At 35.5% G+C, this 115343-nt stretch carries 86 protein-coding genes (2 of these 86 cut by a window edge); 34 read left to right on the plus strand and 52 right to left on the minus strand.

Going from position 1 to position 115343, the window contains the following annotated elements:
• From UABHE_RS05000 to UABHE_RS05010, 3 genes are all read right to left on the minus strand, one after another.
• On the minus strand, positions 1 to 513 hold the 5' portion of the coding sequence (locus UABHE_RS05000) for a tetratricopeptide repeat protein (RefSeq protein ID WP_372369141.1). Its footprint begins 372 nt before the window's first position; the window shows 513 of its 885 coding nt (coding positions 1–513); the start codon lies at positions 511 to 513; its stop codon lies off the left edge, out of view.
• Positions 510 to 1301: a tetratricopeptide repeat protein gene (locus UABHE_RS05005; RefSeq protein ID WP_372369142.1), complete on the minus strand. Its 792-nt coding sequence runs from the start codon at positions 1299 to 1301 to the stop codon at positions 510 to 512. Before UABHE_RS05005 ends, UABHE_RS05000 begins: the two co-directional genes overlap by 4 nt.
• A 234-nt stretch (positions 1302 to 1535) precedes the next feature.
• Positions 1536 to 1865, minus strand: a complete 330-nt coding sequence (locus UABHE_RS05010) for a hypothetical protein (protein WP_372369143.1) — start codon at positions 1863 to 1865, stop codon at positions 1536 to 1538.
• A gap of 581 nt (positions 1866 to 2446) precedes the next feature.
• Here UABHE_RS05010 and UABHE_RS05015 point away from each other — a divergent pair.
• From UABHE_RS05015 to UABHE_RS05025, 3 genes are read left to right on the plus strand one after another with little or no spacing between them, the layout of a single operon-like run.
• Positions 2447 to 3181 carry an ATP-binding cassette domain-containing protein gene (locus UABHE_RS05015; RefSeq protein ID WP_372369144.1) on the plus strand — a complete coding sequence of 245 codons (735 nt, stop codon included), beginning with the start codon at positions 2447 to 2449 and terminating at the stop codon, positions 3179 to 3181.
• 24 nt (positions 3182 to 3205) lie between these two features.
• Positions 3206 to 6109: a type II CAAX prenyl endopeptidase Rce1 family protein gene (locus UABHE_RS05020; protein WP_372369145.1), complete on the plus strand. Its 2904-nt coding sequence runs from the start codon at positions 3206 to 3208 to the stop codon at positions 6107 to 6109.
• Positions 6102 to 7358: a hypothetical protein gene (locus UABHE_RS05025; RefSeq protein WP_372369146.1), complete on the plus strand. Its 1257-nt coding sequence runs from the start codon at positions 6102 to 6104 to the stop codon at positions 7356 to 7358. The genes UABHE_RS05020 and UABHE_RS05025 overlap by 8 nt, the downstream gene beginning before the upstream one ends.
• Before the next feature lie 205 nt (positions 7359 to 7563).
• On the opposite strand, the gene UABHE_RS05030 is transcribed toward UABHE_RS05025, so the two are convergent.
• Complete coding sequence (locus UABHE_RS05030) at positions 7564 to 8520, minus strand: LamG domain-containing protein (protein WP_372369147.1); 957 nt, start codon at positions 8518 to 8520, stop codon at positions 7564 to 7566.
• A gap of 100 nt (positions 8521 to 8620) precedes the next feature.
• On the opposite strand from UABHE_RS05030, the gene UABHE_RS05035 reads away from it, so the two are divergent.
• From UABHE_RS05035 to UABHE_RS05045, 3 genes are all read left to right on the plus strand, one after another.
• Positions 8621 to 8929: a hypothetical protein gene (locus UABHE_RS05035; RefSeq protein WP_372369148.1), complete on the plus strand. Its 309-nt coding sequence runs from the start codon at positions 8621 to 8623 to the stop codon at positions 8927 to 8929.
• A 91-nt stretch (positions 8930 to 9020) separates the two neighbouring features.
• Entirely contained in the window at positions 9021 to 10094 is a 1074-nt protein-coding gene (locus tag UABHE_RS05040; RefSeq protein WP_372371567.1) for a DUF3387 domain-containing protein, read from the plus strand.
• A gap of 281 nt (positions 10095 to 10375) precedes the next feature.
• Positions 10376 to 11260, plus strand: coding sequence for an ORF6N domain-containing protein (locus UABHE_RS05045; protein WP_372369149.1), 885 nt, complete (start codon positions 10376 to 10378; stop codon positions 11258 to 11260).
• A gap of 234 nt (positions 11261 to 11494) precedes the next feature.
• Here the strand turns inward: UABHE_RS05045 and UABHE_RS05050 are convergent, their stop codons facing one another.
• Positions 11495 to 11845 (minus strand): type II toxin-antitoxin system PemK/MazF family toxin, encoded by a 351-nt coding sequence (locus UABHE_RS05050; protein ID WP_372369151.1) that lies wholly within the window; start codon positions 11843 to 11845, stop codon positions 11495 to 11497.
• Positions 11838 to 12074, minus strand: a complete 237-nt coding sequence (locus UABHE_RS05055) for a ribbon-helix-helix protein, CopG family (RefSeq protein ID WP_372369152.1) — start codon at positions 12072 to 12074, stop codon at positions 11838 to 11840. Before UABHE_RS05055 ends, UABHE_RS05050 begins: the two co-directional genes overlap by 8 nt.
• Positions 12075 to 12373: 299 nt before the next feature.
• Between UABHE_RS05055 and UABHE_RS05060 the strand changes: the two genes are divergently transcribed.
• On the plus strand, positions 12374 to 12772 hold the full coding sequence (locus tag UABHE_RS05060; RefSeq protein ID WP_372371569.1) for a PDDEXK nuclease domain-containing protein: 399 nt from the start codon (positions 12374 to 12376) through the stop codon (positions 12770 to 12772).
• A gap of 85 nt (positions 12773 to 12857) precedes the next feature.
• On the opposite strand, the gene UABHE_RS05065 is transcribed toward UABHE_RS05060, so the two are convergent.
• The 9 genes from UABHE_RS05065 to UABHE_RS05105 all read right to left on the minus strand — a co-directional run bounded on the left by UABHE_RS05065 (position 12858) and on the right by UABHE_RS05105 (position 27915).
• Positions 12858 to 13742: a hypothetical protein gene (locus tag UABHE_RS05065; protein WP_372369153.1), complete on the minus strand. Its 885-nt coding sequence runs from the start codon at positions 13740 to 13742 to the stop codon at positions 12858 to 12860.
• Between the two features lie 338 nt (positions 13743 to 14080).
• Positions 14081 to 18199 carry a protein kinase gene (locus UABHE_RS05070; RefSeq protein WP_372369154.1) on the minus strand — a complete coding sequence of 1373 codons (4119 nt, stop codon included), beginning with the start codon at positions 18197 to 18199 and terminating at the stop codon, positions 14081 to 14083.
• A 1-nt stretch (position 18200) separates the two neighbouring features.
• Entirely contained in the window at positions 18201 to 19874 is a 1674-nt protein-coding gene (locus tag UABHE_RS05075; RefSeq protein ID WP_372369155.1) for a serine/threonine protein kinase, read from the minus strand.
• A gap of 347 nt (positions 19875 to 20221) precedes the next feature.
• Positions 20222 to 21271 carry a hypothetical protein gene (locus UABHE_RS05080; protein ID WP_372369156.1) on the minus strand — a complete coding sequence of 350 codons (1050 nt, stop codon included), beginning with the start codon at positions 21269 to 21271 and terminating at the stop codon, positions 20222 to 20224.
• A complete protein-coding gene (locus UABHE_RS05085; RefSeq protein WP_372369157.1) occupies positions 21249 to 22454 on the minus strand; it encodes an SLBB domain-containing protein in 1206 nt (401 codons plus the stop codon). The genes UABHE_RS05080 and UABHE_RS05085 overlap by 23 nt, the downstream gene beginning before the upstream one ends.
• Before the next feature lie 15 nt (positions 22455 to 22469).
• Positions 22470 to 23699, minus strand: coding sequence for a hypothetical protein (locus UABHE_RS05090; protein ID WP_372369158.1), 1230 nt, complete (start codon positions 23697 to 23699; stop codon positions 22470 to 22472).
• Positions 23696 to 24223, minus strand: a complete 528-nt coding sequence (locus UABHE_RS05095; RefSeq protein ID WP_372369159.1) for a hypothetical protein — start codon at positions 24221 to 24223, stop codon at positions 23696 to 23698. The genes UABHE_RS05090 and UABHE_RS05095 overlap by 4 nt, the downstream gene beginning before the upstream one ends.
• A gap of 118 nt (positions 24224 to 24341) precedes the next feature.
• Positions 24342 to 25622: an O-antigen ligase family protein gene (locus tag UABHE_RS05100; RefSeq protein ID WP_372369161.1), complete on the minus strand. Its 1281-nt coding sequence runs from the start codon at positions 25620 to 25622 to the stop codon at positions 24342 to 24344.
• 124 nt (positions 25623 to 25746) lie between these two features.
• Entirely contained in the window at positions 25747 to 27915 is a 2169-nt protein-coding gene (locus UABHE_RS05105; RefSeq protein ID WP_372369162.1) for a hypothetical protein, read from the minus strand.
• A gap of 623 nt (positions 27916 to 28538) precedes the next feature.
• Here UABHE_RS05105 and UABHE_RS05110 point away from each other — a divergent pair.
• Positions 28539 to 28733 (plus strand): hypothetical protein, encoded by a 195-nt coding sequence (locus UABHE_RS05110; protein WP_372369163.1) that lies wholly within the window; start codon positions 28539 to 28541, stop codon positions 28731 to 28733.
• A gap of 114 nt (positions 28734 to 28847) precedes the next feature.
• Here the strand turns inward: UABHE_RS05110 and UABHE_RS05115 are convergent, their stop codons facing one another.
• The gene (locus UABHE_RS05115; RefSeq protein WP_372369165.1) at positions 28848 to 29234 is read right to left on the minus strand and encodes a hypothetical protein; all 387 of its coding nucleotides are present in this window, start codon (positions 29232 to 29234) and stop codon (positions 28848 to 28850) included.
• The gene (locus UABHE_RS05120) at positions 29203 to 29670 is read right to left on the minus strand and encodes a hypothetical protein (RefSeq protein WP_372369166.1); all 468 of its coding nucleotides are present in this window, start codon (positions 29668 to 29670) and stop codon (positions 29203 to 29205) included. Before UABHE_RS05120 ends, UABHE_RS05115 begins: the two co-directional genes overlap by 32 nt.
• A gap of 759 nt (positions 29671 to 30429) precedes the next feature.
• Between UABHE_RS05120 and UABHE_RS05125 the strand changes: the two genes are divergently transcribed.
• From UABHE_RS05125 to UABHE_RS05140, 4 genes are all read left to right on the plus strand, one after another.
• Entirely contained in the window at positions 30430 to 31638 is a 1209-nt protein-coding gene (locus tag UABHE_RS05125; protein WP_372369167.1) for a S41 family peptidase, read from the plus strand.
• 220 nt (positions 31639 to 31858) lie between these two features.
• Positions 31859 to 34453 carry a DNA gyrase subunit A gene (gyrA, locus tag UABHE_RS05130; RefSeq protein ID WP_372369168.1) on the plus strand — a complete coding sequence of 865 codons (2595 nt, stop codon included), beginning with the start codon at positions 31859 to 31861 and terminating at the stop codon, positions 34451 to 34453.
• A 352-nt stretch (positions 34454 to 34805) separates the two neighbouring features.
• Positions 34806 to 39509, plus strand: a complete 4704-nt coding sequence (locus tag UABHE_RS05135; RefSeq protein ID WP_372369169.1) for a hypothetical protein — start codon at positions 34806 to 34808, stop codon at positions 39507 to 39509.
• 165 nt (positions 39510 to 39674) lie between these two features.
• Positions 39675 to 40421, plus strand: a complete 747-nt coding sequence (locus tag UABHE_RS05140; RefSeq protein WP_372369171.1) for a uracil-DNA glycosylase — start codon at positions 39675 to 39677, stop codon at positions 40419 to 40421.
• A 314-nt stretch (positions 40422 to 40735) separates the two neighbouring features.
• Here UABHE_RS05140 and UABHE_RS05145 read toward each other — a convergent pair whose 3' ends face one another.
• Positions 40736 to 41962: a hypothetical protein gene (locus UABHE_RS05145; protein WP_372369172.1), complete on the minus strand. Its 1227-nt coding sequence runs from the start codon at positions 41960 to 41962 to the stop codon at positions 40736 to 40738.
• Between the two features lie 368 nt (positions 41963 to 42330).
• Between UABHE_RS05145 and UABHE_RS05150 the strand changes: the two genes are divergently transcribed.
• Positions 42331 to 45621, plus strand: coding sequence for a hypothetical protein (locus UABHE_RS05150; protein WP_372369173.1), 3291 nt, complete (start codon positions 42331 to 42333; stop codon positions 45619 to 45621).
• A 52-nt stretch (positions 45622 to 45673) separates the two neighbouring features.
• Positions 45674 to 46546, plus strand: a complete 873-nt coding sequence (locus UABHE_RS05155) for a leucine-rich repeat domain-containing protein (RefSeq protein WP_372369174.1) — start codon at positions 45674 to 45676, stop codon at positions 46544 to 46546.
• Positions 46547 to 46730: 184 nt separating this feature from the next.
• Here UABHE_RS05155 and UABHE_RS05160 read toward each other — a convergent pair whose 3' ends face one another.
• From UABHE_RS05160 to UABHE_RS05235, 16 genes are all read right to left on the minus strand, one after another.
• Complete coding sequence (locus tag UABHE_RS05160; RefSeq protein ID WP_372371570.1) at positions 46731 to 46847, minus strand: four helix bundle protein; 117 nt, start codon at positions 46845 to 46847, stop codon at positions 46731 to 46733.
• A 291-nt stretch (positions 46848 to 47138) separates the two neighbouring features.
• Positions 47139 to 50066 (minus strand): HEAT repeat domain-containing protein, encoded by a 2928-nt coding sequence (locus tag UABHE_RS05165; protein WP_372369175.1) that lies wholly within the window; start codon positions 50064 to 50066, stop codon positions 47139 to 47141.
• Complete coding sequence (locus UABHE_RS05170; protein ID WP_372369176.1) at positions 50053 to 52911, minus strand: FtsK/SpoIIIE domain-containing protein; 2859 nt, start codon at positions 52909 to 52911, stop codon at positions 50053 to 50055. The genes UABHE_RS05165 and UABHE_RS05170 overlap by 14 nt, the downstream gene beginning before the upstream one ends.
• Positions 52912 to 52931: 20 nt before the next feature.
• The gene (locus tag UABHE_RS05175; RefSeq protein ID WP_372369177.1) at positions 52932 to 53306 is read right to left on the minus strand and encodes a hypothetical protein; all 375 of its coding nucleotides are present in this window, start codon (positions 53304 to 53306) and stop codon (positions 52932 to 52934) included.
• A gap of 148 nt (positions 53307 to 53454) precedes the next feature.
• Entirely contained in the window at positions 53455 to 53727 is a 273-nt protein-coding gene (locus UABHE_RS05180; RefSeq protein WP_372369178.1) for a WXG100 family type VII secretion target, read from the minus strand.
• A 439-nt stretch (positions 53728 to 54166) separates the two neighbouring features.
• Positions 54167 to 54643: a Fur family transcriptional regulator gene (locus tag UABHE_RS05185; RefSeq protein WP_372369179.1), complete on the minus strand. Its 477-nt coding sequence runs from the start codon at positions 54641 to 54643 to the stop codon at positions 54167 to 54169.
• On the minus strand, positions 54640 to 55311 hold the full coding sequence (locus UABHE_RS05190; RefSeq protein WP_372369180.1) for a hypothetical protein: 672 nt from the start codon (positions 55309 to 55311) through the stop codon (positions 54640 to 54642). Before UABHE_RS05190 ends, UABHE_RS05185 begins: the two co-directional genes overlap by 4 nt.
• A 2-nt stretch (positions 55312 to 55313) precedes the next feature.
• Positions 55314 to 56705 carry a ribosome biogenesis GTPase Der gene (der, locus tag UABHE_RS05195; RefSeq protein WP_372369181.1) on the minus strand — a complete coding sequence of 464 codons (1392 nt, stop codon included), beginning with the start codon at positions 56703 to 56705 and terminating at the stop codon, positions 55314 to 55316.
• 264 nt (positions 56706 to 56969) lie between these two features.
• A complete protein-coding gene (locus tag UABHE_RS05200; protein ID WP_372369182.1) occupies positions 56970 to 58337 on the minus strand; it encodes a hypothetical protein in 1368 nt (455 codons plus the stop codon).
• Positions 58315 to 59709: an alkaline phosphatase family protein gene (locus UABHE_RS05205; RefSeq protein WP_372369183.1), complete on the minus strand. Its 1395-nt coding sequence runs from the start codon at positions 59707 to 59709 to the stop codon at positions 58315 to 58317. The genes UABHE_RS05200 and UABHE_RS05205 overlap by 23 nt, the downstream gene beginning before the upstream one ends.
• 3 nt (positions 59710 to 59712) lie before the next feature.
• The gene (locus UABHE_RS05210; RefSeq protein WP_372369184.1) at positions 59713 to 60558 is read right to left on the minus strand and encodes a UbiA family prenyltransferase; all 846 of its coding nucleotides are present in this window, start codon (positions 60556 to 60558) and stop codon (positions 59713 to 59715) included.
• Positions 60559 to 60561: 3 nt separating this feature from the next.
• Entirely contained in the window at positions 60562 to 61767 is a 1206-nt protein-coding gene (gene eboE, locus UABHE_RS05215) for a metabolite traffic protein EboE (RefSeq protein WP_372369185.1), read from the minus strand.
• On the minus strand, positions 61751 to 62914 hold the full coding sequence (locus UABHE_RS05220; protein ID WP_372369186.1) for a 3-dehydroquinate synthase: 1164 nt from the start codon (positions 62912 to 62914) through the stop codon (positions 61751 to 61753). Before UABHE_RS05220 ends, eboE begins: the two co-directional genes overlap by 17 nt.
• Positions 62915 to 62950: 36 nt before the next feature.
• A complete protein-coding gene (locus UABHE_RS05225) occupies positions 62951 to 63943 on the minus strand; it encodes a sialate O-acetylesterase (protein WP_372369187.1) in 993 nt (330 codons plus the stop codon).
• A 174-nt stretch (positions 63944 to 64117) separates the two neighbouring features.
• On the minus strand, positions 64118 to 65155 hold the full coding sequence (gene menC / locus UABHE_RS05230; protein WP_372369188.1) for an o-succinylbenzoate synthase: 1038 nt from the start codon (positions 65153 to 65155) through the stop codon (positions 64118 to 64120).
• Complete coding sequence (locus tag UABHE_RS05235; protein WP_372369189.1) at positions 65152 to 66036, minus strand: 1,4-dihydroxy-2-naphthoate polyprenyltransferase; 885 nt, start codon at positions 66034 to 66036, stop codon at positions 65152 to 65154. Before UABHE_RS05235 ends, menC begins: the two co-directional genes overlap by 4 nt.
• A 94-nt stretch (positions 66037 to 66130) precedes the next feature.
• Between UABHE_RS05235 and UABHE_RS05240 the strand changes: the two genes are divergently transcribed.
• Positions 66131 to 66772: an MOSC domain-containing protein gene (locus UABHE_RS05240; protein WP_372369191.1), complete on the plus strand. Its 642-nt coding sequence runs from the start codon at positions 66131 to 66133 to the stop codon at positions 66770 to 66772.
• A gap of 10 nt (positions 66773 to 66782) precedes the next feature.
• Here the strand turns inward: UABHE_RS05240 and UABHE_RS05245 are convergent, their stop codons facing one another.
• Together UABHE_RS05245 and UABHE_RS05250 are read right to left on the minus strand one after the other, a co-directional pair.
• Positions 66783 to 67835, minus strand: a complete 1053-nt coding sequence (locus UABHE_RS05245; RefSeq protein ID WP_372369192.1) for a basic secretory protein-like protein — start codon at positions 67833 to 67835, stop codon at positions 66783 to 66785.
• Between the two features lie 19 nt (positions 67836 to 67854).
• Positions 67855 to 69648, minus strand: a complete 1794-nt coding sequence (locus tag UABHE_RS05250; protein WP_372369193.1) for a serine/threonine protein kinase — start codon at positions 69646 to 69648, stop codon at positions 67855 to 67857.
• 123 nt (positions 69649 to 69771) lie between these two features.
• Between UABHE_RS05250 and UABHE_RS05255 the strand changes: the two genes are divergently transcribed.
• Positions 69772 to 69987, plus strand: a complete 216-nt coding sequence (locus tag UABHE_RS05255) for a hypothetical protein (protein ID WP_372369195.1) — start codon at positions 69772 to 69774, stop codon at positions 69985 to 69987.
• A 21-nt stretch (positions 69988 to 70008) separates the two neighbouring features.
• Here the strand turns inward: UABHE_RS05255 and UABHE_RS05260 are convergent, their stop codons facing one another.
• The 4 genes from UABHE_RS05260 to UABHE_RS05275 all read right to left on the minus strand — a co-directional run bounded on the left by UABHE_RS05260 (position 70009) and on the right by UABHE_RS05275 (position 76818).
• Positions 70009 to 72324 carry an acyl-CoA dehydrogenase gene (locus UABHE_RS05260; RefSeq protein WP_372369196.1) on the minus strand — a complete coding sequence of 772 codons (2316 nt, stop codon included), beginning with the start codon at positions 72322 to 72324 and terminating at the stop codon, positions 70009 to 70011.
• Positions 72325 to 72373: 49 nt separating this feature from the next.
• Positions 72374 to 72952, minus strand: coding sequence for a hypothetical protein (locus UABHE_RS05265; protein ID WP_372369197.1), 579 nt, complete (start codon positions 72950 to 72952; stop codon positions 72374 to 72376).
• 1 nt (position 72953) lies between these two features.
• Positions 72954 to 74342, minus strand: a complete 1389-nt coding sequence (gene rlmD, locus UABHE_RS05270) for a 23S rRNA (uracil(1939)-C(5))-methyltransferase RlmD (RefSeq protein WP_372369198.1) — start codon at positions 74340 to 74342, stop codon at positions 72954 to 72956.
• A gap of 379 nt (positions 74343 to 74721) precedes the next feature.
• Positions 74722 to 76818 (minus strand): hypothetical protein, encoded by a 2097-nt coding sequence (locus tag UABHE_RS05275; protein ID WP_372369199.1) that lies wholly within the window; start codon positions 76816 to 76818, stop codon positions 74722 to 74724.
• A 180-nt stretch (positions 76819 to 76998) separates the two neighbouring features.
• Between UABHE_RS05275 and UABHE_RS05280 the strand changes: the two genes are divergently transcribed.
• The 15 genes from UABHE_RS05280 (at position 76999) to UABHE_RS05350 (ending at position 92057) form a co-directional block, all read left to right on the plus strand.
• A complete protein-coding gene (locus tag UABHE_RS05280) occupies positions 76999 to 77289 on the plus strand; it encodes a hypothetical protein (protein WP_372369200.1) in 291 nt (96 codons plus the stop codon).
• Between the two features lie 11 nt (positions 77290 to 77300).
• A complete protein-coding gene (locus tag UABHE_RS05285; protein WP_372369201.1) occupies positions 77301 to 78239 on the plus strand; it encodes a potassium channel beta subunit family protein in 939 nt (312 codons plus the stop codon).
• Between the two features lie 386 nt (positions 78240 to 78625).
• Positions 78626 to 79945, plus strand: a complete 1320-nt coding sequence (locus UABHE_RS05290) for a 6-phosphofructokinase (RefSeq protein WP_372369202.1) — start codon at positions 78626 to 78628, stop codon at positions 79943 to 79945.
• A gap of 9 nt (positions 79946 to 79954) precedes the next feature.
• Positions 79955 to 81208, plus strand: coding sequence for a tyrosine--tRNA ligase (tyrS, locus tag UABHE_RS05295; RefSeq protein ID WP_372369203.1), 1254 nt, complete (start codon positions 79955 to 79957; stop codon positions 81206 to 81208).
• A 98-nt stretch (positions 81209 to 81306) separates the two neighbouring features.
• A complete protein-coding gene (locus UABHE_RS05300; RefSeq protein ID WP_372369204.1) occupies positions 81307 to 82023 on the plus strand; it encodes a hypothetical protein in 717 nt (238 codons plus the stop codon).
• Entirely contained in the window at positions 82007 to 82399 is a 393-nt protein-coding gene (locus UABHE_RS05305; protein ID WP_372369205.1) for an HIT family protein, read from the plus strand. The genes UABHE_RS05300 and UABHE_RS05305 overlap by 17 nt, the downstream gene beginning before the upstream one ends.
• A 1-nt stretch (position 82400) precedes the next feature.
• Complete coding sequence (ileS, locus tag UABHE_RS05310) at positions 82401 to 85535, plus strand: isoleucine--tRNA ligase (protein WP_372369206.1); 3135 nt, start codon at positions 82401 to 82403, stop codon at positions 85533 to 85535.
• Positions 85536 to 85908: 373 nt separating this feature from the next.
• Positions 85909 to 86358 (plus strand): MAPEG family protein, encoded by a 450-nt coding sequence (locus tag UABHE_RS05315; RefSeq protein ID WP_372369207.1) that lies wholly within the window; start codon positions 85909 to 85911, stop codon positions 86356 to 86358.
• A 150-nt stretch (positions 86359 to 86508) separates the two neighbouring features.
• A complete protein-coding gene (locus tag UABHE_RS05320; RefSeq protein WP_372369208.1) occupies positions 86509 to 87336 on the plus strand; it encodes a DUF4388 domain-containing protein in 828 nt (275 codons plus the stop codon).
• Positions 87337 to 87354: 18 nt separating this feature from the next.
• Positions 87355 to 87816 (plus strand): hypothetical protein, encoded by a 462-nt coding sequence (locus UABHE_RS05325; protein WP_372369209.1) that lies wholly within the window; start codon positions 87355 to 87357, stop codon positions 87814 to 87816.
• A gap of 10 nt (positions 87817 to 87826) precedes the next feature.
• Complete coding sequence (locus UABHE_RS05330; RefSeq protein WP_372369210.1) at positions 87827 to 88618, plus strand: SDR family NAD(P)-dependent oxidoreductase; 792 nt, start codon at positions 87827 to 87829, stop codon at positions 88616 to 88618.
• A 29-nt stretch (positions 88619 to 88647) separates the two neighbouring features.
• Positions 88648 to 88941: a hypothetical protein gene (locus tag UABHE_RS05335; RefSeq protein WP_372369211.1), complete on the plus strand. Its 294-nt coding sequence runs from the start codon at positions 88648 to 88650 to the stop codon at positions 88939 to 88941.
• A gap of 48 nt (positions 88942 to 88989) precedes the next feature.
• Positions 88990 to 89727, plus strand: a complete 738-nt coding sequence (locus tag UABHE_RS05340) for a class I SAM-dependent methyltransferase (RefSeq protein ID WP_372369212.1) — start codon at positions 88990 to 88992, stop codon at positions 89725 to 89727.
• A 344-nt stretch (positions 89728 to 90071) separates the two neighbouring features.
• On the plus strand, positions 90072 to 90359 hold the full coding sequence (locus UABHE_RS05345; RefSeq protein WP_372369213.1) for a four helix bundle protein: 288 nt from the start codon (positions 90072 to 90074) through the stop codon (positions 90357 to 90359).
• A gap of 330 nt (positions 90360 to 90689) precedes the next feature.
• A complete protein-coding gene (locus UABHE_RS05350; protein WP_372369214.1) occupies positions 90690 to 92057 on the plus strand; it encodes a hypothetical protein in 1368 nt (455 codons plus the stop codon).
• 4 nt (positions 92058 to 92061) lie between these two features.
• On the opposite strand, the gene UABHE_RS05355 is transcribed toward UABHE_RS05350, so the two are convergent.
• Genes UABHE_RS05355 through UABHE_RS05370 form a run of 4 tightly spaced genes read right to left on the minus strand, consistent with a single transcriptional unit; the run spans position 92062 to position 96335 of the window.
• Complete coding sequence (locus UABHE_RS05355) at positions 92062 to 92727, minus strand: hypothetical protein (RefSeq protein WP_372369215.1); 666 nt, start codon at positions 92725 to 92727, stop codon at positions 92062 to 92064.
• Between the two features lie 9 nt (positions 92728 to 92736).
• A complete protein-coding gene (locus UABHE_RS05360; protein WP_372369216.1) occupies positions 92737 to 93765 on the minus strand; it encodes a TrkA family potassium uptake protein in 1029 nt (342 codons plus the stop codon).
• A gap of 22 nt (positions 93766 to 93787) precedes the next feature.
• Positions 93788 to 94564, minus strand: coding sequence for a 2-succinyl-6-hydroxy-2,4-cyclohexadiene-1-carboxylate synthase (menH, locus tag UABHE_RS05365; RefSeq protein WP_372369217.1), 777 nt, complete (start codon positions 94562 to 94564; stop codon positions 93788 to 93790).
• A 7-nt stretch (positions 94565 to 94571) separates the two neighbouring features.
• A complete protein-coding gene (locus UABHE_RS05370) occupies positions 94572 to 96335 on the minus strand; it encodes an alkyl sulfatase dimerization domain-containing protein (RefSeq protein WP_372369218.1) in 1764 nt (587 codons plus the stop codon).
• Between the two features lie 507 nt (positions 96336 to 96842).
• Between UABHE_RS05370 and ileS (UABHE_RS05375) the strand changes: the two genes are divergently transcribed.
• From ileS (UABHE_RS05375) to UABHE_RS05385, 3 genes are all read left to right on the plus strand, one after another.
• Positions 96843 to 99554: an isoleucine--tRNA ligase gene (gene ileS / locus UABHE_RS05375; RefSeq protein ID WP_372369219.1), complete on the plus strand. Its 2712-nt coding sequence runs from the start codon at positions 96843 to 96845 to the stop codon at positions 99552 to 99554.
• A gap of 344 nt (positions 99555 to 99898) precedes the next feature.
• Complete coding sequence (locus tag UABHE_RS05380) at positions 99899 to 100813, plus strand: DUF726 domain-containing protein (RefSeq protein ID WP_372369220.1); 915 nt, start codon at positions 99899 to 99901, stop codon at positions 100811 to 100813.
• A 70-nt stretch (positions 100814 to 100883) separates the two neighbouring features.
• Complete coding sequence (locus UABHE_RS05385) at positions 100884 to 101690, plus strand: hypothetical protein (RefSeq protein WP_372369221.1); 807 nt, start codon at positions 100884 to 100886, stop codon at positions 101688 to 101690.
• Here the strand turns inward: UABHE_RS05385 and UABHE_RS05390 are convergent.
• The 8 genes from UABHE_RS05390 to UABHE_RS05425 form a co-directional block, all read right to left on the minus strand.
• On the minus strand, positions 101611 to 102084 hold the full coding sequence (locus UABHE_RS05390; RefSeq protein WP_372369222.1) for a hypothetical protein: 474 nt from the start codon (positions 102082 to 102084) through the stop codon (positions 101611 to 101613). The two genes, UABHE_RS05385 and UABHE_RS05390, sit on opposite strands and share 80 nt — an antisense overlap.
• 245 nt (positions 102085 to 102329) lie before the next feature.
• Positions 102330 to 103964, minus strand: coding sequence for an IMP dehydrogenase (locus UABHE_RS05395; protein WP_372369223.1), 1635 nt, complete (start codon positions 103962 to 103964; stop codon positions 102330 to 102332).
• Positions 103964 to 104383, minus strand: a complete 420-nt coding sequence (locus tag UABHE_RS05400; protein WP_372369224.1) for a hypothetical protein — start codon at positions 104381 to 104383, stop codon at positions 103964 to 103966. Before UABHE_RS05400 ends, UABHE_RS05395 begins: the two co-directional genes overlap by 1 nt.
• Before the next feature lie 12 nt (positions 104384 to 104395).
• Positions 104396 to 105820 carry an ATPase domain-containing protein gene (locus UABHE_RS05405; RefSeq protein ID WP_372369225.1) on the minus strand — a complete coding sequence of 475 codons (1425 nt, stop codon included), beginning with the start codon at positions 105818 to 105820 and terminating at the stop codon, positions 104396 to 104398.
• Between the two features lie 221 nt (positions 105821 to 106041).
• Complete coding sequence (gene tmk / locus UABHE_RS05410; protein ID WP_372369226.1) at positions 106042 to 106737, minus strand: dTMP kinase; 696 nt, start codon at positions 106735 to 106737, stop codon at positions 106042 to 106044.
• A gap of 264 nt (positions 106738 to 107001) precedes the next feature.
• Positions 107002 to 107637: a hypothetical protein gene (locus UABHE_RS05415; RefSeq protein WP_372369227.1), complete on the minus strand. Its 636-nt coding sequence runs from the start codon at positions 107635 to 107637 to the stop codon at positions 107002 to 107004.
• Positions 107638 to 107710: 73 nt separating this feature from the next.
• Complete coding sequence (locus UABHE_RS05420) at positions 107711 to 112249, minus strand: tetratricopeptide repeat protein (protein WP_372369228.1); 4539 nt, start codon at positions 112247 to 112249, stop codon at positions 107711 to 107713.
• 433 nt (positions 112250 to 112682) lie between these two features.
• Positions 112683 to 115343: the 3' portion of a PEGA domain-containing protein gene (locus UABHE_RS05425; RefSeq protein ID WP_372369230.1), read on the minus strand. Its footprint extends 2568 nt past the window's final position; 2661 of the gene's 5229 nt are visible here — the last part of the coding sequence; the start codon falls outside the window, past its right edge — the gene reads right to left on this strand; its stop codon occupies positions 112683 to 112685.

The raw sequence follows: 115343 nt of genomic DNA on the forward strand, positions 1-115343 counted from the left end.
ACTATTATTCTTTTTGGCAATTTCTAATGCCAAAAATAGGTTTTTAAGTGCTTTTAGATTACTGCCTACTTGAGCATAGGCTGTACCAAGATTGCTATGTAAGGATCCTATGTATTTGTTACTTTTACTTGTTTGTTTGAAAAAAAATGATAACGCTTCTAACACCGGAATTGCGTGTCTTGCACGATCTGTTTGTAAATACTGCGATGCCTTATCCCAATATTCTTTGTAATTATCTTCTGTAATAATTATCGAGCCATATTCGCCATCTAAGTCGAACATTTTTTGAAAACAAGTTTCCAAAAAGCGAAAAGTTTTGTTTAGCTCGGCGCTTTGTCCTGGTTTTTCTGTATATTCTCCCATTTTTCTTAGTAGATTAAAAAAAGGGGTATCAAATTCATCGTAGCGACTTTTTACCCATTTGCTAAAACCTTCCGGGCCCAGTGCTACTTTTTTTAGCGCTTCTTGCACAAGCCAACGGTCTTTTGGCAAGTTTTCGTATTTTGAGCTCACTTTTTTTCCCCTGCTTGTTTTTCTCTTAGCATATCACGTCGACGTTTCACAACTTGTAGATTTAGCTTTACTGAAGTAAAGCTAGGATCCATTTTTAATGCATTTTCCCAGTCTTCTATTGCTTCATCGTATTGTTTTAGTAGAGAATATACAACTCCACGATTGTTATACGCGTCTGCAAATTTCTTGTCTAGTTTAAGGGCAGTGGAGTAATCTTTAAGAGCGTTTTGGTAGTCTTTTTGAAAATGATAAGCAACTCCACGAAAGTAAAATGCTTTGGCATAATCTGGTTTTAGCTCAATTGCAGCATTAAAATCTTGCAGTGCTTGGTCAATATTATTGAGACTGTTGTATGCAATTCCGCGGTTAGCGTAAGCGACGGCGTTGTCTGGATCATACTCAAGAACTTTGTTAAAATCATTTAGTGCTTCTTCATATTTTTGTAGCCCGACATATCCATTTCCACGACTAAGGTAGGCATCCGTATGATAAGGATTACTCTTTAGTACACGTGTGTAGTCAGAGATTGCTTTTTCGAAATCTTTGTCTGATTGATACTGGTTTGCTCTATCAAAAAAAGCTTGTACGTTTTTTTCATGTATCGAAATAATAACGTCTAGTTTTTCGTCTGTCAAATAACCTTTTTCAATAAGAAATACTGAAAGTGGTTTACTTGATAACTCGCGCTTTTTTCTTTTAAGACATTCCTTTACCTCAATACGAGATAGAATTCCGTACTTAATTGCAAGCTTACAAAATAATTTTTCTTCTGGAGAAATATCCGACATTACTCAGTTCCGTTGATATTAGAAACATTTGCGTTTAATTGTACGAAGTTACAGCGAGAATTTATACAAATTCTCGCTGTATAGATCATGCTACTCTAACTAGGTGTATTGTTGCAAGAATTATTAAATCGTCTGATTTATTCTTTCGATTTTTAGCCTTATTTTTGCTTGCAGATTTACACGTTTAAAATGCCTCGCTAAAAAATCTAAATTCTTGCAGCTAGTGAAACTATACTAGCCCAACTGGTCTTTTATTTGTTGAACAGCAGCATCAACAACTTGACCTGTAGCTTCTTCGACGATGATATCGGTGAGTTCTTGGAATTTTCCACCTGTTTGTTTTTCTACTTCTACTTTGACCATGTCGCCAGCTTTTTCTGAAACGTAAGCTGTTATTGCGCTTTCGCCTGCTTCAGCAAGGTCTCCTGGCATATCCTCGATCAATTTTTTTACAACAGCACCTGTTACTTTATTGATCGTTTCTTTTTTAAACTTTTCTTTTAACTTATCTTCTAAAGATCCACCACCAGAAAACAAACTTTTTATAGTATCTATGAAACTCATAATTATTCCTTTAAAGGAAAAAAAATACAGACTATATATAAACTACAGGTTGATGCACTTGTAAATTACCTTGATTTTTGGAGATTGTCAATTTTTTTTTCCTAAGTGACCATCCAAAAGTATTTACTCTTTGAATTTCTTCTTTTGTTTTTTAGCTTGTTACTCCTCTATTACATAGTTGTAGCTATATACTTCTGGGATATTACGTTAAAAAATAAAATCTCTAAATTTCGATTAGTTACCTAGGGCATGTCGATATTTACAAACCAACTGAAAATTTTGCGAATAACAACTTATCATTTGAATCTTAAGTAGAGTTCGGTCATAATGAGTGACCATCACTTAGCGGAATATTTGATAGGTAAAAATTTGATTCTTGGGTGCTGACATTTAAGTTTTTATGTAATGTGAGTTATTTTAGGAAGTAGCGAAGCACTTAAACCACAGAGTTATATTCTGTAAAAGAAAAGTAACGAGCTAATCTCTAAAAAAGCCAAATTATAAGGATGGTAAATGCCTACGTGCCCTAAATGACCTAACCATTTTTGTCAGGTTATTTAAGTTTATTTTTGGTGGCTAAAATGATTGAAGTAAATAGCGTTTCCAAAGTATTTGAGGACAATTCTCAAAGAACCAAAGCCTTAAAAGAAGTGTCATTCTCATGTAATTCGGGTGAAATATTTGGGTTACTTGGTCCTAATGGTGCAGGAAAAACTACGTGTTTGCGCATATTGTCAACTGTATTGTGCCCTACTACCGGGAATGCAAAAGTCGCAAATTATGATGTCGTAAATGATCCACAAGAGGTTCGTCGTCGTATAGGTTTTATTTCTGGTAACACTGGTATATATGATCGTTTAACTCCTCACGAAACCATACTTTATTTTGGCAAACTCTACGGACTGTCAACAAAATATTTAAAAAACAGGTGTGAAGAAATCTATGAAATGTTTCAGATGAAAGATTTTATTCATACTTTAAATGGTAAGCTTTCGACGGGGATGAAACAAAAGGTATCAATTGCGCGTACTATTGTTCATGATCCCCCGGTATTAATTTTTGATGAACCGACCGCTAACTTGGATATTCTTGTCGCAAAGAATGTTTTAAACTTTATCCTTGATTGCCGTGAAAAAGGTAAATGTATTATTTTATCAACTCATATCATGAGTGAGGCTCAGAAATTATGCGATCGTATAGGAATTATTCATCAAGGTGAACTTTTAGTACAAGGAAAAATGGAAGATCTCTACGAGAAACATAACTGTCGAGATATTGAGGATATCTTCTTTTCTCTAATTGATATTGATAAATAGGGCCATAATTTAGGAAGTACAAAAGTGCACTGGTTAAAAAAAATAGACAATATTTACAGTATATGGGGCAAAGAATTAAAAGAAACACTTCGCGATAAAAGAACATTGTTTATCATGACTTTACTCCCTATTTTATTGTACCCGTCGTTGATGCTTGGTATGACACAATTGATCGTTTATCAGTTAGATAAAATAGAGAAAGAAGATGTAACTATCGCAGTGGAAGGAACTTCGCAAAAAATTAATAAGCTACTAGAAGGTAATTCTTTTACTATCGTGGAAGCTGAGAATGCATGGGATGAAGTATATCTAGAAAAGGCCGTTTTAGGAATAAAGATACCAGAAAATTTTGACGAAAATATTGAAAATTTAGAGAATATACCGCGCGTTTTGATTTATTATTCTGGCGCGAATGACAAAGCGAGATTACTGGTAAAAAAAATCCAAAATTCTCTTCAAGTATTACTACGAAAAACCCAAAGAAAAGTGTTAAAAGATTTGTCGCCAAGTTTGGTAAAGCCTTTTAGTGTAGGGTTAAAAAATACTGCTGGAGCTAAAAAACAAGGGGCTTTTGAATTTGGGCGTTTATTGGCTTTGCTTGTTGTTCTTATGGCAATCACTTTCCCTTTGTATCCTGCAATTGACATGGGAGCAGGAGAAAAAGAACGCGGAACGATGGAAACTCTTCTCGTTGCTCCTGCAACAAGGTTTGAAATCGTAATGGGAAAATATCTCGCTATTTTTAGTATTGCGATATTAGGGTCTTTGTTAAATTTAGCAAGTATGGGCGTTACTTTTGGGTATTTTACTAAGCAAAGTAGTGCACTCCTTGAAGGAGCGCGAACGCAAGAATACCAAAGTGTTGAAGATTTCAAAATTACCCAGTTGGCAACAAATGATAATATCCCTCATATCAACGAAGAAGGAAAAATTTCTCATATTCAGTTTCATACGCCTGAAATTGCATTTGTTATAAACAACACTAAGCAACAAATTGCTTTATGGCATCTAAAAGCAGAGAAAATAATTTACCGTTCTCCATGGACTTTTGCAAATATTCATACTATTGCAAAAGCGGACAACGGTTGGCTTGTGAGTTCAACAAATAGACTTGTACATATATTTATATCGCAAAACGGAATTAATCTTAAGACTGTTTGGCAAAGTGAGTATCCAATTGAAAAATTTATTGTCGACATAAAAGCGCAAAAAATTATTGCGCAGTTACATATTGACAAACAAAGTAAACAAACCGTTCTCATTGATGCTAAAAGTTGGACTGTACAAACAACTTGGGAACAACAGGCCGAACTTATAGAAGGTAATGAAAACTACCTAATTTTTCGCGATGAAAATCTTTACGCTTTTAATATCGCTGATAGCTCAAAATCTATATTACCAGGTTACCTTGCAACGTTTGTTTCGCAGAATAAAGTCGCTTTTTTTTCGAAACAAAATACTGGTATTTTTGATTTACAAAGCCAAAAAATTATTCAACAGACGTCTCTTCAAGATTTTACAACACACAAGATAACAGTTGTTGATAAAGACAATGATCACTTGGCTTTAGGGACAGAAAATGGCGTTATTCAATTATGGAATTATCAAAATAATGAAATGTCTTTTAGTAACTATCTTGGTGCACATGAAAATCCTATTAGCCAACTAGATATTAGCGATCATCACTATCTTAGTTTAGATAAAAATGGTATTCTAAAAAGTTGGTCGATGTCTCCTCCATTTAAATTTGCCATTTCAAACTCCGTTCTGATTGGCATGTTTATACTACTTATTCCTCTTGTTGCGTTATTCTCAGCCCTATGTCTTGGATTGTCCATTTTTGCAAGAAGCTACAAAGAAGGGCAGCACTATTTGACACCAATGGTAATTGTTGTTATGCCTTTGGTAATGGTCGCTTTTTTACCCAACATGAATTTGTCTACAAGACTGTGTTTTATCCCTGTTTCTAATATCGTACTTCTCTACAAAGAAATGTTTCTTGGAAGTGCTAGTGCAACGCAAATTATTTTAGTATTCTTTTCCACATTTTTTTATGCTTTACTTGCTCTTGCTTGGGCAATTCGCCTTTTTAGTAAGGAAGAAGTTATTTTTAGGCAAGTAGAAGGAATCAAGTGGGATTTCTGGCGCAAAAATTCATCGGATGGTTTTACTAGCAATCAGGCATTTGTAATGTTTTTGTTTATAACAATTGCTTTTCATTTTGCGGGACCAAAGTTCGCAAGTAATATTTTGTTTGGGCAAGCATTATCTATGGTTGTATTTTTGGTGGTTATTCCAGTTGGTCTCACTGCAATATTAAGGAATGATATACCCAAAAATTTTGTTATACGCGATGGTTTTCCTATAAAAAAATTGCCAATCATTATTGGTCTTGGTATAAGTGCTCTTATTTTTGCTTTAGCAACAAAGAGTATCCAAGATAGAATTTTACCTATTCACAATGAACAACTCATTGAATTACTAAGATCTTTACTTGATGGCTATCCTTTATGGATGATGATTGTTGTTTTTGCTGTGTTGCCTGGAATTTGTGAAGAGTTGTTTTTTCGTGGTTTACTCCTTTCAAGTTTTAAGAAAAAAATGTCCCCTCTTGCCGCAGTTATCTGGACAGCACTACTTTTTGCGATTATGCACATGGATATTTCGCGTTTTTCATTTACGTTTATCATGGGGATTTTCCTAGGAATAGTGTTACTGCGTACAAAAAACATACTGGTACCTATTTTTATTCACATTCTTTGTAATTCAACAACATTAACCTTAGGATATTACTCCGAAAGAACATCACTAGGGGAATACTTTAACTATATAACGCAGTATCCTACTATTTCAGTGTTGTGCTCGTTGATTGTATGTGGCTTTACTCTTCATATTTGTTTTCGTGCTTTAGGACATGCGAATGAATAAATTTATCAAAGAAAAATCTTTATACTACAGTGCTTTACAGGGAAATCACCCTGACTTAAGTGCTAAGAAAAAATGGATTCGCCATGAAAGTGAATCCATAAATCGTGCGGTTACTTTATACTTACGTGATATATTTACACCTCTTAGTCAAAAGTTTCATAAGTTTGTATTACAAGTATCTTCAGCTAAGATAATACAGATGTTTTCGCAATTTGAAATTTATAAAAACGTATACCATGACGCTATTTTTAATGAGAAAATGCAACCTTTTTTAGAGGGTTACTCTTGTCCTATAGAATATAAAGATGCGAAGTATGTAGATTTTTTGCAAGCATATCAAAACTTGCCACCTGCAGTCCGCTCATATTACCACCAACTTTTATTGCATACTAAAAGTGTTGCAACATTAGAAAGGTACGGGCTTAGTGATATTGTTACCGGCAGCTACCATAGTTATTTGTGGTCGCCTATTGACGGACTTGTACTGACGACAAGTCAAGCTGTTGATACAACACTTGTACCTATTGGAGAATATGGTCGTTCTTTTGCAGAAGCAATGTTGTTAACAGCAAACATAATGGCAAAACTATCGCAACAGTTTTTTGAAAAGAACGACATAGCGCAAAAATACCAACAAATCATTGATAATGAAACTGCACGCGGTCGCGAAAAACAGCAAGCTGTTTTGCAATCACAGCAAATGTGCCATTGGCAAAAAGATCTTTTCAGCAAATGTGAACACGCGCAAAAAATTTATCAACTACACAACGAGCAGCGACAACTAACAATAAAAGAATCACAACGTTTTCCAGCGCCCGACACTTTCAAGGAAGCCATACAAAGTGTGCAAGCAGCAATCTCCTCATTTTTCGCACAAAAAGTACCAGGATATTCAAATCCATTAGATCTGCTAAAAAAAGTAGTATCCTCAGGAGTGGCAATTCAGTTCGCCAAAATAGTTCCCTTTGGTTATACCCTACCAGTAGTAAGACGCGGAAGATATTTTCCAAATATAATACAACAGAAAAAAAACAACCTCCAACTAAATAGCGATTTTTGCAAAAACGCACGCTACTTAAAAGAAGAGTATCTGAAAATGAGAGTATATGAATCAAACCAAAGAAATCCAGGCTTTCTAGGCTTTGGTTGCCCAGCAGCAATTCACAATAAAGAATGCAAAAAAACCGGAATACGCTATATTCTTGAATGCTATCAACACTTACTTGGGGTTGTTTTGGAGAATAAATAGCCTTGAATCTGTGCCTCTGTTTCCTAAACTGGGGGCACAGGTTCAAATCCTGCCGGGCGCACTATAAGAAGCCCTGTACTTTCAAAGAATACAGGGCTTTTTTTATTGGATGTGACTTTCATATTTTGCGCATTTTGTGGGGTAAATTTACCTATTTTTGCGCATGAATGGCAGATATATGGCAGAGTAAATTTTTTTGTTGTGTTTATTCTAATTCGGATGATTTTTTCAACCAACTTAAAGTTTGCTGTAAAGTATTTTTAGGAGTCTTTACACATTCTTGAACAAGGTGAACTTTAAAAGTTGACATTGCCTTTTTATCAATTCCATATTTTTTCAGTAATGCATCTAGTAATTCTTTACCAGGAAAGAAATCGACCCAAAACTCTGAACTAAGCCACTCTTTTACTTCTTTAGCTACTTCTTCGAATATTTGCGACGAAGACTCTTCTGCCATGAACTTTTGAACTTCTAAAAATCTACTATTTGCAGTTTCTAGAAATTTTTTTTTCAATATAGCCATACTATCGCAGTCTTCTAAAACGTCTACGCCTTTACAGATTGATACCATTGAATAGTCTTGAGGCATTAGTAACGCGTTCATTCGAAACGCAACCATCTCTCTAATTACGTCAGCAGTCATTTTTTTTGCGATGTCTTCTAAGTCTTTTTTTATTTCTTGTGGATTTTTACTCACGTACTTATTGTAATACTTGCTTTTTAGTACTTTAGAGATCGTATTGGGATCTATTAGTAAATTTTCAACCTCGTGACACGGAAGTTCTTGACCGAGCGTTTGTCCTTCTGCTGCTGTTTGCTCACGCTCTTCAATAACACGCCAACCGCTATAGAAAAATTTACGCCTCACGTCGGTGGTAACAATTTCACCTGGATCGCAACCAACTCTAGAAACATTGGATATTCTAGTTTCTTCAAGTCGTCCGAAAAAATTCTTATTACCAAGTCTTGTTTTTCTGGTTGGATTTATAAAGATATTACCAGTAACTTGTTTCACTTGTTGTTGCTCAATACCATTCACGAATAATTTAACATTTTGACCATCGTATACACCAGCAACGTGTACCCAAGTATTGAGTGGAATCTCTGTATCACCTTTTACTCTGGAGAACTTGGTGACAGGCAGTTGGAGTACTGGCAACAAGCTCTACGCGGTGCTCCCGTGATGCTGGATTTACCTACACAATATTAAAATTCCATTACAAGAGATAAAACAATGGCCTGAGGATGAGCAAATCGAGTATTTGTTATCGAAGACCAAAGGTCTGCTTAAAGAAAATTGGAAAAATTACCGAAATGTCTACAACGCAAATTACGATGCTATGGAGCGATTCATTCCCACAGCGAAGGTGACTGTCCCTGTTTACTATTTCCAGGCACAGGAGGAATGCCAAGAGCGAGACTATGTGGCGAGATACCAGAAATATAGTACACCGCAGATTACGGTAATACCTATTTCTTGCAACCATATAAACATGATGAAATCTCCTAGTGTGGAAATTATTGCCAAAAAATTGCAGTGCTATTTGGCAAACGAGGAAAATCTGCAATAACACCATTTTAATCGTTGGCAACTACTAGAGCCACAAGAAACATTCTTACAGAAAATATCGCTAACGTATTATACGCATAATTTTTTTGATAGTGTATCCGCGATTCTTTTATCTGTATTTTTTTGAACTACCAATAATTCCACCTGTAAGAGCCAAAAAAGGTGTCGCAACAAAGTCAACAGGGCAATCTATAGCTGCAGAAATCTCTATACAAAATGAACTTAGAGGTTCTGGAGAGCAACTATTCGAAGGTTTCAACTATGAATCTTACTTCTCAGCAAACACCGCACAAAAACTATCTATTATCTTGCAAGCACAAGAATACATACTAGGATTAGATGATGGCAAAGTACACTTTTGCAAAGAAGTCATTGATCAGTCAAAAGCATTTGCTTTATCTATACCCAATAAAGCAGCGTTAGAAATAAAAGAAAAAGTAGCTTTCTTCCAAGCGATAAAAACAAGATTGATCAAGTTCGATAAATCCACAACAGAGAAAAGCGACCAAGAAATAGAAACAGCCATTCGTCAAGTGATAGACAAAGCTATTGTCTCAAACAAAGTAGTTGATATCTTTGAAGCAGCAGGAATCAAGAAGCCAGATATATCCATTTTATCAGAAGAGTTTATGGCAGAAATAAGAGGAATGCAACATCAAAACGTAGCCATCGAACTCCTAAGAAAACTTCTCAACGACGAAATAAAAAGCCGCACTAGCACAAACATAGTACAAAGTAAGAAACTCGCTGAAATGCTAGAAGACTCTATAAGAAGATACCAAAATAAAGTACTCACCGCTACCGAAGTAATCAACGAGTTAATCTCCTTAGCAAAAGATATCAAAAAAGCCGACCACAGAAACGAAGAACTAGGTCTATCATCGTATGAATTAGCCTTCTACGACGCACTTGCACAAAACATCAGTGCCAAAGATGTTATGGGGACGGAAAAACTGAAAGAGTTAGCCATTGTTTTAGTTGACAGAGTACGCAAAAGTGCTACGATTGATTGGAATATAAAAGAAAGTGCTAGAGCTAAACTAAAAGTAATCGTCAAACGCTTACTTCGCAAATATGGATATCCACCTGACATGCAAGCTTTAGCTACAGAAACAGTTTTGGAACAAACCAAATTGTTTGTGGAATTTGAAATAGAAAATCAGTAATTCTAAAATGGCGAGGTGCCAAATTGGTACTTCGACTGAGATCCTTTTAGTACAATAATTACAGAAAGATTCTAATAAGAATTTGGCGCGATTATGATACAATTATGGCGCAATTAGATTTAGTTATCCTTAAATGCGCCATAATCGATGTGCCTAATACCGTTCAAAGTCCTATATAATAAGGCTTCTAGTAGAGATCCCAAATTAGGATCTCTTTTGGGATGCTCATATTCATTAGAAAAATGAATATAGTATTGTACAAATTGTTTAAGGAAGAACCTATGCAAACACTTGCAATATCAGTCGGAGAGCAATTTTATCCTATCCTTACATTACCAGGTAGACCTAAGGCAATTTTAGATAAAACAGCAGCCGAAATTTACCAAACGGAAACAAAATTGATAAATAAAGCGGTTTCTAGAAACAGAGAGCGGTTTCCCAGTGACTTCTACTTCGAATTAACACTAGAAGAAACAAGGGTTCTAAACGAGGTTCCAAATTGGAACCTCGCCTGGAGCGGAGGTTTTGCCCCCAAAGCTTTTACAGCAAAAGGCATGAATATGTTGTCTACTCTACTGAAGTCAGAAGTGGCAATTAAACGCTCTGTTGATATTATTCGTGCATTCACAGAGCTAGAAAAATCATGGAATAGAGACGATAGTTGGGATATTATCACAGCGAAAATAATCGCCGCTATTAACAATCGCTTGGATGACGTTCGCATATCTTTTGATAAAAGGATTACTTTTGTTGAGGATAAGATTGCAAATATAGAACAAGGGAGTTCTATTCGAGTCGATCAACAACGCAGGAATAGCAGTAAAATAAAGGAAATCGACGATACCCTGTCTAGCTGTGTTTCGAAAATAGAAGATGATTTACAACAAATTAGAGACGAATTCACAAAAGCGATTGTGGATAAAAGTAATTTTGCTGTGGATAAGTGCGCCACCATACATCTAATAACAGATAATGTTGAACTTACAGATAGAGACAATCGAGTCGTTTCTTATATAAAAACTCATGGCAAAATTACCAATAGAGAATACCGAGAATTATTTGATACTCCTAGAAGAACAGCCCTTAGGGAGCTAAATGACTTAATTGATAAAGGTATTTTAAAGAAAGAAGGTAGAGGTAGAAGTGTTTGTTATACTATGGTGTAATTATAATTTGATCGTGGCGCAATTACAGAATCCAATACTTTGGCGCAATTAATTCTAAAGACAGAAAACATGGCGCAATTAAAAAGATTAATGTACTTTGGCGCAATTATGGGCAGTTAGTTCTAATGATAGAAAAGGTAATGAACTTTATGGTGCAATTATGATGCAATTAAGTTCTTCTACTGGCTATTCACGAAGAGCAATAGACATCTTGGAATAATAAGTAAGCGATCTCTATTCTAAAGACTTATAACCCAAACTATATAGTATAGCCTCATGAATATCTTGGAATTTTTCTTGCGGAATTTTACCTAGTCTCTTTACTAACCTTTTGTTATCAATGGTATGAATTTGTTCGAGCATAAGCATACAAGTGTTTCTCACACCATCTTTTTTTTTTAATAAAACATGCACAGGCATTTCACGTATTGTCGTTGTTAAGGGAGCAACAATAGTCGTCTTTGAGAATTTATTACCTATGTCATTTTGTAAAATCACTCCTGGTCTAGTACCACCTTGTTCCGAGCCTACTTTGGGATCAAATTGTATAGACCAAATTTCTCCTCTTTTCGGAAAGTTACTCATCAGGCCATGACTCCTGAGACAGAGCAGAAAAATCTTGAGCTATTTTTGAATTTTCTTTTGCCATCATTTTATAACCTTCAATCATCTGCTGTCTCTTATATTCTTTTTCCCAATTCAATAAAACTTGTTCAATGAATTCACTTCTCGATATATTTTTAGCTTTTGTATACCGATGTATCTCGTTACACAAATCTTTTTGGATAGTAATACTTATTCTTTCTTTTTGCATATTTTTTTACTCTTAATTAAGATTGACTAAGTGTGATTACTATTTAGTATTACTTTTTAGTATTACTACTGTGTAGTATAATACATTTTTGAAGTTTTTGCAATATTCAAATTTTAGCTCTATCTTTAAATATTCTACTACTGATAATAGAGTTAAACTACTCTTCCTCCCTGCTGTCCTAGCCCGTCTGCTCCGACCTGCTATTACAAGTTAACTTATAGCTTTTTTCTACTTACTTTTACTATTAGTTTCATTACCGTTATAATAATATTAATTTCATTACTTTAAAGAATAGAGATATTTCCTTTAGTAATAATCACTACTATATTGACTTACTTCTTTACAATAGAATTTTGAAATCTTTAGTTTTAATAGATTTAAAAATAAGAGATTTTAAACCAGAAGATGCTGGGCAAATGAATTTTTATTTAAACTACTGTAAAGAACATGAAGTATTAAAAGGAGAAAATGAGCCTGTTGGACTTATTCTTTGTGCAGGTAAAGACGAGGTTATGGTTGAATATGCTTTTGGAAGTTTCGAAAACCAAATATATGCCGCAGAATATAGGCTTGTCCTTCCTTCAGAAGAGATACTAAAAAAAGAAATATCTAATTATAAAAGCCACATAAGCGACATAATACAGAATTCGAATTACCACTCTAGCTTGCTCAAGGTGGATCTTCTGGTGATACAGTAAATATTTCCGTATCGTTCTATGAAAGTTGCGCTCAAGAGTTCTAATATCAAAAAGTTGAGCTTAATTATGGTTGTTATATTGCAGGTTATTCATTTTCTAAAAAACGCTTAGCATGTTTCGAAAACTCAGGTGTTCTTAGATAACCATATGATTTATGGTAATTGCGTTTTCCATTTGATTCATAGTCGTTTAGTACCATGTCATCTTCAACGCCACCTTCATAATCATCCGACAAATGTGAATCGATGGCGATGGGGTCCTTTTTATCAGCGTAATTAATCCATTTACCAGTTATGCATGAAGGTTTCTTTAAAGGAATACCACTATCAGAAGCTTTTAACTTTACGTGGGAAATACCAAGAGGTGAACCAATTGTCACAAATTCTGATATTTTTATATTTTGTGGTAAACCGTGCAGCGAATCAAAGGCAATTAAACTTCCCATTGAATGACTAACAAACATAATTTCTTTGTCTTGGTTTTCGCCAAGTACTTTACTAATTTGTTTATGAAGAATTTCTTTTGCAGGTATTTTGTTCCCTTCGCGATCTTTTAATTTTTTGCCTGAGTAGTAAAAATGTAGATCTTTAAAAAATTTAGAAAGCAAATAATCAGCTGCAGATTCGATGTTGAAATTATCTTTTATCAAGTCCAGAATTCGACCACTGGGATCAGTCATTTCTGTTCGAATTCTCTGAAACCATCCTGTTTCGTATGGTTGTAATGCTCCATCTTTTGCTTCTATGTACGGTTCACTGTTATAAAGACTATCAAATTCATAATCTTTATCATCGTGTAAAGGATGTCTATAAAAAAGATCTGCCCAGTAGATCATCTTAAATTCAAAATCTATTTCGCTACTATAATTTTTTTTCAAACCTTCAGCGATCGCTTCTTTCCACCAATGTTGTAACTGGCTTTCTTCTGGCTTATTTGCTAAACCGTGAATACCAATGATTATTTTTGTCATAATTATCTTTCTAAATTTTGTAGTTTAAATTGTTTAACACTACCCAGGTACATTTTATATCTAATAGAAATAGCTCAGTACGATACTACAGCTTACTTATAACCTAAACCGCAAGGAATAATAATGAAAGAAATTCGTAATAAATCACTTCAAAAAATAAAGAACAGCACCCTCTACAAAGCATACGCTTTTTATTTAGAAAATACAAATGCTGTATCTCGTTGTTATATGAAATAAACCATGTTCTGGTGGTACTTGGTTTGCTCGGAGGCTAGGTATTGTGACGCTTTAGTTTAGGACAACGGCTAGCGATTGATTCAATCGCTAGCTGTAATCGATCATTTACTTTTCAAAGTAAAAACAAAAACAGTAAAATCCTTTTGAATAAAGACAACTCGATTGAAATCAGGGGATACTGCAACGCCTATTTTTTCGTATTGTGGAAATAGCTCTATAGGCTTAGGTTTCGTAGTAGTACCATCGTAATAGCAAACATATATTCGTGCATTAGTGGTGATGATCCAATAAGTATTGGTTTCTTTTTCAAAAGAAATGGTTTTTATCGGATCGTCTATTTTCATAGGAAGTGTTTTTAGCATATTTGGGTAGTTTTTAAAATTGAGGTCTTTACCTTGAAGTTTTGTGTACTGCTCCCAATTTTCCCACAACAAAAATTCTCCTTTACTGCTACCAAATAAAATGTCGCGATTGTTATTCAAGAATTTTACAGCAAAGGTTTTTGAACTTGTTCCTTTCCATTCCGGATTACTCACTTTTAAGACAAGTTCTTTTGTGAAATTATCTATTTTAAGGATTTTTATTCTAGAAACATAGCGTTCCTCATCACGTGTTTCTGAGATTACTTCGCAACCATAGCGAAATTCATCAGAGAAGTACACTTTATTTATTTGATAACTTCGCATAATAATTGGATAACGTGTGTAGTACGGCGTTGTTGTTTTCTTATGTTTTCTATTGATATATAGTAGCGCTGGCTTACTATGTGGTTGTGGAATAAAAACGGCTCGATTATGTTTAGCAGAAAACTTTTCGATTAATCCCCCAGTACCTGTCAACAATTTTTTGATTCCTTGTTTATTACTTTCATAAGTACGAATTTTTTTCAAATTCCACATAAATATTTCCCGAGTGAGTTTTATTGCTAAAACATTATCATCTGGGGAAAAAGATATATCATGCAGAGATGTGTTGCGATGAAAATCGGTTTGCGACAATAGAGGATATACCGTGTTAAAATCGACACTTTTACTAGAAATATTACCTAAAAAGCAAGCTGGGCCAATCCCAAAAGCTATTTCTTGGCCATTATTTGAAAACCTGAATTCGCAATTCATTTTTCCTTGTTTTATTCCATAATTTTTTGTTAGTTGAATGATGGAAAATAGGGAATTTTTTAGATATTTTGGAAGAGGAGTTTCTTTTATAAAGGTTCGTTTAATGTTTGGAAAAATTTCATATACGCGATGTGACTTTTTTGTCCATATTTGTAATTGGTAACTATTGGGAATAAAACGTATTCCAATAGGAATAAATCCCAAGGAATTTTTTGAAGTATGAAAAATATGAAATAACTTTTGTTTTTCTCGATGAACAATCCATATGTCAAGGTCACCGTTTTGCCCAGTTGCAGCTAATAGCATCTCATCACTGCTCCAAGTGATATTTTTACTAAAAGCGTTGTTTGGTTTTTCAAAAGAACATAATTCTTTAAAGGTGATCTTTTGTTGTTTGGAAAATTCCGGTTGAGCGAGCACTATTTTATTAAAAGAAGCGATAGCAACGGTATTACTTGTCGGAGCAAACATCATTTCGCTAACATTATAATCGACTTGGTACGTTTTTGCAGAAGGTTTATGAGTAATAAATAAAATAGGTGGTTTTTTTCCATTGGATAGCCACCATTTCCCATTGGCATTTACCGCTGGTTCATTTTTTACAACTAAATCGTTCACTTGTTGTTGAGTTTCTATAGAGTATGCGTGGGTAACTCTTTTCTTCTCAACTATAATATATTGGTTATCACTACTAATGTATATATATCTTGCTTTGTCTAATCCTGTGTTGATATGAATGACTTTATTACTTAGAATATTCCAAATATACGCAAGACCACTTTTATCTATAGAAGCAAAATACCGCAAATTTGGCGAAAATGTCATTGCAGCTACTGTGTTTTGATGAACAATCGATATCACTTTCTGTTGCTCATCGTATATATCAATTGCATTTCTAATATCATCAACAAAAGGAAAATATTGTGGAGAATAAAGATCCGCAACGGCCATGTTGTTTGCCAATTTAATCACCTTGCGTTCTGTAATTGTATTAGGGAGTATTAAATACTCTAATATATATTGCTTATGTCGTTGGATTTTTTCATTGGCATCAAAGGTCCGAGAGTAATCAAAAGATCTTTGTTCTTTTTTTAGACTTTGGTAAGAGTTGATAACAGTGGATAATAATTGTTGGATTTCATTTTTTTGCCATTTTTTTTGTATGTGTTTTATACCAAAAAATTTTGTTTGTAAGGTCGTTTCTTTGTTAACAACGCTTATTTTTAGAGATTCTAGTTTTTGTCGCGATGTCGAAAATACACTACTACCATCAATTTTTGCAAGTGTTTTCTGGGCTGCAAGATAGTCTTTATCTTGCGTATATAATCTAGCAGTGGCAATCAATGATAGACTACGATTGTTGATTTCTTTCAAACTAGATTTGATAGATTTGACTTCGCGAATAATCGCGACAGTTTCATTTATTTGCGACTGAAAAGAGGCAATGCTTTCTTTGTCTTTTTCGTAATCGGTTTGTACTTGTAACAATGTTACTTGTAGCTGCTTTTGCCTAATCAAATAAATCCCTGTTGTCAAAGATACGATGATGAAGGCAATTGCAATGTAAAGCGCTTGTAAATAGCGCGCTTTTCTTTTTTGGTCAAGAATAAAAGCCTGTTTTTGTTCTGTGATTTTATCAGAGAGTACTTGTACATCCTCAAGATTTTTGAACATCAATTTTGCAGAGCCTTCTTTTGTAAACTTTTGCATGTAATTTTTTTTGGCTTTTCTTGCATCTATCAATTTATTGCCGCTCTTTGCTATGAGTCGCGCTTTTTGTATTTGTTCATCTGCGAGAGAGTACTCTTTTCTTTTTAAGGCAAGTAAAGCATAAAGATAATGCGTTTCTAGTTTTCCCAATAAGGCGTAATGATTATTTGCATCAACCTTTAACGCCGCCGAAAATTCTTCAAGGGCATTGTCAAGTGTATCATATTGTTTATTTACTTCGCTAATATCTAGAATCACTTGCCAACCATTTTCAGAAATGCGAATACTATCACGACTATCGAGATAATCATTTACATCCTTTATAAACTCTTGAACAGATGAATAACGCTCGCGAGGATTTCTTTGCATTGCTTTGCAACAAATATTCTGTAGTTCAATGGGAACATTTGCGGAAAAGGGTGGTGGTGCGCTTTCATATGCTTTTACCATTACTTGTTGCAAAGTCTTTCCACGGTGTGGTGGGGTATGGATGATAATTTGATAAAGGATGGCTCCCAATAAATAAATGTCTGTCCATACCCCAATGAAACTTCCCTTCCCCATGGCAAGTTCAGGTGGAGCATATGACATGGTCCCTGTAGGGAGTTTGATGGTTTCTTTAGGGAATGCTCGTAATGGCTTGTTACCAATATCAACTGCAATTCCCCAATCCATTAATAGAACTTCGTTAAAATCTCCCACCATTATATTGTCTGGCTTTAGATCGTTGTGAACGATATTTTTACTGTGTGCAAAAGCGACCGCATTCGCCATATCTAGCCAAATTTTAAAGTGAGGTAAGCAACTTTCCTCAGAGTATTGTCCTTGTGTATTTTGTTTATGCTGTTGTAGTAACTTGCTCCAGACGCTTCCTCCCACAAGTTTCATCGCCAACAAAATATCTCCTTGAGGCGTTTGCCCTAATTCATAAATCGGTGCTATGTTCGGATGTTCAAGAAATGCATGAACGCGAGCTTCGGCAATAAATTTATTTTTATCATCTGGCCTTATATTACCAGATGATATTTTCTTTATAGCAATATGGCGTCCTAGTTTTTTTTCCACCGCCAAATAGACAATACCCATACCACCTTTACCAATAACATTTATAATTTCGTATTGGTTAGCGGTACTGGTGATATTTTTTTGTTGGTTATCTCTAGCTAAATTATTGAAGTCAACGCGACCATTTTGTGTTGAAAGGTTTGATAACGAATTTTGGATTTCATTTTCACTTATACTATGATCATATGTATGAAGATTCGACAGCGAATGCACCGATGGTTGAGCGTTCATTAATGTTTCGCGGCTATAGGTGTAGAAAGTTTTATCGTTTTCGCTATTCAAAATTGCTTTTGAAAAATGTTTTTCCCAGTCATTTTCCTTATTCATTTTACTTCACCTTTTGGTCTTCCGGTTTTATTCTATCTGTTAGTATTTTACATCCAGAAATAGTGAACGAATCATTTTCCAGAATAGGTTTACATACATATTGATTTTGATGAATCCCACATAACCATAAATGCCCTGCCCACGTCATCAACTCCAATTCTCCTTTTGGATCAGGAAGAATACTCTCGATGTTTATCCTCAAATAATTCGGTACAATTGCATAGTAGTGGTATTTGCAGTCATTGGTGCGTTCAATCACAATACTTTTGTAATCTTCACTCACTTGCCCTATATCGACTTTACTATTTACTTTTGAGAGTATTAATCGACGTAAAGTATCGTTCTTTGAAGATACCGTCAATTTAAGTTGTAAGGAATTAGCGACATTAAGAGAATGTTGTTTTTCTAAAATTTGCGGAATAAAAGGAGGTAAAGGATGACTATCCATAGACGTACCTTTACTTTGTAGATCCATGATCCACACTGCTTGTTGCTTAATTATTAAGCTAAAATGGCGGCCAGAAATAGCTCTTGCTTCTTGAATGTTGTCTAAGGGACGCAAACATATAGTTTGTCCATCAAAACCGATAGAGTTCCTACCTAAAATAGCGTGGTTGGTGGTATACACAAATAATATCTTTGTGGATGTTGCTGTTTGTATCGTAAACTTGGCGCGCGATAAACGCCTTTTGTTTAACAAAGCATCCGCAAAATTTCCTACAACGTGTAAACAAATCTCTTTTTTGTTTACTTGCTGTGATTCTAAGTCGATGGTTGGCACACCATCCATTTCGTCTACCACACAATCTTCATCAGAATTAGATAAATCAACAGTTTTGATATAAGGATTCACATCAAAAAGAGTACTTAAACCACTTAGGATATCAAGAGCTTGTTGTGGATTATTAGGACGGTGTTCGCGAGCTTTAGATAGCAATTTGGTAATAAAATTGGCCATTTCGGGAGAAATTTGTGGTTGGTATTCTCTGATATCAGGTATAGGAGCTTCGCAGTGGCGCCATAAAATTTCAACTTGAGTAGACCCTTGGTAGGGAGGTACACCAGCTAAAAGTTCAAACAGAAGTACTCCTAAAGAGTACAAATCTGCCCGGATATCAATGTCTCTCTCACCATTGATTTGTTCTGGACTCATGTATATTGGAGTTCCGAGGAGTGTACCAGTAGCTGTTTGAAAGTCTTCAAAAGCACTCGATTTTACCAATCCTAAATCTGCGATTTTGATTACACCTGTTTTTGTAACAAGAACGTTCGCCGGTTTAATATCACGGTGTATCATATGCTGTTGGTAAATGGCATCGAGGCCAGATAATATTTGCATTACGATATTTAGTGCTTTGGGTAGCGAGTAGTTTTCTTCTTTTTTTTGCTTTAGCGAGCAACCATTAATCAATTCCGATACTAAAAAAAATTTCTTTTCGTATTCGCCATAATGGAAACTCTTTACTACGTTCTTGTGGTTGATGGAGCAACCGGCTTTTACCTCTCTAATAAATCGCGATTTCATCTTTGTGTAAATCTCTGGATTAACATTTTTGAAATGCACAATCTTAAGAGCTACTTCCCTCTTATCTGGCGCAACAGCTCTTTTTACGACGCCAAAGGCCCCACGCCCTAACTCAGACAAAACTTTGTAGCCAGCAAACATTTCAGACATGTTCCATCCTTTATTCTTATTAGATTATAATACTTAAAATACTTTTTTTTATTATACTAGAGGCTATTCGCAAATTCAATTTATGGTTTATAATTTGATTATTTCTATCGAAGAGAAAAAGATGTGCGAGAGGAATTTTTTTACTTATCAGAATGATTAAAGAGGAGATACGACCTCTATTTTTTGGTTATTGCTACTAAGCGCAAAAATTTTTGCTTAATTTCTTGTCGAAATAAGGAATGACGCGACTTGGTAGTTTTTTTTAGAAAATAGGAACGATAAATCTATAGATTAAGTGTCATTTCAATTGAAGAGCGCAATAGATTTTGCTTTCTTGTGTAGTAAATCTATTCTTTATTTTGAATAATTTTCTGTTCTTGATTTATAAATGAAGTATTTTGTGGTTGGATTTTTCGGGCTATGCGAATCCATCTTAGAGCATTTTTTTTGTCTTTTTCATGCCAGAATTTTTGCGAAAGTTTTGCATAAAATAATCCTGGCTTTTTGATACCTGGAACCAAGTGTTTTACATAAAAAGATACTTCTCTACGTAATTGTAAATGAAATAGCATGTTGAAAAAGAGGTGAATGTTCTTTTCATTATCTAAGTTTTCTTTGTGGATATGTAGGTAGTGAGAAAGTATTTTTTTTTGGTTTTGATGTTTGTCTAACTTTGCTAAAAGATTTTCCACTATTGAGAATTTTTTATGATGAATTAGTGCGGGGATCAGTTGTGTTATCGCGTAAGAACTCTGTGGAATAATTTTTTGTATTGCAGCTTCATTGTCAAAGACAATGTTTATTACAATAAGAGACCACTCTCCGTATTTTTTAGCGTTGTAATTGTTTAAAAATAATAAATTATTTAGAATGAAGCGTTTGTATATGGGATTATGGGGATTTGTTTGTAGTTTTATTAGCCAGTGAGAAATAGCATAAGAGGTTACAGCTGCGTGCGCAGGACAAAGAAGTTGGGCTTTCCACATTAGTGTGTCTGAGTTTTGATCTAAGGTTTCGCAAATTCTTGCAGAGTAGAGGTAAGGTAAGCCCCAATAAGGTATTAGTTGTTGTGCATAAGATAAATGAAATTGTGCATGTGAAAGATACTTGTCTTGTTGGGGATTTGTTTGATGAAGTTTTCGGTATAAACGTCCGATTTCGAGATGTGCCCAATAATTGCGTGGTTCGTAGGCGAGCACTATTTTGAATTTTTGAATAGCTTTTTTATGTATAAGTTCTTTGTTTCTTTGGCCGCGTATATACTGTGTATAGTCATAGTAAGGTATTTGATATGATGTCCATGAATGCTTTAGGATATCATAACATACTATGGGAAAAAGAAGAATTGCGAGTGTATACGCAATTCTTTTTATTTTACCATCCAGAGTCAACAACAATCAAGTCTCCGCCTCTTACAATCATATCTTGTTGGCGATCGCCGATTAGTATTTTGTCGAAATCTACTACATATTTTTTGGTAATATCATTTGGCAAATGACGAATAACTCTAATTTTTGCAGAAGCAAACTCGGAAAGTCCACCGGCAAGACCAATCACAAGAGATATGCGAGTTTTATTCTTCGGCATTCTGATTGCACCTGGACGTCTTACTTCACCGAAAACGCTAACCACTTTGTTTTTTTCGTTTTTTGATGGAATAGTGATTATATCATTTTCTTGTACATAAAAAGAGGTTTCGTTTTTTGGTGAAACAGAAAGTTCAATAGTGGTTCTTTTTTTGGTTTTAAGCTCGCGTATTACTTCTACATTGTCAAGGTCAGCATCTGGTCGTGGTCCTCCTGCAAGAAGTATGATATCCCATAATGTTTGCTGGTTGTTTTCGTCTATTGGGTAATTCCCTGGTTTGACTATACTACCTTGGAGATAAACTTTTACTTTTTTCTTAATTACAATAAAGTCTTCTGCTTGTAATACTATGTCGTGTTTAGTGTCGTAGTTTTTGAAAATAGCATCAATTGGCAAGAAAATAGTTTCTTTTTCTTCTGAGTTTATAGGATTTTCGCGAATAATGTCAACACCCTTAACCTCTTTGAGATTAGGAGATACACCTATTGTGAGTAAAAATCTACTGATTGTGAACACTTCATCGTTGGGTAGTGTTGTAGCGCGTGAGCCATCAGGAAGACCATCAATATAAACTTTACGCTCTTTCCATTTTGTAACGTTTACGTTGATGAGAGGATCTTCAATAAAGTTAGACAGACGCTTCTTTAGTTCTGTTGTTACTTCTAATACCGTTTTTCCTACGACTTTGAACTCTTTAATCAATTGGTAATTGATTGTTCCTGTTTGCGGAATTAGGATATTTTTAGTTAGATTCGGTTCGTTAACAATCTCAATGCGAATAGTATCTCCAGGAATGAGGATAGGCTCTTGGTATTTTTTTTGGAGTTTTGGAGGAACCCACTTATCTTCTTTTTGAGGAGGTAAACTTTCTGGATTGGCGTTTACTGTATCGTACTCATCTGCATTTTGCGGAGGAGTTTCATATCCAGCTAGTGGGTCGTTGCTTGTACATGCGGTTAATACAAAAATAATTGTTAGAATAATTCTAAACATAGTAAGAACTTTCACTCAAAATATAATATTAATACCAAAAATAATGCGATGGTTCGCAAAGTCGTTATTTTGTTGCGAATCACGATATTCTAATCGATATCGAAAATCAAGATCAATGTTACTTGTTAATCGATAATTCGTATTAGCAAAAATAATGGCTCCATAATCAACGTTACCGTTGTCAAATTCGGAATACAAAAAAGTAATACTTGTGTCAAAACCTAAGGTATCCGAAAAAACATAACTTGCGCTACCTCCGGCCTGTATTGTATATTGAAAAGCATCATTAAATGCCGGCAAAGTGTTTGCTGAAGCATTAAGAGAAGTGACCAAATTAGGTAGTATTTTCCAACTCACGCTTGCATTTCCAATAAGAAGCAGATTATCATTTCTTAGTTGTGTGCCAATGCTAAGTTTACCATTTACACTTCTTTCTATAGGAAATACTAAAAACACAAACGTGTTATGTGAGACTGTATCTTCTATTTTATCATCGATATATTCGAGTGTGTAGTTGAACCCAACAGACCAACCCGAAAACAAATTATACTGTACAAAAAAGGAAGAGCGGAAAATGTGATCTTCGTCATCAAAATCAAATGATTTACGGTATGAATATCGAAAATTAGTTCCGTAGGTAAAACGTTTGTAGTTTGTGTCAAAAGAAAAAGATGTTGTTGCTAGATGAGTAACATCATCTAGACCTTCGTCTAGGCTTTCGAATTGATTGCTGCGAACAAATGTTTGTCGTGCCGAAAAATTAAATTTTCGCGCTTTGTATTGGTAACTTACACTAGCGTTTGGAAATATATCGAAATTGTTATCGTAGCGTATAACATTTGCTAGTTTAAACTGTAAGTAGCCGAAGTTTTTTGCGATTTCTGTGCGTAAAGAAAAAAATGGTACTAGCTCATTGTCATTGTTTCCATCTCGATCATCATCACTTTCGAAGAGCATGCCTAGTGAAAGAATATTGCGAATACTAAAAGTTCTTGAGCGGGGAATGAGAGCGAGACCTGGTCGATTAAAAAACTCGAAAACGATATCTCGTTTCTGTAAAAAAGAAGGTTGCTCACTATCTAAATCACTTACTTCTAGTAATGGACTATCATCAGCTTCTATGGTTTCGTTATCAATTTCTGAGACTTCTTCAGCGCTAACAAATTCTGCCTCAGCTTCATTTTCTTGACTGTATATACAGCTAACATAAATCATTAACAATAATAAAAATAGCTGTTTTTTCATTGACTAGCTCCGGGAACAACTGCTGTTCTAGTTATTTCTAGTTGTTTTTTATAAAATGAAACGGCCATATCAAGTACAGCCTCTTTCGACATTTCTACTTTAGATTCAAAAGGCAAATAATAGAAAAAGATTTTATGTTTATTATACGAAAAGCAGCAATTTCCCTCTATCATATTAATGATTATTTGCTTATTTTTTGTTGTTACTTTACCATGAAACACATTTCTGTTTCCACCTTTTTTTTTGCACGCTAGTACTAAATTACCACCATAGATTAGAAAAGATACTGGTTTTTTATCGGCGTATATTGCTTGGGAAAAGTTTTTTGGGTTGTTTTTAGGAAAATCTTTTTTGCGTTTTTTCATTTTAATATGAATTGTAAGTGTTTTTGATGAACATTGAATGTTGGTACTGAAGTGTTTAAATTCATATTTTTGTGTTTTTTTTCCGATAGGGAACGAAAAAGTTTTAATTTCCGCAACAGAAAAGACAATGAGTAACCCAAAAACTATTATGTAGCGCATCAAAGTACTTTCTTTTTAATAGGAGCAATAACTGGCGTGTTGACATTTATCTTTCTTATAATTTGATTAACTTTTATTTTTCATTACACTCTTTAAAATAACTCGTATTATGCAAAACCTAAATTTCGATACACTCTAGTGTTTCTTTGTTATTAGGCCAATTCGAAATTAGTATTGCCATTAAATAGGCAAGGAACATACGATGAGAATTTACATGCAATGAAAAATGTAATCCTGCAAAAAGGAAAAATACCATCACTGAAATTACGGTACTACTATAGATAACATTATTCTTTTGCAATGGTTTTTGTATAGCAATCTTTGCCCAAGTAATAAGAAACAAAAGACCTAGCAAAGTGGGAAAAATACCATGCTCAGCAATAAATTCTATATAATCATTATCAAGATGAAAATACTGTATCTTAATAGGCACATTGCGATACATCTCGAAAAAAATCGAAAAATTACCTGCTCCGCAACCAAAAAGCCAATGATCCTTAACGATATCTAAACCAGCTTTATAATGAGCTATGCGATAATCCATATCTGTTTTACTATGTGCAAAGCGTTGTAATACTTCTTGGTTACCTAAAAAAAATACTCCACATACCAGCACTGTAAGAAGGATTATAATCAAAGTAATTGTGCGCGAATTTTTATTATAAAATAAAAATGAAAGTGCGCTACAGAAATAAAATGCGATTCCTGTTCGCGATTTACTTAACACAATACTTGATGTTATTATAATGCAAGAAACGATATAAAAACAAATGTAAAAATTATCTTTCGTAAAAACAGATAATTTTGATCGCTTATTTTGATAAATAAATATTTGAGCAAGAACTAAGGGAATGCCTGCAGCAAGAATATTTGCATAGATGTTTCGGGTGACGTAAGTTCCTGTAACTCCTATTTTTTTCCCAAAAAAAGGATAGATATCGTACAAAAAAGAATTGCGACTAAAAAAATACTCGATAAATCCTATAAACCCTTGTAGGCATACTATAAATACTAAAAAATGGCATATTTGTAGGATATCACTGTGAGATTTTACAATACGAGGAATTACAATTATCGCACTTATTGGTATGAGCCACTGATAGATGTTCCATTTTGTGTTAAGAGTTGAAAAGGAGTGGGTAATTTGCGATGAAGTTCCAAAAGCAGGTATTTGAATTAGGCGATTAGGAATAAAGAATTGCATAAAAAGTGAAATGAAAAATAAAAAAACGATTATATCTAGCACTTTGTTGTTAGAAGACTCGAAGTTATATACCAAGAGTAGGTTTATACTGGCTAGTATACTCAAAGGTCCCCAAACATAGGCAGCGTTACCTCCGTAGCATAAAGACGCAATGAAAAGTTGTAAGTAAAGGTTATATTTTATAATGCGTTGCATCTTTTACCTTATTGTTAATGAGGAGTGGATTTTGAGATTTTTTGTGGAATTATGTGTACAAAAAAAAAGAGACCGAATTTCTTCGGCCTCTTCTGTTGTTACTGCTTAAGTGTTACAAAAGATTTTAGTATACGTGTGTACTTTCTTCTTCTGTTACAGGCTTCTTAAGTAGTTCTGAGCTTAAGTATACTTTCAGGCGAGAGTCACCAGGTTGTACAGCTTTCGCTCTAATTTGCCACTTAATCTTCTCTTTAGGATTCAATTGTGGGTATGGCACAACGGTTACGCGTTTACCAGACACAGTACATTGAGTATCACCACTTGCAGACACAGGAGAAATTTCAGCTGGGAATGCAGCTTCTACTTTAACCTGGTGGTCAGGAGCGGTTCCTTGGTTTGTTACTTCGATGACGTAAGTGGTTTCTTCGTTTGCAACTAGTGGGTCAATGGTATCGATTACTTCTAGTAGTAACGCAGGGAAACCTTTCCAGTTTGTGCAACATTCAGCTTGTTTACGAACGCCTTCAGCTGTGTTAACACCAACGCGGAAGCAGTGGTCACCAGGTACTTTAGAGATAACAGTTACACCATAAGTCTTGGTTTCACCAGCAGGTAGAGAACCAATGTTCCAAGTAGCTGAATTTCCAGAAAGTGTAGGATTACCTTCACCTGCTAGAATTTGTAGTCCAGAATCAGCATTTGCATTAACTGTTACACCATTTAAGGCTGTATCACCAGTATTCTTAACAACAACACTTGCTCTTACGCGTTTACCTAGGAAAGCGATACCTGGGCAAGATACGTCGATGCTTGCGTCGCGAGTTTTGATTACTGTACATGCTTGTGCTTGTACTGTACCAGCGTTAGAAGAGTTAGCTTTTGCAACGTTGCAAGCACGTCCAGGAGCTTTAGCAGTTACTGGGATGCTTAGAGTTTTTGTAGCACCAGGAGGCATGTCGCCGATTGGTGTACGTAGAGAGCTAACACCACTAGAGTGAGCTAAGTTGCTTGGAAGATCATCAACAACTACAACGTTTCTTGCAGTAGCAGTACCAGTACTTTTAACAGTTACTGTGTATGCGATTTGTTGATTTAGAGAAGCTTCAGCAGGACCGGTTTTGGTGATTTCAATTTTCGGATCACCTGTCCAGTTTGTACAACATTCAGATGTTTTTGTCATACCGTCTGCAGACGCACTCATTCTCATGCAGCACTGACCTTCAGCAGTAGCAGTCATAACAAAACTACATGTTTTGCTTTCTCCTGGAGCTAAAGCACCGCGCCAAGTTGCACTACTTCCAGATACTTCACCACAATCAGAAGAGATTAACTGTGCTTGTGAACAAACATTTACAGTTAGAGTTGCATTTGTTAACTCTGTGTCCCCTTGGTTAGTAATAACTGCTCTTGCTGTAACACGTTGTCCAACTTTGCCTTGCTGAGGAGCTTGGCAAGTTAATGTTAGCTCTTTCTTTTGGATACGAGTACATGCTCTAGCAGTAACACTTCCAGCGTTAGATGAATTTGCTGTAGCAACGTTACATACTTGGCCGCGAGTAACGGCTTTAAACGGAGCTTGAACAGTTTTAGTTTCACCTGGAGCTAGGTCACCAACAGGAAATGATAGTTGACTTTTACCATTAGGATCTTGTAATCCATTAGGAACTGGGTCAGTAATTACAACGTTTCTTGCAACAGCTGTACCAGAGTTTTTTACAGTAATAGAATAGGTAACAGTTCCATTTAGTTGAGCAACTTGAGGACCTGTTTTAGTGATGTTAAGTTGTGGTTTACCAATTTTAGTGTTTACACACCATACTGGATCTGCAGATGCAACATAACATAATCTTACATCACCTTCACGGTTAGAACGTAAGTTTACTTTTATGTTTTTTGCATCGTTCTTCTTAAGAAGAGCATAATTCCACATTAGTCTGTTGCCGTTTACACGTGCAGGAGGTTCACTACTAATGTACTGAACACCTTCAGGAACAACAGTATAGACGTGTACGTTTCCAGCATCTTGAAGAGCTTGTACACTAGCATCTGATGTATAAGGCTGACCAATAACAGCTTCTGCTGGAGCTTTAGGTGTAACTTTAATCAAGTTACATGTATCGCATCCACCACCACCACCAACTTGAACTTCCTTGACAATAACTTTGCCAGGAACGATTTTGTCTTTATAGACAACTTTTTCAACTATTTTAGTACCGCCAGTGTTATATTTCTTGCAAGTACAACCTGTAAGAGCTATTAGAATCGCACAGGTTAATAGTACGAATTTCTTCATACCAGAATTCTCCTTCGTAAAACGAAAGCTACATCCTACTTTATATATATTGTATAGATAGGTATTTGTTTGCAGCATAAAAAATTTTTTGTGTTTTAGTCTTTCTGGATTACGCTTATATGCAATTAATATACCAAACAATATTTTTTATATAAAAAAAAAGGTGTAACTTGATCATCTTTCTAGACTTTACTAGGGTTAGATGATATTTAAATTTTATACATGCTATACAAAAATTTGCGTATTGACAAATTTTCGTCTTTTTTCTTACGATATAGCGTCAAAACATGTATTTGTAGGTTGGTTTGATTTTTAAATTAAATTTTCTACATTTACAACCAATTGCTTAAGTCATAACCCAAATCAGAATTGCGTTTGATTTTAGGATATAAACACAACTAACAAATTTGGACTATGATTATTAACTATTTGGTGCAAAATCAAACAAATAATAACTTAAAGTCGTATATATTTTTTATAGAAAATAATTTATCACTAAGCACAAATTATAATAAACCCTTGAAAAGCTTTGCAAATATATTTTCGAGAATGACCAGTTTTTTTTAATGAATATGTTTTGTGTAAATTTAAGTAACTATAAATAATGGACTTAGGAGGTCATCATGGCTAAGGCTGATGTAAAAAAAATTATAAGTGAAGCAAAAAAGAACGAAAAATTTATGACTACTCTTTTAAAAAATCCTGAAGAGGCTCTTATGAATTATGATATATCAAAAGCAGAATTGGAGTTTTTTAAAAGCGCTGATCGCAAAACATTAGAGGGTTTAAAGGATAGTTGTTTTGAACTTGTAAAGTAAGTGATGATTACAATTACCCTTGATAGAGTTGTGAGTTGTGCTCGCTCTTTTTATTGTTAGTTGATTGTTAGAGCATTGTTGAGTGGATGAGAATGGCAAAAACCGCTAAAAATATTACTCCAAGAAATTTTTAGCGGTTTTGTCATATCGAATAGTTCGATATATTTTAGTTTTTGAAAAAATTGTTAACGAGGTGTTTTGCTTTGTATAGGCGATTGTGGTATGTCTGAACTTTGATTTTGGAGGAATAATAGAAATAACACTTTCGCCGAACTCAAACAAAAACTCGGGCTCGGCTCCGGAAAAAGCCCTTTTAGAATTTTTCTTTCTCTGAGCTTCGGAAACAATATCTTCGAAAGAGTAATCATTGTAAGATTTATCAGCAAAAACAAAAGAGTTTTCAGGGATATCTAATTGAAATTGTTTGAGAACACGACAATCATTGCAGCCACCAGGAGCAAGCAAAAACTCAACTGGTAAACCAGTTTTGGTGACGAACATACGAACCCGCAAACCGAAAAAAATAACGACGTTTGCTTGCAACACAACTCCGATGATCTTGTGTATTGTATATTTTGCAACGACTAATGCGAATATTGTCACAGACCGGAATAGGGAAACTATCTATGATATAATCTCGCAGATTGTTTCGCTTACTAATTTCAGCAAACAAATGAAAAAGAGAGAGCCATACACTTTCACCAATAGCACGTATGCGGCGATTGAAACGACTTTTACTTAGCATTTTTTTGATGTAGCCATGTTCAGCTAAAAAATTTTGTCCTTTTTCAAAGTTGCCAGAAAAGTAGAGCATAGAAACTAATGCTGTTGTCATAATTTCTGAATTAGTCATTTTAACTTGAGGATCTTCTACAATCTTGAGTGCTTGTGTTATCTCATCACATATACAGAAAACAATTATAATTTCTTTTTCCATGACTTTCTCCTTCTTGTTTTCCTACTTTAAGAGAAGAGTCGTTATAACAGTATAAAAAAACGATGTGTGCAATTCGATTTTTGAGGTTCGTGGTCGTGGATCGATATTCCATGTGCGAAAATTAGACTATTAGCTTTGAAAGCATACAAATTATTCTATAGAGTAGTTTTTTGATTTTCTCTTTTTCTTTTGAGTCTATTATTTGGGCTATCTTAGCAACATCGAATACTGCACTACATTCATTTGCTGATGCTCTTCTATAGAGAAAAACCTTGCTTTCTCTTTTTTGCTAAATTTGGCATTGCCTTCTGCTATATTAACAGTAACCTGATGGCATTTTCTCCATCACATTAAATGTTTCTTTTGTATATTCTAGTGATACTTGATATACATCTAATTTTTCATGATTAAAATTCATTGCATTACCCTTACTTCGTGCCATGTGCCACGACTGCGTCTCACGAGATTCGAACTGCGCACATCGAATTTGTAAGAGTAATTATACCAGACTGTACGATAATTTTTATAGGTCGCAACTTGGGTTAAGTTATTTATTTCCAAAGGATTATGGCTGTTTTTCTGGGGGGCTTTTCTTCGAGCAACTGTAGTGTACTTGAGGCATTTTTATTGGGCTGTTGTCTTCCTATGAAAAATATTCGTATTTCCTTATATTTACTTATGGAAAGCGATACATTTTTTTTGTTTTCTTGGGGGTTTTGTGGTATAATTTATTCTCAAAATGAAAACAGGGGACAAAACATGACGCAAAAAATCTTTTTTAGTATGTCTGTCTTTGTAATTGTAATTACGTTAACCTTAGAAATCACTAGTAATTTAAGGGCTTCATCGGTTGACGCATATCAACAGGCAGAAATTATTGCAGAAATTCGCAATAAAATTTTGAATTTTTATGTAGAAGATGTTGACTCAGAAAAACTAATGCGCGGTGCTCTAGATGGAATGGTCTCGGTTTTGGATGATCCATACGCTGCTTATTTAGATGAGGAAGACTACAAAAAAATATTTGAAGGCACAGAAGGCGAATTTATAGGAATTGGCATTGAAATATCTATAAAAGATAATTTTATTACAGTGGTTTCTCCTATAGAAGGTTCTCCTGCATCCAAAGCTGGTATCCTAGCAGAAGATAAGATTCTTGAAATAGATGGAAAATCAGCAGAAGGAATTACTATCGATCAAGCTGTTGATTGGTTAAGAGGTAAAGCAGGTACAGCTGTTAAATTGAGAATTTTACACAGTGGCAGTAATTCTAGTCAAGTAATTGATGTTGTAAGAGGGCGTATCGAACTAAAAAGTGTGAAAAATGCGCATATCATCGATACTAACCATCATATAGGTTATATTCGATTAACTAGATTTAATAAACATACATATAACGATCTTAAAAAAAATATAAAAGCCCTGCGCAACCAAGGAATGGAAAATCTTATTTTAGATTTACGTTTTAATCCAGGAGGGTTACTAACGGCGTCAGTAGATGTAGTAAACGCCTTTATTACTGAAGGAAATATTGTTCATACAAAAGGGCGTATAAAAGAAAACCAACAAACCTATGGTGCCGTTCCTGATAAAACATGTTGGAAAAAACCAATGATAATAATTGTAAATAAAGGAAGTGCAAGTGCTTCTGAAATTGTCGCTGGTGCTCTTCAAGATTATCACAGGGCTGTTATTCTCGGAAATATAACTTATGGTAAAGGAAGTGTACAAAGCATTTTACCGCTAAGAGATGAAAAACGAGGACTTAAAATAACAACTGCTAAGTACTACACCCCCTCAGGAAGATCTATCCAGAAAAATTCCGATGGTGAAGGCGGTATTATGCCGGATGTGTTGTTGCCCCTTTCCACAGAAGAACAGCGCGAACTTATCAAATCTTTTAGTCAAAAAAGTAGTTTTAACGACAAACAATTGACAAAAGCGATTGAACTAATGAAAAAATCCTAGAAGCGTAGGGCGCGTTAACATGCCCTAAAGTTTCTGAGCACAACTGTGTTAGGTTTTAGCTAGGTTTGATTGTTTTGAGAATAATCAAACACATTGTTTTTAAAACAATTAAACTTAGTCATTATAAAAAACAAGCGTAGATGTGTTCTAACTCTCGAATTAAAGTAGAAAGGAAAATGGATATCGTAGTTTAACTACAACATCCATATCTATTTTAAATATGACTGATACAAAGCAGTGTCCAGTTGTTCGGTTAGAAGACGAACTTAAGAATTCTTACTTGACCTACGCAATGAGCGTAATAGTGTCGAGAGCTCTACCAGATGTACGAGATGGTATGAAGCCATCACAAAGACGTATTCTCCTCGCTATGCACGATTTAAATCTTGGCCCATCGTCAAAATTTAGAAAATGTGCAAAAATAGCAGGGGATACTTCTGGTAACTATCACCCTCACGGTGAAGCAGTTGTTTATCCTACTTTAGTACGTATGGCGCAGAGTTTTAATATGCGCTATCCTTTAATCCAAGGCCAAGGAAACTTTGGTTCTATTGACGGAGATCCTCCTGCGGCAATGCGTTATACCGAAGCACGATTAACAGCACCAAGTGTAAACATGTTAGAAGACATGGACAAAGATACTGTTGATTTCGTGTCTAACTACGATGAAACGCGTGAAGAACCAACGGTATTACCGTCTAAATTTCCAAATTTACTTGTTAATGGCTCTGTTGGTATTGCTGTAGGGATGTCAACTTCTATTCCCCCGAATAACTTGACTGAAATTTGTAATGGTATTCTCGAAGTGATAGAAAATCCCGAAGTTACAGTAGAAGAAATGTGCGACATTATAAAAGGACCAGATTTTCCTACAGGAGCTATTATCTGTGGACAACAAGATGTTCACAAGGCTTATCAAACTGGACGTGGTATCATCAAAGTTCGTTCAAAATCTGAAGTTGAAGAGAAAAAAAATGGTCGGGAATCTATAGTTTTTAAAGAAATTCCTTATCAGTTGAACAAAGCTAAAGTAATTGAAAAAATAGCAGATCTCGTTAAAGATGGCAAAATTACTGGTATCTCTGATGTTCGCGACGAAAGTGGACGTAAAGAACCTGTACGTATTGTTGTCGATTTAAAACGTGGTGAGAATAGCGATGTTATTCTTAATCAGTTATACAAATATACTTTATTGCAATCAAGTTTTTCAATTATCATGCTTTCTCTTGTGAATGGCCGACCACAGCTTCTCAATATTAAAGAAATGATCTATTATTTCATTGAGCATCGCAAAGAGATTATTCGTCGCCGTACAGAATTTTTGCTCAAAAAAGCAGAAAAACGCCACCACCTTGTCGAAGGATTAATATTAGCGCTCAATCATATAGATGAAGTTATTAAAGTGATTAGAGGCTCTGAAGACACAAAGTCAGCCAAATTAGCTCTACGAGAAAAATGGGAGTTAAGTATTGCGCAGTCAGATGCAATAGTGCAAATGCGCCTAGGGGCTTTGACTAATTTAGAGTTTAATAAATTGGACGATGAAAGAAAAAATTTAGAAGAACAAATAGCTACTTTCAAAGGTATCTTGGGAGATCCTAAAAAAATCTTAGCCATTATTAAAGAAGAAACTACTGCTATTTGTGAAAAATATGGCGATAAAAGGCGTACAGAAATTGGTACAGCAATTGAAAATTTTGTGCTTGAAGATATTATTGCTGATGATCAGTCTGTTGTTTTAATTACTCACGAAGGGTATATTAAACGTACTCCACTGGAAATGTACTCTAAGCAACACCGTGGCGGAAAGGGTGTTACTGGAGCAGGAATGAAACAGGGAGATTTTGTTAAGGACTTTTTTACAGCTTCAGCACACCAATATATCTTGTTTTTTAGTAATTATGGAAAAGTGTATTGGCTTAAAGTTTACGATATACCTGAAATGTCTCGTACTGCTAAAGGACGTGCACTTGTTAATCTTTTAAATCTTGATCAAGATGAGAATATCAGTTCTGTTATTCCTGTTCGTGAATTTGATGGTAGATTACTCGTTATGGCGACGAAGAATGGGATTATTAAAAAGACAGCCTTAGCGGCTTTTTCTCGTCCTAACAAAAGTGGAATTCGCGCTATTAATCTCGATGAAGGTGATCGTTTAATTTCAACTGTTCTTACCGATGGTAAGCAAGATTTGATTATCGGAACAAAGCTAGGAAGAGCATGTCGCTTTAACGAAACAGAAGTACGTTCATTGGGACGTGCTGCAAGAGGTGTTCGCGGATGTCGATTGCTTGAAAATGACTGTGTTATTGGAATGGTCGTTGTGCGCGATGATCATTGTCTTCTTACTATTTGTGAGAAAGGCTATGGAAAGCGTTCTGCGTATGAAGCTTACCGTTTGACAAGACGTGGAGTTCAAGGAGTTTTGAATTTTCGCCGTACAGAAAAAACAGGCGATGTTGTTGCCATTGTTTCTGTAAGAGAAGAAGACCAAATGATGATTATTACTACAAAAGGAATGGTCATTCGCATGGGAACTGCTTCCTTAAGAATACTCTCAAGAGCTACACAAGGGGTTCGATTGATACGGTTGAAGAAAAAAGATTCAGTGGTCTCTATTGCGAAGCTTTCGAAAGAAGTTCTTGATAGTATGGGAGATGAATCTCTAGGTGAAGATACTGTTGTTGATGGCGAAGAAGTTGTTGACAATGATGAAGCTACTAACAATGAAGCTACTGATAGCGAAAATGCAGCTGATAATGAAAGTGCTGAAACTTCAGAAAAAACTGTAACAGAACAAACAGAAACAGAATAATAAACGGTGGATTTACGTCAGGTTTTTGTAAGTTTGCCTTATTTGTCCAGCAAAAGTTTTGAACAAGCTTTTGCTGGACCACTAAAGTTCAAAAGCTCCTAGTACTTTAAGATCCGATCAAACCTATATTCAATAAGCTCCTATAAACATTTCTTATAACAAAGATTTATGTTTTCATACCGATAAAAAACTTCGTGCTTTATATTCCTCATTTTAAAAATCTTGTTGATTAATAAGATTTTATCTTTGGCATATATTTTGCATGTATTTCATACATCTAAATTATAAAATTGTTCACTATATGAAAGGTGAACGCGATTAAAATGATTAGTCGAATCGCGTTTATATTAAAATGACAGAAGAAGTTAAAATAAAAAAAAATAAAAAAAAGCGACGTTTGTGGTTGAAGATACCACTTTATACACTTCTATTTATTATAGTCGTTATCGCTTTCTTGCCACTTTATTCCTCTTTATTTATTTCTACGATTGTAGATATTGTAGAAAAAAATACTGGACGTAAAGCGCAAATACAAAGTTTATCTGTAAATGTATTTGGAGGTAGTGTTAGCGTTGATGGAGTTTTATTAAAAGAAGACAATGCTAATGATGATTTTGTAAAGCTTGATAAAGTAGAAATAGATGTGTCGATATTGTCTTTATTAATTGGTAATATTAATATCGCTAACGCTGAAGTATCTGGGGTGCATGTACACGTTACTAAAAATAAAGATGGTAATTTTAATTTTAATTCTATTTTAGATAAGCTTGCAAAGCAAAGTAACCCAGTTCCTGAAGAAAAAGAGGAGAAAAAAGAGAAAGAGGAGCATCCTAAAGTAACAAAATCCACTGAGCCAATGGAATTACCGTCTTTAGGTGCAAAAGTAACTCTGGCTGATATTAACTTTTACTATCGTGATCTACAGGAGAATAGCACTTTAGAAGTTAAGAAATTAAATTTTACGTGCAATGTTGCTAATCTTGATAAAATAGGCTATCAATCAAACTGGGAAAAAGCTCAGTTTGAAGTTAAAAACAATAATGAGGTTGCTGCAGGACTTGTTTATAATTTGAGTGGTAATGCCGGAATTGGTGTGAAAAACGGAAAATTTGTTTTACATTCGAAAGGTAGTCTCTCTTTTCTAGATTTATACGCAAAAGGTTTTGGTAATAAAGATGTTGAAAATACTAATTTAAAAATCACTCATGATCTTAGTATTGACATGAATGAAGGGCTGTGCCATTTAAATGACTTTCAAATAGACTCAGATTATATAAATGTCAAAGGCACATCTTTTAAAATAGATAAACTAGATAAAATACTTGCATATTTGAGTAAAATTTCGCAGGAAAAAAACTCTGTTGATAAGGCAATGATTGAAGATTTTGTCAGTACTATTTCTTTTGAAAATTGGACTGGTAATTTCTCTGTTACAATTGATTTAAATCAATTTAAAAGAGATTTTGGAACAACAATTATTGATAAAATCAATAAACGTTTGCCTAAAGCAAAACAAGATTTAGCTGAAAATGGTGAATATAAAGGTGATGGCTTCGAAAAAATCGAAGATTTTGGTGGGCAAATTACTTTTGGACTTACAATGAACGGTAAGGAAAAAGCAGTCAATCTTACGCAAGAATTCCATATCAAGGAGTTGTATGTCTCTGGAAAAAGTAACAAAGGAAAAAATTTGCGCATTGGTTTTGATAAAATAGCACAAACTTTTAAATCTAATGTTGATTTAGAAAAACAAGATGCAACCGCGAACTTTGCTTTAGGTGTTCACCCAACGCAAAAAACTACACTACTAAAAATTACTTTTGATTCGTCTGTTAGTAATATTCTTGACAAAGAAAATCTCAAAATTAACAAATCTCAAGAGCATGTTTTTATTGATTTTGATGTGCTTAGCAATATGTTTGCGGCTTTTCTTCCTCCACAAACGAGTATTCGCGGTAAGTTTGACCATAAAGACTGGATCTCTCAACTTTCAAAAACTAAAATGGAAGTGGGAGGAAACACTGAGGTATATCTACAAATAAAGTCACCGCAAGTTAAAAATTTACCTCCTTTTGAGTTGACTGGAAAGCGTTCCCTTCATGTTGATTTTGATAATAATCAGCAGCTTCAAAAAATATCCATTAAAAATTTGAACTTTCAAACTAAAGGTAGCGATATTTTTAAGTTATCGGGAAAAGGAAGCCTAAATTTAGCAGGTGATAATCGCGAAGGTTTAGAGGTTTTGTTGGCTGTAAATCTTGGAGGATTAGACCCTTATTTGCAACCATTTATGCCTGAATTAAAACCTCGTGGAAAGATTCGCCATAACACGCGCGTTGCTCAAAAAGGGAATAAAGTGAAGATTGCTGGAAGCGGAGGGATTAAATCTCTTGCTTTTGCATTACAAGGAACACCATACTCTATACCTAAAGCAACTTGGCGTCATGATGTGTTAGTTACTCTACTAGAAAATAAAAAGCCACAAAGTGTTGAAATTCGCAACTTAAATTTTACTCATGAGGCCTTGCAACTAAATGTATATGGAGCTGTAAATAATATATCTACTACACCTCTTGCATTCGAAACAGGCCAAGTGAAAGTTAAAAGTAAAGGAAAATTAGTCACTGTAGATGGAATAGATGTTCGCGTGGATGGTGATTTGGGTAAAGTACCATTTTTCGTACGCGAAATGATAAAGGATAGCGGAGTACATCTACAAAAACTAGAAGGACGATTTTTGTACAGCACAAATCTTAAAGGGAATCTAAACAAGCTGAATATTACAAATAAAATTCGTTATCGCGGAGATATTGGTGTACGCTTACAACAAGACGGTCAACTATCTTCTGCTGTTATCTCAAAGCATGGTATCGAGAGTAATATGGAACTTGCACTAAACAATGTTAGTGGGTTTCTTGAGCAAAAAGCACCAATTAATATTGTTATAAATCCCAAGTCTTATTTTCGTATTAATAATAATAAAAATGCCTTGCTGTATAGCAAATTTTCTGGTGGTATCACTAAAAGTGAAGAAAGTTTACAGCTAGACAACCTTAGTATCAAAATACTTGGTCATGGGAAAGAGATACAAAACTCAATTCCTGTAGATTTTTTAGCTAAAAATGATAATTCCCTAAGGAAGTTACTTAGTGAGGATTTAAAAATAGATGGAAAGTTTAATATAAACACTACCTTAAACGGCTCTCCACAAGATTTAAAGGTAGATTTTAGCAAAGATTTTACACCTTTTGTGATTAAATTTAAAGATGCTAAAAATGTTTTGCTAGACAAAAAAGCTGATTTTGCTCTTGCTTATGCGACAGAAATTCATCTAAAAAAACAAGACACAAACACTATGATAAGCATTAAGAATTCTATTCCTAAGTTGGGTAAAGCTAAAATCAAAATGGGAAATATGATTGTAAAGCAACAAGCGGATGATTTGCACATTACTGCTGATGATGAAAAAAGCCCCGTCACCGTAATTGCTATTGAAGACTTGTCTTTTGCTCAACTGAATGAAATGTTACCTATTATTGAGGTCTTGAAATTGCAAAATGCAAAAATGCAATTTGAGGTAGGTAATTTGCTTATGCACAAAAAAGCAGGAGATATCTCAGGGAAATTATTTGGACGTATTAATATTCCTGAAATAGACTTGCCACATATCCAAAAAGCTCTAGGTAGTAATCCAAAGAAGGAAACTAAGCCTGTATCGCAAGAAAAACAATCTACACAAGACGCACCTACCAAGAAAAAAGAGCAAAGCGATAAAGTGATTACCTTGTCACAAGATGTACGAGATATGCTAAGAAAGTTTATTGTTGATTTTAAAATAGTTGTTGATAAAGCGCAAATCGATGAACAAAACACAGCCGAAGAGTTTACCGTAACTGCTGCTCTTAACGACAAGGAAGCTAATAACAAATTTATGCTTGATGTCAATGGTAAAACCAATGACGGAAAATTAGCAATAAACGCACAAGCGGATCTAGATAAAGAACATCCACAGTGTAAATTCAGTAGTGATATGGATAATGTTACCTATAGTGCTGCACTTTTTTCACCTATGACCAAGCGTTTGAACGATGTTGTGCCTTTTCCACTATTTAAGAAGATTAGCTTTGGTGAAGGCGAAGTGATTAAGTTTAGCTTTAAAGGTGAAAATACATGGACCGGTTTAGATCCACGTGTGATTAAGAAAAGCTTATTTTCAAATGGCGAAACCTCGTTTAAGATTTCGGGTGGAAAATTTGATTTGGGTTTTGATATGAGTAATTTTGTCGATTTAGATAGTTTAAAACAAGAAATTGAAGGCAAAATTGCACCGCTAAAATCACAAATAGGTCAACTTAAGACTAGTTTGTCTGGCGGTAAAGGAAGTGTTGGTACTTTGCAAGGGACTCTAGCTTCTATCAAGCAAAAAATTCAACCGGTACTCGATAAAAAGCGCAAAGGAGAAAGTCTTATTAATTCTCTACAAGAAAAACTTAAGTATGCTCCTCCGTTTTTGCGCAGTGGACCTGAAAAACAGTTGAAAACCGCTAAGAAATCGTTGTCTACTTATGACAAAGAAATTGATGAGTACGAACAACAAAAAAGCAAATTAGAAGGGCAGATAGGGGAATGGCAAAAGAAAATCTCTGGATTTCAACAACAAATAACTGCCTTAGAAGAAAAAATAAAACAACAACAGGAAGGTTTGATGTCTAAATTGAAACTAGAAGATCCTTTTTCATTTGATTTTGGCTCCCTGTTTATTGCTTTTAAAGTAACAAATGATTCTCCATACAAAGGTGAATCGAATAATTGGTCTTCGCATCCTTTTAGTAAAGTGAACTACGTGGAAGTCAGTTTCACTCCAAAAGGAAAACCATTTCCAGCATTAAAAGGTTGGTGTAGTTTAGACGGAACATATAACTTCCAGTTTAAACCTGCGGAAGAGCTCATGAAAAGTTTTAAGGAAAAAACTCCATTTCTCGCTAATTTTATCGAAAAAGAGGGTGGAGTGTCGTGGGGATCATCGGGTTTTAGTCCCTCACCTGTGAATAAGTAATCAGAATAGAAATATCATCTTTATGTGATGCTCATCTTGTTTGAACTGGCATCGCATAAAGACAGATACTTTTACCATTTTTGTATCAAAGATATTTAATTATTGGATTGCACCTATATCACCAACTCACAATAAAAAACGCCTATTCAAAATGGGGAAAGTTTTATGGATGATATGCAGAAAATAATCGGAATGATACGCGAAAGATTAGTGTTGGAAAAAAACTACACTGGGAACTACGCGCTTGTCGATCAAAGTAAACGCGAGGAGTTAAAAATAGAGATCCCTAACGAGGATAATAATCAGGAGTTACAAATGGATTCTCCTACTCACTTACCACAGCAAAATAGTTTTGAATTACTAAACGCGGCGCGACAGCAAGCAAGTAGCTGTACAAAGTGTAAACTTGCAGAAACGCGAACTAAAGTAGTTTTTGGAACAGGATCTGCAAATGCTGATCTTGTCATTGTTGGAGAAGCGCCAGGTTATTACGAAGATCAAAGCGGTGAACCTTTTGTTGGCAAAGCAGGACAATTACTGACTAAAATGCTTGCAGCAATACAAATTCGCCGCGAAGATGTGTACATTTGTAACGTCATAAAATGTCGTCCTCCTAATAACCGTAACCCTAGCCCAGATGAAATTGTCGCTTGTCGTCCATGGCTTCAAAAACAGCTGGAAATACTACGCCCTAAAGTTTTATGTAGTATGGGAAAATTTGCCGCACAATTCTTAACAAATTCGCAAGAGGCAATGTGGAAATACCGTGACAAAACTTTCGATTACGAAGGTATACCGGTTATCTGTACGTATCATCCTGCTTATCTTTTGCGCAATACCGAGGAAAAGAAAAAAGCTTGGGTGGATTTGAAGAGGCTTAAAGCTTTACTTATTGAGCTGCAAAATAGCTAATACAAAGACCAGGACGAAGCTCGACTATTGTTGAATTAAGAAATTATCTATTGTACTGTCATCCCTGCGAAATCGGGAATTCAAACGAGTGAAAGTAGTACAAATCAATGAAGAATATTTTCGAAAATAGCTCATGATTTGTTTTATAACCTAGCTATTCAAGCTGATCTTAAACATGTGGATTCCTGCGAAAACAGGAATGACAAGTGGAAAAAAACAATGCTTTCAATAACATTTGAATTCCCTTAAGTCAACAGTAATCGAGCTGTATTTATCGTGAATGATAAAAATTCTCTATATGTTAGAGTATATATTTAGCGCAGTGCTTTTTTGAGAGCTTTGAGCAAGTTGGAACTTTTTAATTTTTTCTGCTCTTTTTCGTATATTTCTGACAAAACTTTTTTGACTTGTTCTGTTCTTAGCTCTTTGTTTCGAGCACATGACTCAACAGCCCCAAGAATGATATTGTCTTCGTCTTGAAGATATTGCAATACAATTGACTCGAATTCTGAAATGTAAGGCAAGTAGCCTAGAGATAAGGCGACTGCTTCGCGTACTTTCGCTTGTGGTGATTGAGCATGATACATAAACATCTTGCTATAAGAGTCTTCATTTGTGAGTAAAACATTATCGCGATGTCTTAAAAATCTACTCAAGTTAGTCGAAGCAGTACGAGCTTTGTAATGTTGCTGATGATAAACTCTATAAATAAGAGCGTTTACTCCGTCGAATTTAGTGTCTATGGAAAAGCCTGCGGTTCCGGTGCCTTCAATGCGCGCTGTACCTTGAGGTGTTTGAGTTTCCCCTCTAATACTAAGTGGTCCCATTAGTTTCGTTTCCATGATTTCTGCTGTTTGTAAACTCAGCGCCATATCCCCTGAGTAAGAAATTTCAGCCGTAAAGCGATCAAAAGGCATGGAAAGCTTTGCCGTAATATTGACAACTGCACACTCTTGTAAATTAACGGTCTTTTGTTCTTTGAAAGAACAAACCACTGTTTTTATATCGGCTTCCTTACCAAATAACTCTTTTGCAGCGTCAAGGCTCATTTCTATTTTTTGCCCGACTTTAAATGTTTTCGCTGAAAAAGTCTCTGAAAATTTGTTTATTTTTCCCAAGTTGCGGTGATCTTCTTTAACTATCTGTATTTCTTGAGGAAGGTAAGGTGTTTTACCGTTACGATAAGTAGTGTTTAGTTCATTGTCTTGCAAAGCAACAATATATTCCTTACCAGATATAGGTAAACGTTGCATGCGATTATTTGCGCCAGTTACTTGTGCGTTGCGATAGACGGTTTTTACTTTTGTTGGAATGTTGTTGTTCGTTTCTAAAATAAACACTTCTTTACTTAAAAGTTGACGATAGTCGTAAGGTTGTTGACCAACACGACGATTTTTTAAGTAAACGGCGAGATTCATTTTCAATCCCATTGATTGAAGTATAACGCGTTTTTCGCCAGCTAAGTGATTAACTTTTGAAAAAGTAATTTCTTGTGTGTAAACTACGCTAAAAAATAAAAAGAATAAAGATATGTATTTCAATTTTTCTCCGTTCGATTGTAATAGATGATTGTGTATGGTTATGCCAAGTGTATTAAAAAAAAATTGTTATTTTGATATGTGGCAAGTTGGAGTAATTGTAGCAAAAAAATTCATGAAATCGCAAAAAATTACTTTAGAGTACTAGTTAAAAGTTTGCTATTTTTGACGATTCCGATCCTATTGCTGAAACTGATACCATAATTGTATGTATCAAGTATTGGTAGCATCTAACATTAATTTTCAATTATTTTGGTGTAAATTTGTACCGATGATCACTGGTTGTTTGAATTGTCGGGATCAGATTCGGGATCGTATTTTCATTTCAACTCACACAAATCGTTAAAGTTTTGTAATGATAGGAGGTGGATATGTATGAATCTAAAAATCTCGATCTCTATATAGATTTTTTTCTAAAAGGTTTAAAAACAAATAGCCCAATTGTTATAAACCAAGATTATTTTTCTATTAGCGAAATCGAAGAGATTACTCTTATGTACGCTGCTTACAGTCACAAGCAGATTTGGAGAATAGAACCACAGCTTATTGAACTTCTTGAAAGTCCCAAAAAAAATACACGTTTATTTGTAACAAAATTGTTAAAAGTATTAACTTGTTCTTCACCAAAAAAACAATCTCTTTACAAATATGAAGCGGAAAGAATTGCCAATTTGTTGCTTCAGTGCGAAAATATTAGCTCAATGACTGATAAAGACATCAATATCTTTATAGAACAAAACGTCAAAATATCTCGACAAAACTATCAGCAAAAATTTGCTTTTAATTTACAAGACAACAACAACAATATAGAAGGGGATAATTTATTTCCGATAAAAGAAATATTGCGTCAGCAATTATTACGTAAACAAATAAGTGAAAAAAAAACTTCCACTCCACAACAAATATCCTCAAATGAAAAAACAAACTCAACTCCAAAACAAACTCTAGATTCACATCAAAATACACTAGAAAAACTTATCACAGAAAACTCAGGAAGTAAATTACAGGAAGAAAAATCTTTCATTGATTCAATAGACGAAAACAAGAAACAAATTCGCGTACTCATAGATATATATATAAAGTCAAAAAAATATATGGCAGCGATTTATGCACTTGAAAAATATTTGCAGTTGGACTCTAGTAATTTTGATATTCAATATAATATAGTGAAAACAAAGGTTCTTTATATAAAAGAACAATTAATAGAAACACATAAGCATTTTTCGCAAGATAAACAAAGGATACAAACACTACTTACACATAAAAATAATACCATCATTCGCGGCTACAAAGAACTCATACAAGAACGTCCTACAGAAACAGAATTACATTATACACTTGGAGTAGCATTATTTGATGAAAAACAGTTCAATACCGCTATTAAAAGTTTCTGTGAAGCTTACTCCAATCCAAGATGTGAAGTAAAAAGCCATCACTATTTGGCTCGCTCTTTTATAAAAATAGGAAATCCTTCTTTAGCGAAAGAACATTTCATTCAAGCTCTAAAAACAGCTAACCAAAATAGTGCAATATATAAAGACATCTGTTATGATTTAGCTGATTTTTACGAACAAAATGATAATTCACAGCAAGCATTAGAAATTTTTAACAAACTCTGTCACAAAGATATTAGTTATAAAGACGTGATACAGCGCAGAAAAAACCTAATTAAAGACAGTTCTTTCGACAAACTTATACTATTTTTATTTGTTGGAATTGCAGCAACAATAGCATCTTCATTTTATACATCCTTTTCTATTTTATCGTTTTGCTGCATTGGTGTTGTACTTCAAAACTTGTACAAAAAAGTTGAAAACGCATTGAAAAACAATAATTATGATTTAGCAATTTATATTTTAAAAGACCAAATCCTAAAAACACAACCGCAAGATGTAAAAGCACAAAAACTTTTATTGACTACAATCAGAAAAAAACATCAGGTTTTCGGATATCCATCAAAAGCTAGCTACTCGTACAAAAAAAGTACTATTTTTGTAAAAATAAAATTTTTTCGTGTGTCTAAAAATTGGCAAAAAGTCATTCAAGAATCGCATAATTATCTCACCTACGATCCGGACAACATTAGTATACTGTGTATACTAAGTCAGGCTTATTTCGAAAAAGGTTACATACACCCCGTTATTTACATTTGTGAAGAAATCTACTATCTTGATCCAGATAATATTGATAATCTTTTACTACTAAGCCGTGTTCACAAAAATATGGAAAACTACGACAAAGCTATCTTCTACTGCCAAAAAGCAGCGAAATTAGATCCAGAAAATAGCGAAATCATTAGAGAAGTAAAACGTATTGCAGCAATGAAAACTACAAATGTATATAACGAAGCTCGATCAAGTAGAGACCTTATTAAAGACCCGAAAAAAGCAGAGTTACTTGAAAAATTAAATAAAAGAATACGCTCGCAACAAGATGCTTTGGAAGTTCTCGAATTCCAAAAACAATTGATAAAAAATACTCAAAAACAACAATCCTTATCAGAAGAACCACAACCAGTTGTTGCAGAAAAATCATCTCCAGTTATTACAAAAGAAGAAACTAAAACTAAAACGCTTGACAAAGAAAAAGTAGCTGTTTCTGATGAAAAAAAGAAACTTACACTTCCTCAAAAAGCAGAGCTCCCTGTTTTTGAAAAGTTCTTGAGTGAAGATGCTGCACGTCCTGGGTCTATTGAACGTACAATCGCACAATCTATTCGTTTAATGAAGGTTTTGCAATATTCTCTTGGCTTAAAATGCATTGTTATTATCAATGCCATTGATTTAACGGTTGATGCATTTAGCTCTTACGTTACTGGGATTTTTCGGACTTGGAAAACTTCAAAAAGTATATACCGCAATGTTGAGCGCACTAAAAATAACAGTCATGTTAAAGAACTTCTTGCAGAATTAGAAGAAAATCGCCTTCGCCTTTCACGGCTATTTACTTTGAGTGGATATGAAACCAATCTTTATCAAGATCAACATTTACCGTCGTTTGCTTTAAAATTAATCATCGAATCGCGCGGGCACTTAGATGAAATGAAACAAGATCTCTCTTTTTTAACCTCAACCCAAACAAAGAAAGCTGTTAGTAGCTCGATAAAAGACACCTTGATGTCGTACATTCCCAATCCATTTTCGGTATTCACAGCTTGGAAAGACCTTGTTATTCTCATTTGGTGGATGAAGTATGATCGTCGCCACATCGAAGAAATGTACGCAGATTTAATTATTGCTTACCATCGTATAATCACTATATTGCAAGAAAAAGATAAACAACAACCCCAGAAAATACTTCTTAGTTACGAACAAAAGTTACTCAAGCGCCTAGAAAAGAACCTAGATGAAGACGGAGATTTGGAATATTGGATAGAGAAAGGTCGCGTTGCCCTACAAAGATTAATTCAAATGCTTACCAACCCTGAAAAATTTATTATTTGTAGCAAGTGGTCTAAAAAAGACCTGATAACGGAAATCAAAAGCGGCAATAATCATCCTAAATATAAAATTGAACTTGAAAAATGGCTAACAACGCAAGTAGTAAAACATTTAAAAAGTGAAAAAACATCTAAAGAAGAAATAAAGCTCTACTACCGCGAATCGCGTTTATTTCGCCGCCGATATAAATTACAGAAAAAGCTTTCAGGCATATTCGTGTAATCGTACTGACCTAACAAAAGTAATTTCTGGATGAATGAGGTTAAAAAAGAGTATGTTAAATACAATTAAAGGAAAAACGTTAACAGAAGTGCAGCCAAACACCAGATATATGGGATGCTCTTTTTACCTAGAGAGGATCATAGAAAGTAATTTCGATAACGTCGAGTTTGACAACTGTTCTTTTAGAGGTAAGCGATTATCATTTGAAATCTTAAAAAAAAATATATCTGAAATGCCAAAGTGGCTATTCAATATTACAACTATTCAAAGTATAGATATGTGCAACAACAAAATAGAAAAAATCCCGAAAGAAATTGCAAATTTATCGTCATTGGAGTCCTTGCATCTTTCTGGAAATAGAATAACAGAAATCCCAAAAGAAATCGCAAGTTTATCATTACTTCGCGAGTTAGATCTCGAATACAATGGCATAAGCGAAATTCCAAAAGAAATGGCAAATTTATCATCACTAGAAACCCTAAAGCTCTCGTTAAACCGAATAAACAAAATTCCCAAAGAAATTGGAAAATTATCATCGCTTCGTCATCTACACCTTGTAAAAAATCGCATAAGTGAAATTCCAGAAGAAATCGGAAATTTATCATCACTTAAAACTTTAAATCTTAGTAGCAACAACATACGCAGTATACCAAAAGAAATCAAAAACTTATCATTGCTTAAAGTTTTAAGGCTTGCTGATAATCTAATACACTATATACCAAAAGAAATAGGGTGTTTGTTATCACTTCAAACTTTAGTTCTTGAATATAATGAGATACAAGAAATTCCCAAAGAAATTGAAAATTTGTCGTTACTTCGATCTCTAAGACTTGAGAACAATGAAATACGCAAAATTCCAAAAGAGATCGAGGCAATGTCATCGCTCAATTTATACCTAAAAGATAATCTTGGTGAATATCAGTAATGGTATTCCACTAGCGCGTGTCCTCATTCAAATAAAAAGACGTGATCGTGACCCGCGAACATAGTCGTTGTCGTGATCGTAGCCGAATAATTATAACATTTTAGAGAGCATCGAAACAATACGAGTTAACAAAAGTTTCCCATCTTGCCGCGAGAAATATGATAGAATCGAGCTTTATCTGCAGCTAAAAGGTACCGGTAAATTTGCCATTGCCTTCAACAATATCGAGAGGAATAGATAAACAAGCACGTTTAAGCTGATCAGCAAGAAAAGCATAGCCAGAAGGAATGTTTTGAATAATTTAAAATGATAAAGCTAAAAATTTAGTAGAAGCTTTATAAACGTCTAGTTTTTCGTGGTTAAATTGCATGAAAATCTCCTTGAATTTTCGATCAAGATCACGGTCAAGGTGATTGTTCGTTTCCTAAAATTTTTATTTATAAAAATTTGGCTCAGCAGGAGTTTCGCCCTCCTAGTTCTAAATGCAACAGTGATTTAACAATTATGCGATTTCTCTTTGACTTAGTATATACAATACTTTCACAGCTATTATGAATTCCTTAAGTCAACAGTAGTCAGCACACGCCCTAATCTACTCTGTAAAAAATTGCAACTCAAAGCGCTCTATTTCCAAAAGAAAGTCAATTACAGTAGTAAACACCTTGCGTCCTTCAACTGTCAAATACAGTGGATTATAGGTAAAAATAATTCCGTGATTTTCGTTACCATAATTCAAGATTGTATAACCTTTGTGATTACCAGCATACGGTTTCCAATTAATAGGGTATGGAGATGTAACAAAAAAAGTGTTTTGTTGTTGTTGCATAAGTAACTGTTGTTTTATATTTCCTAGGAACCCTGGTTCGAGGTTGATTTCGCGGTGTTTTTGACTATTTTGCTGTTGCCATACTCCGCTGAGAACTTCTCCAGAGTTGTGTAGCAATAAAACTTTCATTTTCTTCGCTAATAGTTCCACTATTCGTTCTTCTGATAGGGCATTTTTTTCCGCCGCAATAACTACATTAACTTGTGGTATCGCTTCAATATTGTGTACTAAAGTAATATTTTTGTAGCCAAGCTTTTGTAATAAGTTTTTCATTTCCAGCTCTTTGCCTGAGAACACGTGCATCAACGCAATTTTAGTTTGTCTTCTTTGATGTTGTAAAATAATACTAAGCGCTTTTTGCGCTGACTTGCTTTTTACTTGGAGTTTTGCTAACGCTTTTGTAGATGCGATTAGCTTATAACGAGCGCTGTACGATGAAAGTAGTTTAACACGGCTTACAAAAGACTTTACTTGCGCAAGCTTTTTCCACAGCTTAAAATTACTACGATCAAGTACTTGTAGTGTTAAAGCTATTTCCTTGCGAAACGGATAACTTTTTTCCTCACAAAGAACAACGATCAAATCAGCAATAGATTTTTTGTCGTTCATTTTTGCTAAAGCGTTGATTATTTGCATCTGTACTTTTTTCGATTTTGTGTGCAGTAGTCTACTACGCAAATATTTCACCGAAGAAGGGTATTCTAATCGCGCAAGACCATAGAGCGCAATTTCACTAAATTTATGTTGCTCCTTACTAATTTTTGTAAAATAATCAGCAACAACTTGCTGTTGTTTATGACGTTTTGCTAATATCACCAAAGACTTCATTAAAACTTTATAAGTCGATATATTTGTTGACTTCTTTGCTAATTCTAGTATTTTTTCTATCCAATTTTCTACGCCGTGTTTTGCAAGATACTCGATCGCTAGTTTTTTATTTTCAACATGGTAGAAAGAAAATATCATTTGCCAATACTGCTTTTTTTTAGGTTGCAAGACAATCAATTGTTCTAGAGCTAAAAATGATTTTTCTCGCGGCGCTATCACAATCAACTCTTGTAAAATATCGATACCGAATGTAGAGATTATTTCTGTTTGGCGAGCGTCTTTTGCAAAAAGCATTGCAAATTTTTTAGCTGGTAGAATTTGTGAAAGTTTTTGCCACTTGCGCTGTGCGATCAAGTTTGTTTTATATTCAGAATTGTAGTTGCTTATTTGCGGATGATCTCGATACTCTTTGTAAATAGAAAATAACGTTTGCGCACTCATCTCGCACACTTGCTGTTCAGGATGATTTGTGTAATTTTCAATAATGTCGATGTAATGATCATCAAAGCCGCGATGTGTGAAACTATTAATATTACTCAGGCGTAAGTCACCAAAACGTTTCTGCCCCCAAAAAGCAGCACTCCAGACAAATGCTATACACAGACTTAAAAATAGTAAAATCAAAAAATAATACGATTTTTGCGGAACCTGTTCAAAAAGCAAATGTTGTTGCACATTTTTAATTGAATATGTTCCTAAAGATAGTTTCTTTATACAAAAAAACAAAACAACACCAAGGCTTAGTAAAATTCCAAAGCATACAGAAGTAAAGTAAACAGAAACGCCATGAAAAGTAGCAATGTGCTCTAAAGGAGATTCTAAGAAAAAAACATCTTCAAACAGTGGCTTTGTACTCAAAAGAAGAGCAGTAACAAATAGAAACGGCAAACAAGTACAAATAGCCAGAAATCGTTTGTTTCTCAAAAATTTAATAGTACGCTCACTAAACTCTTTTTCTTCCTTAGATTTTTGCTGTAGTTTCTCTTCTTGCTTGCGCATTTCCTTCTGTTTATTTGCTATTGCATCTTTCCAAACAGGCATAGAAACCGAAAGCATTTGTAAAGTATCATCAATACGTGCATTAGCAACGCGATAGTCAAGAGCAGATGAACTTTCATTAAAAAAAAAGCTTTCGCTTACTGCATTAAAATCTTCGTAAAGAGCATCTGTTTTTTCTCTTTTGTATACTAGTAGAGATGGATAGTCAATAGAACTCGCTGTTTCTATAAATCGATCAAGGTTATCTTTTGTTATTTGTAGATGCTTGATTACTTGCTGTTGTTTTTTTTGAGAAACATCATTGGCTTTTTCAAGTTTTTCAAGTAGGTCACCAACAGCTTTGTCAAGTATTGGCAGTTTATTAGCGTCAATATCACACAACATACTCTCAACAACATCGAGTTCTTCGCGAATTTCTTTCCATAAATCTGGAGCGTATAATTCTAAGCGATCGCTATCATATAATTCAAATTTTTCTGCAAAATATAACATTTGTTCGCGTACTTGAACAAGCAAATCTTGTTGCTTAGAAATTTGCTGTTGTTCTTCAACAACTTTATCTTTAAAAGAAAGTAGTAAAAACGGTAGTAACTCTCTTATCGCTATTGACAAAATTTGCTGACTTTCTACAACAAGACGTTTTAATTTATCTAATGACTCTTTGTCTAAATCGCGTCCGATCAAAATATCTATCGCCGATATATTATCGCGAAGTATTTCATAATTAGCAAAATTGTGTTTTTCTAACACCTTGAGATCTGTGTCTTGTAAAGTATTAAAAAAATCCTTGAGTTTTTCTTGAACAACAACCTGCTCGTTTTCTGCTACAGTTGAGGATAGATTGCTGTCTGGATTATATTTTGTCATGTCGACTACCTAATCTATCAAATAGTTTTTCGATCCAGTTTTTACTTGGAAATTCATAAGGGCAGAACTTTTCCAAATGAGAACTATTTTCTTCGTTGTACAATATAGCGCGGTTAGCATCTAGTTTACTTGCAAGCGTGGAATCAAGAATAGCGGTCGAATCCATCGCATTCATTTGCATGGTAATACGTATATCAAATTCTTTAAGAGATTGGCTTAAGGTTTTGTTCATATTCGCACGAGTATCACAATAAACAAACGAATGAATCCCGACATCAGGGCCTTCTTCGAGAATAGTAGTAAATTTTTTGGTTTCTTCAGGCGGGGACCATGAATCAGGAGCATGCAAATTTCTAGCTCTTTGTAAACCAATAAAAAACAAGAATACTTTTTCCGAATTTCGTTCCATCGTTTCTTGTTGTAACCGACCATCGACAATTTCATGAATTTCGCTAATAATCTCTACAGCATTTCGCCTATTTTTTTCCATTTTTATAAAAGAAAAAGGACTCTTTGGGGAAGTTGTTATTGTATCTAAAACACTTTGCCATCCCGTATCTGTTGTGCCCAAATTAATAATATAAAACTTTGTTTGCTTAGGACAACTTTGTGCAAATACGCTAGCCATTGCACATAAGAAAATCCCTAATATGCGTTCTTCATTTTGTCCGATAAATAAGATATTTGCCGCAGTTTGTTGCTGCAAAGCAACATGTGTATGTTCATCTCTCATAGCAATAGGTTCGCCAAACCATATTCTTATCCCACCTTCTTGCAATTGTTTTTCTTCAACAATTTTGTGCAAAACTTTGTTTGTGTCTATATTAGCGAAACTATCCCCTTCAAACAATATCGTTTCACAAGCGTTAGGAGCCTCATTGTGTATCTTACGCAAGTACTCTTCCATTATTGCGTCTTCTAACCAAAAAGTTTGGAAAACATTATTGCCTTCAACTAAACCGTTTGCGTCGTTATAAATGCCTTCTCCAGGTCTACTTAGGTGTTTTGCTGCGGGATTTTCATCTCCAAGTATAAGCCGTGAGTCGCCATCACTACACTGCAAAGCAATACGAATAGCTATTTGATTAGTGATTGCAAGTGGTAAACTACCAGAACCAGTGAGAGATTGACTCGAAAGAACAATATGAATACCTGCACTACGTCCCTTTCGTACTAGACGTTCTAATATATTGCGCGCTTGCATCGCAAGCTGATCTTCTTCTGTAAAAAATTCTTGGAATTCATCAACAACTAGCAATATGCGCGGTAAAACCTTATTGTGTTTATGGCGATACTCAGTAAGATTTTTAACTTTATTCGGGCGAAAAAGTTCATCTCCGCGGTAAGTCAATTCTTCATCAAGGCCTTTTAAAACACTAACACCAAATTCTCTTTCACTTTGTATAGCGATTACCTTCGCGTGTGGAAGCACAGGGTCAGCATATTTTTTAAATTCTACACCTTCTTTAAAATCGATAAGATATAGTTGTACCTCTTCAGGAGAATAGGCAATTGCCGTTCCTAGAATTAAAATATTTAATAGTGTGCTTTTACCTGAACCTGTTTTTCCAACCATAAGAGCGTGGTGTGTTAATCCTTTACCTATTGAAAAACAGAGTTCATTTCTACCTGATTTTCCAATAGGTATTTCAATAGATTCCTTCGCGTTTTTCAGCCACCATTCGGGATACAAACGTTCAATAAATTTTTCATATGGTACAGTGACCTGACTAGCAGCATGGTAAGTGCTTTTGACTTTCTGCAACAACTCATTAAATTTAGGCAGCGGTTTTTCTAAAAAAATTTGTTGATCACCATTTTGCTGTACAAAAGTAATTTCCTCACTATTTTCAATTTTACTCTCATTAAATATGTGGCAAACAGTTTCTAGATCTTCGAGAGAAAAATTATAAGGCATTTTCTTACTAGTATCTACATGAACAGCTACATATATTCCACTTTTAGGACCATTTTTGGCAATACTTAATAATCTTTGCGCTGAATACATGGTAAAACCTGTAGGAAAGTTTGCGACTACAATCAAACGATATGGCTCTGCCACCTCAGCAGCATCATTGTTGTACTCCTCTATATTCTTATATTCATTCAGTAAGTATTTCTGAATGATATTTTCCATGTGTTCACACAACTCTCCAAGTTTTTCTTCTATTTTTTGTGCATCAGACCAAATTTTTCCACTAATCGCTTCTTCTGGTAAATGCATAAAACCTGCAAAATTCGACCCTACCCCTACTGGATCTATCATGAGAAGACGTAATCGCGCAGGAGGTAAGGACACAAGTAAACGCAGTGCAATATTTTGTAGGGCCGCAATCGTAGTCTTGTGTTCTCTCGATTTAATAAGCAAATTCTTATGACCAAGAATATTTAAACATAGGGGAGTTGTAATCGATTCTGTTTCATGGGAAATACTAGAAGTTCCCACTCTTGTTAGCGGTAAAGGTTCCACTGTATCTACTGGTTGATAATTATCCCAAACTTCATTGTGATCCCACGGAAAAACGCCGTAAGTATCAGTTCCAAGACACTTTTCAAGTAGGCGTTTTTTGCTCTGTTCATATTTCTTCTCAGGATTTGATTGGATTGTAGTTTCTAGTGAAGGGAAAGAGATGTCACTTTGTGGAGAGTTTAAAACAATGTCGCGAAGTTTTTGTATCTGCGAAGCTACTTGTTTTGCTGTCGCTTTATTTTTTGGTATTCCCATACTAGGAATTGAATGCAAATCACCACTTAAAACCTTTGAATGCTGATCACTAATTAGTTCGCGCGTTTTATGTAATTTTTGCAAAAGTTCTTGAAATTTTTTTAAGAGCTGTTCAGTCATAGTGACCTCTACTTTTAGAATCAAGTATCATCTTCGCTTCCTTCGCAGTTAGAGGAATTCATCTGTTGCATAGACAATTGCAAGTGTTGTTCTTGTTTTTCCGAATTATCTATTTGCTGTTTTAGCCTATTTAACACTGGTGTTACAAAGCCCGTTTCTTCCAAGACAATTGTATTATTATTCAAAACATCCAAATGAAAACGATAGTGAACCAATAATCGACTACTTGTTATCAAAATAATTGTTCCGCGTATAAAAGCATAAAAAGTAAGTAGTAACACAATAATTGCGGCAACAGCAAAAACAACTAGTTCTGTAAACAAAATGCCTAAATAATATACGAGTATTGTGGAAGCAATTATAATTGACAAATAGATTTTTTTTGCTTTGATCATTGATTTTACTCAAAAAGAATTTATATTTTGAAAGCACAGTTAAAAGGTAGAACAACAATTGCGCAAAAGAAAGATCGTTTTTGCGTAATTATTGTTCTACACTTAAGTCAACGGACTTGGGGGAGGCTTCTGTGGTACTCAACTAATGTTATCTTTGTTGCAAATATTTTTCTGCAGCTTCTGCTTTTCTCGCTAGAAATTGCGAATATTTTTCTGTAGACTCCATTAGTTTTTGTAGAGGTTGCATTGCTTGCGCAAACTCTTCTGCAAATTTTTGGTGTTCTTGATCGCGCCATGTAGTTGCTAATTGTCGCGCGTGGCTATTCATTTTCGCGCTCATCTCTTTTAAGTTTGTTTCAAATTGTTTTAGGTGTGAACAAAATTTTCTCAGTTCTTCTGGTTTTACAATTGCTTGTGGCATAAGTATGTCTCCCGTAATTATTAAATAGTGATAGTTGTTTATTGTTTCTATACTATAGAAATAGTCTTTCTTTATTTTGCATTCTATTTCACTAAAAAGTCAATACAAAAATCAATCGTATCTACTTTAAAACATATACACCTTAGTGTTTCGAATCTAAATTGTCCTTTTTCTGTACTTTTGGTATGCGTCTGCTTCCTAGGAGAGCAATCGGTGCAACTACTGAGAAGACATTATACCATTGCCTTCTCTATATTTTAGATTCAGTCAAAAACACTAGCTCGAGGTTTTCAATTCGTAAGGCATGATAGTTTATAATCAAGGAAAATTTTATGGCAATTGGTATACTAGGTTGTATTTTTATGGTAAAAATGCATTTAAAAAACGAACAAGAAAATCAAAATAAATCTCTAAGTTAGTTACGAACCAATCCAAAGATTTATGATGAAATATTGTCTGGTATGGCAAACTTGCAGTCGTGGCAGTACCCTTGAAGCTCGATGATATGTGATTGTACTATAAAATTGATTTCTGTAGCGATATTCTGCAAAAGTGTATCTATTTTTACATTGGTAAATTTAATGATGTTGCCACAATTACTACATATAAAATGATGATGCGGCTGATTATCATCGTGCACATATTCATAGTATGTTTGTTTGTCACTCAAGTGGACTTTGCGTAGTAAACCGCAATCTACTATAACTGGAAGAGTTCTGTAAATTGTGGCTTTTGAAACATTCACACCATGCTTTCTCATCGAAAATAACAAATCTTCTGCTTGAAAATGCGAAGAGTATGAGTGAACTTCTGCTAAAATTTTCTTTCTTTCCGTTGTAAATTTTAGCTTTTTACTTTTTAAAAATTCACAAAATTTGTGAATATCTTTTTCAGAGACTTCATTATTTTTGCTCATTTTTTCTTTTTCTTTTTACTTTTAGGTTTGCGATTTTCTTCATGCTTGTTGTTTTGCTGTACTTGTTCTTTTTTTTGCTGTTCTTGTTCTTTTTTTTGCTGTTCTTCAAAATCTTTGATTTTCTTTAGTTCTTGTTTTTCGCCTCCCGTGCTCAAAAACATAATCATTTCAAGCATCGCCTTCAACTGAATAAGATCTTTTTGATTGGCGCGAAAGTTTAATTCGTGTATATGATTTCCCCGATAAATAGTGATAAACACGCGTTGTTTTAATACAAATGCAAAAACAGCAGAAACAACACCCACAATAAACAAAGCCACGCGCAATGAAACAGAAAAAGGAATACTTGCATAAATCAAAAGCATTGATACTACAAAACAAAATATTGCGCAAAAAAGAAGTACTGTACGAAATCTTTCACGCATAGAAATAGAGGTAATACTTTTTACTGGAATATACATAATTTTACGTCTAAAAAATCCCCATTCGTCAGAGACAAATAAGTTTTTATTTATCTTTATCGTTGTTTCATTACTTCGTACGAAAAAGCTTAAGACCCAACCAATTAATGTTGCTGGGCATGCGCGAATCAATATACGTGGTAGTTTTTCATCTATCTCAAAATGTAATATCTTTTTTGCTGCAGTAAATCCCCAAAGTGTATTCAAAACTAACGCTCCTCATATTCCTTAAAGTTAATTTGTTTTTCTGTTTCATCAATACCAATTTCTTTTTCTCCTTTTTGCGCTTTCTTGTTGCGAAATTCTACGCGAATAGGAATTTCAGCCAAACGCAACTTCTCTTGAAGAGAGTTAAACATATAACGCTTGTAACCTCTACTTATAAACTCGGGTTTATTACAAAATAATACCATTGTTGGTGGGTTCACGTCTGCTTGTGTTCCGTAAAATATTCTTATTTTATGTCCACGAAAAACGCGCGGCGACTTTTTCATGATAATAGTTTTTAAAACCCGATTTAATTCACCTGTACTTACTCTACGCTGGGCTTGTTTCATCAAACTTCGGGCAAGATGAATTGTTGAAGTAACGTTTTTACCTGTTTCCGCGGTAATAAAACTTACCGGTGCGTAAAAAATATGAGGCAATGTTTTTGATATATATTCTTCATAATCAGATGTGTTTAGATGCTCTGGTACCAAATCCCATTTATTAATAACAATAATTGTCGGCTTATGTTGTTCGCGAACATACATAGCAATTTCACGATCAATACGAGAAATATCTTTGGTAGCATCAATAAAAAGAAGCGTTACATCACTACGTCGAATTGCACGTTGGGCTCTTGTCTGGCTATAAAATTCAATAGAATTACGTACATTTTTACGTCTTTTAAGACCTGCAGTATCAATCGCAAGGATACTCTTGCCATCTTTTTCAAATCGAACATCAATAGAATCTCGCGTTGTTCCTGGAATTTGAGAAACAATGACTCGATCTTCGTTAGCTAGAGCATTGATAAAAGTCGATTTTCCCGCATTCGGTTGCCCGACAACAGCAATTTTTAGTTCTTGTTCTACTTCTCCAAGATCTGTACATTCAAAAGGAGTCACCGCTTCTTCAATAAGAAGCATTATATCATCTAAACAATGTTTTTCTTGCGCCGATATACAAATTGGAGCACCAAATCCAAGCTGACGGAATTGATCCGCTTCCATTTCAAATTTAGCTTCATCAGTTTTGTTGGCAATCAAAACAGCGTCTTTAGACCATTTGTGTAATAAACGTGCCACTTCTTTATCTAATGGCGTTATGCCTTCCTTGATATCAACAACAAAAAGTAGTAAATCGGCCTTATGAATACCGATGCGTATTTGATCATAAATTTGATCTTCTAACCTATGCTCATCAACGACTCCAATACCCCCGGTATCGATAAGTTCATAGTAGCAATCTTTTATTTTAAGTCTTGTTTCTACGCGATCACGCGTAACTCCGCTTGTGGGTTCTACAATGGATATTCTACGCCCGGATATGGCATTGAACAAGGTAGATTTTCCAACATTTGGGCGTCCACATATAGCAACAACTGGAATAGTCATAATTAGATAGTTCTCAAAAAAATTTTGGTAGTGATTTTAAATATAAGTGATGCAACATGTCACCAATTAAAATATCAAGTCAAAAATTTATGACCGTCAAACCCGGTAGTTGCAAAATTGCGTCCGAGTCATAAACCCTGACGGTCAATCACAATTACTTTTGATAAAATCTATTAATCGGTGGCATGCTTCATCTATCAAAAACAGTACCCAGCTGAGATATTTGTATCTCAGCTGGGTACTGTTTTTACATTCTTAAAACTTTTACATTTCAGAGATAATTTTCTCTAGTGCTTGTTGGCGTGATATCGAAATTTTAGAACATGCTCTAGTGATACCAACTACTACTTCTTTATCGAGACTCTTAAGAAATTCTTTTGTAGTGATAACACCTAATAAAGCTTTAGTCATAACAGGATAGGCCGCTTCTACCCCTTCGTTTCCTATTTTTTTATACACATATGTTGATGTCGGAGAATGTTTAATATCAAAAGATGCATCTTGCGCACGTCCTTTTTCCAAAAGCATTAACACATCATTATCCATTGTAAGTTTGGAAGAAACACTTGCTTGAGGTAAGTAATATTCAGCTCGAAGAAGGACATCAGTAGAAGAAGCAGGGAAATCACCGAGAAACATTGAAATAGGAGCATCTCCTCCTGTTTCAAGGGCAACCGCTTCGATAATACCTATAGTGAGAACTTTGATTTTTAGATACTCGCGAGCTATCTGAATATTGCGTGTTGCTCGCTGAATAAGACTATTATATTTTTTTTGCGTAGGTGTTTTGCGATAACGATGAAAAACAGTTTCTGGCCGCAAAAAATTCATAAAGCTTTCCATTTTTTGCAATACTTGGCGATAGTCTGTTATCGTATAAACTTTAGCATTCTGCAAAAATGTATTTGATTCTCTCAGTAATGCCCAAGTATTTGTCAAGAACTCTGCGGAATTTTCAAAAGCAAAATTTTCAACATCTTTGTTCGCAAAATTTAATGATTGTTCAACGATAGCAACCACTTCTCCTTTTTCAGGAACTCCTTTGTATTTGTCCTTTAATTTAAGAAGACGTTGCTCTAGATAATCAAAGCAATTTTTACCATCTTGATCTATCGGGCGAAACGGCCTTGTACCTTCAATAATAGCTATTATTGCAATTATCTGCTTTTTATCGAGGAGTGTCTTTAACTTTTCACAAGCAATAAGAGCACTTAAAAATTCATTTAGTCCACCTAAAGACGACATTTCTTGCTCAAGTTTAAAATCAAAAATATCTAAGCACAAATTAAAATATTCATTTTCTGGAATTTTGCTTTTGCTACGTATATACACTTTTTGATCATCAATACGCACGTATTGCAAAAGAAATTCTTCTACTCCTTTAGGAAGCCCACCGTCAACTTGATAGTATGCTAAATCGTGAAATATACATGCTAATACTTCTAATGGCGTTATTCCCTCACTCAATTTGAAGATATGTCCAGAATTGTGAAAATTGCGTGCAAATCCATCCATATTTCGATGTACAAGACAAGAGACTTCTTCTATATACGTCATTTCGTAATCTAATTTTAATTTACTTAGATTGTCGGTAAAAAGCTTAATAATCCTATTGATTGCTGAGTTTTTCATGGTAATTCTCGCCAAATATGTGTGATAAAATGTATTTTTTTACTTTTTCGGCTGCGATTATCGGTTCTGAAACAGCCTGTTTTTGCGAAGAGATAAATATGGGTTGATTGTCCTCAACAACACGACCGTGAGAACCTTTTACTAGCGACGCATCTAAAGAGATCACATCTAATAAGTATCGAAAGCCTAACTTTTTTCTAAGCAATTTATATAGCACTTTTAACATTGGAAATTTAATACGTGGATCAATAAAAAGTTCAACGGGATCATATCCAGGTTTGCGGTGAATATCTACAGTTCTTGCAAAATCCGGCGCGAGTTCATCATCCAACCAGTAATAATAACTAAACCATTTATCTTCGCGTGCTAAAAGTACAAGATCCCCACTTCGCGAGTGGTTCAGTTGATGAAGTTGTTGTTCTTCTTTATCTAGAACAAACTCTATATCAGAAAATTGTTGCAGATATTCTTTTATTTCAGTAATTTGTTTTTTATTCTGAATGTAAAGATGAGCTATTTGGTGATCAGCGACAGCAAAGGCTGCTGAAGCTCCTGGATCTAGTATTTCTTTTCCCAACTCTTTACGCACATGTAACCAATTTTTTTTGCGCAGTAGTCTATTAATGTGTACACACCCATCTACTTTATGTATTGCGTATTCTGATAGTACAATGATTTTACAATTTTTTGCAAGAAAATATTCAATTAATTCGCGGCAAATTTCATCAACTTCTGCAACATCCTTAGAAATTTGAGGGTGGTCAGGTCCCAATTTTTGTAAGTTATAATCGAGATGTGGTAAATAAATCAAATTTAAAGTTGGGTGGTATTCCTCGAATACGCAGCGGCTAGAGTCGGCGATCCATTTACTAGAAACAATATTCGCTTTAGGCCCCCAAAAATTAAATAAGGGAAATTGTCCTAAGTGATTATTTAACTCATCGCGTAAATTTGCAGGAAAAGTATAAATATCAGGTATTTTTCTTCCATCTGCAGGATACATAGGCCGAGGGGTCACCGAAAAGTCAACACTGCTATACATGTTATACCACCAAAACATATTAGCGCAAGTAAAATTATTGTCAATCTTTTTGGCTGTCTCCCAAATTTTTTCACCAGCAACAAGCTTGTTTGATTGTCGCCAAAACCAAACCTGAGAAAGATCCTCAAAATACCAACCATTACCAACACATCCATGTTGACTAGGAGGTAAACCAGTGAGAAAAGTCGACTGGGCTGTACATGTAACCGCAGGGGTTACAGCGCATATATCACTAACACTTCCTTTTTTCGCAAAATTTTGCAAATATGGTGCATAACGCAATAAATTTTGTGTAAGTCCTACAACATTGATGACAACGGTTTGATCCATAACTTAAGTCCCAGGAATAAATTTTTGAGCAAAAAACGTACAAATAAACAATAATACAAAACACCACAAGAGACTAGACACAGGCAAGATTGTAGATAGTAGCATTGCATCCACCAAGCAAACTCCACTAATAAGCCCGCCAATAGCTTGTTTAATTTTCCTATTGTAAAGTAACCGTACGTTACACAAGACCCAAATGAATGCTAAAAGCCCAAATGTAAACTGCGCTCCTAAAAAATAAGAATAAACAAATGGCATTAATAAAAATAACATAGGCCAATAATTTTTTATTTTATTTAGATTTTCTTGCATAGCCATATAAGTTAAACCTACGATATAACTAGAGGCTACTAAAGCAATATGTATTATTACAATAGGAAAAAACTGATCTGTGGTGCTTAAAGCAGCAACAAAGTATACCATAAAGCGACATGAGGCCATAACAAGAGGGCTAAAATAATTTCCTTTGTGCCACATGTTATAAAGTACAATAACACAAACCAGTAAAATAGGCGAAATAATATGCCACAATCGAAAGTTAGAGTACAGCAGTTGACAACATATTACCCCTAACAACATAACAAATATAGCAATTATTAAAGCCTCTTGGCGCTTAATTATACCAGCTGGGATTGGACGATTCGGCCTCTCTTTCCTATCTATCTCACTATCGCAAACATCATTTAAAATCATTCCAGCGCTATAAAATAATGAACAGATACCAGACATGTAGACAAAAATTAACCAAGAAAAATTACCTGTAGCGGCAATAGCAACCATACAGTTTGCCCACACTGTTGGCAAATTAGACACGCGGCTCATTTTCAAATAAGCAATAAATCGCGACATATGTTAACTCCGTAGTTGTTCAAGCGCCCACTGTAATTCACGAGTAATTGAGTCATGCAAAGAGATTTTTCTATATTCCTCTGGCAGCACATCCCAAGTATATGTCTCGACTTCAAAGTGCTCGCAAATGCTTTGTTTTTTTAAATAAGACAATGTTTCTGTAATATGTTTCTGCGTCGAGCGAATTGGAAGCTTCATATTATCCATAAAAATAGGAATATGAAAGTGAATCCGCCACTCAACAAAATCATTCTCTTTATACTGTAATAACTGTTCTATTGCTTCAGGCAAATCAGAAAATCGCGTCAACTTTCCATTACGATTCTCGACCACTTGGTGTAAATAAATCTTATCTACAAATGGTCGTAAACATTCCATGATACTTTTATCGTGCGCCTGAAATTCAATTTTAATAGCGGAACTAATTTGCACTTTACCGATTACTATTTCATTTTCTTCGAGTAATAGCAAAGCGCGCTTGGCATCTTCATATTCAATAGCCATGTGGCAAGTATCATAGCAAATACCAAGATGATTTTTGATGAACGCTTCACTTTGCTCTCGCGTTTGCTGAGTGCGTTCACTAAAGGTTTTATAATTATTTTCGTTAAATATAAAGGTACGGAAAAAATCAATAGTTTCAGCAACGGTTTCAATATAACACCCCGGTTCAGGTTCTAAACAAGTGACTATTTTTTTTCCTGTCTGTTTTTTGATATGATAAAGTTCTATTATATGTTCAATTAAGCGATTTGCAGCCTCAGTCACTAAACTTTCTGACAAAAAACGATCCTTAAAACCCACCGGAACAGTGCTAATTGTTCCGGTTGTATTTTCTGGCAAAACTTTTGAAAGTATGTGCGCAAGGGCATTAGAAAACAATACTCTTTCTTTACTGCTCCAGTCGGGCAAATAAACACCTTTTTTTACTGGTTTCTTATGAAAATGACCGTATATAAAACCGTTTATTGTAAATACATATATATTGTTTTTTGCGCATATATCCTGTAACTCACCAACACCTTGCTCTATTAATTCCTGGCATGCGCGATGCGAAAGCCGTAAGCCAACCCCAAAAGGTTTTTGTGGACAGAATTTCTGTTTAACAACAAGAACGTGGTTTTCTATGTTTGCCAACGTTTCACACCATGTTTCTCCAGGATGAATGTTTGTACAATACCCAAGATGGCTATTATTGGCCATTTCCATTGTAATTCTCCCTTAGATAGTCGATAGCTTCAAATATCATGTCGTGTTCAATTTCATTCACTTCTATTTTTTTACCAATTCCAACAGGTAAAGTAATACACAATATTCCACCAAGGTGCTCGCGAAACTCTTCAAGTCCATTGATAAAGTCTGGATCTTGCATTTCTTTATAATACAATGGAAAACGCAACGAATGTAGTACTTGTAGTATATCTTGTAGTTGCACTTTATTGATAAAACCTTTTTTTTCTGCGTAATAAGAATCGATAGCAATTCCTACGGCAACCGCTTCTCCATGGCGAATATTATATGCGCTTAGAGACTCCAATTTATGAGCAGCCCAATGTCCAAAATCGAGCGGTCGTGAATATCCTAGCTCAAAGGCATCACCACTACAGCGAATGTGTTGCAAATGTATTTCAGCACAACGAAAAATCAATTTTTCCATTGCTATAATATCACGATTTACCAACAAATCTGTATGTTTTTGGATAAATTCAAAAAACGGCTTATCCTTGATTAACGCAACCTTAATCGCTTCAGATATACCAGAAATCCAATCGCGAAAACAAAGAGTCTTTAAAAATTCACGATCGTTAATTACCGCATACGGAGCACAAAAAGTACCCAAAAAATTCTTTTTATTAAAAGCATTTATCGCATTTTTGACACCCATTGCCGAATCATTTTGCGACAGAACCGTAGTAGGAATGCGTATCAAACGCACACCTCGATGGGGAGTTGCACAAGCAAAACCAACCATGTCGAGAACCGCTCCTCCTCCAATCACAACAGCAAAAGAATGGCGACAAATCTTAAATTTATCGGTGTATTTGTGAATAGATTCAACAATTGAAGTGTTATTTTTAACAACTTCACCACCTGGAACAACAATAGGATTTGAAACTAGATTTATTGAACCACATTTTTGACAGTATGTTTTGATACTGTCAATCAAGTCTGGGTGCGTAGAAGATACGTTCTCGTCAATAAAAAACAATACTTTGTGCTGTTTTTTAGGCTCTTTAAAAGAAACACACTGCTCGAAAGTTTTATTATTTTCAGCAAACAAATTTTGGGTAAAGTGAACAGGAAACTCTAGAGTAACTTGTATTTTTTGGTGAATAGTATTTTGTATTTGCATCATCTTGATTTCCACTACAATTATTTATAGAAATGCGCCCTAATTCCTAAACCATTTTCCTATTTTTTCAGCCCACATTTTACCATGGACTTCTAGCCCTTTCAGGCTAAAATGAATTCCTAAACCTTGTAAATCTCGATTGTCACCAGTAAGCGTATCTGTATCAACTCCAAGAAAAGCAATATCATCACTGCAAATCTTTTTTTGGGCATTGCGAATAGGCTCTGAAATAGGATTATCTGGTGTTCGATAAGAAACAAGTCCCACAAACCACGGAACATGCCATCCGCATTCTTCGCGGCTTTTTTCAATAATTTTTTTTAAGCGATAATAATAAACTTCTTCTTTGGTATTATTCCCCGCGTCACTTTCTCCTTGGTGCCAAATAATAGCACGACATCCATGGATGCCAAGTTGTTGCAAACGTATCATCATCCAATTAAACAAGCCTTTTTTTTCATCGCTTTGCGAATAAAAGTCACTATTAGGTAACCATTCTTTAATCTTTGTTCCACCATGACCTGTAATAGCAATACCTATAGGAACTTGGAGATACTGATATAACAAATCACCGAAAAAAAGCCATGGACTTCCTCCGCTTGAAGTATCGTGGGCACCTGGCAAAGGATCTGTTGCAATTGACCAACGATTAAATGCAAAACTCGATATCATACCAGAAAATTGTTTGCTACACTCTTCGCCATAGTTTGTCGAATTAGATTGCCCAGCAACCACAAATACTTCGCCAACACCAAAACGAATGTCATTTTCAATATTAACTTTATTTTCTTTGTCTCTTATTTTTAACGAATACCAGCCACCAGCGCAAATTTTTTCCTGTAAATAAAAATGTTTTTTATTATCTACTTTTATCGCAACTGATTTTATAATTTCTTGATTATTTTCTGTTACTATATCTATAGAAATTGTATCCATTTCTGAATGCACAGTACCACTAAAGATAACATTACCTTTGTCAAAATCGTCTCTTTGAAAAACTTGATTGTTTTGCGGAGATAAAATTTTCAGCATTTTTTTCACCTAAGTAGGGCGTGGACATTTAAAATTTGTTTAGTGTAAGTCACTATAGGGCGTAGCTAGACATATCAAACTTGCCGATACCACGTTCTGTAGGTTTGATACAACGGCGCTAGGATTTACAGGGGCTATATAATGAGTAAAGAATGCTCACACGCCCTAATTTGTTCACACGCAAATTTCTTGTTGCAAGTATTGCGACAAGTCTATTGAAGCAGAGTCTGTTGAAAAACGATGATACAAAGTATCTTCTTCAAGCCACTTGTATGTGTCAAGGCCACTAGCCATAGACGTTGTTGCCGCAATATTAGCTAACATTACAAGGCCGATGCTTGTGTCAAAACAACTGCTTATAACGCAAAGTATATCATTATTATTTGCCCATGATATCCATTCAAAAGTAAACCCAATTCCCCCTATAAGTGCTGGCTTTAAAACAACTACTTTAGGAAAAGGTGGATGTTGTGGAGGTATTTTTTGCTCGTAAACACTTTCATCCCAAGCAATATTGACATTTTGAGGGAGCTGCGAAAACAATTCTTTGGACACAGGCTCTTCAATATACTCAATATTATAATTCGCTATACTATCAATAAAAACACTTGCTTCTTCTAAAGACCAACTGCGATTCGCGTCTAAACGCATTTTCCACTTATTATTCAAGTCTAAAATATATTTTATATTGCAAAGATCTTCTTCTAAAGAGTTACGTCCCACTTTGAGCTTTACTGTTTGTACCTGTTGCTTTTGCAAAATATCAGCTTGCGCTTTTATGTCGTTGTACTTTCCGCTTAACAAACCATTAATTTCAACAATATCACCCGCTGTTGATTTCCACAGTTTCCGAGGTGTTGTGTTACAAAAAAGCGAACTAACATTCCACAAAGCTGTTTCTATACCCCACATAACACTTGCAGAAAATGGGTATTCTTGTAACTTTCGTCCAAAAAAACAAGGATTGTTTTTTATATCCTCAATACTCCACTGCCAGTTAGAAATTACTTTTAAAGCAAGATCTATTTCTTTTTCGACTTGCATTTCGCTATGGAAATATGGTAGAGGTGCGACTTCTCCATACCCCCAAACATCATCTATTTGTAGGGCAACAATAAAACCGCTACGGCTTTCAATAAAATTTCGTTTAAGTTGTAACGGCCTATTCAGAGACACACAAAACGGACGGGTAAAATTTTTTTTTATTTTCACGAGTAGATCCAAGACATAGAAAAACACAAGCTGTACAATAACAACAGCAAAGCAGTCTGTCCAAGAACAGGATTAAGTTTTGTTCCTTGCAATCGCATAATCTTTATAACGAGCATTATAGCTAGTGGAATAGGAAGTAGTGTATATAAAATTGCTACACCCTTTGCTCCTGTCAAGTACAAATATACCGGTAAAGAAAATGCTATTATAAAACACAAAATATATTCTATAAATGTAAAAAGTTTTCCAAAACGAACAGCTAAGGTTCTCTTGCCTACCTTGCGATCGGTTTCTATGTCGCGCAAATTATTAACGATTATTATTGCTGTGGCCAAAGCGCCAAGAGCAAAACCACACAAAATATGCTCAGTGCTGATTTCCATCGATTGTAAATAATATGTACCACCAACAGCAACAGGCCCAAAGAAAATCAAAACAAAGATATCCCCTAATCCATTATAACCTAACGGATATGGTCCACCAGTGTATATAACTCCACAAATAATAGAAACGATTCCTATCAGTAAGATGTATAAGCCGCCGTACCAAGCCAAGTAAAGACCACAAAGAAATGCGACAGCAAATGTGAAAAGAAAAGCTCGTTTCATTGTTTGCGGGGTTACCCAGCCAGCTTGTGTTGCACGCGTTGGCCCCTTACGTTCTTCTGTGTCCGCTCCCTTTATGTAATCGTAGTAGTCATTCGCAAAATTTGTACCAATTTGGATTGCAATAGCACAAAGGAGTGTTACCATAAAAATCCACATGTTCGAAAAGCCATCACCATAAGCCATCGATGTTCCCACTAGAACAGGTGAAATTGCTGCCCACAAAGTTTTAGGGCGCATAGCTAAAAACCAAGTTTTCACAAACGAACGTTCCATTTTTTCTCCTTGTCACCTATAATGTAGCTAGTACGTGTCCCTATGACAATTATTAATAATTGTATGCCTAACATAATACGATTAGGAAAAAACAATGCAAATAAAATCATTAAATATTGGAAGTCCACAAACAATAGCAACAACTAATAATAAGTTTATATCAGCCATTCGCAAGACGCCAACTCTCCAAAAAGTTTTTCTTACAAAGATGGGCTTAAAAGGAGATAGTTGTTACGACGAAAAAGCTCATGGAGGGAAAGACAAGGCACTGCATATGTTTTGTTTCGAAAATTATACTTTTTTTGAATCGCGCGCTGAGTCAAAACTCACAATACCAACATTTGGTGAAAATATTACAATTTCTAATTATCACGAAAAAATAGCGCGAATCGGTGATACTTTACAAATTGGTGAAGTAATTGTGCAAGTATCCGAACCAACTATTCGTTGTAGTAAAATAGGAATGTCTGCAGGGTTTAAACAAATGTTAAAATGGATTCATGAAGAATTTAAAACAGGATTCTATTTACGTGTCTTACAAGAAGGAGAAATAGATGTCAATTCTCCTGTAAAATTATTAAATAGAGGTTCAGAAAAAGCAACAATCGATGAACTAAACCGCGCAATGTTTTGCAATTTTAATAAACAAGAAATAATAAAACCTATTTTAGAGATCGCTTCTTTATCTCAAGGATGGAAGTCAAAGTTGAGAAAAAAAGCGAAAATAGACGCATAGTAAACCGCTGTTATTTATTTACGAGATTTGTCATTTTTCCTAGAATATTTTTTTCGCCATATTTTTTTTCAAAATTGCGTATTTTACGAAAACCTTGTCCATAAATATCTCGTTGCTTTTCAATTCTTTGCGCTTCTGTTTTGTAATTGTAATGAATTAGTGTTTTGTAAGAAATCCACTCTGCCAATCCTTCAAGAATGAGTAAGCTAGGTTTTTTATGGAAATGATCTGCTTGCCATGCATGGGTATACTCATGAGCAAGAACTCCCATACACAAAGAATAAGGAAGAAGAGATTCTATATAAACGCGATAATTGTTACCGCGCTGCACAAATAATCCTAATGCACGACGATCACTAGCACCATATTTAATAGTATTTTTAGTGCGTAATTTTGCCAATGTCAATGCGTCCACTAATTCTAGTTCTGTTGCTAGATTAATTTTCATATTGAATTTTTTTTCAACAAATTGCACTACTCGATGAAGAATTTTTTTGGCTGCTGTAGGATTTTGAACGGATGTTTTCATGCAAATACCACAAATATTGCGTTTATCACCTATTTGATAATATTTACCAGTAATAGGAGTGCTACAAGTATCACAGTAATTTTTGCTATTCACACAGTTATTACAAAATTTACGCTTGTCATTGGGAAATGTAAAAAACTTTGCAATAAGTGGTACGTGGCATTTTGCGCATAACTCAACAGTATTAGAACAAGGTACGCACAAAATTTGAGATTGTATCTGTAGATAGTCTTTTGTTGTTCTTTTGCATCGAAAACATTTGGGCATTTTGTTGTAGCATCCCGAACATAAAACGGCTTGATCTACTTGCCAATACTTTTGAAAAATATGTTTATTACAATGTTTACACCGCTTTGCTTTTGAAGTACAAATACTGCAATATATCTTACTTCCTCGCTTAATACCTCGTCTTGCAGGCAATCCACAATGATTACATTTTTTAGACTTTTGGTAACATTTTGTACAGAAATAATTATTTCTACTTTGCCAAAATTTACCAGTAATTTTTTGTTTGCAAAAACCACAACTTTTCATTTTAGGTTACCATAAATTTTTATTTAAACTGATTTTCTATTTCTTTATAGTCTTCTGCTGATAACAATTTTTTTATTTCATATTGCGCAATTTCCTGCCAACTAGATTCTTTAGCTGATTTCGCTGCCGTATACAGTGTTATCCATGCCTGCGCCTCTAAACGTTTATAACGGTACAGAGGTACTTTATCATATGCTATGCGGTACTTTCGAGTACTATCAAGAATCACAGTTTTGATTTGGCGAAACTTAATTTGAGATTGTTCTAATTTATCCTTGCGATCATCACTTTTTTCCTTTTTGGAAAGTTCATTTTCATCCACACTATCAAATTCATCAACAGAATCATCAACAGAATCTTCAACAGAACTAACATTTTCATTATATTGAATATCACCAGCAAGTGCTTTTGTCACTTTTTCTTCAGGAATTTGTTGCTCTTTTGCTACTTTTAATTTAATTCGTTTTCCAGAGTCTTGTTTTGCAATTTTTTTTATCGCATTTTTACTTTTAGAGGAGCTCTTTGAAAAACTAAATTCGTCTCTAGAATTTGTAAGAGAAAACTCCTCTTCTAATTGTGCTATTTGCTGTTGAGCCATCAAAACGCTATTTTCACTTTCTTGCTTCTGGCGATAGTAGTTCAAAAAAGAAATGCTAACTACAAACAGTAAACTTGTAAAAAAGACTAATAATACTTCTTTGCGATAGCGTTTACCTGCATTTTTCACCTTATCCCAAAGAGTATAGGTACATGCTTTCACTTGACGATGATCTAAAAAACGCTGGATATCTTGCGAAAGATCACGTACATTTTGATAGCGATCTTGTGCAGAGAACGCCATAGCTTTGTTTAATATTGCCTGTAGCTCTTTGGATATATTTCCCCATAAACCTTTTTTAGGAATGTCATTGCAATTTCCCTTGGAAACCTTCGTTAAAATTTCTAGCGGATTACTACCTGAAATATACCTTTTACCAGTAAGCATTTCATAAAGTATTACTCCTAACGCATAAACATCAGAACGATGATCAATAAGATCTATTTCTCCTCTGGCTTGTTCTGGTGACATATAAAGTGGCGTTCCTGCAATTTGTCCGGTTATTGTTTGAAAACCACCTTGCTCGCGAAGTGTAGTAATGCTATCTTCGCTAAGAACTTCACTTCCTTGGCCAATTACTTTTGCTAGACCCCAGTCCATTACCATCACTTCACCAAAATGACCAATCATAATATTCGCTGGTTTTAGATCGCGGTGTACAACACTTTTTGAGTGCGCATATTCAATAGCATCACATATACCTTGAAAAATACGAAAGACCTTACCCTGAGTCCAATCGTGATCAGAATTTTTTGTGATATCTCGAATTACTTGTTGTAAAGATTGCCCTTTTACATATTTCATTGTAAAATAGAGATTGTCACCGTCAACCCCCATTTCGTGGATAGGGACTATATTTGGATGTTCTAATTGACCAGTGATTTGGCCTTCTTCAAAAAAGCGCTGTAAAGTTTCCCGCGAATTTTGTCTCTCATTTAAGAGCATTTTACTTGCTACAACTCGCTGAATGTTGCGATCTTTCCACAACAATATACGCCCCATTCCTCCACGGTTTATTTCGTGGATAACGTCGTACTTTCCTCCAATAGTAAGCGTTTCTGTAGTTAGAGAATCGTTTACTTCTGCGCTATCAGTTGGTAGAGTAATACCTGCCGTGTCAATGTTTAGTGTTTTTGCTATATTACAAATTTGTGTATCTGCTGACGAAATAATTTGCGTATTGTCTTTGTGTTCGTGTATTTTATCATTTTCCAAAACTATACTCCCCTTGTTCTTGAATAACTTACTAAAGCACTTTAATCTAGTTGATTAACTACTTAGTACTATATAACAAAAAAAAGTTCCTATCTTTTGCAAAATCTACTTAGAAGAAAATACATGAAAAAAGACCACATCCCTTACATTGGGGACACTGTAATGCCCAAAAAAATATCCGAAAAAAAAATCATTGGAAAACTAACTTTAGCTGCTTACAAATGCGGTGGCTGTGGTAAGGGACTCCCCTTACAATTGTCATTTGGCAAAACTAAAAAAATTCGTTGTAAGAGTTGTTTAGATTATAATGTTATGGCATGTCATCAACTAATTGAGTAAAGCCAGGATGTTATTTGCTTACTATTTAGCAATAGGAGCATCTAAACATTGAGTTGGAATGGCAAAAGCATTTACCAAATGCACTGCTTGTGGTTTCAATTCTAAACACAATTTGCTTACTTGACGCAAGATTGCTTTTGATTTTGCTACTTCAATATAACCACTTTCGATATACCAAGCGCGGTCATTTGCAATGCAATTTAAAGAGAACAACGTACATAATTTTTCTAAAATAGGTTTTAAAGAATCATTGGCATGATTAGCAATTTCTACTTGAAATCTTTCACATATTACTCTTTCCATACAAGCCTTTGCTAAAGCCACTAAGTGGTTTTGGCATTCAATAAAAGCATCAAAAGAATCCATTCCATTCTCAATGCGATGCTTTAATCTTTTTGCTACGGACACAAGTAGGCTTTTTTCACGATAAGTCAAGGCTTCTACATGAAAACTTTGGCTACGCAAGTGATCTTCATCGGTGTTGCGCGTAGTAATAGGGTTTAATTCCATTACAACTACTGCTGCTTGGTTAGCGATATACTTAACCATAGCCCACCAATTCATTTCATGAAATTGTTGTTTTAGGTCTGCTAGCAAACCTTTTGCAACTAATTGCATTAATACGGTATTGTCTCCCTCAAAGGTTGTGAAAATTTCACTATCGGCTTTTAAATCAGCAAATCTATTTTCTGATAAATATCCTTGGCCTCCACAACATTCGCGACAGGTTTGTATTGTGTGGGTTCCATTCCAAGTTGCGTAAGACTTTAAACCCGCAGCAAGAACTTCAATTTCTCTTGTATCTTTTTCTGTTTGCTCTGCGTAACGCCTCGTTAGATACTGAATAGAAAACTCAAGAGCGTAAGCATTTGCAATCAAAGGAATAAGACGTTTTTGATGTGTTGGATAATTTAAAATCGAAATTTCTTTTTCCCCTGCAGGACCAAATTGACGCCGTTTAGCAGCATAGCGAACTGCAATAGTCAACCCTGATTTAGCAACACTAACTGAAGCTGCTGCAATGCTGATTCTACCAGCAACAAGTGTACTAAGCATTGTGAAAAAACGTTGAGATGAACTAGTGATTTTGCTTGAATACTCTCCATTTTCTGAAACTTGCGCAAAATGATCAAGCAAATTTTCGCGCGGAACTCTAACTTTATCAAACCATATTCGTCCGTTATCTACACCATTGAGACCCATCTTTTCACCACAGTCTTCTATCCGTACTCCAGATAAAATATTTTTATTGTCGTCGCGAATTGGCACAACAAAAGCATGAACGCCAAACTCTTGGTCATCAATAATAAGCTGTGCGAATACTGTTGCAATAATGCCATCGCAAGCCGCATTTCCTATATACTCTTTACACGCAGAATCATTTGGTGTATCAATAATAAATTGTTTGTTTACTTTGTCGTAGTGAGCAGTCGTTTCTAAATCGCGTACATTTGAACCATGCCCATTCTCGGTCATCGCGAAACATCCCATACACTCTAAATCACCAATACTTTTTAGATATTTTTCATGATGGTACTTTGTGCCAAGGAAACAAATACTTCCGCCAAACAAGCCAAACTGAACGCCCACTTTGACAACCAAACTCAAATCGTGAAAAGCAAGTGTTTTCATCATTACGATAAAACGAGCAAGATCACTTTTTCCTCCGTATATTTCGGGATAAAAAAGCGATCCCCAACCTTGCTTTGCTATTTCTTGACACCATTTTCTTACTTGGTCGCGATGCTCTGTTGTTGTTAATGATCTATCTGGATATTTAAATTCAGGGTCACGTAGTAAATTTTTTATTTTTCTTTGCAACGGTGCGTATTCACCGTCTAAAAAATCAGTCATTTCCTTAATATTAAACTCAGGCTCTGTTTCTTTGGTAAATTTGTCACGTGTCAATTTTTCAGTAAGGATTTCTCTGCGCGCCTCAGAGCCAACTACTTTTAGTGCTTGTTCCACTTCGTCTAATGCCTGACAAAGTTCCTTTGATGTACAGCGAATTTTCGGATTATCTCCTCCAATACTGGCAATTTCTGCACCAAGTTCGGCAAGCGTACGCCGCGAGGTATCTGTTTGCGACTTAGCATTACCACGAATAGCTGATAACCATGATTGCATTTGCTGAGGAGATGGCGGATTTCGCGGATCAAGCCATTGTTGTAAAATTTCCTTGTCTTCCTTTTGTAGCCAACTCATTGTTGTGATTTTTACATGAATTTTTTCTATTTCACTAGGTGTTAGTACATTATTCGACCATGCAATGTAAATCATTGGTAAAACAGGTAGCAATCTAGCATGTGTTTGCGTAAGATCATTTTGATTTTGCATATCTTAATCACCTCTGTTAGTTAATGGTAAAAACTGTACGTAACGTAGACTATAAAACTTCTGGCTTTTCACTAGCTTTCTCTTCGGCAGTACAAATATCTTCTTTGTTTTTATCAACTTCTTCTTGCTTACTATCCTCTTCTTGTTCTTTTTTTACTTGCTCTATGCGTTTTTGTTGTTGTTTGGGCAGTAAATTTTCCCAAATAAAACTCCCTCCAACAGTTACACCAAGGAATACAGCAAGTAAAACGCCTATATAATTGGGAATGCCAAACGAAATCACTGACATCATTAAAGCTGAAATTGCAATACTAAAAGTTAAATTTGCCACTAAATGAATAAATCTTAATTTTTTAAACGGCACAGTAAAGTTACTTACTTTATAAACCAAAATCACCATTATTGTTGACAAAAAACAAATAGTGGAAAAAAATAATGTATAAAAAGAAGTATAAAACCCAAGATCTAGATCTCCAGAAAAATAAATGACAATTTTTGAAAACATTTCTTTTTCTATACCTGGCAATGAAATAAGACCGCTAAACGCAAAACCGGCTAAAATGCAGCTCGTAGTCATTAATTGATTTAAGGATTCAATATAATCGGATTTTTTTTCTTGTTTTAACATTTTATTTGGCCTTTACTAAAACAACAATGTTTTCAATATGATGAGTATGAGGAAACATATCTAGCGGTTGTATGTAGCCGATAACGTACTTTTCCGTTAGTAACTCAATGTCTTCCAGTTGAGTTTTAGGATTACAGCTAACATAAATAATTTTTTCAGGTGCTATCTTAAGAAGCTCGCGGCATGTTTTTTTTCTCATTCCTTCGCGAGCAGGATCAACAATAACAACTTCAGGCTGTCCATATTTCGCCAAGAACTTTTCTCCTAACATTTCTTGGACATTACCAGCAACAAATTCAGCATTATCAATATTATTTAGCGCTGCATTTTTCTTCGCATCTTCAATCGCATCTTCTACGTAATCAACACCTATAACTTTGCCTACGTGCTGGGCGATAAATAAAGCAATGCTTCCTACGCCCGTGTATAAATCGTAAACGGTTTCATTTCCAGAAAAAGAAGCTAACTCTAGTATCTTTTGATATAATAATAAACACTGATCTGTGTTTGTTTGAAAAAAAGACCGAGGTCCAATAGCAAACTTTAAAGAATTCAAGCGCTCTGTAATGTAATCTTTTCCTGAAAAATGAACAATATCCACTCCATCCAAGGAGTCATTTCCTGTTAAATTTACAGCATAAAAAACAGAGGTCACTTTTGGAAAAGTACTCGAAATACTTTCTAAAAGCGGAAAGATTTTTTCATGTTGTTCTTCGGCAATAACAAGTATAACCATGAACTCTCCACCACTAGTATTTCGTACAACGAGGCTGCGTATAAAACCTTCATTTTTATGTATATTATAAAAAGACCAACCTTTTTCCCGAGCGTAAGCTCTTACCAATAACCTAATTCCATTAGACGGTTCCGGTTGTAGATAGCACTCCTCTATATCAACAACTTTATCGTAGCGCCCAGCAACATGGAAACCAACACCATTTTTGCAGTTTAAATCTTCATCAAGTTCTTCCTCTGTTAGCCATCTAGCATGAGAAAAAGAGAAATTCAATTTATTTCGGTAATGCTTTATTTTTGCACAAGGAATAATTGCCTGAACTTTATCCGATGAAATAACACTTTCAAAAATAGAACAAATTTCATCGCGTTTTAATTGTATTTGTTTGTTATAGTCAATATTTTGCCAACGGCACCCACCACATATTCCAAAATGCTCGCAAAATGCATCTGTTCTTATGGGTGATAGCTCGTAGGTCTCTTCGATAACTGCCTGACGGCATTTTTTGCGACGGCTTACAATACGAGCATCAACGACATCTCCAGGAACAGCATTGCGTACAGCTACTTTTTGCCTTACATCAGCTAAAAACCGTCCTTTGTGATGTTGCTCTTTTATACGAACCTGTTCGTAAATTTTACTTTTTTTCTTCAAAACTTTTCCATCTAGTTGCAAATGAATATTTCAGAGTAGGTTAAAGGAATAATGATTCAAATTTTGAGCAGAAATTTTATCAAACGCATTTAATTCCACAGGTTTACCTAAGTATTCACGCGTTAGAAAAGACCCGACTTGTAAATTGAGTACCTAAAAACATTCAGCCGATCAATCTCGCTAAATATTTTAAGTAGAACTTTGCTCAAAGAATTGCATCATTGACAACGCATTAAAACGTAACGCAAACAATTTTTGTGTCAAAACAAAATCTCTTTGTAAAATTTGAACCACCTTGTAGGGATTATCTTTTTTCAAATTTCTATAAAAAAACTTGCCGAAGATTTCTCGGCAAGTCGTATTTAATTTTGAAAGAGAATTACTTCATTTCTAGTTCTAATTCACCCAAAATTTCGTCCATAATATCTATCTGTGTTGCACTATCATTTATTTCTATTTCTATTTCTTCATTCACAACTCTAGGCTCTACATCTAAGGCTACTTCTTTGCGAATTTTGCGCTGAGAGTGAGCATGCTTATGAAATCTTTTCTTTTTTGTCCATCGAGATTTTTTGCGATTCTTCTTACACTTACATCCATGTGATTTAGATTTGTAACCATGAATATCGTGGTAACCGCGCTTGTGTCCTTTTTGGCATCCATGTGATCTAGATTTGTAACCATGAATATCGTGGTAACCGCGCTTGTGTCCTTTTTGGCATCCATGTGATCTAGACTTGTAACCATGAATATCGTGGTAACCGCGCTTGTGTCCTTTTTGGCATCCATGTGATTTAGATTTGTAACCATGAATATCGTGGTAACCGCGCTTGTGTCCTTTTTGGCATCCATGTGATTTAGATTTGTAACCATGAATATCGTGGTAACCGCGCTTGTGTCCTTTTTGACATCCATGTGATCTAGACTTGTAACCATGAATATCGTGGTGACCGCGCTTGTGTCCTTTTTGGCATCCATGTGATCTAGATCTGTGGTTATGATGTTTGTGGGATAAAGCTTTAGTTTTGCAAGATCCACAACAAGCTTTTACTTTTTTAGCCACTTTTCCAGAACAAGCATTTGTTGAGCACGATTTTTTAGCCGCTTTTCCAGAACAAGCATTTGTTGAACACGATTTTTTCGCTGCTTTTCCAGAGCAAGCACTTGTTGAGCACGATTTTTTCGCTGCTTTTCCAGAGCAAGCACTTGTTGAGCACGACTTTTTAGCCGCTTTTCCAGAACAAGCATTTGCAGAACAAGATTTTTTAGCCGCTTTTCCAGAACAAGCATTTGCAGAACAAGATTTTTTAGCCGCTTTTCCAGAGCAAGCACTTGTTGAGCACGACTTTTTAGCCGCTTTTCCAGAACAAGCATTTGTTGAGCACGACTTTTTAGCCGCTTTTCCAGAACAAGCATTTGTTGAGCACGATTTTTTCGCTGCTTTTCCAGAACAAGCATTTGCAGAACAAGATTTTTTAGCCGCTTTTCCAGAACAAGCATTTGTTGAGCACGATTTTTTCGCTGCTTTTCCAGAACAAGCACTTGTTGAGCACGACTTTTTCGCTGCTTTTCCAGAACAAGTATTTGTTGAGCACGATTTTTTCGCTGCTTTTCCAGAACAAGCATTTGTTGAGCACGATTTTTTCGCTGCTTTTCCAGAACAAGCATTTGTTGAGCACGATTTTTTCGCCGCTTTAGCTTTGCAAGATCCACAACAAGCTTTTGCTTTTTTAGCCGCTTTTCCAGAACAAGCATTTGCAGAACAAGATTTTTTACCACAACTATTTGAATTTCGTTGTTGTTTTTTTATCCATGGTTTTAAATGAGATTTGAGTTCTTGCAAGGTCATGTCTTTTATTCGTTTAGCCCCTGCACGATGTTTATGATCACCATCTACATTTTTGTTTTTCTTTTCTAATTCAACTTCAAAAGAAAACCCATTGTTCTTTTTGCGCACTTTTACTTGAGCATTATACTGCTTAAGTTTTTTGCGCAATTTATCCACATGAGACAAAACCCCATGAATCATTTTGCGTTTTTTTTCTTTAGGAAGTTTTTCCCATTCGCGCTTCATTTGCTTGGCAAATTTTTCAAGATCTTTCATATTCTTGACGCCACGCACTTTGCGCATTATACCGCGAATAAATTTCTTATTTCTTTTCTTGACATTTTTATCAACGGCTTGTTTTTTATCAACTTGTTTATTATCTTTTTTTTCTACATTTTTTTGTATTTCGTTTAATGCTTCTTGCTTTTCTTTATCGTTTAACGTTTTTAAAAATTCTTCTGCTAGTTTACGTTCGCTATTTGGTATTGTTTTTAAGATTTCTTCATCTTTTTTTTCGCGTACTACAGAAGATTCATCTTTTTTTTCTATAGCTGGTTTTTTATCTACAGCTTTTTCTGTTTCATTTTGCGCAAATAAAGCACTATGTGCAAAAAGAATACTCAGAAAAAAAACACTCAGCTTTTTCATAGAGACTCCTCTTAAAATTATTTCATTTTGTATTATGCTAACAACTTAGTTTTGTATTATACTAACATCATCAAAAATATCAACCTCTCAACTCCCATTCATGTAAACCAAAACATTAAAGAGAACATAAATGTCTTAAACTTTACAAGCTTCTCCTTTTAATGAAAGGGCATTTAAACCATGAAAAAAATAATACCTTTAATCTTAATTTTAATTCTCATTAGTGGATGTTTTTCTAGCAGAACAATTGTTGGACAAGGTGTTCATAAAACCATAAAAGAAGAATACACTCAGTGGTATGTTCTATGGGGAATTCTTCCAATGGGAAAAGCTGGATCTGGTATACAACTTAATGAAGATATTGTCGATGCACGAGTATATGTTAGATTTACGGCATGGGACTCGCTGTTCAATATATTCATAGGTCCTTTTACCAGTGTAGGGCGCAATACTGTTACTATAGAAAAATAAGGAATAAAATAATGCAATACAATAGACTAGGAAAAGCAGGAATAAAAGTTAGCGAACTATCTCTTGGATCTTGGCTTACTTTTGGCAAACACATCAATGTTGAAATTGCCAAAAATTGTATGCGGGCCGCCTTTGAACGTGGCGTAAATTTTTTTGATAATGCTGAGGTATATGCACGCGGGCTTTCTGAAAGCGTTATGGCTCAAATACTGAAAGAGTACCGACGCGAAGACCTAGTTATATCCACCAAAATATTTTGGGGTGGTGAAGGACCTAATGACAAAGGACTTTCATGGAAACACTTAGTCGAAGGTACAAAAAACTCTTTAAAGCGTTTAGAACTAGACTATGTAGATCTATTATTCTGCCATCGTCCTGATCCAGAAACTCCTATAGAAGAAACTGTTCGAGCTATGGACCATATCATTCGCTCAGGGCATGCCTTTTATTGGGGAACTTCAGAATGGAGTTCTGTAGAACTCGAAGAAGCATATGAAGTTGCAGAAAAGTACAATTGTATTCCACCAACAATGGAACAACCACAGTATCACATGTTCCATCGCGAAAGAGTAGAAGAGGAATACGCTCCTCTTTATGAAAAACATGGGATGGGAACAACAATTTGGAGCCCTTTAGCGTCTGGTATTTTAACAGGAAAATACAACAACGGTATTCCAGAGAATAGTCGTTTACAAAGAGAATCTTGGTTAGCAAAAGAACTCACGGAAGACAAACTGGACAAAGTGCGCAAACTAACAAGTCTCGCAGGAGATTTAGGGTGTTCTATGGCGCAATTAGCTATAGCCTGGTGCCTAGTGAATCCAAATGTGAGCACTGTAATCACTGGCGCGACTAGCATTGAACAGGTCAAAGAAAACATCAAGGCCGTAGATGTGAAAGAAAAACTAACCTCCGAAGTTATGGAAAAAATAGGTCAGATATTAAGTTAATACGCCAAGTAAACTAGGCATATCATCAATTAAATAGTGACTGTGTCCCTTGTCGTAATTATAGTGGTATCTGTAATCGATTCTAAAGCACAATTTTTTTTGAATATACTAAAAGATATAAACCACTTTATGAGCGCTACCCCGACTCAGAATATTTTTGAAATCGGTAAGTGATTACTACGGCGACAACCATTATAGTAATTTGTCGTAGCACTTTAGAATTTTAACAGAACATAAGAATTTGTCGTAGCACTTTAGAATTTTAACAGAACATAAGAATTTTTCTTAATTGATGACATGCCCTAACTCTAATTGGATCTATAAAAGTTACTGTTAACAAACTTTGTTACTATCAGGAGGTGATTCTTCATTGAATCAAAAATGAAATGAGTATATCTATTCAAAAAGGTAAGTTGGGTATATTAGTTGGTGGTGGGCCTGCGCCTGGTATCAACGGAGTCATACGTGCCGTTGCTTTAGAAGCAATGAAACGCAATTGGGAAGTTGTTGGGTTTTACGACGGCTACCAATGGCTATCTCAAGGTAATATTGAAATGGTATGCGAGAAAAGCGCGAAGTTAACCGTTGAAGATATCTACAAAATACATTTTCAAGGCGGATCTATCCTACGAACATCGCGAACAAATCCTCGAAAAATAGAAAATGGTGTTGAAAATTGCGTAAGTATGCTAAAAGAAGTCGGCATCACTAAAATGGTTACCATTGGTGGCGACGATACAGTATATGGAGCTTACTTGCTATCAGAGGAAGCCAAAAAACAAGGAGTAAACATTCAATTTGCTCATGTTCCTAAAACAATAGATAATGATTTACCTTTACCTGAAAACATTAATACATTCGGATTTGCGACTGCTTGCCATGTAGGTGCTACCTTAATGAAAAACCTCATGCACGATGCAAAAACCACAAATCGCTGGATGTTAGCTGTAGCAATGGGTAGACACACTGGCCATTTAGCTTTAGGCATAGGTAAAGCAGCGGGCGCAACTTTAACGATAGTGCCCGAACAATTTAACAACAAAACTATTTCGATTGATGATGTTTGCGATTTAATTCAGATTGCAATGGTGAAATGTAATGTTTTGGGGCAGAATCACGGCGTTGCTGTTATAGCTGAAGGAATCAGCGAACTACTTCCTGACGAAGAAATTCAAAAAATTCCAGGGTCAAAAATCACTCGTGATTCATATGGGAATAGACGTCTTGCCGATGTTAATTTAGCTTTAGGAATACGTACTAATCTTGAAAAACGTTTTCAGGAACTAGGAAAAAGTACGCGCTTAGTTTCTGTAGAATTGGGCTACTTACTGCGTTGCGCTGATCCAATTCCACAAGATCAAATATATACCAAAGATCTAGGCTATAGTGCTGTTTATTTTTTATTAAACAAAGGTGAAAATCACCAAGGAAACGTAGTAATTTGTTTAGATAATGGCGAACTGAATCCTATTCCTTTCGAATCTATTATTCATTCTGAAACAGGAAAATCTAAAGTTCGTTATCTCAACACTAGCAGCTACGTTTATCGTATAGCCCAAGAATACATGATGCACTTAAATGATAGAGATTTAACAAACACTAAATTTCTAGCGCAAATGGCTGCCGAATTAAATATGAATCTCGATGATTTTACTGAACGTTTCAAACATACTGTTTTTCACTCTCCAAAAGATATTAGTAACTAGGAGTAAAATATGAATGTCTTTGATGTACTTTTAGAGAGAGGTTTTATTGCAACAGAAGAAGATGGAACTCCAAAACAAGTAACAGACATGAAAGTCCGCGAAGTTTTAGGGCAAGATAACATATCTTGTTATATTGGATTTGATCCAACAGCATCTTCTCTCCACGTAGGAAGTTTAGTTCAAATTATGGTTCTTGCTCACATGCAGCGTGCTGGTCATCGCCCTATTGCTGTTGTGGGAGGAGGAACTGCTATGGTTGGAGATCCCTCTGGAAAATCAGAGATGCGTAAAATGCTCACCCAAGAAGATATCAACAATAATATGCTAGGTCTCAAAAAGCATCTCAGTCGCTTTATTGAGTTCTCTGAAGATAAAGCAATGATAGCCAACAATGCTGATTGGCTTTCTCCTATCAACTACATCGAATTTCTACGCGACTATGGTGTACATTTTTCTGTGAATAGAATGTTAGCTGCAGAATCTGTAAAACTTCGCTTAGAAAAAGAACAAGGTCTATCTTTTTTAGAATTCAATTATATGCTGCTACAAGCTTTTGATTTTCTACACTTAAAGCAAAATCACGATTGTGTACTCCAGATGGGAGGAGATGATCAATGGGGAAATATTTGCGCTGGCATAGATCTTATTCGTCGTGTAGAACGTAAAAGCGCTTACGGAATCACCTTTCCTCTTATAACGACTGCTTCTGGTGCTAAAATGGGTAAAACAGAGCAAGGAGCAGTGTGGTTAGATAGCGAATTATTCTCGCCTTTAGATTACTATCAATTTTGGCGTAATGTCGATGATCGTGATGTAAAAAAATTCTTGGGTATTTTTACTTTCTTGCCAATGGAGCAGGTTAACGAACTTGGTCAATTACAAGGTAAGGACATTAATAAAGCTAAGAAAATTCTCGCTTTTGAAGCCACAAAACTAAATCATGGAGAACAAGCTGCGAAAACCGCACAAGAGACTGTTGAAAAAATATGGAGTGGAGACAAGAAAGGTGTTGATTTACCAACTCTTACTGTTCTCTCTTCAGAATTAGAAGAAGGTATTCTTGCTACCGAACTTTTTCACAAACTAGATCTTGTTCCTTCAAAAAGTGAAGCCAAAAGACTAATAAAAAAAGGCGGAGCTTCGATCAATGATGAACGCATACAGGCTTTTGATTTTAAAGTCACAAGTGCTGACCTTCAAGACGGAGAAATTTTATTGCGTGCTGGAAGGAAAAGGTATGCAAAGGTCGTAGTTAAATCTTAGAGTATGTTACAAGCTCTTAAGCAAGTAAATAAACTAATACAAAATGTAGCATCATTTAATAAAAATCGATGCTACATTTATTTGCGCAGGCAAACAAAATGGAAAAACAACAACTAACACAATTACTACTTTCTTGCCAAAAAGATTTCGACTGGCATCAGCAACATGCTGCTTTATTCGTCGAAGAACATATGGCAAAACTATCGCACACACTTCTCGATTTTTACAATAATGGTGCGCGCGATATACAACCTCTTCCCCACTTCCATGTAGAGTGTACTCCCTCTCTTAGTAACGCATTTCTATATTTTAATAATGCGCTTAACGAAGCTACAAAATCGCAATTCGCAATCACACCGCACAATCAGGAATTGTTGAGTGGGAGTCTACACAGCGCAGGATGTCAAAATATATTAATGTTACTTGGGCAGCGTCATACACCAGCAAGTATTACCGATTATACTGCTATTCCTCCCACCACAGAATCGCTAATGTTATCTGCGTTTAGCGAGGGAAAGCAAGGATTATCATTTGCTGCGCGTGCTTGGACAAAACACGTAGGGCGTTCCTCTGATAATTTTTGGGGAGATGTAAAAGGCTCTGCACAAGCAAAAAACAATAAAGCAAAACAAATAGTGCTGTCGATACTTGATAATACTACGTGGTGGAATATTTTTTACCACTATAAACATTCGCTTGTATATGAAGCTCGAATTGCTAGTGGTCACGGAGTACGCTGGGGTAAAAAAGGTGACGAATTTATCGGCTTTTTAGAACCATTTCTTGAGGAAGAAAAAAATGGCAACAATATTTGACAAAATAATTGCAGGAGAAATTCCTTGTGCAAAAGTATACGAGGATGATCATTTCCTAGCATTTTTAGATGTCCGTCCTGTAAACACAGGGCACACTTTAGTTATTCCAAAGCAACCACAGTCTTACATCTTTGATCTAGATAACAATACTTATACAAATTTAATGGCACTTACTAAAAAAATAGCCTGCCATCTTAAAGAAAAGTTAGATTGCAAGCGTGTATGTATGACAGTGATTGGTTGGGAAGTTCCCCATGTACACGTACACTTAATTCCTACAAACGAAATCAAAGAACTTCCGTTAAATGGACCAAATGTCAAGCAGGCAACAATAGAAGAACTAAGTAAAGTCGCTGAAAAATTACAAGGATTATAAAATGAGCTTTAAAGAAGTTAGCACTCAAGTAAGTTTCCCTGACGAGGAAAAAAAAGTACTCGAATTTTGGAAAAAAGAAAAAATATTTGAAAAAAGTATAGAAGAACGATCTGAAGATAAACTGTATAGTTTTTACGACGGCCCACCTTTTGCAACAGGGCTTCCACATTACGGCCACCTACTCGCGGGAATCATCAAAGATATTATTCCACGCTATTGGACAATGAAAGGCTACCGCGTTGAGAGGCGGTTTGGTTGGGACTGTCATGGTTTACCTGTCGAATACGAAATAGACAAAGCTTTAGACATAAAAGGGCGCAAGGGCGTTGAAGAATTTGGAATTGCAAACTATAACGACGAATGCAAAAGTATTGTACAACGTTACTCTAGCGAGTGGCGGCAAACAGTAGAACGCGTTGGGCGTTGGGTCGATTTCGACAACGACTATAAAACAATGGACGCCGACTTTATGGAGTCTGTGTGGTGGGTATTCAAACAATTGTGGGACAAGGATCTTGTATATCGCGGCTACAAAGTATTGCCATATTCAACTGCTGTGGCAACTCCACTGTCAAACTTTGAAGCGGGTTCTAACTACAAAGATTTACAAGACCCATCTGTAACTATTATTTTTAAAGCTACTGAATTAGAAAATACTAGCTTTCTAGCATGGACAACCACTCCGTGGACTCTGCCCAGCAATTTAGCGCTTTGTGTTGGTGCTGATATTGAATATGTTAAAATAAAGACTGACAAACACGATGGTTTTCTAATCCTTGCCAAAGAAAGATTGAAATCTTACTTTCCTAAAAACAAAGGTTTTGAAATTATCGAAACCTATCAAGGAAAAGATTTAGAAGGTAAAGAATACCAGCCTTTATTTCCGTACTTCTCTGAAAAACGTAGCGAAGGAGCTTTTAAAGTTCTAGTAGGTGAACACGTAACAACAGAAAACGGAACTGGAATTGTTCATACAGCTCCTGCTTTTGGCGAAGAAGACTTTAATATTTGTCAAAAATATGACATACCTGTAGTCATGCCAATAGATGACGACGGTCAATTTATCGAGCCAGTGAATGAGTTTTTAGGTCAGCATGTTAAAGCCGCTGATAAAAATATTATTAAACACTTAAAAGATAAGGGAGTCTTGTACAAACAAGATACCATTCAACACCGCGTTCCTGTATGTTGGCGTTCTGACACTCCTTTGATTTACCGCGCTATTTCTACGTGGTTTGTAAAAGTAGAGCAAATTAAAGAAAGAATTATAGCCAATAACAAAAAAACAAATTGGATTCCTGAACACTTACGCGATGGTCGTTTTGGTAATTGGCTCGAAGGAGCCAGAGACTGGGCTATTTCTCGCAATCGTTTTTGGGGTAATCCGATCCCTCTATGGATGAACGAAGAAACAGGAGAAATACTGTGCGTTGGTAGTATTGAAGAATTAGAAAAACTCACTGGCAAAAAAATTACCGACATTCATCGTCAACACATAGATGACCTTGAAATTCCTTCCCCTACAGGAAAAAAACCACTTAAACGCGTTCCTGAGGTTTTAGATTGTTGGTTCGAAAGTGGTTCAATGCCATATGCTCAAGCGCACTACCCTTTTGAAAATAAAGAAAAATTCGAAAAATCGTTTCCAGCGGATTTTATCGCTGAAGGCCTAGACCAAACAAGAGGTTGGTTTTACACTCTTTCGATATTAGGGACAGCTCTCTTTGACAAAGTACCATTTAAAAATGTAATCGTAAATGGTATTTTACTTGCTGAAGATGGCAACAAGATGAGTAAACGCTTAAAGAACTATCCTGATCCAAATTACGTACTTGATGAATACGGAGCTGATGCTTTACGCCTATATATGATCCAATCTCCAGCAGTACGCGCAGAGGATTTACGCTTTGCAGAAACTGGAGTAAAAGAAATTGTACGTCGTGTTATTCTTAAAAATTGGAATGCCTACAGCTTTTTTTGTAACTACGCTGTCATTGATGATTGGAAACCTAAAAATCAAAAAGTAGAGACAACAAACTTGTTAGACAAGTGGATCATTTCGCGTATGCAAAGTTTACTAAAACGCGTTGAAGAAGAAATGGCTGCCTACCGTCTTTACAATGTAGTCCCAGCGATACTCGATTTCGTAGAAGATCTCACAAATACTTATATTCGTTTTAATCGCAAACGATTCTGGGAACAAGGGCAAAGCGACGATAAAGAAGCGGCTTATCAAACTCTGTACGATGTCCTTCTTAGCTTATCAAAAGTAATGGCGCCTTTTACACCATTCCAAGCAGAAATTATTTATCAAAATCTTTCTCAACACAACGATAATCGCAAAGAAAGTGTTCACTTAGAAAATTTCCCAAATGCGAATAATAAACATATTCTTGGTAGTTTAGAAACCTCTGTGAGCATTATGCAACAACTCCTCGTAATGGTACGTAGCTTACGTGAAAAAGCTAAGGTAAAAGTAAAAATACCTCTAAAACGCATGACCATTGTTCACCGAACAGCTGAATTTTTAGAGAATGTAAAAGAACTTGAACACTACATGAAAGAAGAGCTTAACATTCGCGAAATTGAGTATTCTCAAGAAGAAGAAAAATATGTTGAGCTTAAAGCTAAAGCCAATGGTAAAGTTCTAGGCAAAAAACTAGGCAAAAAATTTGGCGTTATTAACAAAAAAATTCAGCAACTTTCTACAGAAGAACTTTTCAAATTAGAAAGTGGTAGAGAGATTGAAATTGAAGGTGAAAAAATCACCAGCGAAGGAGTCAATGTACACCGCACTCCGCAGCCAGGTCACGAATATGTCGCTTCTAACATTCACATTACTGTAGAAATTGATGCAAGCGTAGAAGAAGATCAAATGTTAGAAGGTTTGGCTCGCGAAATTGTAAACCGTATCCAGAAACTTCGTAAAACAGCAGACTTAAAATTAGACGATAACATTGATATTGAATATAGTGCAGAAAAAGACTTACAAAAAGCGATAGACAACCACCCTAACTATATAAAAGAACAAACGTTAGCAAAATCTCTAACAAAAGCAGATAAACCACAAGGTGATACTAGTGAAGAGTATGTAATTGACAAACAAAAACTTACTCTATCGATTAAAACGGTATAACTTTGTTATTGATCTGGTGAAAAATTCACCAGATCAATAATCGCTACTTTTTGAGGAAACGCGGCCTGTCATCAACTGTGAAAAACTATTCAAAATATAAAGTTTATATTTTATAAGACTCAACTGTAACCGTAATCATGAGCGTCACCGTGACCTTGACCGAAAATATAGAATTTATCGTACAAAAATATGAAATATTACGTTTTATACGTTAAGAATGTTACTATTTTTCGGCTACGATCGCGATTACGGCTAGGTTCACGGTCACAGTCACAAGCTTTTTAGCATAATGTTTTAATTGATGCGCGTCCTAAAACCTCTTTGTTTTTTACTATTTTATAAAGAACCATTACCAAAAGAATAGAGGTATCACATGTTAGATAAAAATCCTGCTTTTCATTATTGGGTGTTTCTATGCATATTCTTTTTTTTAAAAACGTTTCTAAATTCAATGATACAAGGATATAGTCGTTTTAAAGGAAATACGTTTATCAACCCTGAAGATACAGAACGATTCGCTGATAGCGACAAAGAAGTGATACAAAAATATAGAGATTTAGATGAACGTGCTGCTAGATGTTGGCGAAATGATTTAGAGAATATTCCTTTCTTTTTATTGCTCAGTTTGGCACTGGTAATACTAGGAGGTAACCCTCAATACTGCTTAGCATATTTTATTACATACGCAAGTATTCGCTTATTGCATACGTATTTTTACATGAAGGCAAAACAACCGCATCGAGGTGCTGCATTTGCATTAGGTAATTTAGTTACAATGAGCATAGTAGGGCACTGCATCTACATTATTTCTCTACATTATTAAATGTCAAACAAAATGGAATAAATCTACTATTTCAATTTATTTTAGATAATCTATATATTTATTATTTGGTGTACTTTTGCTTATTTTTTGATAATATATTTAGGTTGTTAAATACTTAACCTGTATGTGTTTCTTTGAGAAAGCAAAAGTATGTCCAACTTTCGTAAAAACGAAAACAACAAATCATTTGAGCTAAAAAAAACCAAACGAATACAAAGAAAAGGTCCTGATAGTCTAATTAGCCAAATAATTTCCATACAAAAAGGCGATAAAATTGCACGTAAGGTTTTGCCTGGAAATTATTTAGAATGCTTTCCTTTTCCCCGAATTCGTTTAAACAAAAAACAAGATTTTTATATTGGTCGTAGTGACGATAATGATTTAGTTCTTAAATCTTCCGATGTCTCTCGCAAACATGCTGTTGTTAAATGGAGCATAGAAGATAATGCTTATATAGTTTGCGATTTAGAAAGTGCAAATGGCATTTATGTCAACACACAACCATGCGAGCGTCGTATGCTAAAAGACAAAGACACAATTCTTGTAGGTGAGCACAACGTCAGTTATTATACAATAAGTGAATTAACAAATGGCAAATCGGGAAAAGGTGCCGAAACAACTATTTTAAAAAAACGTTCCGATGTCATTGAAAAATTATCTCTTCAAGGTAGTTTAGATACACTCGACCTTGGAACTGTACTTCAAATGATCGCCACGGAGAAAAAAACCGGATACATAAAAATAGAAGGTAAAGACGCCCGCGGTTATATTCATTTTAATGATGGTTTTGTAGTTCATAGTGAGGTGGGAACCCAAAAAGGCGAAGAAGCATTTTTCCACATCATGGAGTGGAATTCTGGTAACTTTAACTTTGTTCACAATGTCCAACCAATACAGTTTACAATGGACGATGAAGTGCAGTATTTACTAATGGAAGTGGCTCACCGTCAAGATGAGCAAAGTAAAACAGAGTATTAACCAATTAGGGAGTATTTCGTGCCTCGCTCACCTATTTTGACCGGCCTCAATCAAAGTAAAGTACGCGAAAGTCGAGATAGAAAAACTTCCTTGAATGCAAACAACAACAATGATCTTTTTTGTTGGCTCCAAAAAAATATTTCTCCTCAAATCGAAATTATAGAATCTATTAATCTTTCGCAATATTTTCGACAAACAAATCACATCAAAATTCCTGCCGCAGAACGCTTAAGAAAACTTGCTATTTTTTTAGAAGAGATGCAAGCATCTTATGATTCTCCTATGCGTTACTGGTTGGCGATTAATCGAGTTTATCTTGCCGCGCTAAAGTTGAATGCTCAAGATGTGTGGATATATCATTCGCAAGCAGCAAAGTGGAATTATTTAGGTTACATTCTTGAAGCCACAAAAGAAATAGACGAATCATTGTATCAACGAATTATTGCAATCAACAATTCTATATCAAAACTATCATGGTGATGAAATTCTTATGAAAAATGCAAAAAATATTCTAATTACCGGAGCTACCGACGGAATTGGAACCTTAACAGCTCAGGCTTTAGCTAAATTAAATCACAATATTTATATTCACGGACGCAGTCCCAAAAAAATAGCTGAAACAATTTCTAAAGTAAAAGCAGAGTCGGGGAACAATAACATTTATAGTTATCAGGCTGACCTTGCTTCTTTTTCTGAAATCAAGTCTATGGCTCAAAAAATCAAGGAAGACAACCTTTTAATTGATGTATTAATAAACAATGCTGGTATGGCTGGCGGTAAAGAACGCCGCGAAAGTAAAGATGGTCTAGAAGTTTGTTTCCAAGTAAATTATTTAGCGACATTTTTACTAACCCATTTACTCCTACCACACATAAAAGAACGAATTGTAAATGTTTCCTCGCTCGGTCAATATCATATTGACTTTGATGATGTGATGCTTGAGAAAGAATATGACGGCATTCGCGCTTATCGTCAAAGTAAACTGGCGATGATAATGTTTACATTTGAGCTAGCAAGAAACATTAACGATTTAATTGTCACAAGTTTACACCCAGGATCAATGCTCAACACCAAAATAGCGCAAGAGATGTTTGGTACCGCAAGAGGCAATGCCAATGAAGGAATAAAACCTATTGTATCCTTGGCGTTAGAACAAGGTGACATTCATGGAAAATTTTTCAATGGCACAGCAGAAGCAAAAGCATTGCCACAAGCATATGACGAAGAATCTTGTAAAAACCTGTGGAATTTAAGTAAAGATCTTGTTGGTGATTTTTTATAAGAGGTGGCAAAGTTAAGAAAGGAATTCTTATGAGGTTAGCATTTATATTACTTATCATTACTCTTTCAGGGTGTATCAACACACGTGTTGGAGATTTTACAGTATTATCAACGAAAAATGTTGATACAAGTAATTATATTGTTGTTGGACGTTTTGAAAGTGAAATAAAAAACGATGTTAAATCTGCTGTTGATGATTGCCTTGAAAAAGGTGGTGGCAATATTTTAATCAATGCAGTCGTTGAATACCGTGAAAGATTCTTTAGTGGTTATGTTGTTATTGGTGATGTATGTATTAGAAAAAAAGCATTTCCTTTAGATTAAAACGCGACTCATGACAATTAGTATTATAATTGACCCAAGGAGAATAACTTGAGAAGTAAACGTTCATTTATCGCTCATCGTAGCCATGCTTTTTTTAATCCTATAAGTGAAAATAAAATACAAAAAATTATTAGCGAGCTAAAGTTACCACAAAATGCATCAGTAATAGATATTGGGTGTGGTAACGGAGAACTTCTTTATCGAATTGCCCAACAATATAAAATACATGGTACCGGAGTTGATATTTGCGAAGCTAGTTTACAACTAGCAACAAAACGCAATAAAGATGTTAAAAACATGCAGTTTGTTGAATCCGATGGAAAAGATTTCTTAGAAAAAATTGCTGATAGCTCATTAGATCTTATTATCTGCACAGGATCATCACACGCTTTAGGCGGGTACAAAGCAGCGCTAAGTATGATATCCTCCCGTGTAAAAAAACACGGACAAATTATATTTGCAGAAGGCTACTGGAGACAAAAACCGCACTCTGAGTATTTAACATTTCTCCAAGCAACAGAAGGCGATTACAATTCTCACTGCGAAAATATTGAACTAGCCACGGAGCAAAACCTCATTCCACTATATTCATACACAGCAAGCACCGAAGACTTTGACAACTACGAATGGTTATATTCGCGATCTATCGAAGACTATGCGTTAGAAATGCCTGAAGATAAAGACAATGAAGGAATGCTTGCGCATATTCGTGCATGGCGTAAACACTACTTAAAATATGGACGCGCCACACTGGGGTTTGGTATCTATTTATACCGAGTGATGTAAAACTTTTGGTAGTTCATATCATGTAGTGATGTTTTCTAAAAACTTCTTTTTTGATATAATTTAAAATAAAAAAGTAGTTATCAGAAAAGAAGATATGAATGAAATGCCCGAAATGTGGCTCGAAGAAGTCTATAAAAAATGGAAGCGTGTACGGAAAAGCGCTCTTTGGTTATTCATTCACCATTATAATTCTTTACTACAGAACCAGGTACTGCTGACGAATTAATGCTATAAAAGAATATAAAGCCTTTGGAAGTTTTGTCGCTCTGTGATTTAGAATAGAAGGATCTTAACCTTAACCATAATCATAATCCTAATTCTTAATCTTAATCTGGAGCGTTGAAATGGAAGCATATTTTGACCACGAGAAACTGAAAGTATACCAACAAGCAATAGAATTCATAAAATGGTGCAATCCTATACTAAAAAAGTTACCAAGAAAATTGGCTGCGCTCTATCAGTTGGATAGAGCATCAACCTCGATTGTTTTAAATATTGCAGAAGGAAACGGAAAATATACACCTAAAGATCGCTACTTTGATATTGCTAGAGGATCTGCGCTTGAAAGTGCTAGTGCTTTAGATATAATAATTACCAAAGAATACTATCCTAAAGAGCAAATTAATTTGTGAAAAAATATGCTGCTGTCAATTGTCTCAATGCTCGTTGGATTAATCAAGGCAACCTCCAAAGATCGTCTTTTTTAAAGGATTAAGATTAGGATTAAGAATTTCTTGAACCTACAGATTACTCAATTATGTCCCTGTTCTTGCTATGTATAAAATCGCTTTTACAAAAATTTTCTTACTTAGTTTGGTGCTCTTATATACTTTTAAAAAATACATTATTATCTTAATAACAGCAATTCAACAGCACCTAATCACTACATGATATGAACTATCTGATAAGTCTCACAACAAAAAACAGTAGTATTTCGCATAGCTGACGATAGGGAGATTCTTATGAAAATAGAAGAGTATGTGCCGCAAAAATATATGAAGTTAACGAAAGTAGACATCGACGAAGATATACAATCTTTTAAAATATTCAAGAGAATGTTACGCATTGCTATTGTCTTTGTTCCTATTGTTGTTATTCTTTATTATAAATTTTTTACTTTTGCACTTCCAGGTTATGCAATCGCGGTATTCATAATTTTAGGATTGTTCGCTTTTATTTTGACTTTACACATACCATTTTATTTCTTCATACATTCTCTCTTAAAAAACTTAGCTCCTCAAGTTGCCTTATTAGAAGTAGGTGATTCATTGTTTTTAAGGCTATTCTTTGTACACACAGGAAAATTTGTTGAGTATAATTTCAGTAAAAGAGAAATTATTGATATTGAAGTTACCTACAATGAAGAGTTAAGTATAAAAAATACGCAGTACGAAATGACTTTTATTGTTAATAAGTACCAAGGTGCCGCTATTGTCTTTAGAATGGTTATTGAAGATATACGCTCACGCGATAGAGTTCTTGATTTTATGAAACGCTTATGCCAAATACTTGAACTTCCACGTGGTGATGTGCAGCAAGATGAATTACAATTTTTAAAGATGCATTTTTCTAAAAGTGTAGCGACAGAATCGACAAATAATGTAATCGATACAGAAGATGTAGACAAAGAAGAGAATATCGCCGAGCTTTATGCATCTGGTGAAAATATAAAAAATGAATCGCGAGGAATTGATGCAGAAAAATGGTCGCCAGATGTGCACATACTCACAGGAAAAATAATTTCTTATGTTCCTAATAAAGAGCTAGCTGTACATTACAAGCAAGGAGATGAGGCTCTTTTCTTGATACTAGCGCGTGTTGTAGGAATTGTTGCTGTCGGAGGTTTCCTGCAATACCTTTTCGCGAGTCACTTGTTTTTAAATGCATCTCTTGTTATTGCATTTTTTGATGCCTCAAAGCAGTATAAAAAAGCGCGCGAAAAAAAGTTATTCGATCCAGATCAATGGTACTTTAATTTGCAGCAAAAAAAAATATATCGTACTTTAAAGGGAGAATGCTTGGAATACGATATGGCGAAAGCAAATAGAGTACTTTTTTATAAAATCACAACAACAACAGAACATACTGACTCTGATGATCGAACGACAAGAACAAGCCGTTACAAATCAATTATCAAATTACAAGGTATTGGAGAAACAGGCTACCTAAAAGTAGCTGAAACACCGAACATTTCGAACTCTGAAGAAAGTTATAAGAACGGTCTTGCTTTTACTAATTTCATTTCGCAATTGCTTGAAATTCCGATGTTTTATAGAGATGAAACGCATGAAAGTTATGCTAATATTGAGAGGTCTCATGGTAAACAATAACAACTTATAGAATCATGGCTGCAAACGCTCTCTGCGCATAGAGTTCTAGTTCCTTTGTTATAAGACGAGGAGATTCTAAGTAATTGTTTATGATAGATTCTACTCTTTTCGGATGATACGGCTTTAGATGACCAAGTCCATGAAGTGCACTTTCTATACATGCAATATTTGGTAAACTGATGGCAAAAGTAAGTGTTTCAAATATTGGATCTACTAAATATTCATGTTCAGGAAACATAGCTGCACTTTCTAAACCATCAATATCCCAAAACATGTAGCACACGTTATTAATGGGATTTGAATCTTTTAAATTATTGCTTAAGTGTCCATAGTGATTAGAACATTTTACTTGAAACACTTCGCTATAAAGACTTTTTATCGATGTTACCCATTTAAGTTGAAGGTTTTTTGGTACTTGTGACTCGCGAGCGCTGTGAAAATAGTTAGATCCTATGCTACAAATAAAGATCAGACCTTGATTTATTTGCTCATCACTATATAACGAAATCAACTTATTGCTTTGTGAAAAAAGTTGTTGGAGATACTTGGCAAGCTCGATTGATTCAGGTTCATAATCATCAAGGTCTTCATCCCAATACCACTCAGGTTTTGTTATTGGACGATCAAAACAGTAATCTCTCCATTTGTCAAATGTCATTTCTTTGCTCATTATTTAACCTCAAATTTTGTGTAGTTCATCGCGCGTTAAACGGCGTGTTTGATTGACTTTTTCGCGTACACCCATCACAATGAGTGTGTCGTTTTCTTTGAGTACAGTTCTCGAAGCGGGATTGTAATAAATATCTCCGTTACTGTTCATAATAGCCAAAATAAGTAAGTTAAACTTTTCTTTAAAATTAGACTCTGCTATTGTTTTACCAATTAACGGAGAGGAACTATCGACGCGGATTTCTTCTATGCGCATTGTTCCTCCAGAGTGGCGTAACATTTTGTCTAGAAAACTCACCACAGAAGGACGTATCATTTCTGATGCCATGCGTAGTCCACCAATTGCATTGGTACATATAATGGCGTTGGCTCCTACGCGTTGAAGTTTTTCTTTCATTTTAATACATGAGGTTTGCGCTACAATGCGTATGTTTGGATTTAGTTGTCTTACCGATACCGTAATGTATAGATTGTCTTTGTCAGAAGAGGAAGTAACAACGATACCTTTGGCGTTTTCAATATTGGCTTCTAGTAACAAGTCATCATCAGAAGGATCACCATTAATCCAAAAAACAAGGTTTCGCGAAAACTGTTTGGTGAAATCTTCGGCGTCTTCATCTATTACAACAGTAGGCACTTCGGTTTTCATTAATTCTTGTACTACGTGGAGGGCAATCGGACCGGATCCACATACGATATAGTGATCTTTTAAATCAGACATAGCTCTTTTCATACGTCGTTCCTTTAATATCTTGACAAGCTCGCCTTCTACGAGGAAGGCCGTTGTCAAACTTATACAATAGCCTAAAACGCCAATACCAAACAACATTAAGAACATTGTATATATTTTTACCCAGATGTTGCTGACATCGACTACTTCTCCATAACCTACTGTTGTTAGAGTTATAACTGTCATATACACGCAATCAATAAAACTTTCTTCACCGCCTGATATAAAGTAGTAGCCACAAGAACCAAATACAATAGTCGAGCTAAGTAAAATTATAATAGTAAGGATTTTTTTCTTTACATCGGACATAAATTTCCCATCATATCCTAAATTATTTTTGTTTTAACAGTTGAAAATAGTTATTTACTATATCACTAAAAACTTTTGGTTGCTGAAAGTGAGGCATGTGACTACTATTTTTTAGAGTAAATACTTGCACATGTATGTTTTGCTTGAGTCGCTGAGCAATCGCTGTGTATTTTTTATCTAACTCTCCACAAACGTAAAGTAGAGGTTGCGGTTTGTTTATGCATAACCATGGCCACATATTGGGTTGTTTACCGACACTCATAATGTTTAATCCTTTTTGCATTTCGACAAAATTTCCTTGCAGTCTTTTGGTGAGTAGTTGTTCATAGTTTTTATGCTCAGGAATTCCAATAAACAGAGGTTGTTTATACCACTGTTGCAAGAATTGTTTTTGGTCTTTGCCTTTTAATAGTTTCTGATCGCGATTGTAGCGTTGTTGCGCTTCTTTTTTGTCTTCTATTCCTGGAGATGCACTGATACAAATTGCTTTTATAATTCGTTGTTTGTAACGTTTTATTATATCTAGGGCTATACGTCCACCCATTGAGTAACCAATCAAATAGAACGATTGTGCTTCAATTTCGCGAACAATCATATCAGCTACATCGGTAAATGTATACACCTTGTTTTTATCACCAATTAAAGAGTTACCATGTCCAGGAAGATCAATCGTTGCGCAATAAAAGTTCGCTGACCACTGGTGAATAAATGGTTGCCAGTCTTCTCCTGACCCTAGCATTCCATGAAGTAGTACTAAAGTAGGGGCATTTTTATTACCGTGGTATTTTATTGAAAGCATCAGCGTTTTACCCTTGGTTACGGTTAAATTTTTTGAGAAATTTTAAGAAAGCGACTTTGCCCTCTATTGATAATTTACCGCTGGTAATTGCTGATGCAGCTTGTTGTTTGTTGAGTGCGAGTTTTTTCCAAGTCATTGAATCAGTGCGGACAATTGCTATTGGTTTTGGAGTATCAGGGAGGCTTTTTTCTAAGACTAATTCTGCAATACCGTTTCGCACAGTAATGATAAATTTTTCTTTAGTATCTTCCATATGAAACTCTACTGTTTCATGTACATTTATCGATTTTTCAGGAATCAATTTTGAGCACATTATGGTAAAAATTACTTTTAGAGGGACTTGTGCTATTAATGTATCATCTAACTTAGATAGCGGTAGAGCTGATTTTCCTTGCGCTAGTTCGTGTGCTCTTTCTAGCAAATATGCGCGGCCATTGGTATTGAATACCTTTTTGGCTAAATCTTTGTAGCATAGAGATAGTTCTGAATTTACAGTGTGGTTTTGCAGTCCACTATCGCGTAGTTTTGCAAGAAGGTGTATCGCCCATTTTATTTCCCCAGTTGTGCGTGCTTTTTTAGCAGTAGCAATTACCTTTTTTGCGCCCCCCATAAGATCAATTTCGCGTTTGGCTGATTCGTTTTTTGCAAGAGGATATAGTTGATCGCTGTTACCATCAAACCAACCTAATTCGTTGGTGTAAATTGCGCGTACCGACCAATCGATTTGTCCGTAGAGTTCCTGAAGATTTTCTGCTTGTGCTAGATGACTAGGAAGTGCTATTTCTTCTGTCATTTTTGCGAGACTTTCACCGCGATTAGCTCTACGAACTACTTCGTCGCGAATCCACTGTATTGCGTCGCGATAATCGCGAAGAGATTTGCGTATATTTTCTTTGCCAATAACAGGGTGAGTATGTGAAGGAACTAAATATTGGGGATCATAACTACGCATTTTATCGAGACTTTGAATCCATTCGTCTACAGGACGTGGCTGTGTTCCGCGGATAGTGTATAAATTCGGAAAAGCATGATAGTAGTTGTCACCTGGCATAAGTATTTTTTGTTTTGGTAACCATACAAATAGCTGATCGTGGGTTTCACCGTGTGCTTCTACTAAATGAATCTCTTGTGAACCGATTTGTAAAATTTGTTTGTTACTAAAAGTATGAGAGGGAATACGCGTTCCATTTTCGAGTACTGCTTCTAAATCTAGACGTTTTCCAATGGCGGAAATTGGCAAATCTTTTTGAGCAACGTGGCGACCAAATTGCCTCCAACCTCTTTGTCTTTCTGTTGGTGTAAACAATCCATATTGTTTAAATAAGTGTTCAGCAAAGGCTTTAGTTGCCCAGACTTGTGTCCCTTTGTCAATCCATACACTTGCACCTCCCATATGATCAACATGACTATGAGTATAAATAACTGCCGCAGTTTTTTCCATCATGTGTTCTTTAAGAGCTTTTTTTATTTGTCGTGCTCTTTCAGGGCATGAAGCCGTATCAACAATAACATTGCCTGCTGTTGTGCGAATAAGTATTACATTTGCTAAATCGTAACTGAGTGCGACAAATACATTTTTGGTTACTTGCACAACGCGCGGTTTGGCGATTATTTTTTTAGTCTGATGCTCGAGTTGCTTTGGGAGAATTACAATGCGTTGGTCGTTTACTTGCTGCGAAGGAACATATGTGATATAAGAGAAGTATCCCCAAATAGTAGCAGCTATCGTAACTAAGGTAAGTAGTATGTAGTGAATTTTTTTTCTATTCATTATTTATCCGATCTTTTACTTTAAGGGATATGGCAAAAATGATAGATTATTTTTGCCGCATCCTAAGAAATGGGCTGTAGAACTATACGCGTTACCTAGCTATTGACAAAAACATAAAAAAAATTTGTAATTTTGAATATAGCACAGTATATTTAGAGTGGATTAATTATTATCCGAATAAAACTACATTTTTTACAAACAAAACGCGGCCAATATTTATATTTCGTTTTGTGATGTAATTACATGAACACAAAACCTTTTTGAAGCGGAGTTAAAAATGAGTACTTTTTTCACTCAAATAAGCATAATTATCATTATTGGTATTATTATGTCTATTTGATGGTCAAATTTCATTTAAACTCGTATTTTACAAAAGCCCATCAATAGCGATGGGCTTTTTTTGTTTACACTTACAACTAAGCCCTCGAATTTTCGAGGGCTTTTTTATTTACAATAACTAAGCAGTAGTTTTATGCCAGTAAAGCTACCGTATTCAGGAATAATATTATGACAAATTATTCACCTACTCTTAATTTACCAAAAACTAGCTTTCCAATGAAGGCAAATTTAGCGGAGCGAGAACTTGAAATATTAAAATTGTGGCAAGAACAGCAGTTGTACTTGTCTTTGAGAGAAAAGGGAGCCGGACAAAATAAATTTGTTTTGCACGATGGACCTCCTTACGCAAATGGCCATGTGCATATAGGAACAACATTAAACAAAGTTCTCAAAGATATAACTGTAAAAGCAAAAAATATGGAAGGTTTTGATGCACCTTTTGTCCCAGGTTGGGATTGTCACGGATTGCCTATCGAATTGCAAGTGATGAAAAATCTTACCGAAAATGCCACTCAAGTAGAAATAAGAAAAGCGTGTCGTGTGCACGCACAGAAATTTGTTGATTTACAAAAACAAGAGTTTCAACGTCTTGGCGTTGTGGGCGATTGGGAAAATCCGTATTTGACAATGAGTGCTCGTTTTGAAGCGGGGATCGCTGCAAAAATGTTTGCTCTTGTTCGAAGTGGTTCTCTAAATAAAGGAGAAAAACCTGTACACTGGTGCACAGAATGTTGCACAGCATTAGCACAGGCTGAGCTAGAATATAAAAACCACAAATCTTGCTCAGTTTATGTGCGTTTTACTGTGGAGAATAGTAAGGCATTTTGCCAAAAAAATAATTTACCGCAAAAATCTTTATGTCTTGTAGTATGGACAACTACTCCTTGGACTCTTCCTGCGAATACAGCAGTATGTTTACACTCTGATTATAAATATAGCGTTCTTGAAACTAGTAGCGAGTTGTTAGTTGTAGCAAGCGAGTTATTGAAACCTTTTCAGAGGGTTTGCGATGTCGAAGGTAAGGTTGTTGCACAATTCGAGGGAAGAGATTTATTGAAAGCAAAATGTAAGCACCCTTTTTTAGAGCGCGTTGTTCCTGTTGTTTTAGGAGAACATGTAAATCTGATGCAAGGAACAGGTTGTATACATACAGCGCCTGGCCACGGAGAAGACGATTTTTTGGTTGGTCAGAAATATGGCTTACCGGTGTTATGTTTTGTTGATCATCGCGGTTGTTTTACCAACGATGACTTTTATGGAAAGAAGGTGTGGAGTGTAAACAGTTATGTTGTCGATATACTTCAGGACAAAGGGAAGTTACTTAAAAAGAACTACGTTGAGCATGAGTATCCATATTGCTGGCGTTGTCGCAATCCGGTTATCGTTCGTACAACTCCTCAATGGTTTATATCTATGGACGAAAATGATCTTCGAGAAAATTGTATAGAGGAAACAGAGAAAACCCGATGGATACCGCAATGGGGTAAGAAACGTATGAGAAATATGTTGCAAAAACGCCCTGACTGGTGTGTATCACGGCAAAGATCCTGGGGAGTTCCTTTGGCTATATTTCATTGTAATCGGTGTCAAAAGCAGGTAAAAGATGAAAAAGTTATGCAACACATAGTTGATCTTTTTAAAGAACATACTAGTGATGTATGGTTCACACTGCCCTTTAATGACTTACTTCCTAAAGACTACACATGTTGCGGTGTTCAAGATTTTAGCAAAGAAGAAGATGTTCTAGATGTATGGTTTGACTCAGGAGTTACTCAAGATATAGTTTTACAGCGAAGTGATTTAAAATATCCCGCTGATTTATATCTAGAAGGAAATGATCAATTTCGAGGGTGGTTTCAAAGTTCACTAGCTTTAGCGGTAGCGACAAATAAGCTAGCCCCTTACTCTACTGTAGCAACTCATGGATATGTGGTTGAGTCGTGTAAAAAAGAAAAGGTATCTAAGTCGCGTGGGGCTCTTTTCCCAAAGGATTTGATCGCAAAATATGGCGCTGATTTACTGCGATTATGGGTTGCATCGGAAAATTTTCGCGATGATGTCGAGTTTTCATTACCAAAGTTAGAGCAAGTACAAGGATCTTATCGTAAGTTACGTAATACTTATCGTTATCTACTAGGAAATTTGTATGATGATAACGGAGAGTCTCATTCTTACAAGGAACTTCCAGAGCTAGAAAAATATATCCTAGCGAGATTATATTCTGTTAACACTGAAATACGCAAAGGATATGAGAAGTATGAATACCATGTAGTATTTCAGCTTATACTCAATTTTTTTAGCAACGAACTTAGTTCGTTGTACTTTTGTGTACGCAAAGATGCTTTGTATAGTGATGAAGCAGATTGTTTATTACGGCGACAAACACAGTTTGTTTTACGAAAACTCTTATTCACTACATTGCCATGGATCGCACCTGTTTTAAGCTTTACAGCTGAAGAAATATGGCAGCATGTTCGTAAAAATTCACAAGAAAAAAGTGTGCATTTAACTCATTTTTGCGATGTCGAAGACGAGTACAATGACCATCGCGTTTGCGAAAAATGGAGTATGTTACTTACAACAAGAGATTTATTGTTAAAAAGACTAGAGAAAAGCAAAAATAATAAAACTATAAATACTTTTGCGCAGGCTCATGTTCTAGTAGAAGGAAATTTAACAAACAATGATTGCTTAATCCTTAAAGAGTTATTACAAGTAGCTTGTGTTAGTTGCGATAGTCTAAAAAAAGATTTTCAAAACGATGAATTTGGTGAAGTAACGATAGAAAAATTTAAGGGCGATAAGTGCGAGCGCTGCTGGAACTTTACCAGGATAAATGAGACTGGTTTATGCGAACGTTGCGAAAGAGTGTTGAATTAAGATAAACACTTTTGGGTTGAGATACTCATAGATCCTAGTATTTTTTTGATACAAGGTAGTTCTTTTGATATAATTAAAATCAAAATAAAGCGTGTATTTTACTGATAGTTAACTAGGGCGTGTTATCAATTAGATATTAATAACTGTCGTAATCGTAGTCGTGACCTTGATTGAATATTTTAAGATTTGAAAAAGAAATCGTAATTGTTCGATTACGATTATGGCTAGAGTCGCGATGACAGTGGCAGTTACGAATTTTTCAACATAATGTTTTGTTGATGATAGTCCTTAAAAAACGCAGAGTTTATAAATTTTACTATAATATAGTTATTAGGAGGTTAGTTGTGAAATATTTTATTTTATGCATTTTATTTGCAGGAATTATATTCGCAGAGGAAGCGGCGAATTCTACGATTATGGTTCGCTGTGATGATGGTTCTGAGTATGACTTTTTAAGCGCTCCGCAAGATATTAAACTAGGTTCGATGAAAGGAGCTATTAATCCTAATGTAGATACTGTTGTATTTATTCATGGTTTTAATACTTCATATAGTGGTGCAACAGGTTCATATAGCAATGCTCGCAATGTAATGTCACGCGAGCTAGGCAATATGAATTATGTTGGCGTTTATTGGCCATCAAATACATTAGATTTTCCTACAGCAATTAAGCGTGCAAATAAATCTGGCAATTACATCATGCATATTCTTTCGGAAATTAACAAGCAGGCAGGTGGCCGTAGTCGCATACATATTGTTTGCCACAGCCTTGGTGCAAGAGTTTTATTGAATACTTTAAAAGAAAATGCGGCGCGTTCTATTCCATGGGGCAATATGTGCTTTTTAGCAGCTGCGGTAGATCAAGATGCTTTTTTTACTTTTAATGGTACAAACATGGTCGGACGCAATAATTTGATTATCTATTCTGAAAATGATTTAGTACTAAAATATTTATACTCAAGAGAAGAGGTTGCTAAACTTCCGGGTGCAGAAAAATTTAATAAGTTATCTTTCGATAACAAAGTACAATATTTGCAAACTTTTCGTCACGCTGGTTTGCGATCAGAGTTTGATCATTTGTTGTACTCTAAGTTACAAAAAACTAGAGGAATTGCAATGGGATTAGAAGGAGCTTTCTTAGGGAACTCTCAAGAATTGCAAAATGTTGAAAACCGGGATAAGAGTAGCATTGTTCCTAGTCATTCTTATTGGTCTAACAATCAAATATTGCAGTATACTGCTCAAAAAATAAAAGAATAATTATTAAAGTGTATGATCAATCACAAAATAGATTGATCATACACTTTTTATTTTATCAGGAGAGACAATTGTGCAAGTAAGCTGGAATAAATGGGGATGGTTTGGAGGTGTTGTTGGCGGCACTCTATGGATGTACATCCTTTCTATTGAAATGCTACTTAGTTCTAAAACATATATGCATTTTGCTGTTGGAATTAGTGTGACGATTAGTGTATCTATTGTTGGTTATCTATTATGGTGTTGGCGAAATAGATTAACTGTTGGGCAAGGAATGCGTATTTTTATATGTACTCTTTTTCCAGCAGCATTATGTTTATTAGTATTGCGCAGTGTTCCTATGGAAAAATTGGAAATACTTCATAACTCCTATTGGTCCGTACTGTGTATGTTTAGCTTTTTATTTGTGCAATTCACTTTTAGCAATAATTACGGCCCTTTTTCAAAAGAGCGTAAGTTACTGCAATCGTTTTCTGTGGACGATAAGGTTATAGATTCGCGTGTAAAATGTAGTGCAAATGCATTTCATATTTCTTGTACAGGTGACAAAAAAGAAGTATTTTCTCTGTTTACGCTTGTTCCACCTTCACTTGAAAATAGCGCTGTTATTTATGAAACTTCTATAAAAAGCGAAGGGATTCAAAAGGCTTATTTGGAAATGTGGATGGTTTTTCCTAATGGGAAGAAATATTTTTCACGAGGAATACAAAATCCGATTCGCGGCACGCAAGATTGGAAAAAAATATCTATTCCTTTTCTACTTAAAGCTTCGCAAAATCCTAGTAGCATTGAACTAAATATTATTGTCCATGGTACTGGATATGTACATTTACAAGATGTCGCTCTTTATTATAGGCAGGCAAAAGTCGTAAAAAAATAAAGTCGTTAATGAAAAAGCTCTTTCTTGTGTTAAAGCCTTCGTTTTGAAAATAATGAGATTTAGATAAAAAACTATACCTAACAATGCCATTATTTGTGCCAATCAATAAATCTTCATCAGAAAAAACAAGACCATTGGCGATAATGCCACTAACCAATGCTTTCCAACTGTCGCCTTTACTTATGGAAACGAGCACTCCCTTGTCAGTAGCGACAAATAAAAAACCTGATTTATCTATTAGTAAATCGTAAGCAGGAGTTTGAAAAATGTATTTTATGTTCTCTCCCGAAATCGTAGACATGTAAATACCATTGTCTGTTGCGATGAACCAATAACGATTATGTTTTTTTATTACTGATATTTTGCAGGAATGTTCTTTTCGAATACATTCCAATTTTGACCGAAATCCTCAGAGATAAGAACTCCTTCATCTGTTTGAAGTAACCAGGTATCGTCGAAGGTAGTCAGGAAATGTATCTTTGCGCCAATAAAATTAATCTCATGCCAATTCTTTTTATCTTTAGAAAACAATAAATTGTTATCTTCTGTAGCTACAATATAATTAACTGCTTTGGATCCGTTTCCGAGCCCACTTCCGGGCTCGAAAAAAATGATGACAGGCCACAATTGATAACAGGCCTAAATTCTTTTGATTTTAAGAATATCGTGTGGTTTGCCTTCTTCATAGCCAATTTGAGATTGGATACCGATATTGGCATTATTGAAAAATTCATCTAAATTTTGGGCCCCTACATAAGTCATTGAAGAAGTGACGCCATCAATTATGTAGTGGATTATGTCGGTAATAGAAGGGCGTTCGGGATCTAGATATACAAAAGAACGGTTACTTCCTTCGGAACGATGCCCTAATATTTCGCGCATGACATCGCGTTGCGATCTTTTTTCTGAAGCACTGCGTGAAGCCATACCATAATTTTCTTTGTATTTATGTCCTTCAAAATCGTATTTTAGGTCGCCTGGGCTTTCTAGAGTACCAGCAAACCAGCTTCCTATCATTACTTGCGATGCACCAACTGCTAATGCTAAGGCGACGTCTCGCGGTGTTTTGATACCACCATCAGCCCAAATGTGTTTATTATAAGGAGATGCTGCCTCTACGCATTTTGCTACTGCAGCTAATTGAGGACGACCAACAGCTGTTTCATAGCGCGTAGAGCACATTGCTCCTGGGCCAATTCCTACTTTTATCATGTCGGCTCCTGCGCTTATTATGCGAATGGTTGCTTCTGGAGTAACAACATTACCTGCTATAATAGGAATCTTGTAATTGGTTGCATTTTGGTAATTACTAACTAAATTTGCTATCTTTTCTAGGTTGCGATATGATTGAATGCCTTGATCAAAATGCGCTGTGTCTAATATTATTCCTGTTACCCCAGCATTAATCAGCATTTTAGCTTTTTCTACAGGATCACGATTTAAAGCGCCAATAGTAGCAAGTACAGCTAGGCCTTTTTCTCCATGACCTTGGTGCGGTTTATAACGTAAACTTAGAGCAGCAGATTTTTCAGTTAATGCGCCAAGAGGACAACGATTTTCGTCGAGAATAGGTAAAAATTTAACTTTGTTTTTTCTCATCAAATCAATGGCATCTATCGCTGATATCGATGGCCCACTTGTGATCAATTCTTCGGTGATCATTAATTTTGTTACTGGAGTGTCCTTATTAACACTTTGTACGTCGCGTTTGTGTAAAATTCCCTCAAGTTGTCCATCTTGGTTGGTAATGATTACAGCAGGAAGATCTCTTTTGGAAATGATATTTTCAAAGTTGTATATTTTTTTGTCAGATTTTAAGCTTAGAGGTGTTCTATACAAAGAATGGCGCGTATTCATATACTCAATGATGCCGCATAGATCTTGGTCGGACATATATTGTGGTAATGCGGCACTTCCGCCCATCATTGCCATGGCTTCGGCCATACGCTTTCCTGTAACTCCGTCCATATTTGCGGCGACAATGGGTAAATTACCAAAATGATCGCGCGGAGCAAAGTCAACTGTGTCGCGAGAAACAATGTTACCGATATTATACTTGCCGCATATCTCTATTTTGAATTTCATTAGCTGTTGCTCAGCGCGCAACAACTGCGAAGATTTATTGTTCTTGTGTTCGATAATTAGTTGTTGCATGTCTTCAATAGACTGTTTTTCTTCGTTGTTGATATGCTGTGCTATTTTATTATCGATGCTATTGTGTGGTATAATAAAAGCTTCATTGTATGTTTGCTCGAAGCTCTCGCGAAATTCCATTATGTTGCTCCTTCTATTTTTTTTTGTTGCTTTTGATGCCAGGGAGTAATTAAGTTTACAGCTATATGAATAAAATTTGTTATATCAGGGGGAGGACCTTGTGAATTAGCACCATAGATAAACTGAATTCCTTTTTCTTGCTTTTGGGCTCTAAAAACAATAGACAATTCACATTTATTTCCTCGTTGTTGTGGAACACTATAACGACCGCATCGTTTTAGCCATAGAGGATTAATATGCTCCTTGAGTTTTTGAAAAAACTCCGTTGATCCTGTTCCTATGTATATTGTCTTGTCTTGATTATTAACAGAGCCATCCCCCATGCACTGGATAGCTCCGTTTTTACTCAGTAAAATAAAAAGTGATTGGTTATCATCAACAGCTAGAGCAATGATGATTGTATCAATGGTATCTAACATAAGAACACCAAATTATTCACTTTTATCTTTAGTTTTTTTGCGTTTGCGTGTGGTTTTTTTCGGTTTGTCAACTTCTCTACTTTTTTTAGAAGCCTCTGGAGGTTTTTCTTGCTCTTCAATGACATTTTCGCTTTGAGGAGAAGATTCATTCTCTTGTGGTAGATTTTCTATTTGTTCTTCTGGAATTTGTTCTTCTAAAGCTTGTTCCTGTATTTTTTTGGCTTCTTCTACGGTTGGAAAAGGTTTATAAATTTCAGGTTGCTCTGCGTGAGCGATTAAGACTCCTCGTTCATCGTCGCGGCAAATACGAATGGGATGTGGAAAAATAGGTGTTGTCACCGATTTAATTGCGCGAATTGTCACAATGCGATCGCGGTACTTTCCACCCCACAACGCTGCTATTTCTTTCGAAGTAAGTCCCATTTCTTCCAATAAAAATACTGCATCTGCGGTATGAATTAGAGCTTCTCCACCTACAGGCATACCTGTGTCGCGTATTTGACCAATAGTTAGACAAGTAACGCCTTTTTCATGATTATATGTTTTCAGAGCTGATAAATTGTCTGCTGTTTTAGTTTTTGATGGATCTAGCATATTTAGTGAATCTATAATCACAAACTTAATGCCTTCTTTTTCAACAATAAAACGATAACGCGTAACAAAATCATCCCAAGAACTTCCTTTATGGTATTGGCTTAAAAGCACAGCAATATTTTTTGCTACTTTTTTCTGAAATTGTGCTTCTGACAATGCCAAAGTTTTCATTCCTATTTTGGTTAATCTACTACACAGATCGTCACGTCCAGAGTCATTTTCGTCGATAAATCCTTCTTCGGCAACAACAAAGGCGCAGCGAGTTCCACTAAAAGCGATACGACACAATGCAGAAATTGCAGTGCGCGTTTTTCCTTGACCTGGAGGGCCAACAAAGGCTATTGTACAACCTTTAGGAATACCCCCTAAAGAAAATTTTCCATCCTCAGTGAGACATAAGTAATCTAAAACCGTGTACAAGGGCAGTGGCTCTTGTGTTTTAACAACGCTACGCAGTTGGTGTGGACGAATAATGTCAGCATCTAAACCTAAATCTTCTTCTTCTGGGATATCCATGTTAGCAAAAGGCTGTGCTGCAGTGTCTGCCCCAGCAATTCCCATGTTTCCGGCCATCATCATTTGCATCATTTGCATCATTTGATTTTGCATTTGTGGTGCGCCCATGTTTGGATATCCGCCCATATGTGCCCCTTGTTGATTAGGCATCATTCCTTGGTGGCTAGGCATTACTCCTTGGTGCCCAGGCATCATTCCTTGGTGCCCAGGCATCATTCCTTGGTGCCCAGGCATCGCTCCTTGGTGTCCAGAAAATTGATATTGTTGCTGAGTTGCGTCCATCGGCATGTGATTTGTCGAGGTGTTTTTTTTTCCCTTTTTCGCCATTTGGTAATTTCCTTAAACAAAATTGCGAGAAAATAATATTTTTAGGCGTATTAAGCTTTATCGACCATTACGATTGAAACATTGTAAAATAAAATATAAATATTGATCATAAGTTATCAATATAAAATAAATTAGGCGACCAGATTGCACATTTTAATTTGCAGAAAAAATGTAGTTTTACTCGAATAAGACAATTGTTATTACAATCAACTAATTATCTTCTAACTATTAAACAGTGGTAAATCTCCAGGGAACATTTCTGGAAAATTACTTTTGATTACCGATAGTATTTCGCCAAATACAACTTTTTCTGGAGGATTTCCGTCAATCGTGACAATATTTACTCCTTGCTGGCGCATATCATCGATAGCATATTCATAATTTCTACGAACGATTTCTAAGATTTCTGGTTTTTCATACAAATCTCTATACCAACGATTTTTAGAGCGTCTTTTTTCGCAAACAGATAAAGACGTGTCTAAATGAATAATCAAATCAGGCTGTAAACATTTGGAGTTAATTGTTTGTAGCCATTCAAGATTCTTACGATCGTTTCCCATTTGGTATGCATAAGAAGATAGGTGGTAACGATCACAAAGAACAATAACACCCTCTTCAATTTTTGGAAGAATTAAGTGTTGCAAGTGATCTAAGCGGTCTGCTGCAAACAACAGTGCAATAGAATTGTTGGAAAGAATTTCCATTTCTTTGGTTTGAGCGCTAAATATAAGTCTATTGGATAGCACTAAGCGGATAATAAGTCCCATCGGTCCTTGTGTAGGTTCATTGGTTACCACAACAGGCCAATTTTCGTTTTCTAAATATTTGGATAGTAAATTTGCTTGTGTTGTTGTTCCTGCTCCATCTAAGCCTTCGAATACAATAAATTTTCCTGAAGATTTTCTTTTTTTTGCCATTCCGTTTTATCCTGTTTCGAAATAAAGAGTCTCTAATATTCAGTTCTGTAAAATATTATAACAAAAAATGGCTCTCAAAAAGTAAAAAAACTTTTGAGAGCCACTTAGCACATTGATTCATAAATTTTTGTGCATTACTATACAGATAATTTTGAGTGTTCAGCTAGTTACTTTTAAAAAATAAACTTGTAGAAAATAGCAACATTGGTACCCAAAAATATAAGTTAGAATGTAAACAATTTTGAATCAAAAGGTATTGTGATTTTAGGAGTTGGGATTTAAAAGTGCACTTAGTCCAAATGGTTCTGGTGATACAGGAATTTCTATTTCTTGTGTAAAAGTGGCATAACCCGCTTTTTGGATTACAATAATTTTACTGCCTGGTTTAACATAAGATTGGTCACTAATAATTTGCGATTCCGACTTTCCACCAATATCAGCAATTGTTACTGTATCTGGAGTAACACGCGTATTTGTACGAACATCTAAGAAATTAAAATTAATAAGGCGTTCTTGGGCCTCTAATATTCCTGTTAATACATACTTACCTTCAAAATCACTTTCAATCCAAATATTTTTATGGATTGTTTTGTAGCCACTTTTTTCAATGCGCAAGTTGTATTGTCCATGAGGTAAACGACTGTCATGCTGTACTATTTCACCACCGTTCCACACTGTGATTGCAAAAGCACGTCCAGCAGGATAATCAGTTTGGATCTCGTGTTTAATAATTGCAAGACCACTACGTCTCTCGATAGGCGCATTAATATTTTGTGTGCGTGTACTATGGTGAACAATAACTTCGTCAGGCTCATTGTTATCTTCAAAAACTGTTTGCGTACACGCTATAATAAAAAGAGAGAAACCAATCACTACATAGAAAAAACATCCAGGATTCATTGCAAAGCCCCTAAATAATACAATAGACGGCAGCAATTTGCTGCCGTCTATTTTTTTTAACTACTAAGTACGATTATTTTGCTTTGTTGATTGCTTCAACAACAACTTGTAAACGTACACGGTCTTGTGCAGAAGATAGTTTCCAAGATTCGAGATAGCTAATCAACTGATCTCTTTCTGTGTTATGAAGTTGCTTCAGCATCTTGCGGTTACGGAATCCTTTGAGTAATTTTTCCATTACCTCAAGTGAAGCGCGACGACCACGTTCGCCCTTAGCTATACGATCTAAGTGTTCGATTAACTTAGGTACAGATAAGTTTTCTGGACGGCCGATACTCATACCTGAACGGAAACGAGCCATAGCTCTTTGTAAGAACATGTAGCCAATGTATGCTCTGAAGTTCTTCGCTTTTGGCGGAACCATAATTGTGTAGTAGAAACGTCCAATACCTTTTTCTACTTTCATATGGTGTGCTTCTAGAGGGCTATTGTCAACGCTGAATATATATTCATATTCAATTCCGTCAATTTTTTGCTTGTTCTTACGGATAGTAAATTCAAGAGGAGTTAGTTTTACAAGAGGTACTGGTAAAATGTATGGACCTTCACCAGGAGGTATCATCGTTGTAGTAGATACCGTCTGATACTTAACAAACTTCACACGGAAGTTAACTTCCTTACCAGGAGCGAATTCATCTCTAAATTCTACTTTTTTCTTGGTTCCTAGATCAATTACTTCATGCGCATCAACAAGTGATCCTGACTTCTGATCAACCATCTCGAAAGAAATCTGACGATTCTTAGCCAGTAAACTCTCGTTGATTAAGTAAGCCTCTTCGCTTGGAGCAATATCAATGGTCTTAATAGCACCAAAGCTGTACCCTGGTTGGGTTACTTTGAGGTCATAAGATCCTGGACGAATTCTCTTACCATCGGTTACTAAGAATAGTACACGTGTTGTTTTTGATATCAAAGAAACTTGATATGGCGGTAAGTTAGTCGGTGGCTCAACATTGTGAGTAATATTGATATTGATCGGTACTTGCTTAGCGTATAGTTTTTGATCAATTACATATGGACGATCATCTGGCCATACATGTTGTTTCATTTCTATTGTCTGGTATGCAGGCTTAGTAATTTTCAACAAGTATGAATTTGGCTTAATGATATCTCCAGGCTTCACTTCTTTTTCTGCAGAAGGGTTGTCTAGAGGTGCCATAGTAATTTTGTACGCACCCAAATGTGAAGGAGGTTCAATATCATAAGTGATGTTGAGGTCAACCTTACGTGGTTTGGTGGCTAGTACTTCTTGGATCAAATACGGCTCATTACCTGGTTCGATAGTTACATTTTTACGTAGTGGAACGTAACCAGGCTGAATTATTTCAAGTTCGTATGTACGAGGCTTAAATAGATTTTCTCGTGCATCTTTACCATCAAGAGCAACAATTTCTGGATCAATGCGTTCGCCAACTGGAAAATCACCGGTGATATCAAGTTCGATTTCACGAGCTATAGTTTCTAATTGGTGTTTAATTAGATGCGGTTCATCAGAAGGAGTAACAACGATTTCAAACGAAAGTTCGTTGTAACCTTGCTTTTCAACAGAAATAGCATAAGTACCAGGAAGATGTGTTTCTCCTTGCTCCATGATTTCATTATCAAGTGTGATTACGTCTGGCATAACCTCTTTGTTGTTAAAATCACTAGTGAAAGAGTACATAATCTTACGTGGTAGTGCTTCCATTGTTGCATCTAAAAGGTAAGGATCTTCACTTGGAGCGATAGTAATACCGCTAGAGATAGTTTTGTATCCTTTTTCTTTGATCGCCAATTGGTATTCACGAGGTTTCATCTCTTGACCATCTTTGATCGCTGTTGTACCGATAAGTATGCTTGTTGGAGTCATCTTACTACTGGTATAAGAACTAACGATGTTCAAGTTTACCTTACGTGGCTTACTCTTCATCTCTTCTTCTATCTTATATGGTTCTTGGCCAGGAGTAATGTTTAGACGCTTGTAGATTGGGTAGTAACCTTTTCTTTCGATAACAAGCTCGTACATACCTGGACGAATTTTATTAATAGCGCCCATTGGCATTTCGTTCATAGCAAGTAGATCAACTTCTAGTGGTTCTGTAGGTTTGAAATCACCAGTAATATTGATATGTACTTCACGAACAGTTGCGTTCATTAGTTCTTTGATAACATAGTTACCACTGCCTACTGGAATTTCAACTGTTTTGTTGATCATTGCATAACCAGTTTTTACAACGCGTAAAGGATAACTTCCTGGCTTCATTGTAAGAACAGTTTTTGGATTCTTTGGATTCTCTTTACCAATGCCAATTTGCTCTGGCTTGATAAGTTCTTTAGTGTAAGAATCTCTAAATTCAAAAGTAACAAGACGAGTTTTAGAGATGACAGTTTCAGTAAGAATGAAATCTTTGTCACTCGCTAGAACTTGTATTTGCTTACGAACAGGAATATAACCTTCTTTTAGAATAACAAGTTCATGAACACCTGGTTTTACTTTAAAGCCTTTAGTCCAAGCCTTGCCATCAATAGTGATTTCATCTGGATCGATTGCATTGCCGTTTTCATCGGAGATGTCAGTAACAACAGTACGATCTCTCGCAACTAAACGACGTTGTAAAACATAAGCATCTTCACGAGGCATAACTAGTACGCGATCAGAAGCTACTTCGTAACCAGGTTGAATTATTTCATACAAATAACTTTCTGGTTTTATTTTTTGACCATCAGTTACTTTAGTCACTAAACCAAGCACTTCGTTTTTCATATTTGTGGTGTAAGTTGCATCAGTATCTTCAGGTTGAACATCATAAGTAATATCTAGTTTAAGAAGAACGTCTTTTGGATTAAGAACACTAGAAATGGTATATGGTTCATCTGATGGTGGTATTTCAATAGATTTTGTTACAGGTACATAACCAGCACGTTCTATTTTTAGTTCGTATTTTCCAGGTTTAAAATTTTCTTGGGTCTTGATGTCGCGTCCGTTTAGAGTACATTTATCGGGAGAAATACGCATTTTAGGGAAAGACGCTAAAATTTGTGTTTGCACGCGGCGTGGTAAAGAACGTAAAGACTCTTTTAATAAGAAATCTTTAGAAGATGGATATATAGTAACGCGTTTACTAACAGGCTCGTATCCTCTTTTGCGTATAACAACACGGTAAGTATCAGGACGTAAACTTTCGCCGGTGATTTTTACAAAACGATTGTTAAAAGCAATTTCGTCTGGAGTAAGTTCTTTGTCTGGTTGATAATCACCAGTGATTTGGAAATATACTTGACGATTTAAGGTCTTCATTTGTTCGAAGAAACGATATTGCGATTCACTTGGAGGAACAATGATTGTTTTTACAATAGGCTCAAATCCCTCTTCTTTGATCACCAGTTGATACTCACCTGGTTTTACTTTACTACTATCTTTTACTGATTGACCGTTTAGTGTAAAAGTGTCAGGACTGATGGTATCTTTTCCTGTTTTTGGGTCGACAAAATCACCGCGAATGCTCGCTGCAATCTCGCGCATTTTACTAAGTAAACGCTCTTGAAATTGAAATGGGCCTTCATCAGGATAAATAGTCATTGCTTTTTTGATGTCTTCGTAACCAGCTTTGCGCACAGTTAGTAAATAACTTCCTGGCTTAAAACTATCATCGCTTACACGACGTGGTTTACCATCTGATTTACCGTTTTTTAGAGTAGTTAAGGTAATTTCGTCTGGAGTAATAGGACCTTGTTCGAAGAAATCTTCAAATACTTTTGGCTCTACCTTACGTGGTATAGAAACGAGCATTTCATCAACTTCTGAGTGTCTTTTTTCAGGTAGCATTTGCACCATTTTGTTTAAAGGATAGTATCCTTTTTTCTCAATTTGAAGTACTGCGCGCACTGAATCAGGAGTGATCAACTTGTCTTTGTCAAAGTCACTGCGAACTTTAGCAATTAAAAATTTAGTGTAGTGCTCGATTTTTTTATCAAAAGGATTTTCTGTTCCCGCTGTTTGTACACTTTGTGGGATGTATTCTGAGCCAGAAACGGCTTGAAAATCGGTAAAGTTCTTATTTCCAAGAACTCCAATAGCACCTACTTTAATTTTGCCATCAGGTGTGATATCGTCTTTTTGTGCAGCAGCTTTTACTTTAATTTTGCACTTATGATTAAAAATCACCCCTAGTTTATGGTGGAAATCTGACATCTTGCCACAGTTACCAAGTTTTTCGGCATAGCGAAGAGCTTGTTGTAACAGGCGTACAGATTTATCTGTTTGGTCAGAATTAGCGTATAAAACAGCAAGGTTTTGCAGTGTATACATTATGTATACGTCGTGCTGAGAACCCTCTTGTTTTTGATAGAATGCAAGCACGGCTTCGTAGCCAGCGATAGCATCTGTAAATTTTTGTTCTTTTTCCAAACCAAAAGATCTTACAAAAAGATCTTTAGCTTGTTGCGCACTTTGTGGTGCGGCTACTTCGGTTTTCTTATTATCTTTTTTTTCCGGTTTTTTGTCATCAGCTATAAGCCCCGAGCTAAAAAGAAGGCTGATAGCTAATAAAAAAATGAGGGGAAGTCTACACATAGAGTGTTACCTTTCTAAACATAAAAATGTACCTTTTGCCGTTTTCAATTATCACAAATACTAGACAGCAAACTGGTAATTCTATTCACAGATTTATGAAAAAATTTTATTTCCACAATCTGAAACTCAAAGAGATAGTGCAAATGAATTGACGATCTCCTCTGGGTTTGAGATGGGGAATTGGTGTGTAGGGTTCACAAATTTTCGCATATAATAACATGTTCTGCGCTACGCTGCAATTTTTTAATGGTTGTTTTGCTTTCATTTTCTTGAAAGGTGATTGTTGGACGGAGATATGTGCTCACTATCGACATATAATCGTTTATCATCAGCGGTTTTGGCTCCAAGCAGCGATTGTGCGATATTTTGGAAATGTAGATATGCAAAATAAGAGTATTCGAGCATCCTTGTGGATGCTCGAATAACAAACGAATTACTGCTGTAATTTTTTAATTGCAGTTTTTCGCATTTTTTGTTCTTCATCACTCAAAGTAAGATCGCGTAACAAGTTAGCAATACGTTGGCGATCTTCTTTTGGAAGAGCGTCCACTTTGTATTTGTCTTGGCGATCGCGAAGAAGACGAACAACGCGGCGTAATGCTTGACTTGGACTAGACTTCGCCAAACCGCGCAAATGCTCAAGTAAACGCGTAGTATCAATTTTGCGTAGATCGCGGAATTCGAAGCGCTCTTTTACAAGAGACTCATCAAAATAAAACCCGCAGACAACGCGTATTGAGCGCATACCTTTTGGTGCATAGAAATCGTAATTAATTAAGTTAAATCCATCACCAGGATTGATATGGTTTGGCTCTAGTGGATCACCATCGACAAATATTTCGATAGGAACCTTAATGCTATCAAGTACCATACCATGATATTTTTTACCAATGCTCATCTGGTATTTTTTGTATTTGGTGAGATCAACTTTAATTGCAAATGGTCCTTCACCTGGCTCAATTGTGACTGAATTGTCTACGGTTTTGTACTCTTTAAATCGAGCAATAAATCCATATTTGACACCAGCATCAAACTTAGTATTAGGATTTGCAATTGTACCATTTACAAGAACCTGCGTTGCTTCAACTATTTCGTTCTGTTTTGCATCGAAGATACCAAAAGACAATGAGCGCGGTTTTGCATTGAGTGTCTCGCGAATCCAGTATGGTTGTTCACTTGGACGAATGCGCAACACTTTCTTACTTTCGCGGAAGTCATAACCTGGACGAGTGATTTCAAGCTTGTGATTTCCAGGCTTAATTCTATTTCCGTGTTGTACACTACGCCCAATACCATCTTCGCTAATGAAAGTCACTTCGTATCCACCAAGAGCTTTAGCTTCATCACCTGGCTCGATGTCATATTTGATTTCAACTAAGATCTGTACGTATTTAGCAATGAGTTCTGCTGCCAATTTGTACGAACGATCGTCGGGAACAATTACTGCGCGACCGTTATAGAGTTCATAAGCCTCTTTTTCGATCTGCACTTGGTATTCACCCGGAATGATCATATCTCCAGCTTTAACTTCGCGATACTCGGTATCATTGAGACTGCGCAGGCGAATCTTGTGTAAACTCAAACTTTGCGGAGGTTCAACATCATAAGTTAAATCAACGTTTAAACGACGACGGTTCGCGATAAGCTCGCGATTAAGTTCTAGAGTTCCTACACCAGGCTCCACTTCTAATTTTTCGCGTATCTCTGCAAAACCAGGGTGCGCGATAATTAGTTCGTAAGAACTTGGCTTAAATTTTTCTCCAGGAACGATGTCGCGTTCACCTAAAGTAAGAAGTTCTGGTGTAAAATCATCGCCTTCTGCCATAAAGTCATGAGTAACTTTAACAGCAACTTCGCGAGGTTTTGAGATCATGGTTTTCTTGACGAGAAATGGTGTTGTTCCTGCTGAAACCTCAACACTAAAACTCAAGTCTTCGTAACCTTCTTTTTTCAAAGTAATGCTACGTTCACCTGGTGTAAGTACACTTGTTGGCAAGAATTCTTTGCCATCGACAAGTACATCATCTAGATTGAGCATCACACCTGGACGATAATCACCGTCTACCACTAAATTCAAGCGACGTGCACGTGGGTCCATTGCCATCTTCAGAGTATATGCCTCTTCAGAAGGTTCTACAGTTATTCCTGTAGATGCTGGATCGTAGCCTTCTTTTTCTAACTGTACTTGATACTGGCCAGGCTTGATTTCTTCACCTTCACGAGTCTCTTTACCGTTAAATGCCACTTTATTTGGAGTGATTTTGATGCTGTTATCAAGTGAATCGCTAATATCGAGTACTAGTTTACGCGCCTTAGAAACAAGAGTTTGGCGAATAATATAGTCTTCTTGACTTGGATTGACTTGAATACGTGTAGTTAACTGTTCATATCCTGGAACATAGATAACGACATCGTAACCACCAGGTCTTATCTTACTAGCACCAGGAGTGATGTCTTCATCGTTAAGAGTTAAAACTTTTGGATTTAACAAGTCATTATTGTAGTCACCCTTAATCTCTGTTTTAACAAGGCGTTCCGATGGACTTAGTTGTCTTTCAATGACATATTCAGTTGCACCAGGTTCGATATTAATATCTTCAGTAAGTGTGGAATATCCCTGCGCTTTGATTACCAAACGGTAACGTTTTGGTTTAAATGGCGCGTTTCCTGTTACTGGAGAATCACCAAGAGTGATAATATCAGGAGTAATTGGATTGTTATTTTCAATGTCTGTGATTTGTGCTCTTACAACGCGGGCCATTGATACCATTTGCTTTTGGATGACAAAGTCATCTGTACCGGCAAACAATTTGAATTCGTCGTTGATAGAGTGGAAACCAGCTTTGTTGATGACAAGAGTGTGCGTACCAGGTTTGATTTTGGTAATATTTTCTACAGGATCACCATCAACTAATATTTGATAATCTTGTAAGTTCGGCATCATATCGTAATCAGAAGTAACACGGAAGATCACTTGACGAGGCAGAGATACTAATTGTTTCTTAAGTAGATAAGAAGTTTCTGCTGGATCAATAGTAATAGCTTCTGTCACACGTTCATAACCATCAGCAACAACTTCTAAACGGTAGTTGTG

The sequence above is a fragment of the Candidatus Uabimicrobium helgolandensis genome (genome assembly GCF_041508025.1).
Taxonomy (GTDB): Bacteria; Planctomycetota; Uabimicrobiia; order Uabimicrobiales; family Uabimicrobiaceae; genus Uabimicrobium; species Uabimicrobium helgolandensis.

Bases quoted from the DNA above. Each gene is read 5' to 3' on its own strand.
- UABHE_RS05100 (WP_372369161.1), bottom strand. From the start codon at position 25,622: ATGCAACGCATTATAAAATATAACCTTTACTTACAACTTTTCATTGCG.
- UABHE_RS05185 (WP_372369179.1), bottom strand. From the start codon at position 54,643: ATGAGCAAAAATAATGAAGTCTCTGAAAAAGATATTCACAAATTTTGT.
- UABHE_RS05245 (WP_372369192.1), bottom strand. From the start codon at position 67,835: ATGAAAAGTTGTGGTTTTTGCAAACAAAAAATTACTGGTAAATTTTGG.
- UABHE_RS05300 (WP_372369204.1), top strand. From the start codon at position 81,307: ATGGAAAAACAACAACTAACACAATTACTACTTTCTTGCCAAAAAGAT.
- UABHE_RS05105 (WP_372369162.1), bottom strand. From the start codon at position 27,915: ATGAAGAAATTCGTACTATTAACCTGTGCGATTCTAATAGCTCTTACA.
- UABHE_RS05115 (WP_372369165.1), bottom strand. From the start codon at position 29,234: ATGTTCGTCACCAAAACTGGTTTACCAGTTGAGTTTTTGCTTGCTCCT.
- UABHE_RS05285 (WP_372369201.1), top strand. From the start codon at position 77,301: ATGCAATACAATAGACTAGGAAAAGCAGGAATAAAAGTTAGCGAACTA.
- UABHE_RS05135 (WP_372369169.1), top strand. From the start codon at position 34,806: ATGACAGAAGAAGTTAAAATAAAAAAAAATAAAAAAAAGCGACGTTTG.
- UABHE_RS05360 (WP_372369216.1), bottom strand. From the start codon at position 93,765: ATGTCCGATGTAAAGAAAAAAATCCTTACTATTATAATTTTACTTAGC.
- ileS (WP_372369206.1), top strand. From the start codon at position 82,401: ATGAGCTTTAAAGAAGTTAGCACTCAAGTAAGTTTCCCTGACGAGGAA.
- UABHE_RS05350 (WP_372369214.1), top strand. From the start codon at position 90,690: ATGAAAATAGAAGAGTATGTGCCGCAAAAATATATGAAGTTAACGAAA.
- tmk (WP_372369226.1), bottom strand. From the start codon at position 106,737: ATGGCAAAAAAAAGAAAATCTTCAGGAAAATTTATTGTATTCGAAGGC.
- UABHE_RS05165 (WP_372369175.1), bottom strand. From the start codon at position 50,066: ATGACAAAATATAATCCAGACAGCAATCTATCCTCAACTGTAGCAGAA.
- UABHE_RS05415 (WP_372369227.1), bottom strand. From the start codon at position 107,637: ATGAATCCTGGATGTTTTTTCTATGTAGTGATTGGTTTCTCTCTTTTT.
- UABHE_RS05200 (WP_372369182.1), bottom strand. From the start codon at position 58,337: ATGAAAAACTCAGCAATCAATAGGATTATTAAGCTTTTTACCGACAAT.
- UABHE_RS05355 (WP_372369215.1), bottom strand. From the start codon at position 92,727: ATGAGCAAAGAAATGACATTTGACAAATGGAGAGATTACTGTTTTGAT.
- UABHE_RS05015 (WP_372369144.1), top strand. From the start codon at position 2,447: ATGATTGAAGTAAATAGCGTTTCCAAAGTATTTGAGGACAATTCTCAA.
- UABHE_RS05150 (WP_372369173.1), top strand. From the start codon at position 42,331: ATGTATGAATCTAAAAATCTCGATCTCTATATAGATTTTTTTCTAAAA.
- UABHE_RS05330 (WP_372369210.1), top strand. From the start codon at position 87,827: ATGAAAAATGCAAAAAATATTCTAATTACCGGAGCTACCGACGGAATT.
- UABHE_RS05085 (WP_372369157.1), bottom strand. From the start codon at position 22,454: ATGTTTAGAATTATTCTAACAATTATTTTTGTATTAACCGCATGTACA.
- UABHE_RS05290 (WP_372369202.1), top strand. From the start codon at position 78,626: ATGAGTATATCTATTCAAAAAGGTAAGTTGGGTATATTAGTTGGTGGT.
- UABHE_RS05240 (WP_372369191.1), top strand. From the start codon at position 66,131: ATGCAAATAAAATCATTAAATATTGGAAGTCCACAAACAATAGCAACA.
- UABHE_RS05005 (WP_372369142.1), bottom strand. From the start codon at position 1,301: ATGTCGGATATTTCTCCAGAAGAAAAATTATTTTGTAAGCTTGCAATT.
- UABHE_RS05345 (WP_372369213.1), top strand. From the start codon at position 90,072: ATGGAAGCATATTTTGACCACGAGAAACTGAAAGTATACCAACAAGCA.
- UABHE_RS05205 (WP_372369183.1), bottom strand. From the start codon at position 59,709: ATGGATCAAACCGTTGTCATCAATGTTGTAGGACTTACACAAAATTTA.
- UABHE_RS05120 (WP_372369166.1), bottom strand. From the start codon at position 29,670: ATGGAAAAAGAAATTATAATTGTTTTCTGTATATGTGATGAGATAACA.
- UABHE_RS05065 (WP_372369153.1), bottom strand. From the start codon at position 13,742: ATGACAAAAATAATCATTGGTATTCACGGTTTAGCAAATAAGCCAGAA.
- UABHE_RS05170 (WP_372369176.1), bottom strand. From the start codon at position 52,911: ATGACTGAACAGCTCTTAAAAAAATTTCAAGAACTTTTGCAAAAATTA.
- UABHE_RS05180 (WP_372369178.1), bottom strand. From the start codon at position 53,727: ATGCCACAAGCAATTGTAAAACCAGAAGAACTGAGAAAATTTTGTTCA.
- UABHE_RS05235 (WP_372369189.1), bottom strand. From the start codon at position 66,036: ATGGAACGTTCGTTTGTGAAAACTTGGTTTTTAGCTATGCGCCCTAAA.
- UABHE_RS05055 (WP_372369152.1), bottom strand. From the start codon at position 12,074: ATGCAAAAAGAAAGAATAAGTATTACTATCCAAAAAGATTTGTGTAAC.
- UABHE_RS05255 (WP_372369195.1), top strand. From the start codon at position 69,772: ATGAAAAAAGACCACATCCCTTACATTGGGGACACTGTAATGCCCAAA.
- UABHE_RS05110 (WP_372369163.1), top strand. From the start codon at position 28,539: ATGGCTAAGGCTGATGTAAAAAAAATTATAAGTGAAGCAAAAAAGAAC.
- UABHE_RS05090 (WP_372369158.1), bottom strand. From the start codon at position 23,699: ATGAAAAAACAGCTATTTTTATTATTGTTAATGATTTATGTTAGCTGT.
- UABHE_RS05050 (WP_372369151.1), bottom strand. From the start codon at position 11,845: ATGAGTAACTTTCCGAAAAGAGGAGAAATTTGGTCTATACAATTTGAT.
- UABHE_RS05265 (WP_372369197.1), bottom strand. From the start codon at position 72,952: ATGTTAAAACAAGAAAAAAAATCCGATTATATTGAATCCTTAAATCAA.
- UABHE_RS05315 (WP_372369207.1), top strand. From the start codon at position 85,909: ATGTTAGATAAAAATCCTGCTTTTCATTATTGGGTGTTTCTATGCATA.
- UABHE_RS05225 (WP_372369187.1), bottom strand. From the start codon at position 63,943: ATGCTGAAAATTTTATCTCCGCAAAACAATCAAGTTTTTCAAAGAGAC.
- UABHE_RS05175 (WP_372369177.1), bottom strand. From the start codon at position 53,306: ATGATCAAAGCAAAAAAAATCTATTTGTCAATTATAATTGCTTCCACA.
- tyrS (WP_372369203.1), top strand. From the start codon at position 79,955: ATGAATGTCTTTGATGTACTTTTAGAGAGAGGTTTTATTGCAACAGAA.
- eboE (WP_372369185.1), bottom strand. From the start codon at position 61,767: ATGGAAATGGCCAATAATAGCCATCTTGGGTATTGTACAAACATTCAT.
- UABHE_RS05260 (WP_372369196.1), bottom strand. From the start codon at position 72,324: ATGCAAAATCAAAATGATCTTACGCAAACACATGCTAGATTGCTACCT.
- UABHE_RS05125 (WP_372369167.1), top strand. From the start codon at position 30,430: ATGACGCAAAAAATCTTTTTTAGTATGTCTGTCTTTGTAATTGTAATT.
- UABHE_RS05305 (WP_372369205.1), top strand. From the start codon at position 82,007: ATGGCAACAATATTTGACAAAATAATTGCAGGAGAAATTCCTTGTGCA.
- UABHE_RS05070 (WP_372369154.1), bottom strand. From the start codon at position 18,199: ATGAATAAGGAAAATGACTGGGAAAAACATTTTTCAAAAGCAATTTTG.
- UABHE_RS05210 (WP_372369184.1), bottom strand. From the start codon at position 60,558: ATGTCGCGATTTATTGCTTATTTGAAAATGAGCCGCGTGTCTAATTTG.
- ileS (WP_372369219.1), top strand. From the start codon at position 96,843: ATGACAAATTATTCACCTACTCTTAATTTACCAAAAACTAGCTTTCCA.
- UABHE_RS05010 (WP_372369143.1), bottom strand. From the start codon at position 1,865: ATGAGTTTCATAGATACTATAAAAAGTTTGTTTTCTGGTGGTGGATCT.
- UABHE_RS05405 (WP_372369225.1), bottom strand. From the start codon at position 105,820: ATGGCGAAAAAGGGAAAAAAAAACACCTCGACAAATCACATGCCGATG.
- UABHE_RS05075 (WP_372369155.1), bottom strand. From the start codon at position 19,874: ATGTCTGAAATGTTTGCTGGCTACAAAGTTTTGTCTGAGTTAGGGCGT.
- UABHE_RS05395 (WP_372369223.1), bottom strand. From the start codon at position 103,964: ATGGAATTTCGCGAGAGCTTCGAGCAAACATACAATGAAGCTTTTATT.
- UABHE_RS05335 (WP_372369211.1), top strand. From the start codon at position 88,648: ATGAGGTTAGCATTTATATTACTTATCATTACTCTTTCAGGGTGTATC.
- UABHE_RS05275 (WP_372369199.1), bottom strand. From the start codon at position 76,818: ATGAAAAAGCTGAGTGTTTTTTTTCTGAGTATTCTTTTTGCACATAGT.
- UABHE_RS05420 (WP_372369228.1), bottom strand. From the start codon at position 112,249: ATGTGTAGACTTCCCCTCATTTTTTTATTAGCTATCAGCCTTCTTTTT.
- UABHE_RS05045 (WP_372369149.1), top strand. From the start codon at position 10,376: ATGCAAACACTTGCAATATCAGTCGGAGAGCAATTTTATCCTATCCTT.
- UABHE_RS05220 (WP_372369186.1), bottom strand. From the start codon at position 62,914: ATGATGCAAATACAAAATACTATTCACCAAAAAATACAAGTTACTCTA.
- UABHE_RS05370 (WP_372369218.1), bottom strand. From the start codon at position 96,335: ATGAATAGAAAAAAAATTCACTACATACTACTTACCTTAGTTACGATA.
- UABHE_RS05025 (WP_372369146.1), top strand. From the start codon at position 6,102: ATGAATAAATTTATCAAAGAAAAATCTTTATACTACAGTGCTTTACAG.
- UABHE_RS05280 (WP_372369200.1), top strand. From the start codon at position 76,999: ATGAAAAAAATAATACCTTTAATCTTAATTTTAATTCTCATTAGTGGA.
- UABHE_RS05095 (WP_372369159.1), bottom strand. From the start codon at position 24,223: ATGCGCTACATAATAGTTTTTGGGTTACTCATTGTCTTTTCTGTTGCG.
- gyrA (WP_372369168.1), top strand. From the start codon at position 31,859: ATGACTGATACAAAGCAGTGTCCAGTTGTTCGGTTAGAAGACGAACTT.
- UABHE_RS05155 (WP_372369174.1), top strand. From the start codon at position 45,674: ATGTTAAATACAATTAAAGGAAAAACGTTAACAGAAGTGCAGCCAAAC.
- der (WP_372369181.1), bottom strand. From the start codon at position 56,705: ATGACTATTCCAGTTGTTGCTATATGTGGACGCCCAAATGTTGGAAAA.
- UABHE_RS05320 (WP_372369208.1), top strand. From the start codon at position 86,509: ATGTCCAACTTTCGTAAAAACGAAAACAACAAATCATTTGAGCTAAAA.
- UABHE_RS05140 (WP_372369171.1), top strand. From the start codon at position 39,675: ATGGATGATATGCAGAAAATAATCGGAATGATACGCGAAAGATTAGTG.
- UABHE_RS05400 (WP_372369224.1), bottom strand. From the start codon at position 104,383: ATGTTAGATACCATTGATACAATCATCATTGCTCTAGCTGTTGATGAT.
- menH (WP_372369217.1), bottom strand. From the start codon at position 94,564: ATGCTTTCAATAAAATACCACGGTAATAAAAATGCCCCTACTTTAGTA.